Annotated in this window: 48 protein-coding genes, 1 tRNA gene and 7 pseudogenes (2 of these 56 cut by a window edge); 27 read left to right on the plus strand and 29 right to left on the minus strand. The window is 69.1% G+C overall.

Translation table 11 applies throughout. The features are described 5' to 3' along the window. The 3 genes in view from GTY58_RS40440 to aveC are tightly spaced (at most 57 nt apart) and all read left to right on the plus strand, a layout consistent with a single transcriptional unit that may run on beyond the window. A protein-coding gene (locus tag GTY58_RS40440) for a type I polyketide synthase (protein ID WP_346267760.1) crosses the window boundary here: on the plus strand, positions 1-8494 show its 3' portion. Its footprint begins 3368 nt before the window's first position; only the last 8494 of its 11862 coding nucleotides appear in the window; the start codon falls outside the window, past its left edge; it ends in the stop codon at positions 8492-8494. A 57-nt stretch (positions 8495-8551) separates the two neighbouring features. Beyond that, on the plus strand, positions 8552-27265 hold the full coding sequence (locus tag GTY58_RS41265) for a type I polyketide synthase (protein ID WP_197675330.1): 18714 nt from the start codon (positions 8552-8554) through the stop codon (positions 27263-27265). Next, positions 27262-28305 carry an avermectin biosynthesis spirocyclase AveC gene (gene aveC, locus GTY58_RS05040; RefSeq protein WP_010982378.1) on the plus strand — a complete coding sequence of 348 codons (1044 nt, stop codon included), beginning with the start codon at positions 27262-27264 and terminating at the stop codon, positions 28303-28305. Before GTY58_RS41265 ends, aveC begins: the two co-directional genes overlap by 4 nt. An 83-nt stretch (positions 28306-28388) precedes the next feature. Here aveC and GTY58_RS05045 read toward each other — a convergent pair whose 3' ends face one another. The 3 genes from GTY58_RS05045 to GTY58_RS40480 form a co-directional block, all read right to left on the minus strand. Beyond that, positions 28389-29756, minus strand: coding sequence for a cytochrome P450 (locus tag GTY58_RS05045; RefSeq protein ID WP_037653120.1), 1368 nt, complete (start codon positions 29754-29756; stop codon positions 28389-28391). Between the two features lie 154 nt (positions 29757-29910). After that, on the minus strand, positions 29911-46509 hold the full coding sequence (locus tag GTY58_RS39485) for a type I polyketide synthase (protein ID WP_010982380.1): 16599 nt from the start codon (positions 46507-46509) through the stop codon (positions 29911-29913). Positions 46510-46686: 177 nt separating this feature from the next. Further along, a complete protein-coding gene (locus GTY58_RS40480; protein ID WP_010982381.1) occupies positions 46687-61332 on the minus strand; it encodes a type I polyketide synthase in 14646 nt (4881 codons plus the stop codon). A gap of 160 nt (positions 61333-61492) precedes the next feature. On the opposite strand from GTY58_RS40480, the pseudogene GTY58_RS05120 reads away from it, so the two are divergent. Next, positions 61493-62305 (plus strand): annotated as a pseudogene (locus GTY58_RS05120) (SDR family NAD(P)-dependent oxidoreductase); the annotation flags it as partial. A 78-nt stretch (positions 62306-62383) separates the two neighbouring features. Beyond that, positions 62384-63601 (plus strand): glycosyltransferase, encoded by a 1218-nt coding sequence (locus GTY58_RS05125; protein ID WP_159029054.1) that lies wholly within the window; start codon positions 62384-62386, stop codon positions 63599-63601. On the opposite strand, the gene rfbB is transcribed toward GTY58_RS05125, so the two are convergent. Both rfbB and rfbA read right to left on the minus strand, forming a co-directional pair. Further along, the gene (gene rfbB, locus GTY58_RS05130) at positions 63507-64586 is read right to left on the minus strand and encodes a dTDP-glucose 4,6-dehydratase (protein ID WP_037652655.1); all 1080 of its coding nucleotides are present in this window, start codon (positions 64584-64586) and stop codon (positions 63507-63509) included. The genes GTY58_RS05125 and rfbB overlap by 95 nt on opposite strands. Then, a complete protein-coding gene (gene rfbA, locus GTY58_RS05135; RefSeq protein ID WP_010982385.1) occupies positions 64571-65470 on the minus strand; it encodes a glucose-1-phosphate thymidylyltransferase RfbA in 900 nt (299 codons plus the stop codon). The genes rfbB and rfbA overlap by 16 nt, the downstream gene beginning before the upstream one ends. Positions 65471-65646: 176 nt before the next feature. On the opposite strand from rfbA, the gene GTY58_RS05140 reads away from it, so the two are divergent. Then, on the plus strand, positions 65647-66627 hold the full coding sequence (locus GTY58_RS05140) for an NAD-dependent epimerase/dehydratase family protein (protein ID WP_042492750.1): 981 nt from the start codon (positions 65647-65649) through the stop codon (positions 66625-66627). 53 nt (positions 66628-66680) lie between these two features. Here the strand turns inward: GTY58_RS05140 and rfbC are convergent, their stop codons facing one another. The 4 genes from rfbC to GTY58_RS05160 form a co-directional block, all read right to left on the minus strand. Then, positions 66681-67358 (minus strand): dTDP-4-dehydrorhamnose 3,5-epimerase, encoded by a 678-nt coding sequence (rfbC, locus tag GTY58_RS05145; RefSeq protein ID WP_010982387.1) that lies wholly within the window; start codon positions 67356-67358, stop codon positions 66681-66683. 61 nt (positions 67359-67419) lie between these two features. Next, complete coding sequence (locus GTY58_RS05150; protein ID WP_010982388.1) at positions 67420-68829, minus strand: NDP-hexose 2,3-dehydratase family protein; 1410 nt, start codon at positions 68827-68829, stop codon at positions 67420-67422. Continuing rightward, complete coding sequence (locus GTY58_RS05155) at positions 68826-69599, minus strand: class I SAM-dependent methyltransferase (protein WP_010982389.1); 774 nt, start codon at positions 69597-69599, stop codon at positions 68826-68828. The genes GTY58_RS05150 and GTY58_RS05155 overlap by 4 nt, the downstream gene beginning before the upstream one ends. Positions 69600-69685: 86 nt before the next feature. Beyond that, entirely contained in the window at positions 69686-70726 is a 1041-nt protein-coding gene (locus tag GTY58_RS05160) for an aldo/keto reductase (RefSeq protein WP_042494255.1), read from the minus strand. Between the two features lie 240 nt (positions 70727-70966). On the opposite strand from GTY58_RS05160, the gene GTY58_RS05165 reads away from it, so the two are divergent. From GTY58_RS05165 to GTY58_RS05175, 3 genes are all read left to right on the plus strand, one after another. Next, positions 70967-71719, plus strand: a complete 753-nt coding sequence (locus GTY58_RS05165; protein WP_010982391.1) for an alpha/beta fold hydrolase — start codon at positions 70967-70969, stop codon at positions 71717-71719. A 351-nt stretch (positions 71720-72070) separates the two neighbouring features. Further along, the gene (locus GTY58_RS05170; RefSeq protein ID WP_010982392.1) at positions 72071-73654 is read left to right on the plus strand and encodes an FMN-binding glutamate synthase family protein; all 1584 of its coding nucleotides are present in this window, start codon (positions 72071-72073) and stop codon (positions 73652-73654) included. A 13-nt stretch (positions 73655-73667) separates the two neighbouring features. After that, positions 73668-75431, plus strand: coding sequence for a thiamine pyrophosphate-dependent enzyme (locus GTY58_RS05175; RefSeq protein ID WP_010982393.1), 1764 nt, complete (start codon positions 73668-73670; stop codon positions 75429-75431). A 222-nt stretch (positions 75432-75653) separates the two neighbouring features. Here the strand turns inward: GTY58_RS05175 and GTY58_RS05180 are convergent, their stop codons facing one another. After that, on the minus strand, positions 75654-76853 hold the full coding sequence (locus GTY58_RS05180) for a PP2C family protein-serine/threonine phosphatase (RefSeq protein ID WP_010982394.1): 1200 nt from the start codon (positions 76851-76853) through the stop codon (positions 75654-75656). Between the two features lie 180 nt (positions 76854-77033). Here GTY58_RS05180 and GTY58_RS39525 point away from each other — a divergent pair, with 180 nt between their 5' ends. After that, entirely contained in the window at positions 77034-77207 is a 174-nt protein-coding gene (locus GTY58_RS39525) for a hypothetical protein (protein ID WP_010982395.1), read from the plus strand. 522 nt (positions 77208-77729) lie between these two features. Next, a complete protein-coding gene (locus tag GTY58_RS05185) occupies positions 77730-77900 on the plus strand; it encodes a hypothetical protein (RefSeq protein ID WP_010982396.1) in 171 nt (56 codons plus the stop codon). A gap of 132 nt (positions 77901-78032) precedes the next feature. Here the strand turns inward: GTY58_RS05185 and GTY58_RS05190 are convergent. Beyond that, positions 78033-78105 (minus strand) — tRNA-Gly (locus GTY58_RS05190). Positions 78106-78585: 480 nt separating this feature from the next. On the opposite strand from GTY58_RS05190, the gene GTY58_RS05195 reads away from it, so the two are divergent. Together GTY58_RS05195 and GTY58_RS05200 are read left to right on the plus strand one after the other, a co-directional pair. Continuing rightward, positions 78586-78993 carry a YciI family protein gene (locus tag GTY58_RS05195; RefSeq protein WP_010982398.1) on the plus strand — a complete coding sequence of 136 codons (408 nt, stop codon included), beginning with the start codon at positions 78586-78588 and terminating at the stop codon, positions 78991-78993. 8 nt (positions 78994-79001) lie between these two features. After that, positions 79002-80147 (plus strand): DUF6596 domain-containing protein, encoded by a 1146-nt coding sequence (locus GTY58_RS05200; protein WP_010982399.1) that lies wholly within the window; start codon positions 79002-79004, stop codon positions 80145-80147. Positions 80148-80428: 281 nt separating this feature from the next. Here GTY58_RS05200 and GTY58_RS41550 read toward each other — a convergent pair whose 3' ends face one another. Continuing rightward, entirely contained in the window at positions 80429-80620 is a 192-nt protein-coding gene (locus tag GTY58_RS41550; protein ID WP_037652661.1) for a hypothetical protein, read from the minus strand. Between the two features lie 167 nt (positions 80621-80787). Between GTY58_RS41550 and GTY58_RS05210 the strand changes: the two genes are divergently transcribed. Both GTY58_RS05210 and GTY58_RS05215 read left to right on the plus strand, forming a co-directional pair. Next, positions 80788-81921 carry a glutathione-independent formaldehyde dehydrogenase gene (locus tag GTY58_RS05210; protein WP_010982401.1) on the plus strand — a complete coding sequence of 378 codons (1134 nt, stop codon included), beginning with the start codon at positions 80788-80790 and terminating at the stop codon, positions 81919-81921. 354 nt (positions 81922-82275) lie between these two features. Beyond that, entirely contained in the window at positions 82276-82716 is a 441-nt protein-coding gene (locus tag GTY58_RS05215) for a hypothetical protein (protein WP_010982402.1), read from the plus strand. Between the two features lie 384 nt (positions 82717-83100). On the opposite strand, the gene GTY58_RS05220 is transcribed toward GTY58_RS05215, so the two are convergent. Then, a complete protein-coding gene (locus GTY58_RS05220) occupies positions 83101-83271 on the minus strand; it encodes a hypothetical protein (protein ID WP_037652668.1) in 171 nt (56 codons plus the stop codon). A gap of 119 nt (positions 83272-83390) precedes the next feature. Beyond that, positions 83391-83816: a helix-turn-helix domain-containing protein gene (locus GTY58_RS05225; protein WP_010982403.1), complete on the minus strand. Its 426-nt coding sequence runs from the start codon at positions 83814-83816 to the stop codon at positions 83391-83393. A 134-nt stretch (positions 83817-83950) separates the two neighbouring features. Between GTY58_RS05225 and GTY58_RS05230 the strand changes: the two are divergent. Further along, a pseudogene (locus GTY58_RS05230) lies at positions 83951-84319 on the plus strand (VOC family protein); the annotation flags it as partial. Between the two features lie 669 nt (positions 84320-84988). Here GTY58_RS05230 and GTY58_RS05240 read toward each other — a convergent pair. From GTY58_RS05240 to GTY58_RS05265, 6 genes are all read right to left on the minus strand, one after another. Continuing rightward, positions 84989-86197 carry a beta-1,3-glucanase family protein gene (locus GTY58_RS05240; protein WP_010982405.1) on the minus strand — a complete coding sequence of 403 codons (1209 nt, stop codon included), beginning with the start codon at positions 86195-86197 and terminating at the stop codon, positions 84989-84991. Between the two features lie 281 nt (positions 86198-86478). Further along, positions 86479-87477: an ABC transporter permease gene (locus tag GTY58_RS05245; protein ID WP_010982406.1), complete on the minus strand. Its 999-nt coding sequence runs from the start codon at positions 87475-87477 to the stop codon at positions 86479-86481. A gap of 32 nt (positions 87478-87509) precedes the next feature. Continuing rightward, positions 87510-88475, minus strand: coding sequence for an ABC transporter permease (locus GTY58_RS05250; protein ID WP_010982407.1), 966 nt, complete (start codon positions 88473-88475; stop codon positions 87510-87512). Then, entirely contained in the window at positions 88468-90036 is a 1569-nt protein-coding gene (locus GTY58_RS05255) for a sugar ABC transporter ATP-binding protein (RefSeq protein ID WP_010982408.1), read from the minus strand. The genes GTY58_RS05250 and GTY58_RS05255 overlap by 8 nt, the downstream gene beginning before the upstream one ends. A 105-nt stretch (positions 90037-90141) precedes the next feature. Next, entirely contained in the window at positions 90142-91257 is a 1116-nt protein-coding gene (locus GTY58_RS05260; RefSeq protein WP_010982409.1) for an ABC transporter substrate-binding protein, read from the minus strand. Between the two features lie 180 nt (positions 91258-91437). Next, entirely contained in the window at positions 91438-92451 is a 1014-nt protein-coding gene (locus GTY58_RS05265; RefSeq protein ID WP_010982410.1) for a LacI family DNA-binding transcriptional regulator, read from the minus strand. A gap of 253 nt (positions 92452-92704) precedes the next feature. On the opposite strand from GTY58_RS05265, the gene GTY58_RS05270 reads away from it, so the two are divergent. The 3 genes and pseudogenes from GTY58_RS05270 to GTY58_RS05280 all read left to right on the plus strand — a co-directional run. Further along, positions 92705-95284, plus strand: coding sequence for a glycoside hydrolase family 2 (locus GTY58_RS05270; protein ID WP_042492754.1), 2580 nt, complete (start codon positions 92705-92707; stop codon positions 95282-95284). A 387-nt stretch (positions 95285-95671) separates the two neighbouring features. Further along, positions 95672-96493 (plus strand): alpha/beta hydrolase, encoded by an 822-nt coding sequence (locus GTY58_RS05275; protein ID WP_010982412.1) that lies wholly within the window; start codon positions 95672-95674, stop codon positions 96491-96493. A gap of 89 nt (positions 96494-96582) precedes the next feature. After that, positions 96583-96699, plus strand: a pseudogene (locus GTY58_RS05280) (DUF1348 family protein); the annotation flags it as partial. Here the strand turns inward: GTY58_RS05280 and GTY58_RS05285 are convergent. Both GTY58_RS05285 and GTY58_RS05290 read right to left on the minus strand, forming a co-directional pair. Continuing rightward, positions 96693-96884 (minus strand): hypothetical protein, encoded by a 192-nt coding sequence (locus GTY58_RS05285; protein WP_037652674.1) that lies wholly within the window; start codon positions 96882-96884, stop codon positions 96693-96695. The pseudogene GTY58_RS05280 and the gene GTY58_RS05285 sit on opposite strands and share 7 nt — an antisense overlap. Beyond that, positions 96881-98587: a serine/threonine-protein kinase gene (locus GTY58_RS05290; protein ID WP_010982413.1), complete on the minus strand. Its 1707-nt coding sequence runs from the start codon at positions 98585-98587 to the stop codon at positions 96881-96883. Before GTY58_RS05290 ends, GTY58_RS05285 begins: the two co-directional genes overlap by 4 nt. Positions 98588-98649: 62 nt before the next feature. Between GTY58_RS05290 and GTY58_RS05295 the strand changes: the two are divergent. Then, positions 98650-99015 (plus strand): annotated as a pseudogene (locus GTY58_RS05295) (cyclic nucleotide-binding domain-containing protein); the annotation flags it as partial. Positions 99016-99068: 53 nt separating this feature from the next. After that, positions 99069-100343, plus strand: a complete 1275-nt coding sequence (locus GTY58_RS05300) for an IS701-like element ISSav4 family transposase (protein WP_010981725.1) — start codon at positions 99069-99071, stop codon at positions 100341-100343. A gap of 99 nt (positions 100344-100442) precedes the next feature. On the opposite strand, the pseudogene GTY58_RS05305 reads toward GTY58_RS05300, so the two are convergent. Beyond that, positions 100443-101461 (minus strand): annotated as a pseudogene (locus GTY58_RS05305) (IS481 family transposase). Further along, positions 101458-102099, minus strand: coding sequence for a membrane protein (locus GTY58_RS05310; protein WP_010982417.1), 642 nt, complete (start codon positions 102097-102099; stop codon positions 101458-101460). The pseudogene GTY58_RS05305 and the gene GTY58_RS05310 overlap by 4 nt, the downstream one beginning before the upstream one ends. A gap of 130 nt (positions 102100-102229) precedes the next feature. Here GTY58_RS05310 and GTY58_RS05315 point away from each other — a divergent pair, with 130 nt between their 5' ends. From GTY58_RS05315 to GTY58_RS05325, 4 genes and pseudogenes are all read left to right on the plus strand, one after another. Continuing rightward, positions 102230-103621, plus strand: coding sequence for a PLP-dependent aminotransferase family protein (locus GTY58_RS05315; protein ID WP_010982418.1), 1392 nt, complete (start codon positions 102230-102232; stop codon positions 103619-103621). Positions 103622-103646: 25 nt separating this feature from the next. Next, a pseudogene (locus tag GTY58_RS05320) lies at positions 103647-104434 on the plus strand (family 2B encapsulin nanocompartment shell protein); the annotation flags it as partial. A gap of 16 nt (positions 104435-104450) precedes the next feature. Beyond that, positions 104451-105128, plus strand: a pseudogene (locus tag GTY58_RS40490) (cyclase); the annotation flags it as partial. 64 nt (positions 105129-105192) lie between these two features. Beyond that, the gene (locus GTY58_RS05325; protein ID WP_171033250.1) at positions 105193-106089 is read left to right on the plus strand and encodes a geranyl diphosphate 2-C-methyltransferase; all 897 of its coding nucleotides are present in this window, start codon (positions 105193-105195) and stop codon (positions 106087-106089) included. A 90-nt stretch (positions 106090-106179) separates the two neighbouring features. Here GTY58_RS05325 and GTY58_RS05330 read toward each other — a convergent pair whose 3' ends face one another. The 5 genes from GTY58_RS05330 to GTY58_RS05350 are packed head-to-tail and all read right to left on the minus strand — an operon-like array spanning position 106180 to position 113427. Then, positions 106180-108993, minus strand: a complete 2814-nt coding sequence (locus GTY58_RS05330) for a DUF5682 family protein (RefSeq protein ID WP_010982422.1) — start codon at positions 108991-108993, stop codon at positions 106180-106182. Continuing rightward, entirely contained in the window at positions 108990-110102 is a 1113-nt protein-coding gene (locus tag GTY58_RS05335; RefSeq protein WP_037650305.1) for an AAA family ATPase, read from the minus strand. Before GTY58_RS05335 ends, GTY58_RS05330 begins: the two co-directional genes overlap by 4 nt. Positions 110103-110114: 12 nt before the next feature. Continuing rightward, a complete protein-coding gene (locus GTY58_RS05340; protein WP_010982424.1) occupies positions 110115-111551 on the minus strand; it encodes a VWA domain-containing protein in 1437 nt (478 codons plus the stop codon). After that, positions 111548-112978: a hypothetical protein gene (locus GTY58_RS05345; RefSeq protein ID WP_037650303.1), complete on the minus strand. Its 1431-nt coding sequence runs from the start codon at positions 112976-112978 to the stop codon at positions 111548-111550. The genes GTY58_RS05340 and GTY58_RS05345 overlap by 4 nt, the downstream gene beginning before the upstream one ends. Continuing rightward, on the minus strand, positions 112948-113427 hold the full coding sequence (locus GTY58_RS05350) for a hypothetical protein (protein ID WP_010982426.1): 480 nt from the start codon (positions 113425-113427) through the stop codon (positions 112948-112950). The genes GTY58_RS05345 and GTY58_RS05350 overlap by 31 nt, the downstream gene beginning before the upstream one ends. Before the next feature lie 277 nt (positions 113428-113704). On the opposite strand from GTY58_RS05350, the gene GTY58_RS05355 reads away from it, so the two are divergent. Together GTY58_RS05355 and GTY58_RS05360 are read left to right on the plus strand one after the other, a co-directional pair. Further along, positions 113705-114628, plus strand: a complete 924-nt coding sequence (locus GTY58_RS05355; RefSeq protein ID WP_010982427.1) for an aminoglycoside phosphotransferase family protein — start codon at positions 113705-113707, stop codon at positions 114626-114628. Positions 114629-115024: 396 nt separating this feature from the next. Beyond that, positions 115025-115343 carry the 5' portion of a hypothetical protein gene (locus tag GTY58_RS05360; RefSeq protein ID WP_306292912.1) on the plus strand. 35 nt of this gene lie beyond the right edge of the window, so 319 of the gene's 354 nt are visible here — the first part of the coding sequence; it begins with the start codon at positions 115025-115027; its stop codon lies beyond the right edge, outside the window.

A 115343-nucleotide genomic window follows, 5' to 3' on the forward strand; every position in this document is an offset into this window, starting at 1 on the left:
GGGCGAGATCGCGGCCGCGCATGTGTGTGGGGCGCTGAGCCTGAAGGACGCGGCGAAGACTGTTGCGCTGCGCAGCCGGGCGCTGGCCGCTGTGCGGGGCCGGGGCGGCATGGCCTCAGTGCCGCTGCCTGCCCAGGAGGTGGAGCAGCTCATTGGTGAGCGGTGGGCGGGGCGGTTGTGGGTGGCGGCGGTCAACGGCCCCCGCTCCACCGCCGTCTCGGGGGATGCCGAGGCGGTGGACGAGGTGCTGGCGTACTGTGCCGGCACCGGGGTGCGGGCCCGGCGGATCCCGGTCGACTATGCCTCGCACTGCCCCCATGTGCAGCCCCTGCGGGAGGAGTTGCTGGAGCTGCTGGGGGACATCAGCCCGCAGCCGTCCGGCGTGCCGTTCTTCTCCACGGTGGAGGGCACCTGGCTGGACACCACAACCCTGGACGCCGCCTACTGGTACCGCAACCTGCACCAGCCGGTCCGTTTCAGCGATGCCGTCCAGGCCCTGGCGGATGACGGACACCGCGTCTTCGTCGAAGTCAGCCCCCACCCCACCCTCGTCCCCGCCATCGAAGACACCACCGAAGACACCGCCGAAGACGTCACCGCGATCGGCAGCCTCCGCCGCGGCGACAACGACACCCGCCGCTTCCTCACCGCCCTCGCCCACACCCATACCACCGGCATCGGCACACCCACCACCTGGCACCACCACTACACCCACCACCACACCCACCCCCACCCCCACACGCACCTCGACCTGCCCACCTACCCCTTCCAACACCAGCACTACTGGCTCGAGAGCTCACAGCCGGGTGCCGGATCCGGTTCGGGTGCCGGTGCCGGTTCGGGTGCCGGTTCCGGGCGGGCAGGGACTGCGGGCGGGACGGCAGAGGTGGAGTCGCGGTTCTGGGACGCGGTGGCCCGCCAGGACCTGGAAACGGTCGCGACCACACTCGCCGTGCCCCCCTCCGCCGGCCTGGACACGGTGGTGCCCGCACTCTCCGCCTGGCACCGCCACCAACACGACCAAGCCCGCATCAACACCTGGACCTACCAGGAAACCTGGAAACCCCTCACCCTCCCCACCACCCACCAACCCCACCAAACCTGGCTCATCGCCATCCCCGAAACCCAGACCCACCACCCCCACATCACCAACATCCTCACCAACCTCCACCACCACGGCATCACCCCCATCCCCCTCACCCTCAACCACACCCACACCAACCCCCAACACCTCCACCACACCCTCCACCACACCCGACAACAAGCCCAAAACCACACCACCGGAGCCATCACCGGCCTGCTCTCCCTCCTCGCCCTCGACGAAACACCCCACCCCCACCACCCCCACACACCCACCGGCACCCTCCTCAACCTCACCCTCACCCAAACCCACACCCAAACCCACCCACCAACCCCCCTCTGGTACGCCACCACCAACGCCACCACCACCCACCCCAACGACCCCCTCACACACCCCACCCAAGCCCAAACCTGGGGACTCGCCCGCACCACCCTCCTCGAACACCCCACCCACACCGCCGGAATCATCGACCTCCCCACCACCCCCACCCCCCACACCCTCCAGCACCTCACCCAAACCCTCACCCAACCCCACCACCAAACCCAACTCGCCATCCGCACCACCGGCACCCACACCCGCCGCCTCACCCCCACCACCCTCACCCCCACACACCAACCACCCACCCCCACCCCCCACGGAACCACCCTCATCACCGGCGGAACCGGCGCCCTCGCCACCCACCTCACCCACCACCTCACCACCCACCAACCCACCCAACACCTCCTCCTCACCAGCCGAACCGGCCCCCACACCCCCCACGCACAACACCTCACCACCCAACTCCAACAAAAAGGCATCCACCTCACCATCACCACCTGCGACACCAGCAACCCAGACCAACTCCAACAACTCCTCAACACCATCCCCCCACAACACCCCCTCACCACCGTCATCCACACCGCAGGCATCCTCGACGACGCCACCCTCACCAACCTCACCCCCACCCAACTCAACAACGTCCTCCGCGCCAAAGCCCACAGCGCCCACCTCCTCCACCAACTCACCCAACACACCCCCCTCACCGCCTTCGTCCTCTACTCCTCCGCCGCCGCCACCTTCGGCGCACCCGGCCAAGCCAACTACGCCGCAGCCAACGCCTACCTCGACGCCCTCGCCCACCACCGCCACACCCACCACCTCCCCGCCACCAGCATCGCCTGGGGCACCTGGCAAGGAAACGGACTCGCTGATTCGGACAAGGCCCGCGCATATCTCGACCGCCGCGGGTTTCGACCCATGTCACCCGAGTTGGCCACGGCAGCGGTCACGCAGGCGATCGCGGACACCGAACGGCCGTATGTCGTCATCGCCGACATCGACTGGAGCAAGATCGAACACACCTCTCAGACCAGCGACCTGGTGAGCGCGGCCCGGGAAAGGGAGCCAGCTGTCCAGCGCCCCACTCCACCGGCGGAGTTGCACAAAACGCTGGCCCATCAGACGTCGGCCGACCAACGGGCCGCATTGCTCGAGCTCGTACGAGACCATGTGGCGGCAGTGCTCCGGCACGCGGACCCGAAAGCCATCGCGCCCGACCAGTCGTTCCGTGCACTCGGCTTCGATTCACTCACGGCCGTCGAGTTCCGAAACCTGCTGATCAAGGCAACAGGACTCCGCCTTCCTGTCTCGCTGGTCTTCGACCACCCGACCCCTGCCAAACTCGCCGTACACCTGCAGAACCAACTGCGGGGCACAGCAGCGGAGTCGGCTCCTTCAGCGGCAGCCGTTACCGCCGAGGCTTCTGTCACCGAGCCGATCGCCATCGTTGGCATGGCCTGTCGTTTCCCCGGCGGAGTGACCTCGGCGGACGACTTCTGGGATCTGATCTCCTCCGAGCAGGACGCGATCGGCGGATTCCCCACCGACCGCGGCTGGGACCTGGACACGCTCTACGACCCCGACCCCGACCACCCCGGCACCTGCTACACCCGAAACGGCGGATTCCTCTACGACGCAGGCCACTTCGACGCCGAATTCTTCGGCATCAGCCCCCGCGAAGCCCTCGCCATGGACCCCCAGCAACGACTCCTCCTCGAAACCGCCTGGGAAACCATCGAACACGCCGGCATCAACCCCCACACCCTCCACGGCACCCCCACCGGAGTCTTCACCGGCACCAACGGACAGGACTACGCACTTCGCGTGCACAACGCGGGCCAGTCAACCGATGGTTTCGCACTGACCGGAACCGCCGGCAGCGTCATCTCCGGTCGTATCTCGTACACGTTTGGTTTTGAGGGTCCTGCGGTGTCGGTGGACACGGCTTGTTCCTCGTCGTTGGTGGCTTTGCATCTGGCCTGTCAGGCGTTGCGTGCGGGTGAGTGCTCGATGGCGCTTGCCGGGGGTGTGACGGTGATGTCGTCTCCGGGTGCCTTCGTGGAGTTTTCGCGGCAGCGGGGTCTGGCCGCGGACGGGCATTGCAAGGCGTTCTCGGCGGCGGCGGACGGGACCGGCTGGGGTGAGGGTGTGGGGATGCTGCTGGTGGAGCGGCTCTCCGACGCCCATCGCAACGGTCACCGTGTCCTGGCCGTGGTGCGTGGCAGTGCGGTCAACCAGGACGGTGCGAGCAACGGTCTGACCGCGCCCAACGGGCCGTCCCAGCAGCGTGTCATCCGCCAGGCCCTCGCCAACGCCGGCTTGTCGGCCGGTGATGTCGACGCGGTGGAGGCCCACGGCACCGGCACCACTTTGGGCGACCCGATCGAGGCCCAGGCCCTCCTCGCGACCTACGGACAGGACCGTGCCGGCGAGGGGCCGCTGTGGCTGGGCTCGGTCAAGTCCAATGTCGGTCACACACAGGCTGCCGCGGGCGTCGCCGGGGTGATCAAGATGGTGATGGCGCTGCGGCATGGTCTGCTGCCGCGGACGTTGCATGTGGATGAGCCGTCGCCGCATGTGGACTGGTCCGCGGGTGCGGTGCAGCTGCTGACGGAGACGGTGCCCTGGCCCGGCGGGGAGGGGCGGCTACGGCGGGCAGGAGTGTCATCATTCGGCGTCAGCGGCACCAACGCCCACGTCATCCTCGAAGAAGCACCCGCCGACGACGTTCCGGGGGGACCACCCGCCGGCGAGGGTGACGCGGGCAGCGACGATGAGGCTGCTGCCGGCAGTCCTGGGGTGTGGCCGTGGCTGGTGTCGGCCAAGTCGCAGCCGGCCCTGCGCGCCCAGGCCCAGGCCCTGCACGCCCACCTCACCGACCACCCCGGCCTCGACCTCGCGGATGTCGGATACACCCTCGCCCACGCCCGCGCCGTGTTCGACCACCGCGCCACCCTCATCGCCGCGGACCGCGACACGTTCCTGCAAGCACTCCAGGCACTCGCCGCAGGCGAGCCCCACCCCGCCGTCATCCACAGCAGCGCCCCGGGCGGGACCGGGACCGGGGAGGCCGCAGGAAAGACCGCATTCATCTGCTCCGGACAGGGCACCCAACGCCCCGGCATGGCCCACGGCCTCTACCACACCCACCCCGTCTTCGCCGCCGCACTCAACGACATCTGCACCCACCTCGACCCCCACCTCGACCACCCCCTCCTCCCCCTCCTCACCCAAAACGACAACGACAACGAGGACGCGGCCGCACTGCTCCAGCAGACCCGCTACGCCCAGCCCGCCCTCTTCGCCTTCCAGGTCGCCCTCCACCGCCTCCTCACCGACGGCTACCACATCACCCCCCACTACTACGCCGGACACTCCCTCGGCGAAATCACCGCCGCCCACCTCGCCGGCATCCTCACCCTCACCGACGCCACCACCCTCATCACCCAACGCGCCACCCTCATGCAAACCATGCCCCCCGGCACCATGACCACCCTCCACACCACCCCCCACCACATCACCCACCACCTCACCGCCCACGAAAACGACCTCGCCATCGCCGCCATCAACACCCCCACCTCCCTCGTCATCAGCGGCACCCCCCACACCGTCCAACACATCACCACCCTCTGCCAACAACAAGGCATCAAAACCAAAACCCTCCCCACCAACCACGCCTTCCACTCCCCCCACACCAACCCCATCCTCAACCAACTCCACCAGCACACCCAAACCCTCACCTACCACCCACCCCACACCCCCCTCATCACCGCCAACACCCCACCCGACCAACTCCTCACCCCCCACTACTGGACCCAACAAGCCCGCAACACCGTCGACTACGCCACCACCACCCAAACCCTCCACCAACACGGCGTCACCACCTACATCGAACTCGGACCCGACAACACCCTCACCACCCTCACCCACCACAACCTCCCCAACCCCCCCACCACCACCCTCACCCTCACCCACCCCCACCACCACCCCCAAACCCACCTCCTCACCAACCTCGCCAAAACCACCACCACCTGGCACCCCCACCACTACACCCACCACGACAACCAACCCCACACCCACACCCACCTCGACCTCCCCACCTACCCCTTCCAACACCACCACTACTGGCTCGAAAGCACACAGCCCGGTGCCGGCAACGTGTCAGCAGCCGGACTCGACCCCACCGAACACCCCCTACTCGGCGCCACATTGGAACTGGCGACTGACGGTGGAGCGCTTCTTGCAGGGCGCTTGTCTTTGAGGTCGCATCCGTGGCTGGCTGACCATGCCGTCGGCGGCACGGTGCTGCTGTCGGGCGCCACCTTCCTCGAACTCGCCCTTCATGCGGGCACATACGTGGGCTGCGACCGAGTGGATGAGCTGACGCTGCATGCGCCGCTGGTGGTTCCTGTGGATGGGGGTGTGAGTGTGCAGGTTGGGGTTGCGGCTGCGGATGGGGAGGGGCGGCGTTTGGTGAGTGTGTATGCGCGGGGTGGGAGTGCTTGTGGTGGGGGTGGTGCGTCGGGTGGGGTGTGGACGTGTCATGCCTCGGGGGTGCTGGTTGAGGCTGCTGCTGGTGGTGTGGTGGTGGATGGTCTGGCGGGGGTGTGGCCGCCGCGGGGTGCGGTGGCGGTGGATGTCGATGGTGTCCGTGACCGTTTGGCTGGGGCTGGTTGTGTTTTGGGGCCGGTGTTTTCGGGGCTGCGTGCGGTGTGGCGTGATGGGGGGGATTTGCTGGCTGAGGTGTGTCTGCCGGAGGAGGCGTGGGGTGATGCGGCTGGTTTTGGGCTGCATCCGGCGTTGCTGGATGGTGTGGTCCAGCCGTTGTCGGTGTTGCTTCCGGGTGGGACGGGGTTTGGGGAGGGGGCGGGGTTCGGGGAGGGTGTTCGGGTGCCGGCTGTGTGGGGTGGTGTGTCGCTTCACCGGGCGGGTGTGACCGGTGTGCGGGTGCGTGTGTCGGCTGTCGGGCGGGGCGGCGGGCGTGAGGCGGTGTCGGTCGTGGTCGGGGATGAGGCGGGTGTGCCGGTGGCGTCGGTCGATCGTCTTGAGTTGCGGCCTGTGGATATGGGTCAGTTGCGTGCTGTCTCGGTTTCGGCGGGGCGGCGGGGTTCGCTGTATGCGGTGCAGTGGGCTGAGGTGGGTCCTGTGCCGGTGTGTGGGCAGGCGTGGGCGTGGCACGAGGACGTGGGTGAGAGCGGTGGTGGGCCTGTGCCGGGGGTGGTGGTGTTGCGGTGCCCGGATGCCGGTGCCGGTGGCGGTGGCGGTGGCGGTGGTGGCGGTGGTGTGGGTGAGGTTGTTGGTGGGGTGTTGGGTGTGGTGCAGGGGTGGCTGGGGCTGGAGCGGTTTGCGGGTTCGCGGCTGGTGGTGGTGACCCGGGGTGCGGTGGTGGCCGGCCCGGAGGACGGCCCGGTGGATGTGGTGGGTGCGTCGGTGTGGGGGCTGGTGCGTTCGGCGCAGGCTGAGCATCCGGACCGGTTTGTCCTCCTCGACCTCGACACCGACACCGGCACCGACCTCGACACCGGTGCTGGTGCTGGTTGGGGCGTGGATGGTGGGCGTGTGGCGGCGGTGGTGGCGTGTGGTGAGCCGCAGTTGGCGGTGCGTGGGGAGCGGTTGCTGGCCGCACGCCTGAAACGACTTGAGTCATCCGGTGATGTTCCAGCCCAGCGGTCCGGTGACACACGAGCCCGGCGGTCCGACGTGCCTGCCCAGCGCTCCGGTGGCGTGCCTGCTCGGCGGTCGGTTGATGTATCGGGTCGGGAGGTGTTGCCGTGGTTGTCGGGTGGGTCGGTGTTGGTGACGGGTGGGACGGGTGTGCTGGGTGCGGCGGTGGCGCGGCATCTGGCTGGTGTGTGTGGGGTGCGGGATCTGCTGTTGGTGAGCCGGCGTGGTCCGGATGCTCCGGGTGCGGAGGGTCTGCGGGCGGAGCTGGCCGCGTTGGGGGCGGAGGTGCGGATTGTTGCGTGTGATGTGGGGGAGCGGCGGGAGGTGGTCCGGCTGCTGGAGGGTGTTCCTGCCGGGTGTCCGCTGACGGGTGTCGTGCATGCGGCTGGTGTGCTGGACGATGCGACGATCGCCTCTCTCACGCCCGAGCGGCTGGGCACGGTGTTCGCGGCCAAGGTGGATGCCGCTCTTTTGCTGGATGAGCTGACGCGGGGTATGGAGCTGTCGGCGTTCGTGCTGTTCTCCTCGGCCGCGGGGATCCTGGGGTCGGCCGGGCAGGGCAACTACGCCGCGGCCAATGCCGCTCTGGACGCGCTGGCGTACCGGCGGCGGGCGGCGGGTCTGCCGGGGGTGTCGCTGGCGTGGGGGCTGTGGGAAGAGGCCAGCGGGATGACCGGGCACCTGGCCGGCACCGACCACCGGCGCATCATCCGTTCCGGTCTGCATCCCATGTCGACCCCGGACGCACTGGCCCTCTTCGATGCGGCCCTGGCTCTGGACCGGCCGGTCCTGCTGCCCGCCGACCTGCGTCCCGCCCCGCCCCTGCCGCCCCTGCTGCAGGACCTCCTGCCCGCCACCCGCCGCCGCACCACCCGCACCACCACTACCGGTGGTGCGGACAACGGCGCCCAGCTGCACGCCCGGCTGGCCGGCCAGACACACGAACAACAGCACACCACCCTCCTCGCCCTGGTCCGCTCCCACATCGCCACCGTCCTGGGCCACACCACCCCCGACACCATCCCCCCCGACCGCGCGTTCCGCGACCTCGGCTTCGACTCCCTCACCGCCGTCGAACTACGCAACCGGCTCTCCCGCACCACCGGACTCCGCCTCCCCACCACCCTCGCCTTCGACCACCCCAACCCCACCACCCTCACCCACCACCTCCACACACAACTCCAGCCACAACCGGACAACGCTGTCGCCCCCGTGTTGGCGGAGCTCGACAAACTCGAATCCGCCCTCTCCGCCCTCGACAAAACCGACAGCGCCAGCGAAAGAGTCACCCTGCGGCTGAAGTCACTCATGTTGAGGTGGAACGCACCCCAGCATCCGACAGCCGAAAGCGCTGATGACGACGAGAAGTTCACATCGGCAACAGAGGCTGAGATTTTCAAATTCATTGACAACGACCTCGGCCTGTCCTGAACCGGACGCCTGCCACTCCGCCCGTATCCGCTGGGCCCTGCTAGGACGTGAATGCAATTGGCGAATGAAGCGAAGCTCCTGGAATACCTCAAGCGCGTCACTGCGGACCTGGACCGCACTCGCCGTCGCCTGTACGAGGTGGTCGAGCGTGAGCAGGAGCCGATCGCGATTGTGGGGATGGCGTGTCGTTACCCAGGCGGGGCGACGTCACCCACGCGACTGTGGCATCTCGTCAAGTCCCAGACGGACGCTATCGGGGAGTTCCCGACCGACCGTGGATGGAACCTGGAGCAGCTCTACGACCCGGACCCCGACCGCTCAGGAACCAGTTACACGCGCAGCGGAGGGTTTCTCTATGACGCGGGCGACTTCGACGCCGCGTTCTTCGAGTTGTCACCGCGTGAGGCGCTGGCAATGGACCCGCAGCAGCGCCTGCTGCTCGAAACCACTTGGGAAACGTTCGAACAGGGCGGAATCGACCCGAGGTCCATGCGCGGAAGCCGGACCGGGGTTTTCGTGGGGATCAATCCGGAGGACTACACCACCGGATACACACATCAGCCCTCAAACGCAGTCGAGGGCTACCTGCTCACTGGCAGCGCGGCAAGCATTGCGTCAGGCCGTATCTCCTACAACTTCGGGCTCGAAGGCCCTGCGATCACTATCGACACCGCGTGTTCCTCCTCGCTCGTCGCCCTGCATCTGGCCTGCCAAGCGCTCCGGTCCGGTGAATGCACCATGGCGCTCGCAGGCGGCGCCTCCGTCATGGCCACTCCCTTCGTCTTCACCGAGTTCTCTCGCCAGCGGGGCCTGGCCGCAGACGGCCGGTGCAAGGCGTTTTCGGCGGCGGCGGACGGGACCGGCTGGTCCGAGGGTGTGGGGATGCTGCTGGTGGAGCGGCTCTCCGACGCCCGCCGCAACGGTCACCGTGTCCTGGCCGTCGTCCGCGGCAGCGCCGTCAACCAGGACGGCGCAAGCAACGGCCTGACCGCACCCAACGGTCGTTCACAAGTCAAGGTCATCCGCCAGGCTTTGGCCAACGCACACCTCTCCCCTGCCGATGTCGATGCGGTGGAGGCCCACGGCACGGGGACCACCCTGGGCGACCCGATCGAGGCTCAAGCCCTCGTCGAAGCCTACGGTCAGGACCGCCCCAACGGCCGCCCCCTCTGGCTCGGAACCCTCAAGTCCAACATCGGGCACTCCATGGCCGCTGCGGGTGTGGGCGGGGTCATCAAGATGGTGATGGCGCTGCGGAATGGTCTGCTGCCGCGGACGTTGCATGTGGATGAGCCGTCGCCGCATGTGGACTGGTCCGCGGGTGCGGTGCAGCTGCTGACGGAGACGGTGCCCTGGCCCGGCGGGGAGGGGCGGCTACGGCGGGCAGGAGTGTCATCATTCGGCGTCAGCGGCACCAACGCCCACGTCATCCTCGAGGAAGCACCCGCCCACAACATCCCGTCAGACACACCCGCCGACGACGTCCCGGGAGAATCAGCCGCCGACGAGGATGCCGGTAGTGGCGATGAGGCTGCTGCCGGCAGTCCAGGGGTGTGGCCGTGGCTGGTGTCGGCCAAGTCGCAGCCGGCCCTGCGCGCCCAGGCCCAGGCCCTGCACGCCCACCTCACCGACCACCCCGGCCTCGACCTCGCCGACGTCGGGTACACCCTCGCCCACGCCCGCGCCGTGTTCGACCACCGCGCCACCCTCATCGCCGCCGACCGCGACACCTTCCTGCAAGCACTCCAGGCACTCGCCGCAGGCGAACCCCACCCCGCCGTCATCCACAGCAGCGCCCCAGGCGGGACCGGGACCGGGGAGGCCGCAGGAAAGACCGCATTCATCTGCTCCGGACAGGGCACCCAACGCCCCGGCATGGCCCACGGCCTCTACCACACCCACCCCGTCTTCGCCGCCGCACTCAACGACATCTGCACCCACCTCGACCCCCACCTCGACCACCCCCTCCTCCCCCTCCTCACCCAGGACCCCAACACCCAGGACACCACCACCCTCGAAGAAGCGGCCGCACTGCTCCAGCAGACCCGCTACGCCCAGCCCGCCCTCTTCGCCTTCCAGGTCGCCCTCCACCGCCTCCTCACCGACGGCTACCACATCACCCCCCACTACTACGCCGGACACTCCCTCGGCGAAATCACCGCCGCCCACCTCGCCGGCATCCTCACCCTCACCGACGCCACCACCCTCATCACCCAACGCGCCACCCTCATGCAAACCATGCCCCCCGGCACCATGACCACCCTCCACACCACCCCCCACCACATCACCCACCACCTCACCGCCCACGAAAACGACCTCGCCATCGCCGCCATCAACACCCCCACCTCCCTCGTCATCAGCGGCACCCCCCACACCGTCCAACACATCACCACCCTCTGCCAACAACAAGGCATCAAAACCAAAACCCTCCCCACCAACCACGCCTTCCACTCCCCCCACACCAACCCCATCCTCAACCAACTCCACCAGCACACCCAAACCCTCACCTACCACCCACCCCACACCCCCCTCATCACCGCCAACACCCCACCCGACCAACTCCTCACCCCCCACTACTGGACCCAACAAGCCCGCAACACCGTCGACTACGCCACCACCACCCAAACCCTCCACCAACACGGCGTCACCACCTACATCGAACTCGGACCCGACAACACCCTCACCACCCTCACCCACGACAACCTCCCCAACACCCCCACCACCACCCTCACCCTCACCCACCCCCACCACCACCCCCAAACCCACCTCCTCACCAACCTCGCCAAAACCACCACCACCTGGCACCCCCACCACTACACCCACCACCACAACCAACCCCACACCCACACCCACCTCGACCTCCCCACCTACCCCTTCCAACACCACCACTACTGGCTCCAACCACCCGGCAAGCCGAGCGACCCGTCACCGAGCGAAGGCCGTGAGCAAGCCACGACCCCATCAACCCCGCTGCGTGATGTCCTCGTGGGCAAGTCTCCGCAGGAGCGAGACGAAGAGCTGTTGCGCCTGGTGCGCACCCATGCGGCCGCTGTGCTGGGCCATGCCACTCCCGAAGTGATCGTTCCGAACAAGGCCTTCAAAGAGCTGGGTTTTGATTCTCTCGCCGCAATTCAGCTTCGTAATCGACTGCTTGCTGACGTTGACCTGCCGCTTCCGGCCACGCTGATCTTCGATTACCCCACTCCGATGGCGCTTTGCCAGTTCCTCCGGGCGGCGATCGTCGGAGCGGACACAGGCACGACCACTCGTCTGCCGCTAACTGCGGTCCCCGCCGACGAGCCGATCGCCATCGTCGGCATGGCCTGTCGGTACCCCGGTGATGTACGGACGGTCGATGATCTCTGGCAGGTGGTCAGTGGTGGCCATGACGCGATCGGCGGATTCCCGACGAACCGTGGGTGGGACCTCGACACGCTGTACAACCCGGACCCGGACCACCACGGAACCAGCTACACCCGGAGCGGCGGATTCCTTTACGACGCAGGCAATTTCGATCCCGACTTCTTCGGTATCAGTCCGCGTGAGGCACTGGCGATGGACCCGCAGCAGCGGCTGCTGCTGGAAACAGCGTGGGAGAGCATCGAACACGCCTGCATCAACCCCGACAGCCTCCGTGGCACACCAACCGGCGTCTTCGCCGGGCTGACCTACCACGACTACGCCGCGCGCTTTCCCACAGCTCCGGCAGGGTTCGAGGGGTATCTCGGGCACGGAAGCGCAGGCAGTATCGCCTCGGGTCGTGTCGCCTACGCTCTCGGCCTGGAAGGTCCGGCCCTCACAGTCGACACTGCCTGCTCTTCGTCCCTGGTCGCTCTGCACCTGGCCTGTCAGGCGCTGCGGTCCGGCGAGTGTTCCATGGCCCTCGCGGGTGGCGTCACGGTGATGTCAACCCCGGCCGGGTTCGTGGAGTTTTCGCGGCAGCGGGGCCTGGCCGTGGACGGGCGGTGCAAGGCGTTCTCGGCAGCGGCTGACGGCACCGGCTGGGGTGAGGGTGTCGGAATGCTGCTGGTGGAGCGGCTGTCGGACGCGCGGCGGCTCGGTCACCGAATCCTCGCGGTGGTGCGTGGCAGTGCGGTCAATCAGGACGGTGCGAGCAACGGGCTGACGGCGCCCAACGGGCCGTCCCAGGAGCGTGTCATCCGCCTGGCCCTGGCCAACGCGGACCTGACCCCCGCCGACGTCGATGCGGTGGAGGCCCACGGCACCGGCACCACTTTGGGCGACCCGATCGAGGCCCAGGCCCTCCTCGCCACCTACGGACAGGACCGCCCCGGCAACGAACCGCTGTGGCTGGGCTCGATGAAGTCGAACATCGGCCACGCGCAGGCTGCCGCAGGTGTGGGCGGGGTCATCAAGATGGTGATGGCGCTGCGGAATGGTCTGCTGCCGCGGACGTTGCATGTGGATGAGCCGTCGCCGCATGTGGACTGGTCCGCGGGGGCGGTGCAGCTGCTGACGGAGACGGTGCCCTGGCCCGGCGGGGAGGGGCGGCTGCGGCGGGCAGGAGTGTCATCGTTCGGCGTCAGCGGCACCAACGCCCACGTCATCCTCGAAGAAGCACCCGCCCACAACATCCCGTCAGACACACCCGCCGACGACGCCCCGGGAGAAGCAGCCGCCGACGATGTTCCGGGGGAAGCGGCCGGCGACGACGCCGGTACCGGCGGGGAAGCGACTGGTCCTGCTGCCGGCAGTCCAGGGGTGTGGCCGTGGCTGGTGTCGGCCAAGTCGCAGCCGGCCCTGCGCGCCCAGGCCCAGGCCCTGCACGCCCACCTCACCGACCACCCCGGCCTCGACCTCGCCGACGTCGGGTACACCCTCGCCCACGCCCGCGCCGTGTTCGACCACCGCGCCACCCTCATCGCCGCCGACCGCGACACCTTCCTGCAAGCACTCCAGGCACTCGCCGCAGGCGAACCCCACCCCGCCGTCATCCACAGCAGCGCCCCAGGCGGGACCGGGACCGGGGAGGCCGCAGGAAAGACCGCATTCATCTGCTCCGGACAGGGCACCCAACGCCCCGGCATGGCCCACGGCCTCTACCACACCCACCCCGTCTTCGCCGCCGCACTCAACGACATCTGCACCCACCTCGACCCCCACCTCGACCACCCCCTCCTCCCCCTCCTCACCCAGGACCCCAACACCCAGGACACCACCACCCTCGAAGAAGCGGCCGCACTGCTCCAGCAGACCCCGTACGCCCAGCCCGCCCTCTTCGCCTTCCAGGTCGCCCTCCACCGCCTCCTCACCGACGGCTACCACATCACCCCCCACTACTACGCCGGACACTCCCTCGGCGAAATCACCGCCGCCCACCTCGCCGGCATCCTCACCCTCACCGACGCCACCACCCTCATCACCCAACGCGCCACCCTCATGCAAACCATGCCCCCCGGCACCATGACCACCCTCCACACCACCCCCCACCACATCACCCACCACCTCACCGCCCACGAAAACGACCTCGCCATCGCCGCCATCAACACCCCCACCTCCCTCGTCATCAGCGGCACCCCCCACACCGTCCAACACATCACCACCCTCTGCCAACAACAAGGCATCAAAACCAAAACCCTCCCCACCAAAAACGCCTTCCACTCCCCCCACACCAACCCCATCCTCAACCAACTCCACCAGCACACCCAAACCCTCACCTACCACCCACCCCACACCCCCCTCATCACCGCCAACACCCCACCCGACCAACTCCTCACCCCCCACTACTGGACCCAACAAGCCCGCAACACCGTCGACTACGCCACCACCACCCAAACCCTCCACCAACACGGCGTCACCACCTACATCGAACTCGGACCCGACAACACCCTCACCACCCTCACCCACCACAACCTCCCCAACACCCCCACCACCACCCTCACCCTCACCCACCCCCACCACCACCCCCAAACCCACCTCCTCACCAACCTCGCCAAAACCACCACCACCTGGCACCCCCACCACTACACCCACCACCACAACCAACCCCACACCCACACCCACCTCGACCTCCCCACCTACCCCTTCCAACACCAGCACTACTGGCTCGAAAGCACACAGCCGGGTGCCGGATCCGGTTCGGGTTCCGGTTCCGGGCGGGCAGGGACTGCGGGCGGGACGGCAGAGGTGGAGTCGCGGTTCTGGGACGCGGTGGCCCGCCAGGACCTGGAAACGGTCGCGACCACGCTCGCCGTGCCCCCCTCCGCCGGCCTGGACACGGTGGTGCCCGCACTCTCCGCCTGGCACCGCCACCAACACGACCAAGCCCGCATCAACACCTGGACCTACCAGGAAACCTGGAAACCCCTCACCCTCCCCACCACCCACCAACCCCACCAAACCTGGCTCATCGCCATCCCCGAAACCCAGACCCACCACCCCCACATCACCAACATCCTCACCAACCTCCACCACCACGGCATCACCCCCATCCCCCTCACCCTCAACCACACCCACACCAACCCCCAACACCTCCACCACACCCGACAACAAGCCCAAAACCACACCACCGGACCCATCACCGGCCTGCTCTCCCTCCTCGCCCTCGACGAAACACCCCACCCCCACCACCCCCACACACCCACCGGCACCCTCCTCAACCTCACCCTCACCCAAACCCACACCCAAACCCACCCACCAACCCCCCTCTGGTACGCCACCACCAACGCCACCACCACCCACCCCAACGACCCCCTCACACACCCCACCCAAGCCCAAACCTGGGGACTCGCCCGCACCACCCTCCTCGAACACCCCACCCACACCGCCGGAATCATCGACCTCCCCACCACCCCCACCCCCCACACCCTCCACCACCTCACCCAAACCCTCACCCAACCCCACCACCAAACCCAACTCGCCATCCGCACCACCGGCACCCACACCCGCCGCCTCACCCCCACCACCCTCACCCCCACACACCAACCACCCACCCCCACCCCCCACGGAACCACCCTCATCACCGGCGGAACCGGCGCCCTCGCCACCCACCTCACCCACCACCTCACCACCCACCAACCCACCCAACACCTCCTCCTCACCAGCCGAACCGGCCCCCACACCCCCCACGCACAACACCTCACCACCCAACTCCAACAAAAAGGCATCCACCTCACCATCACCACCTGCGACACCAGCAACCCAGACCAACTCCAACAACTCCTCAACACCATCCCCCCACAACACCCCCTCACCACCGTCATCCACACCGCAGGCATCCTCGACGACGCCACCCTCACCAACCTCACCCCCACCCAACTCAACAACGTCCTCCGCGCCAAAGCCCACAGCGCCCACCTCCTCCACCAACTCACCCAACACACCCCCCTCAACGCCTTCGTCCTCTACTCCTCCGCCGCCGCCACCTTCGGCGCACCCGGCCAAGCCAACTACGCCGCAGCCAACGCCTACCTCGACGCCCTCGCCCACCACCGCCACACCCACCACCTCCCCGCCACCAGCATCGCCTGGGGCACCTGGCAAGGAAACGGACTGGCGACTGGTCAAGTCAGCGAACATCTCCGCCGCCGCGGGATGTTCGCCATGCCGCCCGAGTTGGCGGTCACAGCTGTTGACGGCGCGATCGCGAGCGGGCGCCCGAGTCTCCTCGTCGCCGATATCGACTGGAAGAAATTGGGACCGGTTCTCTCCAGCAAGTCGTCGGTCTTGCTCGAGGACCTTCCCCAGGCACAGGGAACTGAGGAGGCGCGCAGTACCGTTGAGCAGACGGAGAGCACAAACCTCCGGCAACTCCTCATGGGTCGGTCACGTTCCGAGCAGGAAGAAGAGCTGCTCAGCCTCGTCCGCATCCACTCCGCGGCAGTGCTCGGGCGCGACGACTCCGAGGCCATCCCGCCCGGTCGGCTGTTCAGGGATCTAGGGTTCGACTCGCTTGCGGCGGTGGAGCTTCGCAACCACCTCGCAGCACAGACGGAGCTGGCTCTGCCGACGACTCTCGTCTTCGATTACCCCAGCCCCACCAAGCTCGCCCAATTTCTGCTCTCCGAGATCGCGGAGTTCCAGCCCGACAACTCAACTCCGCTTCCGCGACCCCGGGCAGAGCTCGATGAGCCGATCGCCATCGTTGGCATGGCCTGTCGCTTCCCCGGCGGAGTGACCTCGGCGGACGACTTCTGGGATCTGATCTCCTCCGAGCAGGACGCGATCGGCGGATTCCCCACCGACCGCGGCTGGGACCTGGACACGCTCTACGACCCCGACCCCGACCACCCCGGCACCTGCTACACCCGAAACGGCGGATTCCTCTACGACGCAGGCCACTTCGACGCCGAATTCTTCGGCATCAGCCCCCGCGAAGCCCTCGCCATGGACCCCCAGCAACGACTCCTCCTCGAAACCGCCTGGGAAACCATCGAACACGCCGGCATCAACCCCCACACCCTCCACGGCACCCCCACCGGAGTCTTCACCGGCACCAACGGACAGGACCACGCGGCACACATCCGTCAGGCCCCGAGCGGTACCGAGGGATTCGTCCTGACCGGGGCAGCCACCAGCATCGCCTCCGGCCGAATCTCCTACATCCTCGGGTTGGAAGGGCCTGCGGTCACCCTCGACACAGCGTGTTCCTCCTCGCTCGTCGCCCTGCACCTCGCCTGCCAGTCCCTCAGGTCCGGTGAATGCACCATGGCCTTGGCCGGCGGGGCCACGGTCATGACCACCCCGATCACCTTCACCGAATTCGCCCGCCAACGCGGACTCGCCCCCGACGGGCGTTGCAAGGCGTTCTCGGCGGCGGCTGACGGTACCGGCTGGGGTGAGGGTGTGGGGATGCTGCTGGTGGAGCGGCTCTCCGACGCCCGCCGCAACGGTCACCGTGTCCTGGCCGTGGTGCGTGGCAGTGCGGTCAACCAGGACGGTGCGAGCAACGGTCTGACCGCGCCCAACGGGCCCTCCCAGCAGCGCGTCATCCGCCAGGCCCTCGCCAACGCGGACCTGACCCCCGCCGACGTCGATGCGGTGGAGGCCCACGGCACCGGCACCACTTTGGGCGACCCGATCGAGGCCCAGGCCATCCTCGCGACCTACGGACAGGACCGTCCCGGCAACGGGCCGTTGTGGCTGGGCTCCGTCAAGTCCAACGTCGGACACACACAGGCCGCGGCGGGCGTGGCCGGAGTGATCAAGATGGTGATGGCCCTCCGCCACCGGACACTCCCACCGACTCTCCACGCGGATGAGCCGTCGCCGCATGTGGACTGGTCCGCGGGTGCGGTGCAGCTGCTGACGGAGACGGTGCCCTGGCCCGGCGGGGAGGGGCGGCCGCGGCGGGCAGGAGTGTCATCATTCGGCGTCAGCGGCACCAACGCCCACGTCATCCTCGAAGAAGCACCCGCCGACGACGTTCCGGGGGGACCACCCGCCGACGAGGATGCCGGTAGTGGCGAGGAGGCTGCTGCCGGCAGTCCTGGGGTGTGGCCGTGGCTGGTGTCGGCCAAGTCGCAGCCGGCCCTGCGCGCCCAGGCCCAGGCCCTGCACGCCCACCTCACCGACCACCCCGGCCTCGACCTCGCCGACGTCGGATACACCCTCGCCCACGCCCGCGCCGTGTTCGACCACCGCGCCACCCTCATCGCCGCCGACCGCGACACCTTCCTGCAAGCACTCCAGGCACTCGCCGCAGGCGAACCCCACCCCGCCGTCATCCACAGCAGCGCCCCAGGCGGGACCGGGACCGGGGAGGCCGCAGGAAAGACCGCATTCATCTGCTCCGGACAGGGCACCCAACGCCCCGGCATGGCCCACGGCCTCTACCACACCCACCCCGTCTTCGCCGCCGCACTCAACGACATCTGCACCCACCTCGACCCCCACCTCGACCACCCCCTCCTCCCCCTCCTCACCCAAAACGACAACGACAACGACAACGAGGACGCGGCCGCACTGCTCCAGCAGACCCCGTACGCCCAGCCCGCCCTCTTCGCCTTCCAGGTCGCCCTCCACCGCCTCCTCACCGACGGCTACCACATCACCCCCCACTACTACGCCGGACACTCCCTCGGCGAAATCACCGCCGCCCACCTCGCCGGCATCCTCACCCTCACCGACGCCACCACCCTCATCACCCAACGCGCCACCCTCATGCAAACCATGCCCCCCGGCACCATGACCACCCTCCACACCACCCCACACCACATCACCCACCACCTCACCGCCCACGAAAACGACCTCGCCATCGCCGCCATCAACACCCCCACCTCCCTCGTCATCAGCGGCACCCCCCACACCGTCCAACACATCACCACCCTCTGCCAACAACAAGGCATCAAAACCAAAACCCTCCCCACCAACCACGCCTTCCACTCCCCCCACACCAACCCCATCCTCAACCAACTCCACCAGCACACCCAAACCCTCACCTACCACCCACCCCACACCCCCCTCATCACCGCCAACACCCCACCCGACCAACTCCTCACCCCCCACTACTGGACCCAACAAGCCCGCAACACCGTCGACTACGCCACCACCACCCAAACCCTCCACCAACACGGCGTCACCACCTACATCGAACTCGGACCCGACAACACCCTCACCACCCTCACCCACCACAACCTCCCCAACACCCCCACCACCACCCTCACCCTCACCCACCCCCACCACCACCCCCAAACCCACCTCCTCACCAACCTCGCCAAAACCACCACCACCTGGCACCCCCACCACTACACCCACCACCACAACCAACCCCACACCCACACCCACCTCGACCTCCCCACCTACCCCTTCCAACACCACCACTACTGGCTCGAACTACCCAGCGCCCAAACCAGCCCCGGTCAAAGGCGTTCTCGCCGCTCGGCTCCAGACACCGCCGAGTCGGAGTTCTGGGACGCGGTGAACGAGGAAGACCTCCAGAGCCTCGCCGAAACCCTCGACATCGACGCCTCTGCTCTGGACACGGTGGTGCCCGCACTCTCCGCCTGGCACCGCCACCAACACGACCAAGCCCGCATCAACACCTGGACCTACCAGGAAACCTGGAAACCCCTCACCCTCCCCACCACCCACCAACCCCACCAAACCTGGCTCATCGCCATCCCCGAAACCCAGACCCACCACCCCCACATCACCAACATCCTCACCAACCTCCACCACCACGGCATCACCCCCATCCCCCTCACTGTCAACCACACCCACACCAACCCCCAACACCTCCACCACACCCTCCACCACACCCGACAACAAGCCCAAAACCACACCACCGGACCCATCACCGGCCTGCTCTCCCTCCTCGCCCTCGACGAAACACCCCACCCCCACCACCCCCACACACCCACCGGCACCCTCCTCAACCTCACCCTCCCCCAAACCCACACCCAAACCCACCCACCAACCCCCCTCTGGTACGCCACCACCAACGCCACCACCACCCACCCCAACGACCCCCTCACACACCCCACCCAAGCCCAAACCTGGGGACTCGCCCGCACCACCCTCCTCGAACACCCCACCCACACCGCCGGAATCATCGACCTCCCCACCACCCCCACCCCCCACACCCTCCACCACCTCACCCAAACCCTCACCCAACCCCACCACCAAACCCAACTCGCCATCCGCACCACCGGCACCCACACCCGCCGCCTCACCCCCACCACCCTCACCCCCACACACCAACCACCCACCCCCACCCCCCACGGAACCACCCTCATCACCGGCGGAACCGGCGCCCTCGCCACCCACCTCACCCACCACCTCACCACCCACCAACCCACCCAACACCTCCTCCTCACCAGCCGAACCGGCCCCCACACCCCCCACGCACAACACCTCACCACCCAACTCCAACAAAAAGGCATCCACCTCACCATCACCACCTGCGACACCAGCAACCCAGACCAACTCCAACAACTCCTCAACACCATCCCCCCACAACACCCCCTCACCACCGTCATCCACACCGCAGGCGTCAATCTCTTCGCCCCCGTGTCGGAAACCGATGCCGAATCCTTCTCTTCCGTTACGGCAGCGAAGGCAACGGGCGCGGCGATTCTGCATGAGTTGCTGCTGGACCATGAAACGCTTGAACACTTCATTCTCTTCTCGTCGGGCGCCGGCGCTTGGGGCAGCGGGAATCAGTGCGCATACTCGGCGGCCAACGCATACCTGGACGCGCTCGCGACGCATCGTCAGACACATGGACTTCCCGGGGCATCGATCGCCTGGGGCCCCTGGGCCGGAAAGGGCATGTCGGCCGGTGATGCGGCTCATGGTTACCTGGAAAAGCGCGGCATTCTGCCGATGGAGCCACGCATGGCGCTCGCGGCATTCCATCGTGCGCGGGCGCAGCGGCCGAATTCCAACCTGATCATCGCGGACATCGACTGGGAGCGCTTCGTCCCCGCCTTCACCGCTCGACGCCACAGCCCGCTCATCGAGGACATTCCGGAGGTTCGGCAAGCGGCTCAGGAGCTGGAAGCAGCTGCGTCGACGGCAAAGACGACCACAGCTCAGCCGATTGCGACGTCTCTCCGTGAGCGATTGGCCCGACTGACGTCCTCAAAGCAGAACCAGGTGCTGCTCGGCCTGATTCGGACAGGCATCTGCACCGTTCTCGGCCTTCGTAATCCGGAAGGCATCGAGGACCAACGAGCCTTCCGCGACCTCGGCTTCGACTCGCTGACGTCGGCTCAGTTCAGCAAGGAACTCGCCAAGGAAACCGGACTGCCACTCCCCCCGTCCCTGGTCTTCGACTATCCCACCCCGCAGGAATGTGCTGCCCATCTGCGCACACAACTCGTCGACCTAGACGACGAAGAGGACGCGGCACTGTCGAATGCTCTCCCGCAAGTGGCCCATCGGCGTACCGTCGAGGACGAACCGATCGCCATCATCGGTATGGCATGTCGCTTCCCCGGCGGCGTACGTTCTGCCGACGACCTGTGGGAATTGCTCGCTTCGGGTAAGGACGCTATCGGCGTCTTCCCGACCGACCGCGGCTGGGACCTGGACACGCTCTACGACCCCGACCCCGACCACCCCGGCACCTGCTACACCCGAAACGGCGGATTCCTCTACGGCGCAGGCCACTTCGACGCCGAATTCTTCGGCATCAGCCCCCGCGAAGCCCTCGCCATGGACCCCCAGCAACGACTCCTCCTCGAAACCGCCTGGGAAACCATCGAACACGCCGGCATCAACCCCCACACCCTCCACGGCACCCCCACCGGAGTCTTCGCCGGAATCAACGCTCAAGACCACGCCGCGCATATCCGCCAAAGCCGTGATGTGGAGACCATCGAGGGCTACGCCCTGACCGGCAGTTCGGGAAGTGTGGCGTCCGGCCGGGTGGCCTACACGCTCGGGCTCGAAGGCCCCGCGGTGTCGGTGGATACGGCGTGTTCGTCGTCGTTGGTGGCGTTGCATTGGGCGGCGCAGGCGTTGCGTGCGGGTGAGTGTTCGATGGCGCTTGCCGGGGGTGTGACGGTGATGTCGTCTCCGGGTACGTTTGTGGAGTTCTCACGTCAGCGGGGTCTGGCCGCGGACGGGCGGTGCAAGGCCTATTCGGCGGCTGCTGACGGTACCGGCTGGGCCGAGGGTGTGGGGATGCTGCTGGTGGAGCGGCTCTCCGACGCCCGTCGCAACGGTCACCGTGTCCTGGCCGTGGTGCGTGGCAGTGCGGTCAACCAGGACGGTGCGAGCAACGGTCTGACCGCGCCCAACGGGCCCTCCCAGCAGCGTGTCATCCGTCAGGCCCTGGCCAATGCGGGACTGACCCCGGCCGATGTCGACGCAGTGGAGGGCCACGGCACCGGGACCACTCTGGGGGACCCGATCGAGGCCCAGGCACTCCTGGCCGCCTACGGACAACACCGCCCCCACCACCGCCCCTTGTGGCTGGGATCCCTCAAATCCAACATCGGGCACGCACAGGCCGCCGCGGGCGTGGGCGGAGTCATCAAGATGGTGATGGCCCTGCGCAACGGGCTGCTGCCACAGACCCTCCACGTGGACGAGCCCACCCCCCAGGTCGACTGGTCCACAGGCGCAGTACAACTCCTGACACAACCGGTGCCCTGGCCCGCCGACCCGGCCGGCCGGCCACGCCACGCCGGCGTGTCATCATTCGGCGTCAGCGGCACCAACGCCCACATCATCCTCGAAGAAGCACCCACTCCCCAGGACAGCGATACCGACGACGAACCGCCTGCCAACGCACCAGCCCTGCCCCATCCCCTCCCTCTTCCCGTGCCGGTGTCGGCGAGGTCTGAGGCCGGGTTGCGGGCGCAGGCACAGGCGTTGCGCCAGTACGTGGCAGCCCGCCCGGACATGTCACCTGCCGACATTGGTGCGGGTCTGGCCCGCGGCCGGGCCGTACTGGAACACCGCGCCGTCATCCTGGCCGCGGACCGCGAGGAACTGGCGCAGGCACTGACAGCCCTGGCAGCCGGCGAACCCCACCCCCACATCACCACAGGCCACACCCGGGGCGGTGACCGCGGCGGCGTCGTCTTCGTCTTCCCCGGACAGGGCGGCCAGTGGGCCGGGATGGGCCTGACCCTGCTCACCTCCTCACCCGTGTTCGCCGAACACATCGACGCATGCGAGAAAGCCCTCACCCCCTGGGTGCCCTGGTCCCTGACCGACATCCTGCACCGCGACCCCGACGACCCCGCATGGCAACAAGCCGACGTGGTCCAGCCCGTGCTCTTCAGCATCATGGTCTCCCTCGCCGCCCTGTGGCGCTCCTACGGCATCGAACCCGACGCGGTCCTCGGCCACTCCCAGGGAGAAATCGCCGCCGCCCACATCTGCGGCGCACTCAGCCTGAAAGACGCCGCCAAAACCGTTGCACTGCGCAGCCGCGCACTGGCCGCCGTACGAGGCCGGGGCGCCATGGCCTCACTGCCCCTGCCCGCCCAGGACGTGCAGCAGCTCATTTCCGAACGGTGGGAAGGGCAGTTGTGGGTGGCAGCCCTCAACGGCCCCCACTCCACCACCGTCTCCGGCGACACCAAGGCGGTGGATGAGGTGCTGGCGCACTGCACCGACACCGGCCTACGGGCCAAACGCATCCCCGTCGACTACGCCTCCCACTGCCCCCACGTCCAACCCCTCCACGACGAACTCCTGCACCTGCTGGGAGACATCACCCCCCAGCCGTCCACCGTGCCGTTCTTCTCCACCGTGGAAGGCACCTGGCTGGACACCACAACCCTGGACGCCGCCTACTGGTACCGCAACCTCCACCAGCCCGTCCGCTTCAGCCACGCCATCCAGACCCTGACCGACGACGGACACCGCGCCTTCATCGAAATCAGCCCCCACCCCACCCTCGTCCCCGCCATCGAAGACACCACCGAAAACACCACCGAAAACATCACCGCGACCGGCAGCCTCCGCCGCGGCGACAACGACACCCACCGCTTCCTCACCGCCCTCGCCCACACCCACACCACCGGCATCGGCACACCCACCACCTGGCACCACCACTACACCCAAACCCACCCCCACCCCAACCCCCACACCCACCTCGACCTGCCCACCTACCCCTTCCAACACCAGCACTACTGGCTCCAACCACCCACCACAACAACCGACCTCACCACCACCGGCCTCACCCCCACCCACCACCCCCTCCTCACCGCCACACTCACCCTCGCCGACAACAACACACAACTACTCACCGGCCGCCTCTCCCTACGCACCCACCCCTGGCTCACCGACCACACCGTCGCCGGCATGGTCCTCCTGCCGGGCACCGCGCTCCTCGAACTCGCCCTCCAAGCCGGCGAACGGGTGGACTGCCCTCGGGTGGAGGAACTGACCCTGCACGCACCGTTGGTGATCCCGCACACCGAGGACGTGACGTTGCAGGTCACCGTTCGGGCAGCCGATGAGAGTGGCCATCGCGCCCTCGCGATCCACTCGTACTCCGGCACCGCGTCGTCGGCGGACCGGGAGTGGACCCGTCACGCCACGGGCCTCCTCACACACCACGCCGACACCGATCACCGTGCCGACACGCACACGGACGCGTGCCTTGGCGGGAGCTGGCCCCCGCCCGGCGCGCAGCCCATCGAACTGGGCGACGTCTACGGTCGTATGGCGGCGGACTCGGACATCGCCTACGGGCCGGTCTTCCAGGGGCTGCACGCCGCCTGGAGGTTCGGCGACGATGTCCTGGCCGAGGTGCGTCTGCCGGAAGAGGCTCTGCGCGATGCTCCGGCGGCGGCCTTCGGTGTTCACCCGGCCTTGCTCGACGCGGCCCTGCACGCCACGGCGCTCACCCCCCAGAACGGGGACGGCTCGACGGAGAACGTCGCCCAGGAGAGCATGCCTGACCGCGCAGCCCACCAGGCGCGACTGCCGTTCAGCTGGAGCGGCGTGTCCCTGCACACGGCGGGCAGTTCCGTGTTGCGCGTACGGCTGTCGCGCAGTCCGCAGCACGGTAATGCCGTGGCCCTCACCGCGGCCGACGAGGACGGTCGGCCGGTGGTGACGATCGAGTCGCTCGCGCTGCGGCCGGTGTCCACCGAGGAGCTGCGCGCGGCCGCGGATCGTACGCCCGAGCACGAGTCGCTCTTCCGACTGGACTGGGTTTCCGTACCAGTGCCCGCCAACGCCCCTTCGCCCACCGCGGACCGGCCCTGGGCGGTCATCGGCGCGGGCCTTCCCCACCTGCCCGGCCTGACGGAGCACGAGCACGTGACCGCGTATGACGAGCCGGCGGACCTGCTTCTGGCTCTGGACCGCGGTGCTCCGCCGCCCGGTGTGCTGGTCGTAGGTGGTGTCGCCCACACCGAAGCCCGGGAGTATTCCGCCGAAGCCCCCGGGGAGCGCGGGACCGAGGCCTGCGAGGCCCGGCCGGACGTCGTGCACGTGGGCGTCGTGCACACGGCTGCCGTGCACGCGGCTGCCGCGCAGATGTTGGCCAGGCTCCAGGCCTGGCTGGGCGACGAGCGCCTCGCAGACAGCCGGCTGCTCGTCCTGACGTGCGGCGCGGTCGCCCGCGCCTCCGGCGACGATGCGACGGACCTGCCCGGGGCCGCCGTGTGGGGGCTGGTGCGTTCGGCGCAGTCCGAGCACCCGGACCGCATCACGCTGCTGGACTTCGAGCGGGGCACAGAGGCGGAGCCCGGTCAGCTGGCGACGGCGCTGAACTGCGGGGAGCGGCAGCTTGCCGTCCGCCCCGGAGGGCTGTTCACGCCACGGCTGGTGCGCGCGCCACGTGTCGCCGACGCCGTACCCGCCGTACCCGCCGTGGCCGTACCGTCAGCGGGTCACGCAGCCGTACCGGCAGCGGGTCCCTTCCTTCCGGGCGGAACGGTGCTGATCACCGGCGGAACCGGTGTCCTGGGCCGGCTCGTGGCCCGGCATCTGGTGGAGGCGCACGGCGTACGGCATCTGTTGCTGGCGGGTCGGCGCGGACCGGACGCCGAGGGTGCGCCGGAGTTGCGGGCGGAGCTCGGTGGGCTCGGCGCGACGGTGGAGGTCGTCGCCTGCGACGCGGCGGACCGGCAGCAGCTGGCCGACCTGCTGACACGGATCCCCGACGATCGGCCGCTGACCGGTGTCGTGCACAGTGCGGGCATCCTGGACGACGGCGTGATCACGTCGCTGTCGCCGGAGCGGCTCGGGGCCGTCCTCCGGGCCAAGGCGGACGCTGCGCTGCTTCTCGACGAGCTGACGCGCGGGGCAGAGCTGTCGGCTTTCGTCATGTTCTCCTCCGCGTCGGCGGTGGTCGGCTCGCCCGGGCAGGGCAACTACGCCGCCGCCAACGCCGTCCTCGACTTCCTTGCTCATCGCCGCCGCGCCGAGGGGCTGCCCGCCGTCTCTCTCGCCTGGGGCCTGTGGGAAGAGGGCACAGGGATGACGGGCCACCTCGACGTCGACGACCATGCGCGGATCAGCCGCGCGGGAATGCGGCCGCTGCCGACTGCCGAGGCTCTGGCGCTGTTCGACGCGGCCTTGGCCGACGGCGAGCCGTTCCTGATGCCGGCTCGGCTCGACCTCACGGCCGTACGGTCTGGTGCCGCGTCCGCACCGGTGCCGCCGCTGCTGCAAGGTCTGCTTCAGCTGCCTCGGTCCCGCTCGGCCGCCGCGGCCCCCGGCCATGGGGCCCCGGCGGCGGACGAGGCGGCGGCCTGGCGTGAGCGTCTGGCCCGGCAGAGTGCCGGTGAGCGCAGGCAGGCGCTGCTGCGCCTGGTGCGGTCGCATGTCGCGGCGGTGCTCGGCCATAGCGGTGCCGACGGAATCGACGCATCGCGGGCGTTCCGCGAGCTGGGGTTCGACTCGCTCACGGCGGTCGAGCTGCGCAACCGTCTCACGGCCGCGACGGGCCTGCGGCTGCGGGCCACGCTGGCCTTCGATTTCCCGACCCCGGCAGCGCTGGCCGAGCACTTGGGCGAGCGTCTGCTTCCCGACCAGGAGGCCACGGGCGAGCAAGCCGGCGATCAGCTCTCCGGCGGCAGCGAGGAGGACGTACGCAGCCTCCTGACGTCCATTCCGATCGGCAGGCTGCGGGACGCGGGGCTCCTCGGGCCCCTGCTCACGCTCGCGGACACGGGCCGCGGCGCCTCGGGCGCCGCCGCAGGTCCGGAGGACGCGCCGCCCTCCGGCCAGGACACACCGGCTCCCGTCTCGATCGACGAGATGGACATCGACGACCTGATGGATCTGGCGCACGGGCATGGCACCGCACCCGCCCGTGAGCCCGCCGACGCAGAGGACTCGTCGTCATCACGAAACCGGACACACCACACACACGAAGGTGAGACAGCGTGAACCCATCCGAGCCGCTCGGCCTGCCCAACGAACGTGTAGTAGACACCCGACCGTCCGATGCCACGCTCTCACCCGAGGCCGGCCTGAACAGGTCAGGAGCGCTGCCCCGTGAACTGCTGTCGTTGCCGGTGGTGGTGTGGGCCGGGGTCGGCCTGCTGTTTCTGGCCCTGCAGGCGTACGTGTTCAGCCGCTGGGCGGCCGACGGTGGCTACCGGCTGATCGAGACGGCGGGCCAGGGTCAGGGCGGCAGCAAGGATACGGGGACTACCGATGTGGTCTATCCCGTGATTTCCGTCGTCTGCATCACCGCCGCGGCGGCGTGGCTCTTCCGGAGGTGCCGTGTCGAACGACGGCTGCTGTTCGACGCCCTTCTCTTCCTCGGGCTGCTGTTCGCGAGCTGGCAGAGCCCGCTCATGAACTGGTTCCATTCCGTTCTCGTCTCCAACGCGAGTGTGTGGGGCGCGGTGGGTTCCTGGGGTCCGTATGTGCCCGGCTGGCAGGGGGCGGGCCCGGGTGCGGAGGCGGAAATGCCGCTGGCGTCGGCCTCCGTCTGCATGTCGGCTCTGATCGTCACCGTGCTGTGCAGCAAGGCACTGGGGTGGATCAAGGCCCGCCGGCCGGCATGGCGGACCTGGCGGCTGGTCCTGGCCGTGTTCTTCATCGGCATCGTGCTCGGTCTGTCCGAGCCGCTGCCGTCCGCCTCCGGGATCAGCGTATGGGCCAGAGCGCTGCCCGAGGTGACCTTGTGGAGTGGCGAGTGGTACCAGTTCCCCGTGTATCAGGCGGTCGGTTCCGGCCTGGTCTGCTGCATGCTGGGCTCGCTGCGCTTCTTCCGCGACGAACGCGATGAGTCGTGGGTGGAACGGGGAGCCTGGCGGTTGCCGCAACGGGCAGCGAACTGGGCGCGTTTCCTCGCCGTGGTCGGTGGGGTGAATGCCGTGATGTTCCTCTACACCTGTTTCCATATCCTCCTGTCCCTCGTCGGTGGACAGCCGCCCGACCAACTGCCGGACTCCTTCCAAGCGCCGGCCGCTTACTGAGTTCAGGGCAGGTCGGAGGAGACGGAGAAGGGGAGGCGACCGGAGTTCCGGTCACCTCCCCTTTGTGCATGGGTGGACGGGGATCACGCTCCCATGGCGGCGGGCTCCTCCAGACGCACCACACTCCTCGGTTCAGCGATCATGCGGAGTCGGTTGGGGAAGACGTGAGTGGCCTTCGTCTTGGGCCGGACCTCGTCGCCCGGAAGGGCGTGTAGTCGCCAGTGGGAGGCGACGACCGCGACCGTAACGGCCGTCTCGAGAAGGGCGAAGTTGTCGCCGATGCATTTGTAGGTGCCGAGCGCGAAGGGCACCCACGCCCCCTTGGGAACTCCGCGGCTCGATCCCTTGGTTTCCCAGCGGCCGGGGTCGAGACGTTCGGGTTCGGGGTACCAACGTGGGTCGCGCTGGATGGCGTACGCGCTGTACATGACCTCCACATCGGCGGGCAGGTCGTGACCGCCGAGTCGTACGGGCCGCACCGTCCGGCGGGACCCCACCCAGCCGGGGTATTTGCGCAGTGCCTCTTTCACGAGGTTCTGTGTGTACGGCAGCCGCGGGAGGTCCTCGTGCGTGGGCAACCGCCCGCCCAGGACCGTGTCGAGCTCTGCGTGCAGCCGACTCTCGATCTCGGCGTTCTGTCCGAGCTCGTGGAAAATCCACGCCGTAATGGCAGCTGGGCCGCCGATCCCGGCCACCGCGATTCCCATGACCTCGTCATGGACCTCCTGGTCCGTCATGGAGGCACCTTCGGCGTCCGTCGCGCGCAGCATCGTCGAGAGCAGGTCACCGTGGTCGCGGCCATCGGCGCGATACGCCGTGATCGCCTCCCGGATCGTTGCGCTCGTACGGCCCACGGACCGCTTGCCCGCGGTGGGAAGAACCTCGTAAAGGGTGGGGGCGAGAGCACTCAGCCGGGCCACCTTCAGAATGTCGTGTCCGGTTTTCCGCAGCGCCGCCTCGGCCTTCGCGCCCAGGTCGGAGAAGAACAGCGTCTTCGTGATCATGGCAAGCGACAGGTCGCAGGCGGCCTGCTCAACGTCCACCACCTGCCCAGCGCTCCAGGAATCAGCGGTCTCCTGCGCGGCGGCCGCCATGGTGGCGACATAGCTCTCGAGGCGCTGGCGGTGGAACCCTGGCTGCATCCGCCTCCGCTGTCGCCGGTGCGTCTCCCCCGATACGGCTACGAGGATGGGGCCGATGAAGCGGCTCGCGCCCTGTGCGCCCTTGCTCCGGGTGAAATCGCCCGATCCGGAGGAGACCAGCATGGTCCGCACCAGGTCCGGGTGCGTGGCGAGGTAGGCGGTTTTCGGCCCGAGGCGGAGCTTGAGCAGGTCTCCGTGATCTGCTGCGGAGCGAAGGAACTCCAGGGGCTGCCGCATCAACGGCGGCACATGGCCGACGACCGGCCAGGCGCCGGGCGCCTCGGGAATGCTGCTCGTCGACTGGGACATCACGAGTGCTCCTTTGCGGGGTGAAGGGGGGTGGCTGGGAGGGGAACGACAGTGACGAGTGAAGGGGGAGGTGTGGGGGTTGGCGTCGGCCCGGGGGTGAGCGTGGACATGGGAGTGGGAGGGAGTGAAGTGAGCTCGGAGTGGTTTCTGGGCTTCATTGAGATTCGAATCCGACTTCCCTGTCGATGAGAGCGAACATCTCCTCGTCCGATGTCTCTGCGAGGTCGGGGGCGGTGTCGTCGCCGTTCAACTTCTGGGCGAGGGAATGCAGTCGGGAGGCCAGCCGCGTGCGCGCGCCGTCGTCCAGCGGGGCAGCGGAGGATGTGGTGGAGGAGAGCACTACCGCCTCCAGCCGCTCGAGCTCCGAGAGCAGCGAGGGCAGCCCCGGGGGTGTCGTTGCGGCGTCCGGCTCGGCCGCGGCGGTGAGTCCCTTGCTGACGAGTTGTGTGTGGAGGTGGTGGGTGAGGGTGGTGGGGTTGGGGTGGTCGAAGGCGAGGGTGGTGGGGAGGCGGAGTCCGGTGGTGTGGGAGAGCCGGTTGCGTAGTTCGACGGCGGTGAGGGAGTCGAAGCCGAGGTCGCGGAACGCGCGGTCGGGGGGGATGGTGTCGGGGGTGGTGTGGCCCAGGACGGTGGCGATGTGGGAGCGGACCAGGGCGAGGAGGGTGGTGTGCTGTTGTTCGTGTGTCTGGCCGGCCAGCCGGCCGTGCAGCTGGGCGCCGTTGTCCGCACCACCGGTAGTGGTGGTGCGGGTGGTGCGGCGGCGGGTGGCGGGCAGGAGGTCCTGCAGCAGGGGCGGCAGGGGCGGGGCGGGACGCAGGTCGGCGGGCAGCAGGACCGGCCGGTCCAGAGCCAGGGCCGCATCGAAGAGGGCCAGTGCGTCCGGGGTCGACATGGGATGCAGACCGGAACGGATGATGCGCCGGTGGTCGGTGCCGGCCAGATGCCCGGTCATCCCGCTGGCCTCTTCCCACAGCCCCCACGCCAGCGACACCCCCGGCAGACCCGCCGCCCGCCGCCGGTACGCCAGCGCGTCCAGAGCGGCATTGGCCGCGGCGTAGTTGCCCTGCCCGGCCGACCCCAGGATCCCCGCGGCCGAGGAGAACAGCACGAACGCCGACAGCTCCATACCCCGCGTCAGCTCATCCAGCAAAAGAGCGGCATCCACCTTGGCCGCGAACACCGTGCCCAGCCGCTCGGGCGTGAGAGAGGCGATCGTCGCATCGTCCAGCACACCAGCCGCATGCACGACACCCGTCAGCGGACACCCGGCAGGAACACCCTCCAGCAGCCGGACCACCTCCCGCCGCTCCCCCACATCACACGCAACAATCCGCACCTCCGCCCCCAACGCGGCCAGCTCCGCCCGCAAACCCTCCGCACCCGGAGCATCCGGACCACGCCGGCTCACCAACAACAGATCCCGCACCCCACACACACCAGCCAGATGCCGCGCCACCGCCGCACCCAGCACACCCGTCCCACCCGTCACCAACACCGACCCACCCGACAACCACGGCAACACCTCCCGACCCGATACATCAACCGGCGACTCAAGTCGTGTCAGGCGTGCGGCCAGCACCCGCTCACCACGCACCGCCAACTGCGGCTCACCACACGCCACCACCGCAGCCACACGCCCACCATCCAGACCAGACCCCATACCGGCCTCGTTGCCGGCATCGCGGTCAGCGCCGCTGTCGAGGTCGGTGTCCAGGTCGAGGAGGACAAACCGGTCCGGATGCTCAGCCTGCGCCGACCGCACCAGCCCCCACACCGCCGCACCCACCACATCCACCGGGCCATCCACCGGGCCGTCCTCCGGGCCGGCCACCACCGCACCCCGGGTCACCACCACCAGCCGCGAACCCGCAAACCGCTCCAGCCCCAGCCACCCCTGCACCACACCCAACACCCCACCAACAACCTCACCCACACCACCGCCACCACCGCCGCCATCGGCACCGGCATCCGGGCACCGCAACACCACCACCCCCGGCACACCATCCTCCTCAGCCGCCAGACCAACGAGGTCGTCGGCACCATCCAGCACCACCACCGATGCCCCGCCCGACACCAGTACATCTGAGGGCACCTCAACCCACTTCATGTCGAAGAGCTCAGCGCGCTGTACGGCGCGCTCGGCAGCTCGCAATTCGTCCGCCGCCAACGGGCGCACCGCCAACGCCTCGACGGACGCCACGGGCGTACCGGTGTCATCCGTGACCAGCACGGAAACTGCGGCGTGGCCGCTGTTCGGATCGGCCGGCGAGAGTCGCACGCGCAACGACGACGCATTGGCGGCGTGCAGCGTCACACCGGTGAAGGAGAACGGTACGGATCCCTGCGGCAGACTGCCCGACGGCGCAAAGGCCGCTGCGTGCAAGGCAGCATCCAGCAGTGCCGGGTGCAGGTTGTACGCGGATGCCTCGCCGTGCACCTGTTCTGGAAGGCGAACCTCGGCAAACACCTCGTCTCCCAGACGCCAGGCAGCAGTCAGCCCCCGGAATGCGGGGCCATAGACAAAGCCATTTGCCTCGTAGTCGCCATACAAGGCTGCCAATTCCTCATCAGCACAGCGAACTGCGCCCGCTGGCGGCCACATCGACAGATCATCGTGGCTACGGCCTGTCTCAATGCGCGAGGTCTTGGTTCCCAGAACGGCCGTGGCGTGATGACGCCAGGGAGCCGCTGCGGGGGCGTTCTCGCTTCGCGAGTAGATCGTCAGTGAACGAGTGTCGGTGTCGTCCGGTGGATTGATGTGCACCTGAACGTCGACGGCACCCTCACGGGGGATGACGAGAGGCGTGTGGAGGGCGAGTTCTTCGAGGTGGTCGGTCGTGGTTGCTTGGAGGGCGAGTTCGAGGAGGGCGGTTCCTGGCACAAGAGTGGTACCGACGACGGTGTGGTCGGTGAGCCAGGGGTGGGTGCGTAGGGAGAGGCGGCCGGTGAGTAGTTGTGTGTTGTTGTTGGCGAGGGTGAGTGTTGCGGTGAGGAGGGGGTGGTGGGTGGGGGTGAGGCCGGTGGTGGTGAGGTCGGTTGTCGTGGTGGGTGGTTGGAGCCAGTAGTGCTGGTGTTGGAAGGGGTAGGTGGGCAGGTCGAGGTGGTGGTTGTGGGGGTGGGGGTGGGTTTGGGTGTAGTGGTGGTGCCAGGTGGTGGGTGTCCGAATGCCGGTGGTGTGGGTGTGGGCGAGGGCGGTGAGGAAGCGGTGGGTGTCGTTGTCGCCGCGGCGGAGGCTGCCGGTCGCGGTGATGTTTTCGGTGGTGTTTTCGGTGGTGTCTTCGATGGCGGGGACGAGGGTGGGGTGGGGACTGATTTCGATGAAGGGGCGGTGTCCGTCGTCGGTCAGGGTCTGGATGGCGTGGCTGAAGCGGACGGGCTGGTGGAGGTTGCGGTACCAGTAGGCGGCGTCCAGGGTTGTGGTGTACCAGACCAGGTGCCCTACGACGGTGGAGAAGAACGGCATGGTGGACGGCTGGGGGGTGATGTCTCCCAGCAGGTGCAGGAGTTCGTCGTGGAGGGGTTGGACGTGGGGGCAGTGGGAGGCGTAGTCGACGGGGATGCGTTTGGCCCGTAGGCCGGTGTCGGCACAGTGGGTGAGGAGTTCTTCTACTGCGGTGGTGTCGCCGGAGACGGTGGTGGAGTGGGGGCCGTTGAGGGCTGCCACCCACAACTGCCCTTCCCACCGTTCGGAAATGAGCTGCTGCACGTCCTGGGCGGGCAGGGGCAGTGAGACCATGGCGCCCCGGCCTCGTACGGCGGCCAGTGCCTGGCTGCGCAGTGCAACGGTTTTGGCGGCGTCTTTCAGGCTGAGTGCGCCGCAGATGTGGGCGGCGGCGATTTCTCCCTGGGAGTGGCCGAGGACCGCGTCGGGTTCGATGCCGTAGGAGCGCCACAGGGCGGCGAGGGAGACCATGATGCTGAAGAGCACGGGCTGGACCACGTCGGCTTGTTGCCATGCGGGGTCGTCGGGGTCGCGGTGCAGGATGTCGGTCAGGGACCAGGGCACCCAGGGGGTGAGGGCTTTCTCGCATGCGTCGATGTGTTCGGCGAACACGGGTGAGGAGGTGAGCAGGGTCAGGCCCATCCCGGCCCACTGGCCGCCCTGTCCGGGGAAGACGAAGACGACGCCGCCGCGGTCACTGCCCCGGGTGTGGCCTGTGGTGATGTGGGGGTGGGGTTCGCCGGCTGCCAGGGCTGTCAGTGCCTGCGCCAGTTCCTCGCGGTCCGCGGCCAGGATGACGGCGCGGTGTTCCAGTACGGCCCGGCCGCGGGCCAGACCCGCACCGATGTCGGCAGGTGACATGTCCGGGCGGGCTGCCACGTACTGGCGCAACGCCTGTGCCTGCGCCCGCAACCCGGCCTCAGACCTCGCCGACACCGGCACCGGCACCGGCACCGGCTCAGACTCAGCCACCGGAAGGGCTGGATTCGGAGCACCCACCGACACCCCACCACCGGCAGCACCGCCCGCCGCCGCAGGCGCCTCCTCCAAAATCACATGGGCGTTGGTGCCGCTGACGCCGAATGATGACACGCCGGCGTGGCGTGGCCGGCCGGCCGGGTCGGCGGGCCAGGGCACCGGTTGTGTCAGGAGTTGTACTGCGCCTGTGGACCAGTCGACCTGGGGGGTGGGCTCGTCCACGTGGAGGGTCTGTGGCAGCAGCCCGTTGCGCAGGGCCATCACCATCTTGATGACTCCGCCCACGCCCGCGGCGGCCTGTGCGTGCCCGATGTTGGATTTGAGGGATCCCAGCCACAAGGGGCGGTGGTGGGGGCGGTGTTGTCCGTAGGCGGCCAGGAGTGCCTGGGCCTCGATCGGGTCCCCCAGAGTGGTCCCGGTGCCGTGGCCCTCCACTGCGTCGACATCGGCCGGGGTCAGTCCCGCATTGGCCAGGGCCTGACGGATGACACGCTGCTGGGAGGGCCCGTTGGGCGCGGTCAGACCGTTGCTCGCACCGTCCTGGTTGACCGCACTGCCACGCACCACGGCCAGGACACGGTGACCGTTGCGACGGGCGTCGGAGAGCCGCTCCACCAGCAGCATCCCCACACCCTCGGCCCAGCCGGTACCGTCAGCAGCCGCCGAATAGGCCTTGCACCGCCCGTCCGCGGCCAGACCCCGCTGACGTGAGAACTCCACAAACGTACCCGGAGACGACATCACCGTCACACCCCCGGCAAGCGCCATCGAACACTCACCCGCACGCAACGCCTGCGCCGCCCAATGCAACGCCACCAACGACGACGAACACGCCGTATCGACGGTCACGGCCGGACCCTCAAGGCCAAAGCTGTAGGCCACCCGGCCGGTCGCGACGCTGCCTGCGCTGCCGTTGGCGATGAGGCCTTCGAAACCCTCGGGGACATGGTGGAGACGCGCGGCGTAGTCGTGGTACATCACCCCGGCGAAGACACCCGTACGGGAGCCACGCATCGACAGCGGATCGATACCCGCCCGCTCGAACGCCTCCCACGACGTCTCCAGCAACAACCGCTGCTGCGGATCCATCGCCAACGCCTCACGCGGACTGATCCCGAAGAAGTCCGCATCGAACTCCCCCGCCTCATACAAAAACCCGCCATACCGCGCGTACGACGTCCCCGACCGGTCAGGGTCCGAATCAAACAACCCCTCCAGATCCCACCCCCGACCGGCCGGAAATTCACCAATCGCATCCCCACCCGACGCAACCAGCTCCCACAACTCCTCCGGCGAACACACCCCACCCGGAAAACGACACGCCATCCCCACAATCGCAATCGGCTCATCCGCGGCAACCTGATGAAGTGCGACCTGCGATGGCGTCTCGCCTTCCGCGTCGTCGCCCATCAGCTCACGACGTAGGTGACGCGCCAGGGTCGCTGCATTCGGCTGGTCGAAGACCAGACTGGTCGGCAGTCGCAGTCCCGTTGCCTCACCCAGGCGGTTACGGAGTTCCACCGCTGTCAAGGAGTCGAAGCCTAGGTCGCGGAACGCCGAGTCAACGGGGATCATCTCCGGCGCGTTGTGGCCGAGGACGGTGGCGATGTGGGAGCGGACCAGGGCGAGGAGGGTGGTGTGCTGTTGTTCGTGTGTCTGGCCGGCCAGCCGGGCATGCAGCTGGGCGCCGTTGTCCGCACCACCGGTAGTGGTGGTGCGGGTGGTGCGGCGGCGGGTGGCGGGCAGGAGGTCCTGCAGCAGGGGCGGCAGGGGCGGGGCGGGACGCAGGTCGGCGGGCAGCAGGACCGGCCGGTCCAGAGCCAGGGCCGCATCGAAGAGAGCCAGTGCGTCCGGGGTCGACATGGGATGCAGACCGGAACGGATGATGCGCCGGTGGTCGGTGCCGGCCAGGTGCCCGGTCATCCCGCTGGCCTCTTCCCACAGCCCCCACGCCAGCGACACCCCCGGCAGACCCGCCGCCCGCCGCCGGTACGCCAGCGCGTCCAGAGCGGCATTGGCCGCGGCGTAGTTGCCCTGCCCGGCCGACCCCAGGATCCCCGCGGCCGAGGAGAACAGCACGAACGCCGACAGCTCCATACCCCGCGTCAGCTCATCCAGCAAAAGAGCGGCATCCACCTTGGCCGCGAACACCGTGCCCAGCCGCTCGGGCGTGAGAGAGGCGATCGTCGCATCGTCCAGCACACCAGCCGCATGCACGACACCCGTCAGCGGACACCCGGCAGGAACACCCTCCAGCAGCCGGACCACCTCCCGCCGCTCCCCCACATCACACGCAACAATCCGCACCTCCGCCCCCAACGCGGCCAGCTCCGCCCGCAAACCCTCCGCACCCGGAGCATCCGGACCACGCCGGCTCACCAACAACAGATCCCGCACCCCACACACACCAGCCAGATGCCGCGCCACCGCCGCACCCAGCACACCCGTCCCACCCGTCACCAACACCGACCCACCCGACAACCACGGCAACACCTCCCGACCCGATACATCAACCGGCGACTCAAGTCGTGTCAGGCGTGCGGCCAGCACCCGCTCACCACGCACCGCCAACTGCGGCTCACCACACGCCACCACCGCAGCCACACGCCCACCATCCAGACCAGACCCCATACCGGCCTCGTTGCCGGCATCGGCGTCAGCGCCGCTGTCGAGGTCGGTGTCCAGGTCGAGGAGGACAAACCGGTCCGGATGCTCAGCCTGCGCCGACCGCACCAGCCCCCACACCGCCGCACCCACCACATCCACCGGGCCGTCCTCCGGGCCGGCCACCACCGCACCCCGGGTCACCACCACCAGCCGCGAACCCGCAAACCGCTCCAGCCCCAGCCACCCCTGCACCACACCCAACACCCCACCAACAACCTCACCCACACCACCGCCACCGCCGCCATCGGCACCGGCATCCGGGCACCGCAACACCACCACCCCCGGCACAGGCCCACCACCGCTCTCACCCACGTCCTCGTGCCACGCCCACGCCTGCCCACACACCGGCACAGGACCCACCTCAGCCCACTGCACCGCATACAGCGAACCCCGCCGCCCCGCCGAAACCGAGACAGCACGCAACTGACCCATATCCACAGGCCGCAACTCAAGACGATCGACCGACGCCACCGGCACCCCGGTGTCGTCGGTGATGCGCACGCACACGGCCGCCCCTGTCGCTCCAAGCGTCGACAGGCACGCGCGCACGGAGACTGCACCATGCGTACGGAACCGCAGACCGTTCCACACATGGGGCACGACGGGCGTCCCCGGACCCGCCACAGAAAGCAGGCCGGTGCCCTGAAGGGCAGCGTCGAGCAGGGCCGGGTGCAGACCGTACGCCGCCGCGTCTCCCGACACTTCTTCGGGAAGACGTGCCTCGACGAGGATGTCGTCGCCGTAGCGCCAGGCCGCGCGCAACCCTTGGAATGCCAGGCCATAAGCAAAGCCGGCGTCGGCCATTTGATCGTAAGCCGTGTTCAGGTCGACAGGCGTAGCTCCAACGGGAGGCCAGGGTCCCGCAAGCAGCTCGTACGAGGCAGTGTCATCGTCCTTGGCAGGGCTCAGCACACCCGCGGCATGACGCGTCCACGCACTGGCCGACGCATCGGCTCCACCACTGCCGCCCTCACCGCGTGAGTGGATGGTCATCATGCGGCGACCCGACTCGTCCGGCGCCGCAATGGCAACCTGAAGGGTCACGTCTCCGACCTCAGGAATGACCAACGGTGTGTGGAGCGTCAGCTCGTCCACGTGGTCGCAACCCACACTTTCTCCGGCATGAAGGGCCAGTTCCGCGAAGGCCGTACCCGGCAGCAGCACGACACCGCCTACCGCATGGCCGGCGAGCCAGGGATGCGTGCGCAACGAGAGGCGCCCCGTCAGTAGGCAGCCGTCCCCTTCGGCCAGTTCCAATGTGGCGCCGAGTAGGGGGTGTTCGGTGGGGTCGAGTCCGGCTGCTGACACGTTGCCGGCACCGGGCTGTGTGCTTTCGAGCCAGTAGTGGTGGTGTTGGAAGGGGTAGGTGGGGAGGTCGAGGTGGGTGTGGGTGTGGGGTTGGTTGTGGTGGTGGGTGTAGTGGTGGGGGTGCCAGGTGGTGGTGGTTTTGGCGAGGTTGGTGAGGAGGTGGGTTTGGGGGTGGTGGTGGGGGTGGGTGAGGGTGAGGGTGGTGGTGGGGGTGTTGGGGAGGTTGTGGTGGGTGAGGGTGGTGAGGGTGTTGTCGGGTCCGAGTTCGATGTAGGTGGTGACGCCGTGTTGGTGGAGGGTTTGGGTGGTGGTGGCTATGTCGACGGTGTTGCGGGCTTGTTGGGTCCAGTAGTGGGGGGTGAGGAGTTGGTCGGGTGGGGTGTTGGCGGTGATGAGGGGGGTGTGGGGTGGGTGGTAGGTGAGGGTTTGGGTGTGCTGGTGGAGTTGGTTGAGGATGGGGTTGGTGTGGGGGGAGTGGAAGGCGTGGTTGGTGGGGAGGGTTTTGGTTTTGATGCCTTGTTGTTGGCAGAGGGTGGTGATGTGTTGGACGGTGTGGGGGGTGCCGCTGATGACGAGGGAGGTGGGGGTGTTGATGGCGGCGATGGCGAGGTCGTTTTCGTGGGCGGTGATGTGGTGGGTGATGTGGTGGGGGGTGGTGTGGAGGGTGGTCATGGTGCCGGGGGGCATGGTTTGCATGAGGGTGGCGCGTTGGGTGATGAGGGTGGTGGCGTCGGTGAGGGTGAGGATGCCGGCGAGGTGGGCGGCGGTGATTTCGCCGAGGGAGTGTCCGGCGTAGTAGTGGGGGGTGATGTGGTAGCCGTCGGTGAGGAGGCGGTGGAGGGCGACCTGGAAGGCGAAGAGGGCGGGCTGGGCGTACGGGGTCTGCTGGAGCAGTGCGGCCGCTTCTTCGAGGGTGGTGGTGTCCTGGGTGTTGGGGTCCTGGGTGAGGAGGGGGAGGAGGGGGTGGTCGAGGTGGGGGTCGAGGTGGGTGCAGATGTCGTTGAGTGCGGCGGCGAAGACGGGGTGGGTGTGGTAGAGGCCGTGGGCCATGCCGGGGCGTTGGGTGCCCTGTCCGGAGCAGATGAATGCGGTCTTTCCTGCGGCCTCCCCGGTCCCGGTCCCGCCTGGGGCGCTGCTGTGGATGACGGCGGGGTGGGGTTCGCCTGCGGCGAGTGCCTGGAGTGCTTGCAGGAAGGTGTCGCGGTCGGCGGCGATGAGGGTGGCGCGGTGGTCGAACACGGCGCGGGCGTGGGCGAGGGTGTATCCGACGTCGGCGAGGTCGAGGCCGGGGTGGTCGGTGAGGTGGGCGTGCAGGGCCTGGGCCTGGGCGCGCAGGGCCGGCTGCGACTTGGCCGACACCAGCCACGGCCACACCCCTGGACTGCCGGCAGCAGCCTCCTCGCCACTACCGGCATCCTCGCCGGCGGGTGGTCCCCCCGGAACGTCGTCGGCGGGTGTGTCTGACGGGATGTTGTGGGCGGGTGCTTCTTCGAGGATGACGTGGGCGTTGGTGCCGCTGACGCCGAATGATGACACTCCTGCCCGCCGTAGCCGCCCCTCCCCGCCGGGCCAGGGCACCGTCTCCGTCAGCAGCTGCACCGCACCCGCGGACCAGTCCACATGCGGCGACGGCTCATCCACATGCAACGTCCGCGGCAGCAGACCATTCCGCAGCGCCATCACCATCTTGATCACCCCGGCGACGCCCGCGGCAGCCTGTGTGTGACCGACATTGGACTTGACCGAGCCCAGCCACAGCGGCCCCTCGCCGGCACGGTCCTGCCCGTAGGTCGCAAGGAGGGCCTGGGCCTCGATCGGGTCGCCCAAAGTGGTGCCGGTGCCGTGGGCCTCCACCGCATCGACATCACCGGCCGACAAGCCGGCGTTGGCGAGGGCCTGGCGGATGACACGCTGCTGGGAGGGCCCGTTGGGCGCGGTCAGCCCGTTGCTCGCACCGTCCTGGTTGACCGCACTGCCACGCACCACGGCCAGGACACGGTGACCGTTGCGACGGGCGTCGGAGAGCCGCTCCACCAGCAGCATCCCCACACCCTCACCCCAGCCGGTCCCGTCCGCCGCCGCCGAGAACGCCTTGCAATGCCCGTCCGCGGCCAGACCCCGCTGCCGCGAAAACTCCACGAAGGCACCCGGAGACGACATCACCGTCACACCCCCGGCAAGCGCCATCGAGCACTCACCCGCACGCAACGCCTGACAGGCCAGATGTAAAGCCACCAACGACGAGGAACAAGCCGTGTCCACCGACACCGCAGGACCCTCAAAACCAAACGTGTACGAGATACGACCGGAGGCCACACTCCCGGATGTGCCGGTCAGGACATAGCCCTCGGTGTCGGCTGCGGCGTTTTCGTGCAGCCTGGGTCCATAGGCCTGCGGAATGAGGCCCGCGAACACGCCTGTCTGGCTCCCGCGTACGGTCGTAGGGTCAATACCTGCCTGCTCCATGGCCTCCCATGAGGCCTCCAGCAGCAATCGCTGCTGCGGGTCCATCGCCAGTGCCTCACGCGGACTGATCCCGAAGAAGCCGGCGTCGAACTCCCCCGCGTCGTAGAGGAAACTCCCACAGCGGGTGTACGAGGTGCCCGGCCGACCCGGTTCCGGATCGAACAGTGCTTCCAGGTCCCACCCACGGTCCGTCGGAAACTCGCCGACCGTGTCCCTCCCCGATGCGAGCAGTTCCCACAGCTCCTCGGCTGAGGTGACGCCTCCGGGATAGCGGCACGCCATGCCAATGATCGCGACGGGCTCGTCCTGGTCTGCAGGCACAGCCGCAGCACGGGGAGCTGGGATGGAGGCAGTGCTGTCCGAGCCCAGAAGTTGTGTGTGGAGGTGGTGGGTGAGGGTGGTGGGGTTGGGGTGGTCGAAGGCGAGGGTGGTGGGGAGGCGGAGTCCGGTGGTGCGGGAGAGCCGGTTGCGTAGTTCGACGGCGGTGAGGGAGTCGAAGCCGAGGTCGCGGAACGCGCGGTCGGGGGGGATGGTGTCGGGGGTGGTGTGGCCGAGGACGGTGGCGATGTGGGAGCGGACCAGGGCGAGGAGGGTGGTGTGCTGTTGTTCGTGTGTCTGGCCGGCCAGCCGGGCATGCAGCTGGGCGCCGTTGTCCGCACCACCGGTAGTGGTGGTGCGGGTGGTGCGGCGGCGGGTGGCGGGCAGGAGGTCCTGCAGCAGGGGCGGCAGGGGCGGGGCGGGACGCAGGTCGGCGGGCAGCAGGACCGGCCGGTCCAGAGCCAGGGCCGCATCGAAGAGAGCCAGTGCGTCCGGGGTCGACATGGGATGCAGACCGGAACGGATGATGCGCCGGTGGTCGGTGCCGGCCAGGTGCCCGGTCATCCCGCTGGCCTCTTCCCACAGCCCCCACGCCAGCGACACCCCCGGCAGACCCGCCGCCCGCCGCCGGTACGCCAGCGCGTCCAGAGCGGCATTGGCCGCGGCGTAGTTGCCCTGCCCGGCCGACCCCAGGATCCCCGCGGCCGAGGAGAACAGCACGAACGCCGACAGCTCCATACCCCGCGTCAGCTCATCCAGCAAAAGAGCGGCATCCACCTTGGCCGCGAACACCGTGCCCAGCCGCTCGGGCGTGAGAGAGGCGATCGTCGCATCGTCCAGCACACCAGCCGCATGCACGACACCCGTCAGCGGACACCCGGCAGGAACACCCTCCAGCAGCCGGACCACCTCCCGCCGCTCCCCCACATCACACGCAACAATCCGCACCTCCGCCCCCAACGCGGCCAGCTCCGCCCGCAAACCCTCCGCACCCGGAGCATCCGGACCACGCCGGCTCACCAACAGCAGATCCCGCACCCCACACACACCAGCCAGATGCCGCGCCACCGCCGCACCCAGCACACCCGTCCCACCCGTCACCAACACCGACCCACCCGACAACCACGGCAACACCTCCCGACCAGCAACATCACCGGACCGCTGAGCAGGTACATCAACGGACGACTCAAGTCGCGTCAGGCGTGCGGCCAGCACCCGCTCACCACGCACCGCCAACTGCGGCTCACCACACGCCACCACCGCCGCCACATGCCCACCATCCACGCCCCAACCAGCACCAGCACCAGCACCAGCACCGGTGTCGAGGTCGGTGCCGGTGTCGGTGTCGGTGTCGAGGTCGAGGAGGACAAACCGGTCCGGATGCTCAGCCTGCGCCGACCGCACCAGCCCCCACACCGCCGCACCCACCACATCCACCGGGCCGTCTTCTTGGCCGGCCACCACCGCACCCCGGGTCACCACCACCAGCCGCGAACCCGCAAACCGCTCCAGCCCCAGCCACCCCTGCACCACACCCAACACCCCACCAACAACCTCACCCACACCACCGCCACCGCCGCCACCGGCACCGGCATCCGGGCACCGCAACACCACCACCCCCGGCACAGGCCCACCACCGCTCTCACCCACGTCCTCGTGCCACGCCCACGCCTGCCCACACACCGGCACAGGACCCACCTCAGCCCACTGCACCGCATACAGCGAACCCCGCCGCCCCGCCGAAACCGAGACAGCACGCAACTGACCCATATCCACAGGCCGCAACTCAAGACGATCGACCGACGCCACCGGCACACCCGCCTCATCCCCGACCACGACCGACACCGCCTCACGCCCGCCGCCCCGCCCTACAGCCCACACACGCACCCGCACACCGGTCACACCCGCCCGGTGAAGCGACACACCACCCCACACAGCCGGCACCCGAACACCCTCCCCGAACCCCGCCCCCTCCCCAAACCCCGTCCCACCCGGAAGCAACACCGACAACGGCTGGACCACACCATCCAGCAACGCCGGATGCAGCCCAAAACCAGCCGCATCACCCCACGCCTCCTCCGGCAGACACACCTCAGCCAGCAAATCCCCCCCATCACGCCACACCGCACGCAGCCCCGAAAACACCGGCCCCAAAACACAACCAGCCCCAGCCAAACGGTCACGGACACCATCGACATCCACCGCCACCGCACCCCGCGGCGGCCACACCCCCGCCAGACCATCCACCACCACACCACCACCAGCAGCAGCCTCAACCAGCACCCCCGAGGCATGACACGTCCACACCCCACCCGACGCACCACCCCCACCACAAGCACTCCCACCCCGCGCATACACACTCACCAAACGCCGCCCCTCCCCATCCGCAGCCGCAACCCCAACCTGCACACTCACACCCCCACCCACAGGAACCACCAGCGGCGCATGCACAGTGAGTTGCTCGATTCGGGTGCAGCCCACGCGTTCGCCAACCTGGACCGCCAGCTCCACGAACGCCGACCCCGACAGCAGGACCGCACCCCCCACCTCGTAATCGCCCAGCCACGGATGCGAGCGCAAGGACAGGCGACCCGTCAGTAGGCAGCCGTCCGTGTCTGCGAGTTGGACTGTTGCCGCGAGCAGAGGGTGTTCGGCCGGCTCCAAGCCAGCAGCGGCGACGTCACCTGCTCCCGTGGGAGCGTCGAGCCAGTAGTGCTGGCGTTGGAAGGGATAAGTGGGGAGGTCGAGGTGGTGGTTGTGGGGGTGGGTGTGGTGGTGGGTGTAGTGGTGGTGCCAGGTGGTGGGTGTGCCGATGCCGGTGGTGTGGGTGTGGGCGAGGGCGGTGAGGAAGCGGCGGGTGTCGTTGTCGCCGCGGCGGAGGCTGCCGATCGCGGTGACGTCTTCGGCGGTGTCTTCGGTGGTGTCTTCGATGGCGGGGACGAGGGTGGGGTGGGGGCTGACTTCGACGAAGACGCGGTGTCCGTCATCCGCCAGGGCCTGGACGGCATCGCTGAAACGGACAGGCTGGTGCAGGTTGCGGTACCAGTAGGCGGCGTCCAGGGTTGTGGTGTCCAGCCAGGTGCCCTCCACCGTGGAGAAGAACGGCACGCCGGACGGCTGCGGGCTGATGTCCCCCAGCAGCTCCAGCAACTCCTCCCGCAGGGGCTGCACATGGGGGCAGTGCGAGGCATAGTCGACCGGGATCCGCCGGGCCCGCACCCCGGTGCCGGCACAGTACGCCAGCACCTCGTCCACCGCCTCGGCATCCCCCGAGACGGCGGTGGAGCGGGGGCCGTTGACCGCCGCCACCCACAACCGCCCCGCCCACCGCTCACCAATGAGCTGCTCCACCTCCTGGGCAGGCAGCGGCACTGAGGCCATGCCGCCCCGGCCCCGCACAGCGGCCAGCGCCCGGCTGCGCAGCGCAACAGTCTTCGCCGCGTCCTTCAGGCTCAGCGCCCCACACACATGCGCGGCCGCGATCTCGCCCTGGGAATGGCCAAGGACCGCGTCGGGTTCGATACCGTAGGAACGCCACAGAGCAGCCAAAGACACCATGACGCTGAACAGCACAGGCTGGACCACATCGGCCCGCTCCCACACCGCATCCCCCGCGTCCCGGCGCAGGATGTCCACCACAGACCAGTCCACCCACGGCGCCAGAGCCTCCTCGCACGCCTGCATCCGCCGGGCGAACACCGGAGAGGAGGCGAGCAGACGCACACCCATCCCGGCCCACTGCCCACCCTGTCCGGGAAACACGAAGACGACACCGCCCCGGTCACCACCCGGCGCATGACCCGTGGTCACCCGCCGATCCGGCTCACCCGCCGCCAGCGCCCCCAACCCTTGCACCAGCTCCTCACGGTCCGCGGCCAGGACGACCGCACGATGCTCCAGCACAGCCCGCCCACAGGCCAGACCCGCACCCACATCGGCAAGCGAAACGTCCGGCCGGACTGCCACGTACTGACGCAACGCCTCCGCCTGCGCCCGCAACCCAGCCTCAGACCTAGCCGACACCGGCACAGGAACCGGCACCGGCACCGGCACCGGCACCGACTCAGCCACCGGCGCAGACACAGCCACTGGAGCGGCCACCGACTCAGCCACCGAAATGGCAAGACCCGGAGCACCCTCCAACACCCCACCCCCGGCAACACAGCCCCCCGCCGCCGGCGCCTCCTCCAAAATCACATGCGCATTCGTGCCACTGACCCCGAACGACGACACTCCCGCCCGCCGCAACCGCCCTGCCGCGTCCCCCGGCCACGGCACCGCCTCCGTCAGCAGCCGCACCGCCCCCGCGGACCAGTCCACCTGCGGCGACGGCTCATCCACATGCAACGTCCGCGGCAACACCCCCTCCCGCAACGCCATCACCATCTTGATGACCCCACCCACACCCGCGGCAGCCTGCGCATGGCCGATGTTCGACTTCACCGATCCCAGCCACAGCGGCCTGTTACCGGCCCGCTGCCCGTACGTGGCGAGCAACGCCTGCGCCTCGATCGGATCACCCAGCGTCGTGCCCGTCCCATGCCCCTCCACCACATCCACATCCGCCACGGACAACCCCGCGTTCGCCAACGCCTGCCGGATCACCCGCTCCTGAGCCGGACCATTCGGCGCCGTCAACCCATTCGACGCACCGTCCTGATTGACCGCACTGCCGCGCAGCACCGCCAGCACCCGATGCCCCAGCCGCACCGCATCCGACAACCGCTCCACCAACAGCATCCCGACGCCCTCGCCCATGCCGGTGCCGTCGGCTCCACCCGCGAAGGACTTGCAGCGGCCGTCCACCGACAGTCCGCGCTGGCGTGAGAACTCGACGAAGAGGTGCGGGGTCGACATCACCGTCACACCGCCGGCCAGCGCGAGCGTGCACTCACCCGACCGCAGCGACTGGCACGCCAGATGCAGCGCCACCAACGACGACGAACATGCCGTGTCCACCGAGACGGCAGGGCCCTCGAGACCGAGCGTGTAGGCGACGCGGCCCGACGCGACGGCGCCGCCGCTACCGTTGCCGATGTAGCCCTCGAATCCCTCGGGGATGGTACCCAGGCGGGATCCGTAGTCGTGGTACATCACCCCGGCGAAGACACCCGTACGGGAGCCACGCATCGACAGCGGATCGATACCCGCCCGCTCGAACGCCTCCCACGACGTCTCCAGCAACAACCGCTGCTGCGGATCCATCGCCAACGCCTCACGCGGACTGATCCCGAAGAAGTCCGCATCGAACTCCCCCGCCTCATACAAAAACCCGCCATACCGCGCGTACGACGTCCCCGACCGGTCAGGGTCCGAATCAAACAACCCCTCCAGATCCCACCCCCGACCGGCCGGAAATTCACCAATCGCATCCCCACCCGACGCAACCAGCTCCCACAACTCCTCCGGCGAACACACCCCACCCGGAAAACGACACGCCATCCCCACAATCGCAATCGGCTCGCTGGACGCCTCCATGGCGGCTGCCAGTTGCTCATTACGTGCCCGCAGGGTCTGGTTCGCCTTCAGAGACGCCCTAAGCGCGTCGACGAGCTTTTCGCTGGACGTGTCCATCACTGTCTCCCAAATTCAAGAAGTCTCAGAAAGGCCCGTATGGCCGTAAGGGGGAAAGCACTGATCGATGCCGGAGCCGACCGGATACCACCGACTGGCCGACTGGCCGACCGGCCGACCGGGCTGTGCCCGACCCGCCGATCAGGGCCGCGATCAGGACCGCGATCAGAGGCGCGATCAGCGCCGCACTGATGCGATTTCTGTCAGCCATTCGTCGACATGCCGAGCAGTCGAATCCGCAAACTGTTCCAGCATCGTGAAGTGATTCCCCTGGATGTCCAGAACGGTGTGCGGAACTCCCCACGGCGGCGGCATCTGTTCTCCGTCCCGGCCGCGCAGGAAGAGGGCGGGTGTGGTGATGTCCGGAGGACTCCAGCCGGAGAAGATGCGGAAGTATCCGCCCATGGCGACCAGGCGTGTGTAGTCCACGTCCACAAACTGCGTGACGCGGTCGAAGATTTCACTTGTCAGCGCGGACGCGACAGGTGCGATGCCGTCGTCCGGGAGATAGGCGTCCATGGTCACCACCGCTTCCGGACGGACGCCTAGACGCTCCAGATGACTCGTCACCGCGTAGACGAACCATCCGCCCGCGGAATGCCCGGCGAGCGCAAAAGGCGCGCCGTCGGTGAACCGGACGATCGCGTCGGCGAACATGCGGGTCACCGCGCCGATTCCGGACGGCAGGGGTTCGCCCTCCAGGAACCCTGGCGCAGGAACGTACCAGACGTCTCGGTGTCCGTTCAGTCCCGCCGCGAAACGTGAGTACTGGTACACGCTCGACACGGCGGCGACGGTGGGCAGGCAGATGAGGGCGGGCCGTGTTTCGCCCCGGGCGAGTGCTTCACCTTGGGCGCGCGCTTCACCCTGGGCGAGCCGGACGAACGTCGGCTCCGGGATGTCCGAGGGGTCCGTGAAGGCGGGCCGGAAGAAGGAGGCCGCCGAGAGCAGGGCCATGGACTCCTCGATGCGGCGGGTGTCGTGTCCGATCCAGAACAGGGATTCGACGGTTTCGGTGGAGGTGCCGCCCCTGGTCTGCTGCTTCTCGCTCCCCGTACTGCGCTGCTGTCCGGTCTCGGCACTCCCTGCGCTCCCGGCCCCGGCTGCCGCGGCGGCAGGGGCCGGCTCGTCCGGCGTGCCCGCCTCGGCCGTCAGGCGGGTCGCGAGGTGATCGGCGAGTGCCGCGGGGCTGGGCTGGTCGAAGATGAGCGTTGCCGGGAGGCGCAGGCCGGTGACGGCGTTGATCCGGTTGCGGAGTTCGACGGCGGTCAGCGAGTCGAAGCCGAGGTCGCGGAACTCGGTGTCGGCCGGGACCAGATCGTCCGGGAGTGCGCCGTCCGCGGCTGTGACGGCGCTGGTGGGGTGGCCGAGGACGGCGGCGGCATGGGTCCGTACGAGTTCCAGGAGGAGACCGGTGCGCTGCGCGGGGATGGTGAGTCCGGCCAGGCGCTCGCGCAGCGTGGCGGGGGTGTCGGTCGCGATGCCGTGGTCGGCGGACCGCCGGGCCGGGATGCGGATCAGCCCGTGCAGGATGCGCGGCAGGGCGCCGGCCGTGGCCTGTGCGTGGAGGGTGGCCGCGTCGAGCCGGGTGGCGAGGAGCAGCCCGTCACCGAAAGGGCCGAGGCGATCCGCTGTGTCGAGGAGCGCGAGTCCCTGTGCGTTGGACAGGGGGAGCAGGCCGCCGCGGGCCATGCGCGCGAAGTCGGTGCCGGCGAGGTTGCGGGTCATGCCGTCGGCCTCGCCCCAAAGGCCCCAGGCGAGCGACCGGCCCGGCAGTGCCTGGGTGTGGCGGTGCTGCATCAGGGCGTCCAGAAAGGCGTTCGCCGCGGTGTAGTTGCCCTGTCCGGGACTGCCGAAGGAGGCGGCGGCCGAGGAGAAGACGGTGAAGGTGGTGAGGCCGGCGTCGCGGGTCAGGTCGTGCAGGTGCGCGGCGCCGAACGCCTTCGCGTGCAGGACGGCCTCCATGCGCTCCGGAGTGAGCGAGGTGAGGATGCCGTCGTCGACCACACCGGCCGTGTGGATCACGGCTTTCAGGGGGTGCTGCGCGGGCACTTGGTCGAGGAGCGCGGCGACGGCCGCCCGGTCCCCGATGTCGCAGGCCGCGACCGTGGCCTCGGCGCCGAGGCCGGCGAGTTCGGCGACCAGGTCGGCGGCGCCGTCCGCGGCCGTGCCGCGGCGGGTGGCCAGCAGCAGGTGCCGTACCCCGTGGGCCGTGGCGAGATGACGGGCGACGAGCCGGCCGAGGACGCCGGTACCGCCCGTGATGAGGACCGTGGCCTCCGGGTCCCAGTCGGCGTCGGTGGTGCTCGGCTGTGGCTGCCGGACGGGCACTCGTGTCATCCGCGGGATGCGGACGGCACCATTTCGCAGGGCGATCTGCGGTTCCCCGGCCAGCAGGGGAAGGGCGTTGCGGGAGGCGTCGGTGTCGTCGGTGTCGGCCAGCAGGAACCGGTCGGGGTTCTCGGTCTGCACGGAGCGGACCAGTCCCCAGACGGCGGCGTGTGCGAGGTCGGACACGGGCTCGTCGGGGGTCGCGGTGACCGAGCCGTGCGTGAGGAGGGCCAGGCGGCAGGCCGCGAGCCGTTCGTCGGCGACCCATTCCTGGAGCAGGGCGAGGACGCGGGTGGTGGCTTGCCGGGTGGCGTCGGCGAGGGCGGTGGAGTCGGCCGGGGCCGAGCCGGCCGGGGCGGAATCGGTGAGGGCGGAATCGGTGAGGGCGGAATCGGTGGGGGCGGATGCGCCGTCCGGCTCGCACGAGATGACGACCATGCCCGGTGCCGGGGCGCCGGCCGCCAGGGCTTCTGCGAGAGCCGCCGGGTCCGGGTAGGCCTGCCAGGAGGCGCCGTTGCGCTCCAGGACGGCGGCCGTCCGCCGGGCACCGGGGCCGATTAGGGCCCAGTCGGCTGTCCGTGCCGGTGTGGTGGGGAGGTGCAGCGGCCGCCATTCGATGCGGAAGAGGTGGTCGTGGTAGCCGGTGCGCGCGGCCTGGAGCTGCTCGGCGGAGACGGGCCGGAAGGCGAGGGACCCCGCGGAGATGACGATGCGTCCCGATGCGTCGGTGGCCAGCAGTCCGACCGCGTCCTCGTCCGTGCGGACGGTGAGACGGACGTGCAGGGTGGAGGCGCCGGAGGCGGCGACCGTGACGCCGGTCCAGGAGAACGGCAGCCAGCCGTGTCCGTCGGCGGCGGCATCGCCCTCGTGGCGCAGAACGACCGGGTGCAGTGCCGCGTCCAGCAGGGCCGGGTGCAGGGCGTACCGGGCGGCGTCGGCCGCCTGTCCCTCCGTGCTCTCGGGCAGGGTGACGACGGCGAACACCTCGTCCCCGCGCCGCCAGACCTCGCGCAGCCCCTGGAACACCGGCCCGTATCCCAGGCCGGCGCCGGCCAGCTGCTCGTACCAGCCGTCCAGGTCCACCGGTGCTGCGTCGGCGGGCGGCCACGGTTCCTGTGTGTGCTCCTCCGCGGGCCGGGCGGTGCCGGTCAGGACGCCGGTGGCGTGGCAGGTCCACTCGGTGCCGGTCGCCGCCGCGGACGAGGACGACAGTCCGTCGTCTTCGCGGGCGTACAGGGCGAAGGTGCGCCGTTCGGGCTCCTCGGGCGTCTGGGGGCCCTGGGGTGCCCCGACGGAGAGTTGCAGGATCACCGAGCCCTGTTCGGGAAGGACGAGCGGTGTCCGCAGGGTGAGTTCCTCGACGGTGCCGCAGTCGACCTCGTCGCCTGCGCGCACGGCCAGTTCCAGGATGGCCGTGCCGGGCAGCAGGACGGTACCGAAGATGGCGTGGTCGGCCAGCCACGGGTGTGTGCGCAGGGAGAGACGGCCGGTGAAGAGGAGTTCCTGCGACTCGGCCAGTGCCACCGCGGAACCGAGCAGGGGATGCCCGGCGGTGCCGAGCCCCGCTGCCGACAGGTCCCCCGGGTGGCCGGCCGAGGTGTCGACCCAGTAGCGGTGGTGATCGAAGGCGTAGGTCGGCAGGTCGAGGTGGCGGGCTCGATCGCGTTCGGGCAGGGCGGCGGGCCAGTTGACCGCCGCCGCTCCGTGCGTATGCAGCCGGGCCAAGCCGGTGAGCAGGGTGCCGGGTTCCGGGCTGTCCGGCCGTAGGAGCGGGATGAGCAGGTTCTCTTGCGGGGTGCCGGTGTCGTCGTCGGCGGGGTGGCTGTCGGCGGTGGCCTCTAGGCATTCCTCGGCCAGTGCCGACAGGGTCCCGTCTGGGCCCAGTTCCATGAAGGTGCGGACTCCGTCGGTGTGCAGGCGGCTGATCGCGTCGCCGAAGCGCACGGTCCGCCGTACCTGCCGGACCCAGTACTCGGGGTCGCTCAGTTCTCCCGCCGCCACGATGTCGCCGGTGAGCGTCGACACCATGGGAATGGCTGGTTCGCTGTAGGTCAGCGAGGCCGCGACCTGCTGGAACTCCTCCAGCATCGGGTCCATCAGCGGTGAGTGGAAGGCATGCCCGGTTCGCAGGCGCTTGACTCTCCGCCCGCGCTCGGCGAACCAGTCCGCCATGTTCCCCACCTCGTCCTCGGCGCCGGAGAACACCACCGAGGCGGGTCCGTTCACGGCCGCGACCGACACCCGGGCTTCCCGGCCGTCGAGCGCCTGTCGCGCCTCGGCTTCGCTCGCCCGTACGGCGACCATGGCGCCGCCTGGTGCGAGCTGCTCCATCAGGCGCCCGCGGGCCGCCACCAGGCGGCAGGCTGCTGCCAGGGGAAGCACCCCGGCGACGTGGGCGGCCGCGAGCTCGCCGATCGAGTGCCCGGCCACGAAGTCCGCGCGCACGCCGAGACGTTCCAGGTGCCGGAAGAGCGCGACCTGGACGGCGAACAGCGCCGGCTGGGCGTACCGCGTACGGTCCAGAACATCCGCGGCATCCGCGACATCCGCAAGATCCGCACTGGCGTGGATCAGCGGGCGCAGGGGCTGGTCCAGGTGACCGTCCAGTTCCGCCAGTACCTGGTCCAGCGCGTCCGCGTAGGCCGGGTGAGCCGCATACAGCTGACGGCCCATTCCCACGCGTTGCGTGCCCTGTCCGGCGAACAGCATGGCGGTCTTTCCGCGCCGGCGGCCTGAGTGGCCGCCACGCGGGCCGACCGACCCTTCGATCAGGCCGTCCGCCGACCGGCCCTCGGCCAGCGCGTCGAGGGCCTGAAGGAAGCCGTCGCGGTCCTCGGCCACGACGACGGCCCGGTGATCGAACACGGACCGCTGTGCCGCCAGGGCGTGCGCCACGTCGGCCGGCCGGGCATCGGATGCCCTGGCAGCGAACTGCCGCAACCGTCGCGCCTGGCCCCGCAGCGCTCGCTCGGACTTGGCGGAGAGCAGCCACGGGATGGGCAGGAGGGCCGGCTTGTCGGACATGGCGTCGGCGACGCACTCCGGTTCAGCCGACTTGTCGGACACGGCCTCGGCGACGCACTCAGCCGACATCTCGGACATGGCGTCGGCGACGCACTCCGGTTCAGCCGACATCTCGGTCACGGCGTCAGCGACGCACTCCGGTTCAGCCGCCTCCTCTTGCGGCTCGGTGAGGTCCGCCGGTCCGGTGGCGTCGACCACGTGGGGCGCCTCGACCGGCGCCTGCTCGACGATGACGTGCGCCTCAGCCGGTACCGGCTCACTGATGACGTGCGCCTCGACCGGCGCCTGCTCGATGATGACGTGGGCGTTGGTCCCGCTGACTCCGAACGCGGAGACGCCCGCGCGCCTGGGCCGGCCGTTCTGCTGCCACGGTACGGGCTCGGTGAGAAGCCGGACGCCGCCGCTCGACCAGTCGATGTGGGGGGAGGGTTCGTCGATGTGCAGGCTGGTCGGCAACAGTTCGTGGTTCAGGGCCATGACCATCTTGATCACACCGGCCACACCCGCGGCAGCCTGCGCATGCCCGATGTTCGACTTCACCGACCCCAACCACACCGGCCGCTCCCCCGAACGACCCTGCCCGTACGTGGCGAGCAACGCCTGCGCCTCGATCGGATCACCCAACGTCGTACCCGTCCCGTGCCCCTCCACCACATCCACATCCGCCACGGACAACCCCGCACACGCCAACGCCTGCCGAATCACCCGCTGCTGCGACGGACCATTCGGCGCCGTCAACCCATTCGACGCACCGTCCTGATTCACCGCACTCCCCCGCACCACCGCCAAAACCCGATGACCACGACGTTCAGCCTCGGACAGCCGCTCCACCAACAGCACACCCACACCCTCGGCCCAGCCGACCCCATCGGCCCCCGACCCGTACGCCTTGCACCGGCCGTCCGGCGACAGACCCCGCTGCCGCGAGAACTCCACAAACGCACCCGGCGTCGACATCACCGTCACACCCCCCGCCAACGCCAGCGAACACTCCCCCGACCTCAACGCCTGACACGCCAGATGCAGCGCCACCAACGACGACGAACACGCCGTATCCACCGTCACCGCCGGACCCTCGAAGCCGAAGGTGTAGGAAAGCCGCCCGGAGACGACGCTGTTGGAGACGCCGGTGAGCGCGTACCCCTCGTGGTCCTGGGTGCCGCGGCGCAGGAGCTCGGCGTAGTCCTGCTGCGAGACGCCGGCGAAGACACCGGTCGTGGACCCGTGCAGCGTGGCGGGGTCGATGCCCGCCCGCTCCAACGCCTCCCAGGACACCTCCAGCATCAACCGCTGCTGCGGATCCATCGCCAACGCCTCACGCGGACTGATCCCGAAAAACCCCGCATCGAACTCCGCCGCACCCTGCAAAAACCCACCACACCGCGTGTAGGACGTACCCGCCCGCCCCGGCTCCGGATCATAGAAAGCCTCCACGTCCCAACCCCGGTCGACCGGAAACTCCCCCACCGCATCCCGACCCGACGCGATCAACTCCCAGAAATCCTCCGCCGACTCCACACCCCCCGGAAAACGGCACGCCATCCCCACAATGGCAATCGGCTCGTCGACATCCACACGCGGTGCCGGGGCCCGAAGGGCAAGGGCAAGGGCAGTGCCGGTGGTCGGGCTTCCGCCGCTCAGCTGCTCGTGGATGTGTGCCGCGAGTGCCACCGGGCGGGGATGGTCGAACACCAGGGTCCTCGGGAAGCGCAGGCCCGTGGCGGTGTTGAGGCGGTTGCGTAGTTCGACGGCGGTGAGGGAGTCGAAACCGAGGTCGCGGAAGGCGCGCTCGGGCACCACCGCATCGGCGGTGCCGTGTCCAAGGACGGCCGCGGCATGGGTAAGGACCAGGTCCAGCACGGTCTCGGCCTGTGCGGCGGGGTCGAGTCCGGCGAGGCAGTCGCGCAGCATGCCGCCGCGCACGGTGTCCACCGCCTCCGACAACTGACCACCCCACTGCCCAGAGACCCCGGAACCCCGCGGCGCCCCCTCCACATCCAGCCAAAAGCGCTCTCGCTCGAACGCATACGTCGGCAGCTCCACCCCGCAACCACCAGCGACCCCGCGACCAACACTCCCGAACACACCGGACCACTCAACCGCCACCCCACCCACGAACAACTCGGCCACGGACATCAGGAAGCGTCGCAAGCCGCCTTCGCCCCGGCGCAGAGATCCGACGACCAGGCTGTCCAAGTCACCCATCTCGTCCAGGGTTTCCTGCACACCGACCGCGACGGCCGGATGCGGGCACGCCTCGATGAAGACGGTGTGGCCGGCGCGGACCAGCGCCTGTGTCGCGTCCCGGAAGCGGACGACCTGGCGCAGGTTGCGGTACCAGTAGTCGGCGTCGAGTTCGGTGCCGTCGATGCGTTCGCCGGTGACGGTGGAGTAGAAGGGCACGTCGCCGGTCCTCGCGCGGATGGGGGCGAGGAGTTCGAGCAGCCGCCCCTGGATCGCCTCGACCTGCGGGGAGTGCGACGCCCAGTCGACCATGAGCCTGCGGGCCGGTACGTCTTCGTGTGACAGCTCCTCCACCAGGGCGTCGACCGCTTCCGGCTCCCCGGAGACCACGGCCGAACGCGCCCCGTTCACGGCGGCGATGACCAGACGGTCGCCCCATGTCGCAAGACGCGGCTCCAGCTTCTCGACCGGCAGACCGACCGATGCCATCGCCCCCTGCCCGGCCAGTGCGGCCAGCGCCTGGCTGCGCAGGGCGGTGACCCGGGCGGCGTCGTCGAGGGAGAGTGCACCGGCGACGTAGGCCGCTGCGATCTCGCCCTGCGAGTGCCCGGCCACCGCGTCCGGGTGTACACCGTACGAGCGCCAGAGCGCCGCCAGCGAGACCATCACCGCGAAGAGGACGGGCTGGACGACATCGACGCGTTGCAGAGGGGGTGCGTCCGGTGCGCCGCGCAGGACGTCGAGGAGAGACCAGTCCAGGTACGGTTCGAGGGCTTGGGCGCAGTCGGACATCTGCTGGGCGAAGACCGGTGAGGAGCCGAGGAGTTCCTGCGCCATGCCTTCCCAGTGGGTGCCCTGTCCTCCGAACAGCATGGCGATCTTTCCGTCGGCCGCCGGTCCGGCCACACCCTGTACCACCCCCGCGGTGGGTGCCCCCTCGGCCAGTGCGTCGAGTGCGTGCAGGAACTCGTCGCGGTCCTCGGCCACGACCACCGCACGATGCTCGAACACCGACCGCTCCGACACCAAAGCCCGCCCGACCCCAGCCGGACTCACCCCCACACCATCCGCACCCCCACCAACCGCCACAACCCCACGCAACCGACGCGCCTGCCCCCGCAACGCCAACTCCGACCGCGCCGACACCACCCACGGCACCACCCCCGAACCCGACACCACCCCCGGACCCAACTCCTGCAGCCGGCCCGCACCCCCATCCGCGCCCCCGGACGCCTCCTCCAAAATCACATGCGCATTCGTCCCACTCACCCCGAACGCAGACACCCCCGCACGCCGCAGCCGACCCTCCACCCCCGGCCACTCCACCTCATCCGCCAACACACGAACCGACCCACTCGACCAATCCACCTGCGACGACGGCTCATCCACATGCAACGTCCGCGGCAACACCCCCGCCCGCAACGCCATCACCATCTTGATCACACCCGCCACACCCGCAGCAGCCTGCGCATGCCCGATGTTCGACTTCACCGACCCCAACCACACCGGCCGCTCCCCCGAACGACCCTGCCCATAAGTGGCGAGCAACGCCTGCGCCTCGATCGGATCACCCAACGTCGTACCCGTCCCGTGCCCCTCCACCACATCCACATCCGCCACGGACAACCCCGCACACGCCAACGCCTGCCGAATCACCCGCTGCTGCGACGGACCATTCGGCGCCGTCAACCCATTCGACGCACCGTCCTGATTCACCGCACTCCCCCGCACCACCGCCAAAACCCGATGACCACGACGTTCAGCCTCGGACAGCCGCTCCACCAACAGCACACCCACACCCTCGGCCCAGCCGACCCCATCGGCCCCCGACCCGTACGCCTTGCACCGGCCGTCCGGCGACAGACCCCGCTGCCGCGAGAACTCCACAAACGCACCCGGCGTCGACATCACCGTCACACCCCCCGCCAACGCCAGCGAACACTCCCCCGACCTCAACGCCTGACACGCCAGATGCAGCGCCACCAACGACGACGAACACGCCGTATCCACCGTCACCGCCGGACCCTCGAGCCCCAGGGTGTAGGCGACGCGTCCGGATGTGACGCTGCTGGACAGGCCCGTCATGGCGTAGCCCTCGAGGTCCTCGGTGGCCCGGCGCACGAGGTCGGCGTAGTCCTGACTGCACATGCCGGCGAAGACACCGGTCGTGGACCCGCGCAACGTGGCGGGGTCGATGCCCGCCCGCTCCAACGCCTCCCAGGACACCTCCAGCATCAACCGCTGCTGCGGATCCATCGCCAACGCCTCACGCGGACTGATCCCGAAAAACCCCGCATCGAACTCCGCCGCACCCTCCAGGAAACCGCCCCGGCGCGTATACGACGAACCCGCCCGCCCCGGCTCCGGATCATAGAAAGCCTCCACGTCCCAACCCCGGTCGACCGGAAACTCTCCCACCGCATCCCGACCCGACGCGACCAGTTCCCACAAGTCCTCCGCCGACTCCACACCCCCCGGAAAACGGCACGCCATCCCCACAATCGCAATCGGCTCGTCAACGTCGACACGCGACGCCGGGACCGGAGGAGCAATGTCACGCTGGCCGCCCGCGCCCTCCTCCAGCTGTTCCTTGAGGTATCCGGCCAGCGCGGAGGGAGTGGGGTAGTCGAAGATCAGCGTGGTGGGCAGGAGGAGCCCGGTGACGGCGTTGAGGCGGTTGCGCAGTTCGACGGCGCTCACGGAGACGAAGCCCAGGTCGCGGAAGGCTCGCTCAGGGCGTACGGCGGTGGGGGTGCTGTGTCCGAGCACGGTCGCCGCGTACGTACGGACCAGGTCGAGAAGCGCACGTTCCTGCTCGGCGGTGTCCATGGCCTTGAGCCGTGCGGAGAACGAGTCGGGGGATGCGGTGGCGGTGTCGAGTCCGGTGGTTTCCCGGGCGAGGCGTGCTTCGGGGATGTCGCTGATGAGGGGCGAGAGTCGGGAGCCGGGGAGGGAGTTGGCGGTGAATCGGTCCCAGTCGATGTCGGCGACCGTCACACAGGTCTCGTCATGGTCCAACGCCTGGCCCAGTGCCACCAGCGCCGTCTCCGGCGTCATCGCCGCCAGACCCCGACGCCGCATCTGCCCCACGGCCCCCTCCGCCATCCCCCCACCAGCCCACGGACCCCACGCCACCGCCAACCCCGGCAGGCCCTCACCACGCCGGTGCCGAACGATTGCCTCCACATACGCGTTCGCCGCCGCGTAACTCCCCTGTCCCGCCGGCCCGAACGTCGCCGCAGCCGACGAGAACACCACGAACCCCGAAAGATCCGCCCCCCGCGTCAACTCATGCAGATTCCAGGCCGCCAGCGCCTTCGCCCGCAGCACCCCCGTGACACGCTCGGACGACAACCCCTCCAACACCCCGTCATCCACAACTCCCGCGGCATGCACCACCACACCCAGCGGGCACTCCGCCGGAACGGCCGACCGCAACACCTCCGCCAACGCCTCACGGTCCGCCGCATCACACGCCACCACCGACACCCGCGCGCCCAAGCCCATCAAGTCCGCTCGGAGTTCTTCGACTCCCTGGGCGCTCTCCCCGCGTCGGCTCACCAGCAGCAGGTGTTCGGCGCCACGCCGGGCCATCCACCGGGCGACGTGCGCACCCAACTCGCCGGTGCCTCCGGTGACGAGTACGGTGCCGCGGGGCCGCCACTCCCGCTCCGCGACGGCCTCCTCCAACGGCGCCCGCACCAACCGCCGCACAAACGCCCCCGAAGACCGCACGGCAAACTCACTCTCACCCCCTCCCCCCACACCCGCCAGCACACCTACCAACCCATCGACCACCCGCTCATCCACGAGCTCCGGCACATCAACCAGCCCACCCCAGCGGTCCGGTGCCTCCGCCCCCACCACACGGCCCAGCCCCCACACCACACCCGAGGCCGGCCCCCACACAGCATCCCGGCCCCCCACCGACACGGCCCCGCCCGTCACACACCACAGCCGCGCCCCCACGCCCACATCACCCAGCGCCTGCACCAACCCCACAGACGCCACTCCCGCCTGCACGACGCCACTCCCCCAGCCCACAAGGGAGACGACACCGCCGACAGCCTCACCATCGACCGCCTCACGCAGGTGGCCGGCCAACACTTCCCTGCTCACACACCCCGCTTCCACCTCCACCCGAACCACTCGCGCCCCACACCGCTCCAACCCCTCCGCCACCACATCAACCGGGCCCGCCTCGCCCTCGGACACCACCAGCCACGCGCCCGACAGCCCCCCTACACCACCGCCCGAAACGGGTCGCCACACCTCCCGATAGCGCCACCCGTCCACCACTTCACGCTCGTGCCGTACCCGCCCCCATTCCCCCAACGCCGACACCACCGCACCCAGCGACGCCCCCTCATCCACCCCAAGGAGCGATGCCACCACCCCCGCATCACCACACTCGACCGCCTCCCACAACGGACCACCCCACATCCCGGAAACCCCGGAACCTCCCGCAGATCCCTCCTCCACGTCCAGCCAAAATCGCTCCCGCTCAAACGCATACGTCGGCAGCTCCACCCCGCATCCATCACCGACCTCGCGAGCAGTCCCCTCGAACACACCGGCCCACTCAACCGCCGTCCCAGCCACGAACAACTCCGCCAGGGCGGTCATGACCGACCGTGCCTCCGGCTGGTCCGGCCGCAGGGCGGGGATGGCGCGGGCCGGTGCACTGAGCGAGTCCTGTGCGAGGGCCGACAGCGTGCCGTCGGGGCCGATTTCGAGGCAGGTGGTGACGCCCTGTTCCTGAAGCCATGAGATGCCGTCCGCGAAACGGACCGTGCTGCGGGCGTGTTCGACCCAGTAGTCCGGGGTGCACATGGTCTCGGCGGGGAGGGGCGCGCCGGTGACGTTGGAGACGACGGGAATCCGCGGGGCGCTGAAGGTGACCTGCTCGGCCGCGCGGCGGAAGTCGCCCAACATGGCGTCCATGTGCGGCGAGTGGAAGGCGTGGCTGGTCCGCAGCCGCCGGGTGCGGCGGCCTCGTGCCGCCCATTGCTGCGCGAGGTCCAGGACCGCGTCCTCGTCCCCGGAGAGGACGATCGACCGCGGCCCGTTCACCGCGGCGTGCGCGACCCGGGATGCGTATTCGTCGGGCAGCGGGAGGATCTCGTCCTCGGACGCCTCGATGGCCACCATGGCTCCGCCGGACGGGAGCCCTTGCATCAGGCGGCCTCGTGCGACCACCAGTGCCACCGCGTCGGCAAGGCAGAGCATCCCGGCGACATGGGCGGCCGCCAGTTCACCGACGGAATGGCCGAGGACGTAGTCGGGCGTCAGACCCCAGGTCTCCAGCAGCCGGAACAGCGCCACCTCGAAGGCGAACAGGGCGGGCTGGGCGAAACCCGTGTCCTCGATCAGCCGGCCTTCGGGAGAGTCCTGCGGTGCGAAGAGTACGTCCCGCAGCCCAGGGGCACCGGGGTCGGTGCGGGCGGTGTCGGCCTCCGCGCAGATCTCGTCGATGGCCTGGGCGAAGACGGGGTACGCCTCGTACAGTTCGCGGCCCATGCCTGCGCGCTGGGTTCCCTGCCCGGCGAAGAGTACGGCGAGTTCGCCCGAGGTGGTTCGTCCCTCGACGACGCCGGGCACGGGGCGGCCGCCGGCCAGTGCGTCGAGTGCGTGCAGGAACTCGTCGCGGTCCTCGGCCACGACCACCGCACGATGCTCGAACACCGACCGCTCCGACACCAAAGCCCGCCCGACCCCAGCCGGACTCACCCCCACACCATCCGCACCCCCACCAACCGCCACAACCCCACGCAACCGACGCGCCTGCCCCCGCAACGCCAACTCCGACCGCGCCGACACCACCCACGGCACCACCCCCGAACCCGACACCACCCCCGGACCCAACTCCTGCAGCCGGCCCGCACCCCCACCCGCGCCCCCCGACGCCTCCTCCAAAATCACATGCGCATTCGTCCCACTCACCCCGAACGCAGACACCCCCGCACGCCGCAGCCGACCCTCCACCCCCGGCCACTCCACCTCATCCGCCAACACACGAACCGACCCACTCGACCAATCCACCTGCGACGACGGCTCATCCACATGCAACGTCCGCGGCAACACCCCCGCCCGCAACGCCATCACCATCTTGATCACACCCGCCACACCCGCAGCAGCCTGCGCATGCCCGATGTTCGACTTCACCGACCCCAACCACACCGGCGTGTCACCGGCCCGCTGCCCGTACGTGGCGAGCAACGCCTGCGCCTCGATCGGATCACCCAGCGTCGTGCCCGTCCCGTGCCCCTCCACCACATCCACATCCGCCACAGACAACCCCGCACACGCCAACGCCTGCCGAATCACCCGCTGCTGCGACGGACCATTCGGCGCCGTCAACCCATTCGACGCACCGTCCTGATTCACCGCACTCCCCCGCACCACCGCCAAAACCCGATGACCACGACGTTCAGCCTCGGACAGCCGCTCCAGCAGCAAAATCCCCACGCCCTCGGACATGCCGGTGCCGTCGGCAGCCGACGCGTACGCCTTGCACCGGCCGTCCGGCGACAGACCCCGCTGCCGCGAGAACTCCACGAACATGCCCGGGGTGGACATGACCGTCACGCCTCCGGCGAGGGCGAAGGAGGACTCACCGGTGCGCAGTGACTGGCAGGCGAGGTGCAGTGCCACCAGCGACGACGAGCACGCCGTGTCGACCGTCACCGCGGGGCCCTCGAAGCCGAAGGTGTAGGCGACGCGTCCGGACAGGATGCTTCCCGCGTTGCCGTTGCCCAGGTAGCCGGCCAGGTCGTCGGGGACCGAGAGCAGACGGGTCGCGTAGTCCTGGGACATGAGGCCGGCGAAGACGCCCGTCCGGCTGCCGCGCAACGTGGCGGGGTCGATGCCCGCCCGCTCCAACGCCTCCCAGGACACCTCCAGCATCAACCGCTGCTGCGGATCCATCGCCAACGCCTCACGCGGACTGATCCCGAAAAACCCCGCATCGAACTCCGCCGCACCCTCCAGGAAACCGCCCCGGCGCGTATACGACGAACCCGCCCGCCCCGGCTCCGGATCATAGAAAGCCTCCACGTCCCAACCCCGGTCGACCGGAAACTCCCCCACCGCATCCCGACCCGACGCAATCAACTCCCAGAAATCCTCCGCCGACTCCACACCCCCCGGAAAACGGCACGCCATCCCCACAATTGCAATCGGCTCCTGCTCGCCCGATTCAATCTGCTGAAGTCGACGCCGCACATTGAGGAGATCGGCAGTAACGCGCTTGAGATAGTCGCGGAGCTTTTCCTCGTTAGCCATGGACCGGTCTCCTCGACAAGAGAAATCGGAAATTAAAAAACACGCATGGGACTCTCACAGGCTAGAGCGACGAGAGCAGCACAAATACCCCTAGATACCCCAGACCCCTGATGCTCGATGAATGCCGCTATAGCTAGGGGGTATGGCGCCAGACATGAATTCACAGCGTTTCGGCGGCCGGCTGGCGCTTGTCACAGGTGCAGGCGGTGGCATCGGGCGGGCGACCGCCTGCGCTCTCGGATCGGCCGGGGCGCGAGTGGTGTGCGTGGACCGGGACGGCCGCGGCGCCGGGGTGACGGCCGACCTGGCCCGGACGCGGGGCGCGCGGGCGGCCTGGCCCGAGGTGGCCGACGTGTCCGACGGAGCGGCGATGGAGCGGTTCGCCGAGCGCGTCGCCGAGACGTACGGGGTCGTGGACCTGCTGGTGAACAACGCCGGCATCGGCATGGCGGGGCGTTTTCTCGACACGTCCGTCGAGGACTGGCAGCGCACCCTGGGCGTCAACCTCTGGGGTGTCATTCATGGTTGCCGCCTCATCGGCCGGCAGATGGCGGAGCGCGGGCAGGGCGGGCACATCGTGACGGTGGCGTCGGCGGCGGCGTTCCAGCCGACGCGGGCGGTCCCCGCGTATGCCACCAGCAAGGCGGCGGTGCTGATGCTGAGCGAGTGCCTGCGCGCGGAGTTCGCGGAGTTCGGGGTCGGAGTGAGCGTGGTGTGCCCGGGCTTCGTCCGTACGTCGTTCGCGTCGGCGATGCATTTCGCCGGTGTGCCCCGGCTGGAGCAGGAGCGGCTGCGGGCGCTGTTCGCCGGTCGCGGATGCAGCGCGGAGAAGGTGGCCGCGGCGGTACTGCGGTCGGTGGCGCGCGACTCGGCCGTGGTGACCGTGACGGCGGAAGCGCGGCTGTCACGGCTGATGAGCCGCTTCACGCCACGCCTGCGCGCCGCGGTGGCGCGGATGGATCCCCCTTCGTAGGGCTGGCGGGGATCCCCTCCTTGCCTTCGAACATCTTCCGACGATGGGCAGTGAGAGATGTCAGATCATTTTCTCTTCATGAGTGCGCCGTTCTGGGGGCATGTGTTCCCCAGTCTCGCCGTGGCGGAGGAGCTCGTGCACCGGGGCCACCACGTCACCTTTGTGACGGGCGCGGAAATGGCCGATGCGGTGCGTTCCGTGGGCGCTGATTTCCTGCGGTACGAGTCCGCCTTCGAGGGTGTCGACATGTACCGGCTGATGACCGAGGCCGAGCCGAACGCCATCCCCATGACGCTGTACGACGAGGGCATGTCCATGTTGCGTTCGGTGGAGGAGCACGTCGGCAAGGACGTTCCGGACCTGGTGGCCTACGACATCGCCACCTCCCTCAACGTGGGTCGTGTCCTCGCCGCCTCCTGGAGCAGGCCGGCCATGACGGTCATTCCCCTGTTCGCGTCCAACGGGCGCTTCTCCACGATGCAGTCGGTATTGGATCCGGATTCCGCTCAGGTCAGTGCGCCGCCGCCGCGCTTCTCGGAGCAGATGGAGTTGTTCGGCCTCGGGGCGCTGGTGCCGCGCCTCGCGGAGCTGCTCGTTTCCCGGGGTATCACGGAACCGGTCGACGATTTCCTTTCCGGACCGGAGGACTTCAACCTGGTGTGTCTGCCGCGCGCCTTCCAGTACGCGGGCGACACCTTCGACGAGCGGTTCGCCTTCGTCGGACCATGTCTGGGTAAGCGCAGGGGTCTGGGCGAGTGGACACCACCGGGCAGCGGGCATCCAGTGGTGCTCATCTCCCTCGGGACCGTGTTCAACCGGCAGCTGTCCTTCTTCCGCACGTTCGTCCGGGCGTTCACCGACGTCCCCGTGCACGTCGTGATCTCGCTCGGCAAGGGGGTCGACCCCGATGTGCTGCGGCCGCTGCCGCCGAATGTCGAGGTGCACCGGTGGGTGCCGCACCATGCGGTGCTGGAGCATGCCAGGGCTCTGGTCACGCACGGCGGTACCGGCAGTGTGATGGAGGCACTGCACGCAGGGTGCCCGGTGCTCGTCATGCCCTTGTCGCGGGACGCGCAGGTGACCGGCCGGCGGATCGCCGAGCTGGGGCTGGGTCGTATGGTGCAGCCGGAGGAGGTCACGGCGACGACGCTGCGCCGGCACGTGCTGGACATCATCTCCGATGACGCGATCACCCGACAGGTCAGGCAGATGCAGCGGGCCACGGTCGAGGCGGGCGGCGCCCTGCGGGCAGCGGACGAGACCGAGCGGTTTCTGCGCCGGACGCGCCGTCACTGACCGGCAGCTCGGGCCGGGCGGTGAGTGGCTCCCACAGGGTTCGGTTCTCCACGTACCACTGAACGGTCTGTGCCAGCCCCTCCTCGAAGGGCACGCGGGGCGCGTAACCGAGCTCGGCGGAGATCTTGCTGATGTCCAGCGAGTAGCGCCGGTCGTGCCCCTTGCGGTCGGTCACGGGTTCGACCATCGACCAGTCCACGCCGAGCAGGTCCAGGAGCCGGGCGGTGAGCTCACGGTTGGACAGCTCCGTCCCGCCTCCGATGTGGTAGATCTCGCCGGGCCTGCCGCGTTCGGCGACCAGGGCGATGCCACGGCAGTGGTCGTCCACGTGCAGCCAGTCGCGGACGTTTTCGCCGTCGCCGTACAAGGGCACCTTCGTGCCGTTCAGCAGATGGGTGACGAACCGCGGGATGAGTTTCTCCGGGAACTGGTGGGGGCCGTAGTTGTTCGAGCATCGGGTGATGATCACTGGTAGGCCGTGCGTGCGGTGGAAGGACCGGGCGAGCAGGTCGGAGGACGCCTTGGACGCGGAGTAGGGCGAGTTCGGCTCCAGCGGGGCGTCCTCGGTCCACGAGCCGGAGTCGATGGAGCCGTAGACCTCGTCCGTCGAGATGTACACGAAGCGGTCCACGGCGGCGTCGGTGGCGGCGCGGAGCAGGGTGTGAGTGCCGAGGACATTGGTGCGTACGAACTCGGCGGCGTCGGCCACGGACCGGTCCACGTGTGACTCCGCCGCGAAGTGGACCACCATGTCGGAGCCGTCCATCAGGTCCGCGACCAAGGGCCCGTCGCAGATGTCGCCGTGCACGAAGATCAGGGATGGGCTTCCCAGGACCGGTGCGAGGTTCTCCAGGCGACCCGCGTAGGTCAGCTTGTCGAGCACCACGACCTCGGCACCGGTGAACGCCGGATACGCGCCCGTCAGCAACCGCCGTACGAAATGGGAACCGATGAAACCGGCGCCGCCCGTCACGAGTAGGCGCATCCCGGGCTCCTCACCGCGGCTTCCGCCGCAATACTCATCAGATACTCGCCGTAGCCGGAGCCGGCCAGTTCGACCCCGCGCAGATAGCAGTCGTCCGCGTCGATCAGACCCATCCGGAAGGCGATCTCCTCGAGACAGGCGATCCGTACTCCCTGGCGCTTCTCCAGGACCTGCACATACTGCCCGGCGTGCATCAGCGAGTCGTGCGTCCCCGCATCGAGCCAGGTGAAGCCCCGGCCCAGGTCCACCAGCCGGGCCCGCCCCTCGGCGAGGTAGGCCCTGTTGACGTCGGTGATCTCCAGCTCGCCGCGGGCCGACGAGCGGATGCCCCGGGCCACCTCGATCACGTCGTTGTCGTACAGGTACAGGCCTGTGATCGCCAGGTTGGACCGGGGGGCGGTGGGTTTCTCCTCGACGGACAGCAGCTTTCCGGAGGCGTCGACCTCTCCGACTCCGTACCGTTCGGGATCCGTCACCGCGTATCCGAACAACACACAGCCGTCGACATCGCGGGTGTGGCTGCGCAGCAGGTGCGAAAAGCCCATGCCATGGAAGATGTTGTCCCCAAGGACAAGGGACACCTGATCCTGACCGATGAAATCGGCGCCGATGAGGAATGCCTCGGCGATTCCTCCCGGTCGCTGCTGCGCGGCGTAGTCGATGTTCAGCCCGAGGCGGCTTCCGTCTCCGAGCAGTCTCCGGAATTGTTCGAGATGATCGGGTGAGGAAATCACCAGGATGTCTTTTATGCCGCCGAGCATCAACACGGAGAGCGGGTAGTAGATCATGGGTTTGTCGTAGACAGGGAGCAGCTGCTTGGAAAGGGCACGGGTCAACGGGTAAAGCCGAGAGCCGGTTCCCCCCGCGAGCACGATTCCCTTCATGTCGGACTCCCCGCAGTCGACGTTATATATCTCTGCCGTCTGCCCGACGGTACCAAGTGGCGGAAAACGCACCAGGAATTCGAGCGCCGCTAGGGGGAAGGGCTCAAGAAGATAGGGGCCACCAGATGGGGCGGTTTTCGGTGTGCCCGCCCCGGCCGACCGGAATACTGAAGAGCATGCTGACGACTGGGATGTGCGACCGACCGCTGGTCGTCGTACTCGGAGCCTCCGGCTATATCGGGTCGGCCGTCGCGGCGGAACTCGCCCGGTGGCCGGTCCTGTTGCGGCTGGTGGCCCGGCGACCGGGCGTCGTTCCGCCGGGCGGCGCCGCGGAGACCGAGACGCGTACGGCCGACCTGACGGCGGCGAGCGAGGTCGCCCTCGCCGTGACGGACGCCGACGTGGTGATCCACCTGGTCGCGCGCCTCACCCAGGGAGCGGCATGGCGGGCGGCGGAGAGCGATCCGGTGGCCGAGCGGGTGAACGTCGGGGTGATGCACGACGTCGTCGCGGCCCTGCGGTCCGGGCGCCGCGCCGGGCCGCCCCCGGTGGTGGTGTTCGCCGGGTCGGTCTACCAGGTGGGCCGCCCGGGTCGGGTCGACGGCAGTGAGCCGGACGAGCCCGTGACGGCCTATGCCCGTCAGAAACTCGACGCCGAACGGACGTTGAAGTCCGCCACGGTCGAGGGTGTCCTGCGGGGGATCTCGCTGCGGCTGCCCACCGTCTACGGCGCGGGGCCGGGCCCGCAGGGCAACGGCGTCGTGCAGGCGATGGTGCTCCGGGCGCTCGCCGACGAGGCCCTCACCGTGTGGAACGGAAGCGTGGTGGAGCGTGACCTGGTGCATGTGGAGGATGTCGCGCAGGCCTTCGTGAGCTGCCTGGCGCACGCGGATGCGCTCGCCGGGCGGCACTGGCTGCTCGGCAGCGGTCGTCCTGTGACCGTCCCGCACCTCTTCGGTGCCATCGCCGCCGGCGTGTCCGCCCGCACCGGGCGCCCCGCGGTGCCCGTGACCGCGGTGGACCCTCCGGCGATGGCGACGGCGGCGGACTTCCACGGGACCGTCGTCGACTCCTCGGCGTTCCGCGCGGTCACCGGGTGGCGGCCGCGGCTGTCGCTTCAGGAGGGCCTGGACCACATGGTGGCGGCTTACGTGTAGCGCCGGGGTGGCGGCCGGGCCCGGGCGGTGACGGCCCGGATCCGGGTCGGCCGTCACAGCTTCTCGTCGAGGCCGCGGCTCGCGCGGTACTCCGGCAACATGCCGCGTCGCAGGGCCTGCTGGAGAGTCGGCGCGCGCCGGTCGCGCTCGGAGAGGATCGGTGCCCGCCCGAGGTGGTGGCCGAGGGGCAGGGCGAGGTCCGGATCCTCGGGCGAGAGGGCGTGTTCGTTCTGCGGAACGTAGCCGCTCGACATCAGGTACACCATCGCCGTGTCGTCTTCCAGCGCCACGAACGCGTGCCCGACCCCGATCGGCAGGTAGACGGAACGGAAGCGCTCCTGGTCGAGGAGGACCGAGTCCCACTGCCCGAAAGTCGGTGAGCCGGTGCGCAGGTCGACGACGAAGTCCAGGGCCCGTCCCCGGGCGCAGTGGACGTACTTGGCCTGGCCGGGTGGTGTCGCGGTGAAGTGCACGCCGCGGACGACGCCGCGGCGCGAGACGCTCTGGCAGGTCTGCGCGGTGGGAAACCGGTGCCCGACGGCCTCGCTGAGGACCGGTTCCTGGTAGGGGGTGACGAAGAGCCCGCGCTCGTCGGGGAAGACCGTCGGGGTGAATTCGACGGCGCCCTCGACGACGAGCCTCCGGACCGTGACACCGGCGGCGGTGGCCCGGGCGCCCGCGGGCGGGGCGGGCCGGTCGGCGGAGCTCCGGCGAGGCCGGCCAAGGGTCATCGCTGCACTCTCTCTGTCGTGCGGGTTGTCATACGGGTAGTCGTACGGGCCGGTTCCGGAGTCACAGCTCGACGGCGCGGGTGGTGAGCAGGGACAGCAGGGTGCGGGCCTGCACGTTCACGTAACGGCCGTACCGCAGCAGCTGGGTCAGCTGGCCCGGGGTGCACCAGCGGTACCCCGGGGGCGGGTCGTTCGGCGCCTGGCTCTCGTCGGCCTCGACGAACAGGTAGCGCGCCTGTGCGTGCAGAAAGCGACCGCCCTCCTCCGAGTGGACCGCCGCGTAGCGGATGCGGTCGGGCGCGGCCTCCAGCACCAGGTCGAGGAAGCGCGGCCTGGCCGGTCCCGTGAGGTGGGCGTAGTTGCGCGGGGTGTACTGGACCGTCGGGCCGAGTTCGATCGTGTCGAGGAAGCCGCCCTCGACCCTGCCGTGGGCGAGCAGGTGCGGTACGCCGCCGATCCGCCGGGTCAGGAAGGCGGTGATGCCGTGGCCGCACGGTTCGATCAGGGGCTGGGTCCAGGCGGCGACCTCCCGGTTGGAGGCCTCGACACGGACCGCGACCACACGGAAGTACCGGTCCGCGTGGTGGGCGATGGACTCCGCGCCCGTGGTCCAGCCGGGGATGCCGGCCAGGGGCACGCGGCGGGCGTGCACGGAGTGCCGGGAGCGTTCGGCGGCGTACCAGGAGAGCAGTTCGGCGTCGCTGTGCAGGGCCGCGGGCTCGTCGAACGGGGTGGGAAGGCAGGCGAGGACCGTGCGTGCGTCCATGTTCACCAGGTTGTCCCGGTGCATCAGTTCGCCGATCTGCCCCAGTGTCAGCCAGCGGAAGTCGTCGTCCAGTGGTACGTCCTCGTCGGTCTCCACCACGATGTTGCGGTTGAACTTCCGGTGGAACCAGGCTCCGTGCTCGGACTGGAGGACGTCGACCACCACGGTGGCGCGCCGGGGCTGTGTGAAGTACTCGAGGTACTTCACGGCGGCGCCCCCGTGGACCTTGGTGTAGTTGCTGCGCGTGGCCTGCACGGTGGGCGACAGCTGGACCAGGTTGATGTTGCCGGGCTCCATCTTGGCCTGCATCAGGAAGTGCAGGACCCCGTCGAACTTCTTGGCGAGGATGCCGAGGATGCCGATCTCGGGCTGGTGGATGATGGGCTGCTGCCATTCCGGGAAGGGCTGTTCACCGCCTCGGACGTGCAGTCCCTCCACGGAGAAGAACCGGCCGCTGCGGTGGGCCAGATTGCCGGTTCCGGGGTGAAACGACCAGGCGTCCATCCCGTGGAAGGGGATGCGCTCGACCCGGAACCGGTGGGCCCCGGACCGCCGCGTCCACCAGCCGGTGAACGCGTCGAGGGACGTCCGGCGCCGGTGTCGCCCACGGCGGCGGAGCGGGCGAGGCACGCGGGCAGGGCGGCGTCGTGCCGCGCGGTGAGCGGTGCTGGGCTCGGTGTGGTCGGCATCGGCTCGTACGCTCATGCACCCCACGTCATGTAGATCACCGGTGGCTCGCGGCCGGGCAGTTGGCGCAGTGGGGCGTGGTCGAGGCCGAACGCCTCGCTCAGCGCCCTGGTCTCCCCCGGCCATTTGGGGTGGGTGAGTTCGTCGAAGGCGAGGATGCTGCCCCTGGTCAGGTGCGGTGTGATGACGTCCAGCAGTTCGCGCGTGGGGCGGTAGAGGTCCAGGTCGAAGTAGGCCAGCGCGATGACGGTGTGCGGGTGTTCCGCCAGGTATTGGGGCACCGTTTCGCGTACGTCGCCCTGGACCACGAAGGAACGCTGGGTGTGGCCGTAGGGTTCGTTCGCCTCGTGCGCCGCGAGCACCTGCCGCAGGTGCTCCACTTCGCCGTCCGGCACGGCGAACCGCCCAGGGACCGCGCTGGTGCTGACCTCGTCCGCCTCGTCGATGTCGGGGAAGCCGGTGAACGTGTCGAAGCCGATGACGCGGCGCAGCGAGTTGTACGGCTCATAGATGCTGCGCAGCGCGGTCAGCGTGGCGAGGTGCCGTCCGTGCAGAACGCCGAACTCCATGATGACGCCGGGGACTTCCGGCAGCATGCGGTACAGCGCGTCCATGGAGAGCAGGTCGGCGAGCTGGTTGCGCCGCATGTAGACGGACAGGTTGTCGATCAGGTACTTCGGCGGGATCGGGCTGTCGACGAGGAGCTTGGTCAGCTGCTCGCGGGCAGCGCGTTCCTGCTCGGACTCGTGCGGCACGATCCGGGGATCGGTGAACTCCCGCTCGGTCATGGAGGCCTTTCCTTTCATGGGTCGGTACCGGGCGCGCCGGACGTGCCGGTCGTACCGGGCGTGCCGGCGGGCACGACGCTGTCGGGTCAGGACAGCCAGGCGTCGGGGGCGGATCCGCCGCGGCCGACCGGGGGGAACAGCTCCTCCAGGCGGGCCAGGACGGGCTCGGGCAGCGGGGTGCGCAGGGCGTGCAGTGCCCCGTCCACGTGCTGTTCGGTGCGCGGCCCGATGACCAGCCCGGTCACGCCGGGCCGCGACAGCACCCAGGCCATGCCGACATGGGCGGGGTCGAGGCCGTGGTCCGCGCACACGTCCTCGTACGCCGCGATGGTGGTGCGGTGGTGCTCCAGGGCCTCGACGGCCCGGCCCTGTGCCGACTTGACCGCGGTGTTCTCCCGCGTCTTGCGCAGGACACCGCCGAGCAGGCCGCCGTGCAGTGGCGACCAGACCAGGACGCCGACACCGTAGGCGGACGCGGCGGGGATGACTTCCAGCTCGGCGTGTCGGGTCACGAGGTTGTAGACGCACTGCTCGGAGGCGAGGCCCAGGGCGTTGCGCCGCCGGGCCGCCTCCTGGGCGGAAGCGATGTCCCAGCCCGCGAAGTTGGAGGAGCCGACGTAGCGCACCTTGCCCTGCGTGATGAGCAGGTCCATCGCCTGCCACACCTCGTCCCAGCCGGCGCGGCGGTCGATGTGGTGCAGCTGGTACAGGTCGATCCAGTCGGTGCGCAGTCGGCGCAGCGAGGCGTCGCAGGCGGCCACGATATTGCGTACGGACAGTCCGTGATCGTTGGGGCCGCTGCCCATCGGATCGCCGACCTTGGTGGCCAGCACCACCTGCTCACGCCGGGCGGGGCGGTCCGCCAGCCACCTGCCGATGACCTCTTCGGTGTACCCCTTGTGGACGCGCCAGCCGTAGGTGTTGGCGGTGTCGAACAGGGTGATGCCCTGAGCCAGGGCGTGATCCATCAGTCGGCGCGCTTCGGGCTCCTCCACCCGTCCGCCGATGTTGACCGTTCCGAGCGCCAGTCGGCTGATCCTCAGCCGGGTCCTGCCCAGTTCGGTGTGGAGGGGAGCACTGCTGTTGCTGTCGGACTGGACGGGTGCGGGCTCGGCCGTCGTAGGCATCATCGATCAGTCGACACTCCCTCGTGCGTGAGCGGCGGGCGCTCGAGCAGGACCCTGACCTGAGGCCCAGGAGGCTACCGGCGATCATGCGATACAGGCAGCCGCTCGATGGTGGGACACGGGCTGCCGTCGCCGGGCATAGGGGCTGATGGGGGTTGTCCGGTGCGGGTCCGGCTGACAGCTTCGTGGACACCAAGTTGATCCAGTTGATCCACTCCGAAAGGCAGAGGCTGCAGCGCGATGACCAGTGTTCAGACGAGCGACAACTGGCTCCGGCGTTTCCATCCGGCCGCGGAGGCTCCGACGCGACTGGTCTGCTTTCCGCACGCGGGCGGCTCGGCCGCCTACTTCCACGGTGTTTCCCGTGCGCTCTCGCCGGCCGTCGACGTCTTGGCGGTGCAGTATCCGGGCCGTCAGGACCGGCGGCACGAGCCGCTCATCGACAGCATCGACGGCCTGGCCGCCCGGGTACGGGAGGAGTTGGCGCCGTGGACGGACCGGCCGTTGGCCCTGTTCGGGCACAGTATGGGCGCCATGGTGGCGTTCGAGGTGGCGCTGCGGCTGACGGCCGACGGCGCCGCGCCGAGCGTGCTGTTCGCCTCGGGCAGGCGGGCGCCGTCTCGGTACCGCGAGGAATCCGTACACCTCCATGACGATGCGGGCATCATGGCGGAGCTGAGCCGTCTGGACGGCACCGATACGCAGGTACTGACCGATCCGGAGCTGCGGGAGATGGTTCTTCCGGCGTTGCGCAGCGACTACCGGGCGGTCGAGACGTACCGCTACCAACCGGGGCCGCCGCTGCCCTGCCCCGTGGTCGCCCTGGTGGGCGACAGCGATCCCAAGGCCACGGTCGACGAGGCCCGCGCCTGGGGCGATCACACGGCCGGACCGTTCGAACTCTCGGTCTTTCCGGGTGGCCACTTCTATCTCAATGCGCACGCGGAAGCCGTCACGGAATTGGTGCGGACGCGACTGGCGACCATCAGGTGATCAAGGTGACGTAGGTGTTCACCATGGCGGAGTTCAGGGTCGTGCTCCAGCCGAAGTCACCCGGACCCGGCGAGGTCTCTTGCTGCGCGCCGCAGGCCACAGCGGCAGCCCTCTCGGGTCCGGCGCGGCACCGCACTGGCGGCGCTGTGTGCGCTCACCCTCGCCGCCTGCGGCACCGAACGAGCGGGCGTCAGGGGGCCGAAGGCCGGCCCCGCGCTCGAGACGGTGGACACATTGCGGCTGGCCTTCCTGGACTCGCTGACCAACACGTCCCGCGTCTTCGCAGGTCCTTGACGGTCTCTTGACGAATCCGGCGGACATGGAGGGCGGCTGCCGGGTAAGGCGCGGGGCGTGACACGTATTGGATTGGTCGTCCTCGCCCTGGCCGCGGCCCTCGCGGCGGGCGCCGCCGCGGGGTCGATATCGCCGTGGTGGTGGTTCGCCGCCGTCCCACTCACCCTGCTGGGCCTGCTGGGCACGTGGGACCTTTTGCAACGCCGGCATTCGGTGCTGCGCAACTACCCCGTCCTCGGGCACGCCCGCTTCCTCCTGGAGCGGATACGTCCCGAACTCCAGCAGTACTTCGTCGAGCGGAACTTCGACGGCCGCCCCTTCGACCGGGATGTGCGCAGCATCGTCTACGAGCGGGCGAAGGGTACCGACGCCGAGCAGCCGTACGGCACCGAGCAGGACGTCTACCAGCCCGGCTACGAGTTCCTGATCCCGTCGATGGCGCCCCGCCCGGTGCCGCAGACGCCACCGCGGGTGCGGATCGGCGGGCCCGACTGCAGCCGCCCGTACGACATGGCGCTGCTGAATGTGTCGGCGATGAGCTTCGGCTCCCTGTCGTCGAACGCGATTCTCGCCCTCAACGGGGGCGCCGCGGCCGGGGGTTTCGCCCACGACACCGGCGAGGGCGGCCTGTCGGAGTACCACCTGCGTCCTGGCGGTGACCTCGTCTGGGAGATCGGCACCGGCTACTTCGGCTGCCGGACCCAGGACGGCGAGTTCGACCCGAAGGAGTTCGCCGACAAGGCGGCGCACGAGCACGTGAAGTGCGTGTCGCTCAAACTCTCGCAGGGCGCCAAGCCCGGCATCGGCGGGGTGCTGCCCGGGCCGAAGGTCAACTCCGAGATCGCGCGGGTGCGGGATGTGCCCGAGGGGCGGACGGTGATCTCGCCTCCGTACCACCGGGAGTTCTCCACCCCGCGCGAACTCGTCCTCTTCATCGCCAGGATGCGGGAGCTGTCCGGCGGCAAGCCGACCGGCTTCAAACTCTGCCCGGGCTCGCGCCGGCAGTTCCTCGCCGTGTGCAAGGCGATGCTGGAGGAGGGTACGGCCCCGGACTTCATCATCGTCGACGGGGCCGAGGGCGGCACCGGCGCGGCGCCGCTGGAGTTCGCCGATCACGTCGGCACGCCGCTCACCGAGGGGCTGCTGACCGTGCACAACGCCCTTGTCGGCGCGGGCCTGCGCGACCGGATCAGGATCGGGGCGAGCGGCAAGATCGCCACCGGCACCGATCTGGTCAAACGCCTGCTCCAGGGTGCCGACTACGGCAACGCCGCGCGGGCGATGATGTTCGCCGTGGGCTGCATCCAGGCGCAGCGGTGCCACACGAACACCTGCCCCACCGGTGTCACCACCCAGGACCCCCGGCGTGCCCGCGCTCTCGACGTCGGTGACAAGACGCTGCGCGTCCAGCGCCTCCAGGAGGCGACCGTGGCCAGCGCGCTGCAGATCATGGCGTCCATGGGGGTCACCGATCCCTCGCAGCTGCGTCCGCACATGCTCCACCGGCGTATCGACCCCTACACCGAACGCTCCTACGACGAGCTCTATGAGTGGCTGCGGCCCGGGCAGTTGCTCGCCGAGCCGCCCGCTGCCTGGGCGGCCGACTGGCACGCCGCCGACCCCGACCGTTTCACCGTGTGATCTGGAGGATCCTGTGGCCCGAACCGTTGCCCGCGTCATCGTGGACGCGCTGAGTGAGCTTGGCGTGCGCCAGGTCTTCGGCGTCGTCGGCGACGCGCTCAATCCGGTGACCGACGCCATCCGCACCACCGAGGACGTGGAGTGGGTGGGTTGCCGGCACGAGGAGGCGGCGGCGTTCGCCGCGAGCGCCCAGTCGCAGCTCAGCGGCACCCTCGGTGTGTGCATGGGCACTGTAGGACCCGGCTCCGTCCACCTCCTCAACGGGCTGTACGACGCGGCCAAGAGCCGTACCCCGGTCCTGGCGATCGCCGGCCAGGTACCGCTCGCCGAACTCGGCAGCGACTACTTCCAGGAGGTCGACAACGACGCGCTCTTCAGTGACGTGGCGGTCTTCCGGGCGACGATCACCTCGCCCGACCAGTTGCCGCAGCTGCTGGAGACGGCGGTGCGCAACGCGCTGGGCCGCAAGGGAGTCGCCGTCCTCACCGTGCCGGGCGACCTCGGCGACCGGGAGCTGAGCGCGGACCGGCCGACCCGCTTCTCCCTGAGTACCCCCGTGAGCCGGCCGGAGGAGTCCGCCGTGCGCCGCGCCGCGGAGCTGCTCGACCGCGCGGAACGGATCACGCTGCTCGTCGGACGGGGTGCCCGCGCCGCGCGTGCTGACGTACTGACCCTGGCCGACCGCCTCGCCGCGCCGATGGTGCTCACCCTGAAGGCCAAGGAGGGCTTCGAAGGTGAAGCCAATCCCTTCCAGGTCGGCCAGACCGGGCTGATCGGCAACCCCGCGGCGGCATCGGCCCTCCAGGACGCGGACACGCTCCTCCTGCTGGGCACCGACTTCCCCTACCGCGACTGGTATCCGGACGGCCGGACGGTCATCCAGGTGGACAGCGAGGCCGCGCACATCGGGCGCCGGGTGCCCGTCGAGGTCGGGCTCGTGGGCGACACGGGCGCCACCGTCCGGGATCTGCTCGGCCACCTCGCCACCGCGCCTCCCGGCACCGAGGGCGCGCGGGACCGCTCGCACCTGGAGGACGCGCGCAAGAGCTTCGGCAAGTGGCGCGCGAGTCAGGCCCGGCTCGCCGACCCGGCGCACGACAAGGGCCTCGTCGGACGGGTCCGCTCCGCACTGGACAACCGCGCGCACGACATCCGCCCGGAGGCGCTGGCCGCCGTGGTGGACCGGGTCGCCGACGAGAACGCCGTCTTCACCTCCGACACGGGTATGGCCACGGTGTGGCTCTCGCGGTTCGTCGAGATGCGCGGTGACCGGCGACTGCTCGGCTCGTACAACCTCGGCTCGATGGCCAATGCGATGCCGCAGGCGCTCGGCGCCCAGTGCCTGGACCGGGGGCGCCAGGTCGTGGCCTTCTGCGGCGACGGCGGGCTGAGCATGCTCCTCGGCGACCTCATGACGCTGAAGACGAGCCGGCTCCCCGTCAAGCTCGTCGTCTTCGACAACCGCCGGCTGGGCATGGTGAAACTGGAACAGGAGCAGGCCGGGCTGCCGGAGTTCGGCACCGTGCTGGACAACCCCGACTTCGCCGCCGTCGCCACGGCCATGGGCATCACCGGTATCCGCGTGACCGATCCGGCCGAGCTGGAGGAGTCCGTGCGCCGCGCGTTCGCCACTCCCGGGCCCGTACTGCTCGACGTGCTCACGAACCCGGACGAGATCGCCGTCCCGGCCAAGCCGACCGTCGAGCAGGGCTGGGGCTTCGCGGTGGCCAAGGTGAAGGAGGTCGTGCGCAGCCACGGGGACAGCGACGGGCACTGATCCGGGCGCGGCGGGCGCGGCGGTCGCGGACGGGGGCGCGGCAGTCGCGGGCCGGGGTGCGGCGGAGAACGGTGTCGGTATCGGACCCCGGAGTGCGGTGGAAGTCGTCGCCGCGAAGCCAGGGCCGTGGGCGCGTCTGTGCCCGCCACATCCTCGGACAGGGGGGACCGCTCCGGCGCCGGCACGACCTGCGTGCTGCCGGGGACCTCCTCAGTGATCTCGTTACCGAGCCTGCATCGGCGTGTCCCCGTACCGGGGTGCTCCAGGGGTGCCGTGCCAGTCCAGGATCAGGACCGTGGCGTCGTCCTTGAGGTTGCCGTCGCAGGTCTCCAGCACCCCGGCCGTCAGAGCTCGGACGGCTTCCCGTGGGTGGAAGGCGCGGGTGTCGTGTACGAGCGCGGGCAGGTCGACGGCCGCGGCGCCGCGCTCCTGCATGCCGTCGGTGAGCAGGATCAGCCGGTCCCCGGGGCGCAGGGGCAGTTCCTGTACGCGGTAGGCGGTGGGTGCCGACACGCCGAACGGCAGGTTGACGGCGAGTTTGACCTCTTCGACGATGCCGTCGCGCAGACGCAGCGGCCAGGGATGTCCGGCGTTGACCAGACGGCACATGCCTGTTTCGAGGTCGACGCACAGGAGTTGTCCGGTGGCCAGGCCGCGGCTGTGGTTCAGCAGGGCTTGGTGGGCGTGGTGGGCTTGAAGGGCGGCGTCACAGCCGCTGCGGCGGGCACCGCGCAGGGCACCGACCAGCAAGGTGGCCAGCAGAGCGGAGTCGGTGTCGTGGCCCATGGCGTCGGTGATGGACAGGTGCAGGGTGTCGCGGTCGAGGGTGTAGTCGTAGGTGTCACCGCCGATGTCGTCAGCCGGGATCAGCCCTGCGGCGAGGGTGAACTGGGCGGCCTCGCAACAGGAGGCCGAGGGGAGCAGCTGGTGCTGGATCTCCGCGGCCAGGCTGGTCTTGGTGGTACGCCGGCCCAAGTGGTACAGGTCGGTGAACCGGCGGTCCGTGACGATGATGTAGGCGAGCGCGTGTGCCGCTTCGCCGACCTGTCTGAGCACGGTGTCGTCGGCGTACTGGAGGGTCACCTCCAGTACGCCGATGCAGTCGCCGCGGTTGGTGACGGGCGTGATGACGCGCTGTCCGCCCTGGCCGTCCGGTTCCACATGCTGGCGCTGGCTCTGCAGAACGATGTCGTAGACGCTGCCTCGCAGGCCGACCGGCTCGGCATGCTCCACGGCATCACCCTCGACGGCCGGAGTCAGCCGCACCAGCCGCTGACCAATGAGGTCGACGAACAGGAAGGACACACGCTCCGCCCCGAACCGCTTTCGCAGGTTGCGTGCGATCACGTCAACGGACTCCCCCGGCGGCGCGGCCTCCGCGGCGGCCAGAAGCTCACCCAGTTCCAGATCTCCGCCATCCATGACAACCTCCGATCGACTGCCTCTACTCCTTCCCAGGGTTTCTTCGACATCACCCGGCGCGGCCGATCACGACTGGCCTGGACCACGCCGGTCCACTCCACCCCGAGCTGTTCGGCGACGACCGTTTCCATCCCGGGACCATGGGCACGTGGATGAGTGAGTGCCTACGAAAGGACCGACATGAGTGCCGGAGAAAAGGCCAAGGCCAAGGCCGAGCAGGTTGTCGGGAAGGCCGTGAGGAAGGCAGCCCATGCGATGGGCCAGGAGACCACCGCCGCCAAGGGCGCCGCGTTGGAGGCCCGGGGCAAGGCCCGGGACACCAAGGAGAGGGCGAAGGGCAGCTTCAGGCACTGACCGCGCCCCGCTCAGGGTGAAGGCCATGAGCGGAGCCGGCCTGCCACCTGAGCAGGCTCGTACGTCCGACAGCGCGCAGCCGGGCTTGCCCGGCTGCGCGCTCTGGTTGTGGACTCGCCGTCTCGTCCTGCGGCATTGCGCGAAGCGGCCCCGGTCCACGCACGAGCCGTCCGGTGGACCACGGCCAGGCGAAGGTGTTCCGCCCGGTGGACGTGAAGTAGTAGCTGGTGCAGCCGCCCGCGTCGTAGACCGTGGTCGTGAGCGCCTCTTGGACGGCGGTGTTGTGCTCGGCCTGCACGGCCGACGAGGGCGCCCGGACACACATCCACGAAGGCGACCAGCCCGGCGCGTGGTCTGCATGATCCCGAACTGCGCGCGCCGGCAGCGCACGTGACGGCGGCACCGCGCGGATGGGCACGGGCAGCCCGTCAGAGTGCCCCGAGCGGCGGATAAGAAACAGATAAATCTTCTGCGTGTGCGGGGGTTGTGGAGGGGCACACGGCGGGACGGAGGTTGATAACTATGGTTCCCCTGCTGCTCGTTCTTCTGCTCGCCCTGATCCTCTTCGGTGCCGGATTCGCACTCAAGGCCCTGTGGTGGATCGCCGTGATCGTCCTGGTGATCTGGCTGGTCGGCTTCTTCGCTCGCTCCTCGGGAGCAGGTGGGAAGCGAGGCCGCTGGTATCGCTGGTAGGGCGCGTCCGAAGATGCCGGACGCGGGTGGGGGCGCACCGATTGCTGGTGCGCCCCCACCCGTGTGTGCGTAGTCGCTCACCGGCTCCACAACGCAGGAACCCCACCCCGGATGACCGGGGTGGGGTTGTGGTGGAGCGCCGGGCAGGGCTTGCACCTGCATTTCCCCGCAGGAAGCGGGGCGTCTTTCCTTGGACCACCAACGCGAGGCGCGTCAGCCAAGGTTCGGCGGCACGCTCAAGATCAAGTGTAGCGCAGCCACAGCGCCGTTTCGCCACGACCGCGACCGGCCGGGCGGCCTGCTGCCCGACCAGTCGTCCGCCGCCCGCACGAGGTGGGTCCCGTATCGCCTTGTCGGCGTGCCGCGGCGCCGGCGGCCGGCCCATGTGCTCCGGAAACCTGCGGCGTTGGGCCAGCGAGGCGAACTGGTCGTCACAGCCCGCGCAGTAGCCCTCCAGCGATTCCGGTGGACTTGATTCAGTTGCTCGGTCGCTGCTGATCTTGGGTGACTCGCTCCGTATCGCCCTCGCGCCACGGCATCGGCCCGGACACCGCGAGACGGCTCACCCGGGTTCATCCCCGAGAGCCAAAAAAAGTCGCTCGGCGATGTCGAGAACCCGTGGCTGGCTCCGTCCCCGTGATGAACGCGACCAGAATGGGTCGTACCAGCACCGAGGAGAACCACGATGGCCAAGTACCTGCTGCTCAAGCACTACCGCGGCGCTCCGGCGGCGGTCAACGACGTACCCATGGACCAGTGGACGCCGGAGGAGATCTCGGCCCATATCCAGTACATGAACGACTTCGCCGCCCGGCTCGAGGGGACCGGCGAGTTCGTCGACGGTCAGGCGCTCGCCCCCGAGGGGACGTTCGTCCGGTACGACGGCGAGGGCCGCCCGCCGGTCACCGACGGCCCGTTCGCCGAGACCAAGGACCTCATCGCCGGCTGGATGGTGATCGACGTCGACAGCTACGAGCGCGCCGTCGAGCTGGCCGGGGAGCTGTCGGCGGCCCCCGGCGCGGGCGGGAAGCCGATCCACGAGTGGCTCGAGCTGCGCCCGTTCCTGGCCGCGCCGCCCACCATCACCGAGTGACCTCGACGATGAACGAGGCCCTGCTCCGGAGCCTCACACCGAGCGTGCTCGGGATCCTCGTCCGCCGCGGAGCCGACTTCGCGGCGGCCGAGGACGCCGTCCAGGACGCGCTGGTCGAGGCGGTCCGCGTCTGGCCGGCCGACCCGCCACGGGACCCCAAGGGCTGGCTGGTCACCGTGGCCTGGCGCCGGTTCCTCGACGCGACCCGCGCGGACACCGCCCGGCGCCGGCGTGAGGACCTCGTCGACGACGAACCGGCGCCCGGGCCCGCGCCCACGGTGGACGACACGCTCCAGCTGTACTTCCTGTGCGCCCACCCGTCGCTGACGCCGTCGTCCGCGGTCGCGCTCACGCTGCGCGCCGTCGGCGGGCTGACCACCCGCCAGATCGCCCAGGCCTACCTGGTGCCCGAGGCGACCATGGGGCAGCGCATCAGCCGGGCCAAGCGCACCGTCTCCGGCGTGCGATTCGACCAGCCCGGCGACGTCGCCACCGTGCTGCGCGTCCTCTACCTGGTCTTCAACGAGGGCTACTCCGGCGATGTCGACCTCGCCGCCGAGGCCATCCGGCTCACCCGGCAGCTCACGGCCGCGATCGACCACCCCGAGGTGGCGGGGCTGCTCGCCCTCATGCTGCTCCACCACGCCCGGCGCGCCGCCCGGACCAAGCCCGACGGCAGTCTGGTGCCGCTCGCCGAGCAGAACCGGAGCCGGTGGGACACGCAGCTGATCGCCGAGGGCGTCGAGATCGTTCAGGCGGCCCTCGCCCGCGACCGGCTGGGTGAGTTCCAGGCCCAGGCCGCCATCGCGGCACTTCACACCGACGCGCCCACCGCCGAGGAGACCGACTGGGTGCAGATCGTCGAGTGGTACGACGAGCTCGCGCGCCTGACCGACAGCCCGGTCGTGCGGCTCAACCGCGCGGTGGCCGTCGGCGAGGCCGACGGACCGCGCGCCGGCCTGGCGGCGCTCGCGGCGCTGGACGACTCGCTGCCCCGCCACGCCGCGGTGGCGGCGTACCTTCACGAGCGCGACGGCGACCTGGCGACGGCGGCACGGCTGTACGCCGAGGCGGCCCAAAAGGCACCGAACCTCGCCGAGCGCGACCACCTGACGCGCCAGGCCGCCCGGCTCAACGCCCGCGGGTGTCGCTGACGGGTCGCGCTCGGATGTTCCCGCGGCACTTGGCGCGGCCCTGTGGCCAGAGCGGTCGCCTCAAAGTGAGCAGGCGGGTCGAGACCAGTGCGCGACGCGTTGCCGACGGGGAGGCCTTGCGGCGACGACAGGCGCGCCGGAGGCGCGCTGACGCCCGTGATCAATCTCGGGCGTACTGCGCCCGTGATCGATCTCGGCGCTACTTCCTGTATCGCACGTACTCACACATCGGAGTCGCACGGCATCCGACGCGGGTGCACGGGCGGCGCCGCGCTGAGCTGTCAGCGGTCGGCGATGTCCTCGCGGAGGCCGTCGGAGAATTCCCACCACGACAAAGGGAGCCAGTCACCGTTGACAAAGGCATCGACAGTCGCACCGCGACCGCGGACAGTCACGGTCGTTCCTGGCGGGTAGATGGTGCCGGACAGTCCGGGTACGGGGACCAGAAGGCTTCCCAGTCGTTGTGCTGACACTTTTCGCCTTCCCTTCCATTTCTTGGTACGGCATCGGGAAAATATTCAACCGACAATACCGGTTTGTCCGATCCCGTAGGTCGGAGAATGATGAGAGATGGGTCACGCGGAGAAAACGCGGCAGCGTGGCATCCAGACACGTACATCGTCGAGCGGAGGTGGCAGCCATGAAGGCCGTCGTTTACAAGGGAGCATTCGACGTTGCGGTCGAAGATGTTGAAAAGCCCAGCATCCAGCATCCGAACGATGTGATCGTACGGATCACCTCCACCGCGATATGCGGCTCCGATCTGCACATGTACGAGGGGCGCACCGCTGCGGAGCCCGGCATCGTCTTCGGCCACGAGAACATGGGAATCATCGAGGAGCTCGGCCAGGGCGTCACCGCGCTCAAGGAGGGCGACCGCGTGGTCATGCCCTTCAATGTCGCCTGCGGCTTCTGCACCAACTGCGTCGACGGGTTCACCGGTTACTGTCTGACCGTCAATCCCGGTTTCGCGGGCGGCGCGTACGGCTATGTCGCCATGGGGCCCTGGCAGGGCGGCCAGGCGGAATACATACGCGTTCCCTACGCCGACTTCAACTGCCTGAAGCTGCCGCCGGGAAACGAGCACGAGAGCGATTTCATATTGCTCGCCGACATCTTCCCGACCGGCTACCACGGGTGTGAACTCGCCCAAGTCCGCCCGGGCGAGAGCGTCGCAGTCTACGGCGGAGGGCCCGTCGGGCTCATGGCCGCCTATTCCGCTCTGCTGCGCGGAGCGAAAAAGGTGTTCGTCGTGGACCGGGTACTGGAGCGGCTGCAAAAGGCCGAGGAGATGGGCGCGGTCCCGATCAACTTCGCCGAGGGCGACCCGATCGCGCAGATCAAGGAGCAGACCGAGGGCATCGGCACGGACAAGGGCGTTGACGCCGTCGGCTACCAGGCGATGGCGCACGGCACGGACCGCGAGGAACCGGCGACCGTCCTGAACTCGCTCGTCGGCACGGTCCGACCCACCGGAGCGCTCGGCGTGCCCGGCCTCTACGTCCCGGCCGACCCCGGAGGCCCCGACGAGCAGGCCAAACAGGGCATGCTTCTCGTCGCGATCGGCAAGCTCTTCGAGAAGGGCCTGCGAGTGGGCACGGGACAGTGCAACGTGAAGCGCTACAACCGGTACCTGCGCGGCATGATCACCGAGGGCCGGGCGAAGCCCAGCTTCGTCGTCTCCCACGAACTGCCCCTGGATCAGGCACCGTCGGCCTACGACAAGTTCGACAAGCGCATCGAGGGCTACACGAAGGTGGTGCTGCACCCGTAGCCCTGTGGACCGACACGGCGGCCCCGGCCGGATTCCCGGCCGGGGCCGCATGTGCACGTGGTCGTGAAGGGCGGTCGCCTACGCGGCGAAAGGCTCCATGAGGCTTCAGCCGAACGATCGTCCTCATGGGCGATGGGTGAGGCCCGGGGACACTGTCCCCTTCACCACCACGCCTCCTGCAACCAACGGCACCCGGCGATTGTTCCCCGCACTCCCCCGGCGCCGGCGGCGCTCCTCCTCGGGACCCGCGGCACCGGCATTCCGTGAACGTGCCCCCGTCCCGCCTCGGCCTCGGCGTCGGCTCTGCGACACGGTTCGCCGTTTGCAGACCGTAGGACCGGATATCCGAGCGGTATGGCTGGAGCAAGTAACAAGACGACGAATGGACAGTCGCCGACCGCGAACGCGCGAGCGGCGAAGAAGACCGTGGCCGAAGGAGCCGCAACACCGGCGAAGGAGGCGCAGCAGGCCGCCACGGAGGCGACGAAGAACGCCGGGGACGCGGCGGGCGCCGTCGGCCGCGGCAGCAAGGAAGTCCTGGCGGGCCTCGGCGGAGCGGCGTCGGAGAAGGCCAGGGAAGCGGCCAGGACGGTGCAGGGCACCGTCGTCTCGGCCGCCGAACAGACCGTCGGCAAGGCCGGCTTGGTCTGGACCCTCCTGAAGGCCAGGAAGGTCGTGGCGGCCGCCGCCGGCGCGGGAACCGCCACCGTGGTTCTCTGCTCCTACACACTGGGCCGCCGTGCCGGTCTACGGCAGCGTGGACCGCTCTCCCGTCTCAGCGGCGGCCGTCTTTGAGCGGCAGAACCCACCGAGGCAGTCCTGTGCGCGGGCCCGCCGGAGCTTTCCGCTCCGGCGGGCCTGCCGCTTGGGGGGAACGGAGAGTTGGTGGTTGTGGTGGGAATCGAGTCCGGTGGGTGCTCGAGCGTCAGCTGATGCCTCCAGCGGCTGGACGACGACCCCGTACCCGCCGCAGTGAGTGCCCGGGAAGCCCGCTGTGTTGGAGGTGCGCGGTTCCCTGCGCGGACAACGGACCTCCCGGCCACAGAGTGCTCCTGCCCCGTTCCCGCACCACCCGTGCACCAAGCACGGCATTTTCACGCAAGAGGCACACGAACGCCGGGCGGCCCCAGACCTGAATGTCTGGGGCCGCCCGGCACTTCCGGGTGTGACTACTGCTCGCTACCAGCGATACCAACGGCCGCGACCACCACCGGTTCCGGCGGAACGCATGACGAAACCGAGCAACCAGACCGCCAGCACAATCACGGCCACGATCCACAGAGCCTTGAGCGCGAAGCCCGCGCCGAAGAGAACCAGAGCGAGCAGAAGAACGAGAAGCAGGGGAACCATAGTTATCAACCTCCAAAGCACCGTGTGCCCTGGTAACACCCCGCCATGCGCCCAAAGTTTATGCGTTTCTTATCCTTCGGCGCGGGAATGTGGCACCACCCACAACGCCTCACCCTCGTTCAGTCCTTGGTGCCGGTGTGCGGGGGGTGAGCGGCGTCGTTGTGCTGCGCGTCGAAGCGTCGCCGGGCCGCCTCGATCTCGTCCAGGTACCGGCGGGTCCACGCGCACATGCCGTTGACCGTGTCGCGCAGCGCCCCGCCCGCCTCGGTGAGGCGGTAGTCGACCCGTGGCGGCACTTCGGCGTACACCGTCCTGTGCACCAGCCCGTCCCGTTCGAGCCCACGCAGGGTCTGGGTGAGCATCTTGTGGCTGATGCCGTCCACCGCGGTCCGCACCTCGGTGAACCGGAGGGTCTGCTCGCCCAGCACATTGATGATCAGCAGCGCCCACTTGTTGGCCACACCGGAGAAGATCTCGCGGGCCAGGGAGTCGGCACGCGTCACGTCTTTGTCCTCGGGCGCGCGCCTGACCTGCTTGGTAACCACGAGGTTCCCCTCTCCCCGAAAAGTGCGTTCTTCCACGTCAAACCATAGTCACCTACGGTTTCCGACTGACCAGAAGAGATCATTGGGCCGCCCGGTACGCCGGCTGCGGCCGCCCGACATGGTATGGAGAGCCCATGAGCATCCTGAAGACGTACGCCCGCCTGTGGACCGACAGCCTCGACAGCGCGCTGCCGCTCCTCACGGAACTCACCGGCGTGCAGCCGGACCTGCGGCTGGCGTTTCACTCCGTGGAACTGGCCGCCATCGGCGACTTCCTCGTCATCGCGGGCCCGGCCGACGAGCGCGCGAAGTACGCGCACGCCTCCGCCACCGTGGTCGTCGAGGACCTCGACGCCCTCGCCACGACCCTGAAGGCCGCCGACGCCACCATCACCACTCCCACGACGAGCGGTCCGACGGGACGGTTCCTCTACGCCCGCCACGCCGACGGGGCAGAGGTCGAATACGTCGAGTGGGTCCCGGAGTTGGTCCGCCGGCTCATCCACCAGGGATCCCTCGCACGCACCACGCCTCGCACGACATCGGGTAAGGCCGAGCCCGAAAGGGGGAGCAGCGTTTCGAGCTCCTTGGGGTGAACGGGGAGGGGCGCACAGGACTGCCCGCGTCTCATGACACACGCACGTGGTGCGACAAAAAGAACCCCACCCCTGAACATTCGGGGTGGGGTTCGTATGGAGCGCCGGGCAGGCCTTGCACCTGCATCTCCCCGCAGGAAGCGGGGCGTCTTTCCTTGGACCACCAACGCACAGCTCACCACCGGGAGTTCCGGCGGCCTGCTCAAGATCAAGCATAGCGCAGTTTCACCACCCGGCGGTCCGGGCTCCGGTGAGCACCACGCTCGGCGGCCCGGAGGCCATCTCCGGATGGCACCACCCTGTGCCGTCCTCCGTCCTGGGCGACGGTGCTCTCGCCGGACACCTGAAGACTGATGAACAGCACCGGCTCGTCGTCGGCCTTGGTCAGCCGTGGAGTCCGATGCACCGTGGCGGGGTTGGCCCGCACGGTGGTGACCTGTAGAGATCCCCACCTCCGTGATCGTCGCCGGTGCCACGACGGGCACACGTTGTCGCATGGCACCATGCGTGACCGGAGGCACGGACGTGTGCCACCGGGCAGGAAGCCCGGTGGGCACACGCTTGCCCTGCCCGGTTCTAGAAGGGGGTCAGAGTCAGGTTGATGCCCGTGGGCGCGGTGTCCTGAATGTACGAGGCGAAGTCGGCGACGTCGTCGAAGGCGAAGCCGTACGCCTTGCCGTCCTCGGTGGCCGCGTGAATGGCCTTCGCGTAGTGGTTGGCGAGGGCCGACCCGTAGAAGGCGGCGGGATCCGTAGTGGGCTGCGCGGAGTCGTTGACAAGGGTGGAACGGTTGAAGCCGGCGCCGAGGACGGCGGCAACAGGGCCGGTGGTCCCGTCATTGGGGGCGGCCAGACTGCCGTCGCAGAAGAACACGTCGCGGGTGGACGGCTTGCTGAAGGAGACCGAGGCCGGGCCGGTGAAGGTCAGCTTGTCCCCGCGGACCCGACCGGTGAAGGCACCGGCGTTCGTGGTGACGGTCAGGTCCTTGCCTGTATACGTGCTCCACACCTCGTCGATGTACGGGGCGAAGTAGTCCTCGGCGAAGATGCCGGCGTCCAGGCCGTGTCCCGGGGCGATGACGCGCAGGTCGTCCACCACCAGTCGCTCGAACTCGGGGACCGACTTGACCGCGGCGAAGACTCGCGCCCGTCCACCGTCACGCAGAGTCCCCGTGGTCTGGTCCTTGGTGCCGGTCAGCCGGATACTCAGCGGGACGCTGAACATGTCGACCATGGTGGTGTTGCAGAACATCCCCGCTGAGTTGTGGGTGAACTCGGCGCAGTCGTGCAACACGCGATAGTTGGGGTCCGACTCCACCCACCCGGCGGGGTACTGCAGAGCGGCGTTGCCGTTGCCGTCCGCCACCGCCTTCAACTTCAGCTTGTCACCGAGCGCGACGTAGATGCGGCCGGACATGTACGGCAGTGACAGCCTCGTTTCGCCGCTGCCGGACAGGGCGATGGCGTAGTCGGTAAAGCCGTCGGCGCCGTTGTCCGCGAGGGATATCGGAGCCAGGGTGCCCTCAGAGGTAACCCGAACCTGCTTACCGTCCTCGTTTCCCACGATGTAGAGGTGCACCGAGGAGTTGGCGAACGATCCAGTCCTGTTGACGATCGTCAGCGGGAGCGCACCGGCCGCACGTGGGGCCGCGCCCCCGTTGTCCGAGGCCACGGTGGCGAGGGCGTGCGGCGCTCCCATGGCGGCCGCCGGGACGGCCACGGCCGTTCCGGCGAGCGCGGCGAGCAGCTTGCGACGGGAGAGGTCGCGCTGGTGACGGGGCGTCATGTGGGGGGCTCCTTCTTGCGTGCGACTCGGATCGGGCGTGGGGGGAAGTGGACGCGTCGGGAAGCGAAGGGGAACAGCGTCCGTCTGAGAGCGCTCTCTGAACGCTCCGCAGTCTTCGCCGACGGGCCCCGATGCTAGCCCGACACCACCCCAGGGACCACCCGCCCCCCGAGGAGCCAAAATCTCTCTCACCTGCGGTTATTTGACTCTGCGTCCGATGAACAAGATTGCTTAAGGCGTCTTTAAACCGCTCTTAAACAAGCGGCATCCAACCCCCTGCGTCAGGCGACCCGGCGCCGCCTGGCCAGCCAGGTCTGGGCGATGATGACCACCACGAGGAAGCCACCGCTGACCACCTGCTGGTAGGCGGAGTCGAGTGAGCCGATCTGGTTGATGATGTTCTGGATCGTCTTCAGCAGCAGCACACCCACCAGGGATCCGCTGACGAAGCCGAGGCCACCGGAGAGCAGCGTGCCGCCGATGACGACGGCGGCGATGGCGTCCAGCTCCATGCCGTAACCGAGGATCGTGACGCCGGAGGCGAGCCAGGCCGCGTTCAGGGCACCTGCCAATCCGGCGAGCAGCGCGGAAAGCGTGTACACCGTGATCTTGGTGCGGGCGACCGGAGCTCCCATGAGAGCGGCGGCGTCCTCGTTGCCCCCGACGGCGTAGACGTTCTGGCCGAAGCGAGTGCGGCGCAGGGCGACGGCACCCGCCAGGAACAGCGCGCCGGTGATCCACACCGGCGCGCCGACGCCCAGCAGTCTGCCCTGGCCGAGGTGGACGAAGACCGTTTCCTTGTCGACCAGATACGTGGTGGCGCCTTCGTCGGTGATGTTGAGCATGAGACCCCGTGCGGCGAGCATCGCGGCGAGCGTGACGATGAAGGGGGCGAGCCGGGTCCTGGCGATGAGCAGACCGTTGACGCATCCGATCAGACCGCAGACCGCGAGCGGCAGCAGCAGGGCGACCAGGGCGCCGTACCGCGAGCCCCAGGCGGCGAGTACGCCACCGAGGGCGAAGACCGACCCGACGGACAGGTCGATGCCTCCGGTGACGATGACGAAGGTCATGCCGAGTGCGACCACGGCCAGGAACGACGACGTCATGGCCAGGTTCTCGATGTTGTCGCCGGTGGCGAAGGAGTCGAAGGAGAACGAGGCGACAAGTGCCAGTACCAGGAGGGCCACCAGCGCACCGTGCTGCTGGGCCAGGGCGCTGAGCCGCTCGCCGCGGACGACGCCGCTCCCCCTGCCGGCCTCGACACCGGATGCGGACATGGCGGGTTCCTTCGTCAAGTCCTTGGTGATGCTCACCGCTTCCCCCTCTCACGTGCCGCGTAGACGGCCAGGATGATCACCACGGCCTGGGCCAGCTGGGTCCAGGACGGGGACAGGTCGTGTTTGATGAGGGTCGCCGTCAGCAGCTGGATGAGCAGGGCGCCCGCGACGGTGCCGCCGACGCGGACACGTCCGCCGGTCAGGGGCGTCCCGCCGACGACGACCGCGGTGATCGCCGACAGCTCCATGAGCTGGCCCAGTGACGTCGGATCGCTCGCGGACAGGCGTGCGGTGGAGAGGAACCCGGCGACGGCGGCGAGCACGCCGGAGCAGACGTAGACGGTGATCAGGACGCGCCGTACGGGAAGCCCGGCGAGCTGCGCCGCCGGCCTGCTGTCTCCGATGGCCAGCAGTTGGCGGCCGAACGTGGTGCGCCGCACGACGAAGGCGACCACGACCGCGAGGGCCGCCGCGATGAGCACGAGATACGGAACGCCGACGACGTCACCCGAGCCGAGGGACAGCAGCGTCGGATCGCGCACGTCCTTGAGCTGCGGCAGCATGACGAGTGCCAGACCGCGGGTGCCGACCATGAGGGCCAGGGTGGCGACGATCGGCTGGACGCCGACGAACGCGATCAGGGTGCCGTTGGCAAGGCCGATGACCACGCCGCCGACGACCACGGTGAGCAGGGCCACCCAGGGGCCGTAGCCGAGGTAGAGGGACAGCAGCGAGGTCGACAGGGCCATGACGGATCCCACCGACAGGTCGATGCCCTCGGTGCCGATGGCCAGTGCCATGCCGAGGGCGACGACCAGGACGGGGGCGACCTGGACGGCCTGGGTGCGGAAGTTCGCGGCGGACAGGAAGTGGTCGGTGAAAGCGACGTTGAACAGCAGCAGGACCACGACGCCCGCGTAGACGCCGTATTCCTGGAGCCACCGCACGGCCGCCGCGCGGTCCGCGGGCAGGGCGTTGCGCAGGGCGACGTCAGCCATGGGTGGCGGCCTCCTCCTCGGTGGACGCTTCTTCTTCCGCCGCTTGTGCGATGGCCCGCATCAGCCGGTCGGCCGTGACGTCGTCAGCGCGCAGTTCGGCGATGGCCGCACCGTCCCGGAGGACGACGACGCGGTCGGAGCCTTCGATCAGTTCCTCGATGTCGGACGAGATGAGCAGGACGCCCAGGCCGTCCTCGGCGAGTTCGTCGATGAGCTGCTGCACCTCGGCCTTGGCACCGATGTCGATGCCGCGGGTCGGCTCGTCCAGAAGAAGCACCTTGGGGTTCATCGCGAGCCAGCGGGCGAGCAGCACCTTCTGCTGGTTGCCGCCGGAGAGTTCGCCGACCTTCTGGTGCGGACTGGACGCCTTGATGCGCAGCCGCTTCATGAAGGTGTCGACGACGGCGTCCATGCGGGACTCGGCGACCAGGCCGTAGCGGGAGAGCTGGGGCAGGGCGGCCAGGGCGATGTTCTCCCGCACCGACAGCCCCGGCACGATGCCTTCGGACTTGCGGTCCTCGGGCAGGAGACTGATGCCGGCGCGGATGGCCGCGACGGTGGAGCCGGTGCGTACCGGGACACCGGCGACGGTGACACGGCCGTCGGCGAGTGCCAGCGCGCCGGCGACGGCTTTGGCGGTCTCGCTGCGGCCGGAACCCAGCAATCCACCGAGGCCGAGTACTTCACCGGGGTGTATTTCCAGGGAGACAGCGCGCAGTTGGTGGGGCCGGGTGAGGTTTTCGGCGCGCAGCACCGGCTCACCGCCCGTGTCGTGCGTACCGGAGAACTTGGTCGTGCCCTCGCTGCGCACCTCGCCGAGGTCGCGTCCCAGCATGTACGAGACCAGGGTGAGACGGTCGGTGCCGGCGAGCGGGCCGGTGTGCACATGGTGGCCGTCGCGCAGCACGGTGACGCTGTCGCAGACGGCGTACAGCTCCTCCATGCGGTGGCTGACATAGACCACGGCGATGCCCTGGTCGCGCAGGCGGCGGATGACGCCGAAGAGGGTGTGGACCTCGCGTGGTTCCAGCGACGATGTCGGTTCGTCCATGACGACGACGCTCGCGTCGACGGCCACCGCGCGGGCCAGGGCGACCATCTGCTGTGCTCCGACGCCGAGTTGGCGCAGCGGTCGGCGGACATCGACGTCGACCCCGTACGCGGTGAGGACCTGGTGGGCCTCCGTGTGCATGCGGCGGAAGTCGATCAGTCCGAGGCGGGTGCGGGGCTCGCGGCCGAGAAAGAGGTTGCGGGCCACGCTCATCAGCGGGATGAGGTTGACTTCCTGGTAGATCGTCGAGATACCGGCGTGCTGCGCTTCCAGTGGTGTGCCGAAAGCGACGGGCTCGCCCCGGTGGAACACCCCGCCCTCGTCGGCCCGGTGGACGCCGGTGAGGACCTTGATGAGGGTGGACTTGCCCGCGCCGTTCTCGCCGACGAGCGCGTGCACCTCCCCCGCGCGTACGGAGAAGTCGACGTCGTCGAGTGCGGTGACGCCGGGGAAGCGTTTGGTCAGTCCTCGTACGGCGAGGACTTCAGCGGATACGGGTGACGCGGTCACCGCTGACCTCCTGGGACTCGTTGCGTCGAGGCCGGTGCGGCGGGCCGATGGCGCCGGCCGCTGCCTGCCCGGGCGGACGTGTGGATGTCGGTACGCCCCTGGATGTCAGTACGCCTTGCCGATGTCGGACGTGGCGTTGCCCTTGGTGTAGGCGCTGTCCTGGATGACGATGTCCTGGCCGACCTTGGCGCCCTTGGTGAACGAGTCGAGGGTCTGGAAGGCGAGCGGGCCGAAGCGGGGGTTGGACTCGATGACGCCGTCGATCCAGCCGTCCACGATGCCCTGGACTGCGTTGCGCGTGCCGTCCACGGTGACGATCTTGACGTCGCCGGGCTTCTTGCCCGCGCTCTTGAGAGCGTTGACGGCACCGAGGCCCATCTCGTCGTTCTCGGCGTAGACGCCGGTGATACCGGGCTTGGACTGGATGAGGTTCTCGGTGACCGACTGGCCCTTCTCCCGGGCGAATTCACCGGTCTGCCTGAACACGATCTTCAGGCCGGGGGCCTTCTCCTGGAGGCGGTCCTCGAAGCCCTTGGTGCGTTCGGTCGTCACGTTGTTGCCGGCGGCGCCGAGCAGGATGGCCACCTCGCCCTTGCCGCCCGTCGCCTTGATCATCTCGTCCGCGGCGCGCTTGCCCTGCTCGGTGAAGTCGGAGCCGATGAAGCTCACATAGTCCGTGCAGGGGGTTGCGTTGATCTTTCGGTCGACGGTGACGATCGGGATCTTCTTGGCCGCGGCCTGGCGCAGTACCGGCTCCCAGCCGTCGGAGTTGAGCGGGGCGATGACGAGCAGGTCGGCGCCCTTGGCGATGAGGTCCTGGACGTCGCTGATCTGCTTGGAGAACTGCGACTGGGCGTTGGCGGTGAGCAGCTTGACGCCGCGCTTGCCGGCCTCGGCCTTGAGGGAGGCGGTCTCCGCGATGCGGAACGGGTTGGCCTCCTTCTCGGACTGGGAGAAGCCGACCGTGGCGGTCTTCAGATCGAGCTTCTTGCCGCCGAACGTGGCGATGTCACAGGTCTTGCTGTCGGCCCCGGGAGTCGCGACGACCTGACTGGAATCGCCCCCGGCGGCAGAGCTGTTGCTGCCGGAGGCATCACTCTCGGACTTGGTGCACCCGGTGCACAACGCGAGGCCGGCGACCAGGCCGGCGGCAAGCAGAGACGTGGCTGACGTACGGCGAGACATGGCTGGCATACGGCGAAAGGCAGAGTTCGACTTCATGAAATCCCCATAACGGCACGGCCTGGCGCAATGAAGGCGCTCGCGAGTGGGTCATTGCAGACGTCTGCGCGGTGATGCTGGGGAGTTTTTACATCGTTGGAAGGTGGCTGTAAACCCTTCGCGCAACGGCACCTGACGCAACGGATCCAAGGTTCCCGGCCGTCGTCCTGCCGCACGTGATCAGCGGCGGCCCAGGGTGCTCTCGCGCTCCACCAGCCGGAATGCGGCGGTGAGTTCGCGCCCGCCGTCCGCGCTCTCGCGGCGGAGCGAGCGCAGCAGCGACTCCACCGCAAGCCGTGCGATGGCCTGCTTGTCCGGGGCGATCGTGGTGAGGGTGACGGCTCCGTACCGGCTCTCGGTGATGTCGTCGAAGCCGACCACCGCCACGTCCCACGGAACCCGCAGTCCGCGCTCGGACAGCACCCGCATCGCCCCGATCGCCACCAGGTCGTTGTAGGCGAACACGGCGTCCGGGCGCACTCCGGCGTCCAGCATGCGCGCCATGGCCTCGGCCCCGTCGGAGCGGTCCCAGCCGCCGGTCGGGCCGACGAGCTGCTCCGGCGTCGGCACGCCGGCCGCCGAAAGCTCCTCTTGCCAGCCCTGAAGCCGCAGGTGGGCGGGGCGGTTGGCGGAGTCGGTGCGCGCGCCGAGGTAGGCGATACGGGTCCGGCCGCGGCCCAGCAGGTGCCGCACCGCGGTGCGGGCCGCGGCGACGTTGTCGATCGCGATGTGGTCGTAGGGCAGGTCGTACTCCCGCTCACCGAGCAGCACCAGGGGCACGTCGGCCGCCCGCCCGCGCAGGTCTTCCGCCTCCAGCTCCAGGGGGCTGAGGATCAGACCGTCGATGACACCGGCCCGGAAGCCCTGGCTGACCAGGATCTCCCGTTCCCGTTCACCGCGGGTGTGGTCGAGCAGCACGGTGAGGTCCTGCTCGGCGGCCGCGTCGATGACGGCCGCCGCGAGCTCGGCGAAGTAGGGGTTTCCCAGCTCGGGCACGGCCAGCGCGATGATGCCGGTACGGCCCTTGCGCAGGTGCCGTGCCGTCAGGTTCGGCCGGTAGCCGAGCTCGTCGATGGCCTGCTGGACACGGGCCCGCATCCCCGGAGTGACGTGCTGATAGTTGTTCACCACGTTCGAGACGGTCTTGATCGAAACACCTGCGCGCTCCGCTACGTCCTTCAGACTCACCCGCACGAGATCTCCTCCGTATCGATGCGCACCTGGTGACCAGGGTGTCCGCCGGGGCGCTTGTCATGACCCTGGACAGCGGGCCGTGGCCGTGCTGTCATGCCAACGGCCGCCTCTTCCAACGTTGTACAGCTCGTTCTACCGACTGCGACGAAGAACCGCCACCCATCCTCAGCGAGGAGGATTTGTGCAGCATCCACGTCAGGGACCCCCATCTCGCCACACCCGACGAAGCCTCGGCAGATCGCTGGCCCTCACCATGACAGCCGTCCTCGGCGCGGCAGGCCTGGCCCTGTCCCCCGCCGCCTCCGCCGACAGCGGCCCCACGACCGCCGACCCGACCGAGGCCCACGGGCTCAAGGGCGAGTACTACACTCAATCCGCGCCCGGAGCTTTCGACTTCGCCGAGCTGAAGGCCACCGGCTTCGATCCCGGGCTCGACTTCGACTCGCTCGAGTCCCGTCTCTCGGCGGCCACAGGCCGGGCCGACGACGTCTCCGTCCGCTGGACCGGCGAGGTCGTCCCCGAGAAGTCGGGCCCCACCACCTTCTCGATCACCGGCGACAACGGCTTCCGGCTCTGGGTCGACGGAAAGCTCACCATCGACCACTGGGTCGACGACTGGGACAGGGAACAGACCTCGCAGCCCGTCGATCTGACGGCCGGCCGGGCCTACGACATCAAGGTCGAGTACTTCGAGCACTTCGGCGGCTCCAACCTCCACCTGCGCTGGACACCACCGGGCGGCAGCAAGTCCGCCGTGCCCCAGTCGGCGTTCCGCCTACCCGACGGGTTCGACTACAACGGCGCCCTCTCGGCGACCGTCCTCGGTGACGGGCGCACCGTTCGTCTGGACTTCCCGCAGGCCCTCGCCTCCGCCCCCGCCACGGTGCTCGACCACCTCACGGTCACCAGCGGCGGCAAGTGGCCCCTGAGTTCCGTCAAGACCGACCCGTCCGACGCCCGGGCGCTCCTCGTCGGCCTCGGCGAACCCGTCGTCGGCAACAAGGCCGGTACGGCCAAGGGCGGCGTCAACGTCACCTACGACGGCAAGGGCGCCCTGGCCGACACCAGCGGCACACCGGTCAAGGCCTTCTGGTCCAGCGGACCCAACAAGTCGACCTACGAACTGCGCACCAAGTGGGCCGACCAGGTGGGCCCCAAGAACGCCCTGCCCGAGTATCCGCGTCCCCAGCTGACCCGCAAGGCCTGGCAGAACCTCAACGGGACCTGGCAGTTCGCCGGCGCCAAGGCCGGCGAGGAGCCGCCCACCGGCAGGACTCTCGCCGAGAGGATCCTGGTGCCGTATCCGGTCGAGTCACAGCTCTCGGGCATCGAGCGCCATGAGGACCGCATGTGGTACCGGCGCACCTTCACCGTCCCGGCCGACTGGAAGGTCGGCCACGGCAAGCGGCTGCGGCTCAACTTCGGAGCCGTCGACTGGCAGTCCGAGGTGTACGTGAACGGCACCAAGGTCGCCGAACACAAGGGCGGCTACGACAAGTTCAGCGCCGATGTCACCGACGCGCTGAAGCCGGGGCGCACCCAGGAACTCATCGTCGGTGTCTACGATCCCACCGACGCGCAGGGCGGCGAGAACCCGCCCCTGGGCAAGCAGCGTCTCGACCCCAGCGGTATCTGGTACACCCCGTCCTCCGGCATCTGGCAGACGGTCTGGATGGAGCCGGTCGCAGCCGACCACGTCGACACGCTCAAGCTCACTCCCGACGTCGAAACGAGCACCCTCACCGTCGAGCCGAAGGGGGTACGCGACGGCCTCGCCGTGACCGCGACGGCGTACGACGGGAAGAAGAAGGTCGCAACGGTCCGGGGACGCACCGGCACACCCCTCACGCTCAAGCTCGCCGAGCCCCGTCTGTGGTCTCCCGACGACCCCTTCCTCTACGACCTCAAGGTCGACGTCGGCGCCGACCGCGTCGGCAGCTACTTCGGGATGCGCTCCATCGCCGTGGAGAAGGTCGACGGAACACCGCGCACCGTCCTCAACGGCAAGCCCGTCTTCATGATGGCCACGCTCGACCAGGGTTTCTGGCCCGACGGCCTGCACACCGCGCCGACCGACGACGCCCTTGCCCACGATCTGAAGATGCACAAGCAGATGGGCTTCAACTCCGTGCGCAAGCACATCAAGGTGGAGCCCGACCGCTGGTTCTACTGGGCGGACAGGCTCGGACTCCTGGTGTGGCAGGACATGCCCGCGATGACCGCCGGGGTGAACCCGAACGCCGCCTCCCGCGCCGAGTACGAGCGCGAGATGAAGCAGCTGATCGACGAGCACATCAGCAGCCCCTCGGTCGTCATGTGGGTGACCTTCAACGAGGGCTGGGGCCAGTACGACGAGGCCCGCATCGCCGACCAGGCCAAGGCGTGGGACCCGACCCGGCTGGTCAACAGCATGTCGGGGCTCAACCTCGGGGTTGACGGCGGCACCGGCGACGTCATGGACGAGCACGGCTACCCCAGCCCCGCGCTGCCGCCGCACCCCGACGGCAGACGGGCCCTGGTCAGCGGCGAGTACGGCGGCCTCGGCCTGGGAGTTCCCGGACACGCCTGGTCGGTGCAGATGTCGTACGTGGATGTCGACCCCGCCGCGTACACCGACACGTATCTGGCCCGGCTCGACGAGGTTCGCAGGCTTGCCTGCCGGGGCGGCAATGGAGCCGTCTACACCCAGATCTCCGACGTGGAGGGCGAGCTCAACGGCCTGATGACCTACGACCGCAAGATCGTCAAGCCTGATGTGCAGCGGCTCAGGACCGCGCACGAGGCACTGATCGAGGCAGTGGCGCAGTCCACGCTCCCGTGCGCCACGTCCTGACCCCCTGACGGCGCCGGGCGACGGTCCGCCTGCCCGCTCCCCTTCCGGCGCGGGCGGGCGGGCCGTCGGCCCCACCCGCACGAGCGGACCCTCCGCAGGGCTCTTCACCGCCGTCGCGGCAGCGCGCGGACGGTGGGAGGTGGCCGTGACCGGCGCTGTGGCGCGCAGGGCTCTTCCGTCTTATGGTCGAATGGTTCACCGCACATCTCCGGCGCGGCACCGCTCGCGTCCGCGTAGCGCTCGCGAGCCGGGAGGCGCTGTCCGTACGCCGCTGTCGACCGGACGAGACAGTCGCATTGAATACGACCGCTCACGGCTGTCGTGAGCCGCGGCGGACTGCGTCTCTTTCGTTCTGCGCCAACAGCGGTCAGAGGGAAGACCGGCACCATGGGCACTTTTACCACCGATGACGGCACAGAGATTTTCTACAAGGACTGGGGCAGCGGACCGCCCGTCGTGTTCAGCCACGGCTGGCCGCTCAACGCCGACGCCTGGGACGTTCAACTGCGTCTGGTGGCCGAGAACGGCTATCGCGCGGTTGCCCACGACCGCCGTGGGCACGGCCGCTCGGGCCAGCCGTGGAACGGCAACCACATGGACACCTACGCCGACGACCTCTCGCAGTTGATCGGCGCCCTGGATCTGCGGGACGCGGTTGTCGTCGGCCACTCCACCGGCGGCGGTGAAGTGGCCCGTTACATCGGCCGGCACGGCAGCGGCCGCGTTGCCAAGGCGGTCCTGGTGGGAGCCGTTCCCCCGATCATGCTGAAGACCGACGCCAACCCGGAGGGGCTCCCGATCGAAGCCTTCGACGCCATCCGTGCGGGCGTCCTGAGCAACCGCGCCCAGTACTACTGGGACTTGTCGGATCAGTTCTACGGTTTCAATCGGCCCGGCGCCGAAGGCACGGACGGGGTACGGCGCGCGTTCTGGTTGTGGAGCATGCAGGTGGGACTCAAGGCGGCCTACGACTGCATCGAGCAGTTCTCGGAACAGGATTTCACCGAGGACCTGCGGCGCATCGACGTACCGACCTTCATCGCGCACGGCGACGCCGACCAGATCGTCCCCCTCGTGGCGTCGGCACCCAAATCTGCCGAACTCGTCAAAGACGCGACGTTGAAGGTCTATTCGGGGGCGCCGCACGGTCTGACCGGGGCATACGAGCAGGAATTCAACGCTGACCTGCTGAACTTCATCCGTGGCTAGGCGGCAATGTGAGGGACGACCGGTACAGATCCGCCCGGGGTTCTTCGGCGCCGGCCCCGCTCTCGCGCGGGTCCGGCGTCGCCTGAGGGCTGTCCCTGGCGTACACGCCGGGCTCGCGCTGGCGCAACCGCGCCGAGTTCGTCAACGGCAGTGCGGAGATCGTCGGCTTCCTCACGCGCACGTGGACACGAGAGCCCGACTACCGGCCGGCGGTCGCCGCCCGGACGACCATGCCGGCTTGAGCGATCTCGGCTTCTAGGCCGTTCCGTCCGGAGCGTCCGATCATGGTCCGGCGCGGCGAACTGCCGCCGTCCCGCACGTGCGACGCCGACATCGCGAGTGTGCTGGGCGTCGCCGACGACGTCGTCGGCGTCACCACCGCGGCCGTCATCCGGCGGCCGGCATCACCTTGGTCACCTTGCCTTGCGTGTCGGCCTCCAGGTAGCCGCCCTCCCGGTAGTCGTTGCTCAGATAGACCGCCATGCCCGCAGGAGTGCCGAATACGTTGTCCGGCTGCCGGACCAGCAGGTAGCGGGCCGTCGGCTTCTCGACCTTCAGCGCCCTCTCCGCACGGGCGAGCAGCGCGGGAACCATGTCCCACTGGAAATTCTTCAGACTCACCGGCTGTCGGCCACCCGCCAGCGTGCCCTTGATGATGCCCTTTTCCACGCCGCGGTCGACACGGTAGGTGTAGGTGTCGTAGCGGGTACGGCTGCCCTCGACCATGACCGACGCCGAGACATGGTCCGGGTAGACGGAGAAGTCACCGAAGCTGTCCCGTCCGGTCTCCTTCTCGATGGCCTTGATCGAGGCCCGGATGCCGGCCGGGGTGAGCAGGTCGGTGGTCTCGCTGTCCGACTCCTGGTCCGTCGGCTTCTGTGTCACGGTCGTGGGCGCTGCCGGGGCGTGCTCCGTTTCGCGGGAGGCCCCGGGCGACGCCGCGGCTCCGTCCTGGCCTCCGGGCAGCGTCCGCCAGACCAGCCCGCCCACGAGCGACGCACCGGCGACGGAGGCCACCACGATGAGCCGTGCCCGTCCCGGCCGACGGGTGACCGTACGCGTTCCGAGACGGTCGGCGTCGGACCCCAGTGGTGGACGCGGGTCCGGTACGGCGTCCCGTGGTTCCCGCGCCGGCCGCCTCAGGTGGTCCCTCGGGTTCCGCGACGCTCCGACAAGCCCGGATTCCGTGGTCGCGGGCGGCGGTGCCGGGACCGGGGGTGCGAGTGGGTAGGACGTGGGCTCGGCCCCGGGACCGGCTTCCGCCACGGCGGCGAGCATCCGGTCGAAGGCCTCGGCGTCCGGCCGCGCTGCGGGGTCACGCACGAGCACTCGCGTGAGTACCGGCGTCAACGGACCGGCCTTCACGGGGTGCGGTACGTCGTCGTGGAGCACCGCGGCAAGCGTGGCCAGCGTCGTCCCCCGGCGCAGCGGATGGTGCCCCTCGACAGCGACGTACAGCATCATCGCCAGCGACCACAGGTCCGCACCGGGGCCACCCCGATCGCCCGTGACGCGCTCCGGCGCCATGTAGTCGGGCGTGCCGATGATCGATCCCGTGGCGGTCAGAGTGGTGGACTCGCGGATCGCGGCGATCCCGAAGTCCGTGAGCACCGGACTGCCATCGGGGCGCAGCAGCACGTTGGCGGGTTTCACGTCGCGGTGCTGCACTCCTGCGGCGTGCGCCGCACGCAGGGCTGCGAGCACTCCGCGCCCGATGTGCGCGGCCTCCGCCGGGGTCATCGGCCCACGAGCGAGCCGGTCGGCCAGCGACCCGCCGCCGACGAGTTCCATGACGATCCATGGGTAGGTGCCCTCGCCGCCGTCGACGATGTGGTGGATCGTCACCACGTTCGGATGTTCGACCCTGGCCAGGGCACGAGCCTCGCGCAGGACCCGTTCGCGCAGCAGGTGCGCGCCGTCCGGGTCGTACTCGGCGAAGTCCACGTCCGGCGGCCGTACTTCCTTGACGGCCACGCTCCGGTGCAGCAGCAGATCACGGGCCCGCCACACGGTGCCCATCCCGCCGCCCCCGAGCCGGGCCTCCAGTTCGAAGCGGTTGTCCACGACCCGTCTGCCGGTCTCCCCCTCACCCATACGCAGGAGCTTAAGGGGCACTGTCGAGCCCCGGGCCTCCAGGGGGCCCCGCGGCGAACGCAAGCATCACCGAACTGCCGGTCCTGCGCGGCTACTCCGACACGGCTGTGCTCAAGGAGATCGCCACCCGTTTCCGTACCCGGGAGGTGCGGAGCGGGCAGGTCCTCTTCGAGGCCGGGCAGCCCGTCACGGAGGCATATGTGATCGCCCACGGCCGGTTCACCCGCTACACCGCCGGCAAGTACGGCGAGGAGGAAACCATCGGGGTCGTCACCGACGGCGACCAGATGGGCGACGAGGCCATCGGCCAGTCGGACCCTCTGTGGCTGAGCTCGGTCCGGGCCGAGACGGCGGGCGTGGTGCTCGTGCTCCCCTGGGACGTCGTCACGGAGTTCACCGAGCGGGTGCCGTCCCTCGCGGCGCACCTAGTAGGGCTCCGTTAGGTCTGTCTCGCGGTCCTGTTTGGGGGCATGTTGAAGGTGTGGATGCACATGAAGTGAACCGTGCTCGGGCGACGTTGGCATTATTCGTGGCTGACGTGTTCGCGTCGGTGCCGCGTAAGGACCAGCGGGCGAAGGGCGACTGCTATCTGCGGGGGCTGATGCTGGACGGACGGCGTAAGTCGATCCAGCCGATGGCAGAGCGGCTGCCGGATGGCAACGAGCAGAACCTGCAGCAGTTCGTGAACCAGTCGACCTGGGATCCGGTGCCGGTGCGGCGGCGGATCGCGGAGCGGATGGTGGCGCAGATCGGCCCGGATGCCTGGGCGGTCGATGACGTGTCGTTCCCCAAGGACGGCAAGATGTCGGTCGCGGTCGCGCACCAGTACTGCGGGGCGCTGGGCAAGCAGGCCAACTGCCAGGTCGCGGTGAGCGTGCACGCGGTCTCCGACACTGCCTCCTGCCCGCTGCAGTGGCGGTTGTTCGTGCCCCAGGAGTGGGCGCACGACGCGCCACGGCGGCAGAAGACCGGGATACCGCCAGAGGTCGGGCACCGGGAGAAGTGGCGCCTGGCTCTGGACATCTTCGACGAGCTGGCCGGGTGGGGGCTGGTGCCGCCGGTGGTGGTGGCCGACGCCGGCTACGGGCAGAACGCCGACTTCCGCGACGGCCTGGACGGCCGGGGCATCGGCTATGTCGCGGCCATCCGCTCGGATGTGACCGTCCATCCGCACGATGCCGAGCCTTTCGCGCCGCCCTGGTCGGGCAACGGCCGCAAGCCCCAGCCCCGCTACCGCGACAAGCCGTCCTCGGTGGCGGCGCTGGCGACCGGCCACGGGCGGCAGGCCTTCACCGAGGTGACCTGGCGGGAAGGCTCCCGCGGACCGATGCGCTCGCATTTCCTGTCCCTGCGGGTGCGGCCGGCCGGGGTCAAATCCCGACGCCTCGCCCAGGCCGCCGCCACAGACGAAAACTGCTGGGACGGTGTCCTGCCCGAGGTCACACTGCTGGTCGAATGGCCCGAAGGCGCCGAGGCGCCCACCGACTACTGGCTGTCCAACCTGCCCGACACGCTCTCCCTCGCCGAACTGGTCCGCCTGGCGAAGATCCGCTGGCGCATCGAGCACGACTACCGCGAACTCAAGCACGGCCTCGGCCTGGACCACTTCGAGGGCCGCTCCTGGACCGGCTGGCACCACCACGTCTCCCTGGTCACCGCCGCCCACGCGTTCCTCACCGAACAGCGTCTGGCCCCAAAAGCCGGTACAGCGGACTCACCCTCTACCAGACCCTCGACGCCATCCAGGACCTGCTGAACTGCTGGAGCGGCACCTGCACCACCTGCCACCGCCCCCTGCCCAAAACATCCACCACCAGCCACAACCCAAGAGCCAGAGCAACCTAACGGAGCCCTACTAGGTGTATGAGGACAGGACGTTGGTGACGGTCATGGGCAGGCGGATTGCCGGTGGCTGGTTTCCAGCTGCCCCGTGTGGGCGGTGGTAGTTGTAGTGGATGTTCCAGACGCGGAGCGCATCTGAGCGTTCTTGCTCGCATTGCCAGCTCCGGGCGTAGAGGAATTCCTCGGCGAGGATGCGGTGGTACCGCTCCACTTTGCCGTTGTGGCGAGGTGTGTATGGGGTGATGCGTTGGTGCCGTGCTCCAAGCAGCGCGCGAGCGAAGGCATCGGCTCGGTAGCAGGCTCCGTTGTCGGTGACGATCCGCTCGATGGTGGTGATGCCATGCGCTGCGAACCAGACGCGAGCGCGGTGCATGAATGCAATGGCGGTGGTGGCCTTCTCGTTTGGCAGTGCCTCGGTGTAGGCCAGACGCGAAAAGCCGTCGATGGCGGAGTGCAGGTAGATGTAGCCGCGACGGCCGGTTCGGCGTTTCTGCCGTTCTGCAGATTTGGCCTGCGTGCTTCCGCGGCCGTGGACTCGCCAGCCTCCGCCATCGGGGATGCGGCCGGCTTTCTTGACGTCGATGTGCACCATGTGACCCGGGCGGTGGGCGATGATCTGCCGCGCTGTGCGGTTGGACTCCCCGTCCGGATCGATGAACCGACGGCGACTCAGCCCGAGCTGTTCCAGATGTCGCGTGATGGTCCGGCGACTGATCTGGATGCCCTGGGCCGAGAGTTCGAAGGTGATGCGTGCTGCGGACCACTTGTGTTCCCGGCGCAGCCGCTCGATTTGCTCCACTACCGCGCCGGCGTGGCTGTCGGTTGGTGGCGAGGCGCGGAGGACCGGTCGTGCAGGCCAAGTTCACCGTAGCGGCGGAACCGGTTTACCCATTTCGACGCGCACGCTCTTGAGATCCCCATCTCCGCGGCCACGTGGGCGATCGGGCGCGACTTACAGCGTTCGACGAGGCGGCGCCGGCCTTCAACAGACAGCGGGGCGTTGCGGTGAAGCGACGGTCTCTTCCCGGTCATCGGGTGTGCCGTGTGGGTGCAGAGACAGCAGGAAGGTGAACCGCTACCAGCGGCAGGAAGCAGCCTACGAGGGGCCCCATGCACAGTGCGATAAGCACAGTGCCGACCCCGACGGTTCCACCCAGAAGCCAGCCGACGCAGGCAACAGCGACTTCGATGCCGGTGCGCACAAGGGCGACGGGCAGGTGGGTGAGCCGAACGAGTCCGGTCATGATGCCGTCGCGTGGTCCCGACCCAAACTGCGCGCCGAGGTAGAGCGCGTCAAAGAATGCCAGAGCGACAAGGCCGAGGGCGAGATATCCGATCTCGGCGAGTGGCCCCTGTGGGTTGGGGAGCACAGTCGCGGTGGCATCTGCGGCGAAGCCGACGATCGCGACGTTGAGGAGCGTGCCAAGCCCGGGCAGTTCTCGCAGGGGGATCCATGCAATAAGCACAAGCAGCGAGATCAGGTTTGTCGCCCAACCGAACGAGATATCGAGGGATTTGGCGGTGCCTTCTGTGAGCACGTTCCAGCTGGCTGCGCCAAGCCCGGACTGGACGAGCAGCATGACGGAGGCCCCGTATCCCATCAAGCCGAGCAGGAGCTGGGGGATCCGACGTGCCTTTCCGGCCGCCCGGACCTGGGCGAATGCGTTCATGTGCGGTAGTACGGGTGGGTCGTGACGAGCCGGGACGGAGGTGTGCGTCGTGGAAGCGGGAGGTGCCATATGGCGAGTCTCTTGGCCATCTGGTCCTGGATTCCATAGCCAGATTGGCTAGGCTGGTTCGGTGAAAATCAGCTCGCACGCGGTAGCGGGGATGTTGGGGACCTGGCAGGAGGGGCCGGGGCCGGCGCATCAACGTCTCTCCGACAGGCTGCGTCTGCTCATCCTGGATGGACGCCTCTTTCTTGGTGCGGCCCTGCCGAGTGAGCGTGACCTGGCTGTCGCGCTCGGCACCAGCAGGACCACCGTCGGTACCGCGTTCCGCACGCTGGTCGAGCACGGATACCTCGCCACACAGGCGCGTACCAGGGCGACGGTACGACTGCCTGATGACACCACTCCCGAGCACTTGGTCGGCACGGACGCAGAGACCATCGACCTGTCTTTTGCCGCGCCGGCTGCGCCCGTAGAAATCCTCCACGCCGCGTTCGCGACGGCTCTCGAACAGCTGCCACGTCATTTCGAGCGGCACGGCTACGACCGATACGGCACCGCTGAGCTGCGCGAAGCAGTCGCCCGATGGTATCAGCGGAGAGGACTGCCCACCCGGCCCGATCACATCCTGATCACCAACGGCGCGCAGCACGCTCTAGCGCTTCTGACGCGCGTACTCCTGTCGCCACGCGACAAAGTCCTCATCGACCATCCGACCTACCCGCACGCGATCACGACGTTCACTCAAGCGCGCGCCCGTCTTCTACCCGTCGCCGTGACGTCTTCCGGCTGGGACACCGAGCAACTCCAAGCAGCAGGGCAAGCCGCGAATCTGGCCTACCTGATACCTGACTTTCACAACCCGACCGGGATGTGCATGCCCACGAGCGTGCGCCAACAGCTCAGGCTCGCGTGTCCCACTGTCGTCGACGAGACGATGACCGATCTGGCTCTGGACGTTCCGAGCCCCGAACCCCTCGCGCTGCACATGCCGACGGCCATCAGCATCGGCTCCGTGTCCAAGAGCGTCTGGGGCGGCCTACGCACAGGCTGGATTCGCGCGCTGCCCTCTCTCCTGGAACGTGTCGAACAAGCCCGTCCCACCACAGACCTCGGCACCCCCGTCGTAGAACAGCTCGCCACAGCCGTCCTCCTGAACGAGCACCAGACCCAGCGGCCCGACACGCTCCAGCAACTCAGATCGCAACGTGACGCCCTGTGGCAAGCACTCACCGAACACCTACCGAACGTCCACGCCCCGCAGCCAGCTGGCGGCGTGACGCTATGGGCAGCCTTCCCCGGGCCCGTCAGCTCGCGGCTGGCAGCCATGGCGCCTGACCACGGAGTGACCATCGCGGCCGGCCCACGATTCGGGATCGGAGGCGCGTTCGAACGCAACATCCGACTGCCGTACACGCTCCCTTCGAGTCAACTAGCCCAGGCAATCCGCAGACTCGCGCAGGCAGCACAGGCACTCGCACAAGGCGCTACCGGTACTCACACCCTCGCGCCCATCGCATGAGCGTCAACAACGTCATGACGCGCAACACCTAGATGCCTATGCCGAGCGGCAGCGACGGCCCATGAACCGCAAGGGCGAGGCCGACGTCCCGGTGCAGGCCGGTCACGTGGGCGAGCCGTCCTTGAACGGCGGCTTCGTCGACTACGACCTCGCCCCGCGCGAATACGAGTTGTCCCTCACCCAGACCGTGCTGCGCGTACACACCCGGGTCGCGGATCTCTACAACGAGCCGATGAACCAGACCGAGCAGCAACTCCGCCTGACCATCGAGGAGATCCGCGAGCGCCAGGAGTGGGAGCTCCTCAACAACCGCGAATTCGGGCTGCTGCACAACGCCGACTACGGCCAGCGCATCAGCACGTTCACCGGCCCGCCCACTCCGGACGATCTCGACGAGCTGCTCTGCATGCGCCGCAAGACCCGGCTCTTCCTCGCCCACCCGAAGGCCATCGCGGCCTTCTTCCGGCAGTGCAACCGGCGCGGCCTGGTGCCCGGCACCGCGAACATCGACGGGCACGAGCTGCCCGCCGGCGCGGCGTCCCGTTGCTCCCCTGCGGCAAGATCCCGGTCACCCCGCAGCACACCAGCAGCATCATCGCGCTGCGCACCGGGGAGGCCGACCAAGGCGTCATCGGCCTCTATCAGACCGGCATCCCGGAGGAGTACCAGCCCGGTCTGAACGTGCGGTTCATGGGCATCGACACCGCCGCGATCATCCGCTACCTCGTCACCGCCCACTTCTCGCTGGCCATCCTCGTCCCGGACGCGGCGGGGATCCTGGAAAACGTACAGATCGGCCGGACCGCCGAATGACGGGATGGAGCACCGAATGAGCGCGTCACCGCTTCCCGGTACCTCGTTCGCGCCGCCGGGACCGCACGACATCGCCGGCACCGTGCGGGCCCGGCGTGGCGGGGCGATCCCCGGGCTCAGGTATCGGCCGGCGGTCCCCGCCGATCCCGCGAAGGTCGCGGAGACCGATCGCAGGCTGGAGGCATGGGCCCGCCGGCTCGACGTGTTCCCCGAGGCGTGGTTCGGGGATTTCGCGGGGTTCCAGTTCGGCCGGGCCGTGGTGCTCCAGCACCCGGGTGCCGCGGACGTGGAGCGCCTCACCGTCGCCGGCAAACTGCTGCTCGCCGAGAACATCGTCGACGACTGCTACTGCGAGGACCGGGGTGGTTCACCGCGCGGTCTCGGCGGCCGGCTGATCACGGCCCAGTCCGCGATCGACCCCTACCACGGCACTCCCGAGGCGGAGGAGCAGTGGCGGCACGGCATGCAGGCCGACGGGCCGCTGCGCTCGTACCACTGGGCCGTCAAGGACTACGCCACCCTCGCCACGCCCAGCCAGACGGACCGCCTCGTCCACGACATCGCCCGGCTGCACCTGGGGTACCTCGCCGAGGCGGCCTGGGCGGAGACACGCCATGTGCCGCGGGTGTGGGAGTACCTGGTGATGCGGCAGTTCAACAACTTCCGTCCCTGTCTGTCCATCGTCGAGGTGGCATGCCACCAACACCCACCGCTACCACCTGCCGAACTACTGGTAACCACTACTGACAGTACGTCAAATGCACTGCGAGGAGCCACTGTTGACCACCGCCCCCGACGCCGTCACGGCAGCACCGGTACCGACCCAGTCCACGTACCAGTCCCGCGTCGCGGACTACTGGAACGCCGAGGAGAACCCGGTCAACCTCGAACTCGGCAAGATCGACGATCTGTACCACCACCACTACGGGGTCGGGGCCGTCGACTACTCCGTGCTCGACGAGCCCGACCCCTCGCGGCGCCACGAGAGGATCACCGCCGAGCTGCACCGACTGGAACACGCCCAGGCCGAACTGCTGGCCGGCCACCTCAGCCCCCTCTCCCCCGCCGACCGCGTCTTCGACGCCGGCTGCGGTCGCGGCGGCGGCAGCGTCGTGGCGCACCTGCGGTACGGCTGCCACGCCGACGGCGTCACGATCTCCGCCAAGCAGGCCGACTTCGCCAACGAACAGGCCCGCAAGCGGGACATCGGCGACAAGGTGCGCTACCACCACCGCAACATGCTCGACACGGGCCTGCCGACCGGGGCGTTCGCGGCCTCGTGGAACAACGAATCCACCATGTACGTCGAGCTGGAGCTGCTGTTCGCCGAACATGCCAGGCTGCTGCGTCGCGGCGGACGCTGTGCGGTGATCATCGGGTGCTACAACGACACCTACGGGAGGGCCTCACGCGAAGTGTCCCTCATCAACGCCCACTACATCTGCGACATCCATCCACGGTCGGCATACTTCCGGGCCATGGCCCGCAACCGGCTGGTCCCCGTGCACGTCGAGGATCTCACCGGAGCCGCGCTGTCCTACTGGGAGCTGCGCAAGCGGTCCGACCGGCTGGCCACCGGCATCGAGGACTCGTTCCGGACCGCGTACAAGAACGGCAGCTTCCAGTACCTGCTGATCGTGGCCGACCGCGTCTGAGGCCACAGAACGCCGCCCCTGTCCCGCCGCCGCGGCACGACGGCGGACCAGGTGTACGTCCCCCGGGGGAGGGCCACTGTCCGACAGATGTCACGGAGTGGCCAACAGCGACTCCAAGGCCACCGCGGTATCCGGATGACGGCCGATCAGTTGCCCGCCCGCCGGGCCGGGATCGGCTGTCTGCCACGTACCGTCGCAGCCCAGCAGGCTCGCCACCGCGTCGCACGTCGCGGGGTGGGCGGCGAGCAGCGCGACGTTGCGGCCCTCGCCCGCGCGCCCGCCCGGGCGCGCGGTGTCGGGCAACGGCTGGGCCCGCCACGGCGGCACCCACGCGTCCAGCTCCCCCAGCCGGCCGGGGAAGATCCGCCCGGCTTCACGGATCAGGAGCGGGGCGAGCTCCGCGCCGTTGGAGCGCAGGGTGCTGATGAGGGTGGGCAGCCACGGCAGCAGCACCGGGTCCGGCAGGCGTCCGAACGCGTTCGACACTGCCTCCACGACGAGGTCGGCCAGCCCCGGCACCGGTTCCAGCGCGTGCACGAATCCGCTGAGGTAACGCGGATAGGCAGGCACCACCATGGGGTTGTCCAGCAGTTCGTCGCAGCGTGTGCGAAGGTCCGCGCGGGAGAGATGTCCGAGCTGTACCTGAGCCGCCCACAGCAGCGCCACCTTCGACGGCTCCTGCGGATGCGACTGCGCGACGGACAGCTCCAGCTGGGTTCGGTCGCAGCCCAGCGACAGCGCCAGGCTCTCCATGCCGAACAGGAATCCCAGCATCGCCGCGACCTGGCGGACGGTGGCGTCGTCGTCGGTGAACGCCGTCGGCAGCAGGGTGCAGTAGTGCGCGTATCCGGTCTTGACGAAGGACTCGATCCACGGTGGCAGCACCGGCTCGCTGGTGCGGTAGTACGCCAGCAGCCGCCGCACCCGGCGCAGCACCTCCGGTGCGCCGTCGACGCTGCGTTCGGCCGACAGCACCTCGAGGGCGCGGGTGCCCAGCTCGTCGGTGAGGCGGCGGCTGCGCAGGTGCAGCGTCGCGTCCTCGATGGCCTCCAGGACGGTCGCCGTGGTGGCGTGCGGCCCGTACGCCGTGCGGCGCAGGCGCTGCTCCAGGACCTGCTCGATGCTGACACCCTCGTAGCCGAGCTCGATGAGCGCGCGCTGGTGGGTGCCCAGCGCCAGGTCCCACGACTCCTGGATCGGCCGCTCGCCGAGCCGCCGCTCACCCATGATGGGCCGGGCCGTGCCCTGCGGCATCAGGTACCGCAGCATCCACAGCACGTCGGAGCACTGCTCCAGTTGCGGCTGGGAGGATATGTCCAGCAACGCCCGCTGGACGCCGCGCTGCTGCAACTTCAGGTTCAGCGGCGCGAGCCGGTCGTGCACGTCGCGGGCCAGTGGTGGCAGCGCGTCGTAACCGACCTGGCCGATCCGGTCGCCGCCCATCATGATGTCGACGAGGCGGCGCACATCGCGCCGGCCCGGCACGGTGTCCTTCTCGATGCAGGTGACCGCCGCGTCCTGGAAGTCGTACGGCGTGGGTCTGGCCCGATCGCGCATCCCGGCCAGCAGGATGGACGTCTCGAACACCGCGATGGCGTCAGCGGTGGAGGCGAGATAGCCGTTGCGGCGCGCGGCGCGCACGATCTCCACCGACCAGCCGAGCAGTTCGGTCTCGTCGAGCCGGTCCAGGACGGGCGGTCGCCGCAGGAAGCCGGTCAGCTTGTCCGAGTTCGCGGCCGCCGGCACGGGGGCGGCCGCGACCGCGGTCTTCTTGGCCTTCGACGTCTTCGCGCCCGCCTGTCCCGCCAGGCGGAAGGGCTCCACGCGCGTGCGCCTGACGTTCTTCGCCCACACCGTCGCGGCGATCGACACCGAGCCGGAGGCGAGGCCGAACTGCGTCTCGATCGCCGCGTGGCTGGACGGAATGAGGCCGTGCTGCCACCTGGTGGCACTGCGCGGACCGATCTCGAAGGTGTCGGTGCCGTGGACGCCGAACTCCGCGACGCGACTGGCCGCGTGGAAGGCACCGCAGACGTAAAGGCAGTCCGCGGCATCGGTGCCGGTCGCGGCCAGGTGTTCGCGCATCCTGGTCCACATGTAGCGTTCGCGGTCCTCGTCCACGCGCACCCGGTGGGGGTCGCCGGGGGCAAGGCGTCTGAAGAGGCTGCCGATCAGGAGCATGACCTGGCGATAGGTGTCGTGATCGCTGTCGCCGAGGGGCAGTTCGACGTACTGGTGCCACCACTCCGACCAGTGCCGCACCCTGCCGTGGTGCAGCAGGTGTTCCTCCAGTTCGGCGAAGCGCGGCCGCAGGTCGCCGATCTCCACGCCGACCGCGTCGCCGTGCAGTGCGGCCTCCTCCTCGACGGGCGGTGCGTCCGACGCCCCTGGATCGGCGCCGGCCTCGGCGGAGTGCGTCCCGCGCGAGTCCCACTGGAAGACATGGTCCGAGGAACGGTCGACGAGGACCAGTTCGACGCCCGGCGTGTCCAGTGCGTAGGCGATTGCCTGGTACTCGGCCGAGGCCTCGGTGATCGGTGCGACCACCGACAGCGGGGACCAGTCGGCCGGGAAGCCGTCGACCTCGGTCGCGAACGCCTGCACCGCCACCGGCAGTCGGCAGTTGCGCAGTTCGGTCAGCAGGGGCGCCATGTCCTCGCACAACTCCAGGTACACGACCTTCGGCCGCTTCTCCCGCAGGCGGCGTGCCATCGCGAGCGCCGAGGCGGGCGAGTGGTGGCAGACGGGGAAGATCTCCAGTGGCTCGCGCACCGCGCGGTCGACGTCGTCGACGATGCCGAGGAGGATGCCCTCCAGGGCGTCGGGCCCGTCGGAGAACGTCGCGGCGGCCTCCTGCAACTGTCCGCGCAGCTCTTCGAAGGTCTGCCCGTGCGTGCCGCTCATGAGAGGGTGGCGATCGCGTCGCGGCCGCCCTCCAGGAACTCCGGCCAGGATCCGCCCTCTTCCTTGCCGCGCGGCTCGACGACGCCGTGCAGGTACTTGTTGAGGATGGCCAGGTCCTCGGGCTCGCGCCGGGCCAGTGACCCGACGAGCGAGGAGGCCAGCGTGCGGGCGGTCAGGGCGCGCTCGCCGAAGAAGTTGCTGTGCAGGATCGCGTCCTCGAGGACGCCGATCTGTTCGGCGGTGGACAGCGCGGACTCCAGCTTCTCGTCGTCGCTGCCGGCCGCGGCCGCGGAGGCACGCAGGTCGGCGAAGCTCTGCAACAGCACGTCGAGCAGCGTCGGCGGCACGTCCAGCTCGATCTGGTGGCGCCGGAGCAGTTCCTCGGTGCGGAAGCGGACGATCTCCGCCTCGCTCTTCCTGTTCGTCATCACCGGGATGCGTACGAAGTTGAAGCGGCGCTTGAGTGCCGAGGACAGGTCATTGACGCCCCGGTCACGGCTGTTGGCCGTGGCGATGATCGAGAAGCCGGGCTGGGCGAAGACGACGCTGTCGCTGTCCAGTTCGGGAACCGAGACGTATTTCTCGGACAGGATCGAGATCAGCGCGTCCTGAACGTCACTGGTGGAACGGGTGAGTTCCTCGAACCGGCCGATCGCGCCGGTCTCCATCGCCGTCATGATCGGCGAGGGGATCATCGACTCCCGCGACTGGCCCTTGGCGATGACCATGGACACGTTCCAGGAGTATTTGATGTGATCCTCGGTGGTGCCGGCCGTGCCCTGCACGACCAGCGTGGAGTTGCGGCAGATCGCGGCGGACAACAGCTCGGCCAGCCAGCTCTTGCCGGTGCCGGGGTCGCCGATGAGCAGCAGTCCACGGTCGGAGGCCAGCGTGACGATGGAGCGCTCGACGAAACTGCGGTCGCCGAACCACTTCTGCGAGATCTCCCGCTCCAGGCCGTCGGAGCGCTCGGAGCCCAGGATGAACAGGCGGACCATCTTCGGGGACAGGCGCCAGGAGAAGGGCTTGGGGTTGTCGTCGATGGACTCCAGCCAGTCCAGTTCCTCGGCGTACTTGATCTCGGCGGGGGCGCGCAACAGGTCGGACATCACAGGGCCTTTCTAAGCGAGGAACGTCTTGAGTTCGTGGACGAGCTTGCGGATGTGGCCGGAGACCACCGGCGTGCCAAGGGCCTTGAAGCGCTCCCGGAACCAGGGGTTGACCTCCTGGCGACCGGAGCTGGTCACCGAGCCGACCGGGATGAACTTCACCCCGGAGCGGTGGACCGCCTCGATGCCTTCGAACAGCGGCTGGGAGCGGTCGAACTCATAGAAGTCCGAGATCCACACCATCACGGTGCTCCGCGGTTCGGTGATCTTCGGGCGGGCCATGGCCATGGCGACGGGTCCGTCGTTGCCGCCCCCGAGGTTGGTGCGCAGCAGCATCTCGAACGGGTCGCTCACCCAAGGGGTCAGGTCGATGGCACGGGTGTCGTACGCGATCAGGTGGACGTCCACCTTCGGCAGCCCGGCGAAGATCGACGCCAGGATGGTGCAGTTCACCATCGAGTCGACCATCGAGCCCGACTGGTCCACGACGACGATCAGCCGTTGGGGCGTCGTCTTGCGGGCGGTGTGCCGGTAGTAGAGGCGGTCGACGTACAGCCGCTCCTCCTCCGGGCTCCAGTTGGTGAGGTTCTTCCAGATCGTGCGATCGAGGTCCAGGTTGCGGAAGGTCCGCTTGGGTGGGACGGAGCGGTCCAGCGCGCCGGCCGTGGCCTGCGCCACCTGGGTGCGCAGCACCTCGGCCACCTCGTCGACGAAGCGGCGGATCAGAGCCTTGGCATTGGCCAGCGCGACGCCGGACAGATTGTTCTTGTCGCGCAGCAGCTGTTCGATCAGCGACATGCTCGGGGTCAGCTGTGCGGCGAGGGTGGGATCGGCGAGGACCTCACGCAAGTGCATCCGCTTCACGAGATCGGCCTCGATGGCACCGAGTTCCGGGCCGATCGCGGGAATCAGACGGCCGAGGTCGGGCGTCGCACCGCGACCGCCGGTGCCGGCCGGACCGGCGCCTCGCCCCGCGCGCCCTCCTCCCGGGCGTCCCCCGCGCAGTTCGCCCGGCCGGCAGCCGAGCGCTCGCTCCAGCCACCCCGCGTCGGACTGCCAGCGCGACAGCTGTCCGGCGGTGACGGTGCCGGATCCGGCGGCGAAGACGTTGAGCAGCACCTTCGACACCAGGGCCGCACGCCGTACTTCGGCGGCCCGGTCGCGTCCGTCGTCGTCGGGCTCGGGCTCGGGCACCATCAGACCGTCGAATTCGGAGGCCAGCTCCGGGTGGCGCTGCACGATCGAGTCGACGGAGGTCCCCGGGTCCAACAGCCCGGACGGCAGACCGATGTCCTCGACGACAGCGAGGCTCGCCGACTCCAGCGTCGCCTGTTCTTCGTGGTCGAAGAGACGGGCGAGGAGCCGCCAGTAGAGAACCTGGCGACGGTTCTCGTCCGAGTCCGCCTCCGCGTTCTGCTCGGGCGTGTGTTCGGTCGTCCGCTCGGTCATTTCCTCAGCAGCCTTCCGGCGCGCTCACGCAACACCGCCACAGCCTCGGTGGCGGCCTTCTCGGCCTTGGCGCCCGTCTTGTCGGCCGTGCCGCCGGCCCATGCTCCGGCGTGGACCGCGACAGCCTTCTTCCGCACGGTCGTCTCGACGGCGAGCGGTTGGACGCTGAACGCCCCGGTGTCCCAGCGCAGCAGGCCGATGCACGCGTTCGACAGCGCGACGGCCTCGGGGGTCAGCGGGCCGGTGGTCGGGACCCGGTCGGCCTCGACGGCGAGTCCGTGTCCGTGTCCGTGTCCGGCCGTGTTGAACGTCAGTACGTCGCCGTCCTTGTGGACGGCGTAGCCCTCCAGGAACACCGGTACGGCGATGCCCGCCGGATGCCGGTGAAGCGGCGCGGTGTGTGCGGCGGTCGCGGTGGGCAGGACGACGCGGGCGGTGGCGAAGGGGTCGGCGGGCTCACCGGGGCGCCCTTGTTCATCACTCCAGATCAGGTCGCCTTCGGCGGTGATCGGCATGGCGTGGAGCTCCATCGAACGGCCTTCGCCTGCGGCGGCCAGGAGCGACATGTGCGGGCGGAGCAGCTGCCAGACACCGGCTCCGACGACCGTGTCCGGCTTCGGCACCGAGACACTGGCGCGTACCAGGCGGGGCGCGCTGCCGTCCGCGGGCTCGAACACGGCGTGGACCTGGGCCTGCGCGGCGGTCGCGTGTTCGTGCACGTCGACACCGAGGGGCAGCAGGCGGCCGGTGGCGGGAGCGGTCGTGGGCGCGTCGGCGGCGCCGGGCACCGTCAGGAGCATCGCACGCGACCACACATCTCCCCAGCGGCGTACCGGCATTCGCTTGAGGGCCGCCCCGGGGCAGGAGGCGGCGAGTTCGGCGGCGAAGCCGTCGAGGAGCGTCGCCAGGCGGCGCAGGGAGGGGTCCGGGAGCATCGACGAGACGACCTGCGCCGATGCCGACACCACCTCGTGATCGATGCCCTGCCATCCGGCGCGCGCCAGATCGCAGAGCCAGGAGCGGGCGGCGGCCAGCAGGTTCACCATGTGCCGCTCGCCGGGCGTCGAGGCCGTCGCCTCACCGCGGGTGCGACCGATCACCTCGTCGACGCGGGTCATGAGGGCGTCGTGGACGGAGCCGAGCAGTGCCGTGCGGGCGGCGGCCAGGGCGACGAAGTGGTCCTCGCTCGCGGCTCCGGCCGCCGCCTTGTCGGCGGCCTCCGCGACCCTGGAGGCCAGCGGTGTCCCCGCGACGGCGCAGGCGAGTTGGTTCAGGTCGGCGGCCTGGGCGGGCTGGGGCCGGAGCAGGCCGCCGACGAGCGTCCGGTCGAAGCCATCGACCGCGGCCAGGGCTTCGTCGAGCCCGGCCATGGGTTCGGTGAGCAGGTCGGTGCGCATCACGCCACCGCCCTGGTCGGCGGGAACCACTGCATCTCGGGCAACGGCGCGGTGGTCGGGGCGAGTTCCAGGTAGGCCAGGTGGCGCAGGAACCGGCTGAAGACCCAAGCGGCGGCCTTGGCGTCCCCCTGTGGCGGGTTGGTTCCGCTCATCTCCGCGGCGATGCCCTGTGCGCTCCGCTCCTCGTCCGCGATGTCCACACGCAGGTAGCGGACGACGCGCTCGACGCCGTACTGCAGCACCGCCTCGTTGATCAGGGCCTTGATGTGGTTGCAGAACGAGCCCCGAGCGCCGCCGCAGGGACGGTTGTTGTTGGTGCTGCACGCGAACGCGTAGCTGCCGGCCGCGACCGATGAGACGTAGACCCGCTCGATGTCCGATCCGCTGGACACCACGCCTTGCAGGCGTCCGTCGGCAAGTTCGACGAACGGGACCTTCGCGAGCTTGCGCGGTCGCGCGGGCGGTATCACGCGCGCCATGCTGGACTTCTCCCAATCCGACAACGCACCATCTCCTTTGCACCAAGGGGCTCTCGCGCCAGAGCGGCGAGACACGGCTGAACATAGTGGCGACCACTGACAACGCCGATCACAGGCGGAGTTCACCCCCGTCGAGCGTGCTGTGCGACAGGGGTACGAACCGGCCGCCCCGACGACCGGGAGCCCGGACCCCGGTCCGGACGCCGCGCCCGCGACGCCAAGCTCCGCACCCCGATAATCCGTTGCCGCCCACGCTCGCCCGAGCGATCATCGCGGGATGCCGACCACTCCCCCGGACGGACGCTCCGGGATCGACGCTGCCCTGGTGAGCCGTCTGATCGCGGCGCAGTTCCCTCAGTGGAGCGGCCTGCCGGTGACCCCGGTGGACATCGACGGCTGGGACAACCGCACCTATCGCCTGGGCGACGACATGACGGCCCGTCTGCCCACCGCCGCCGGCTACGTTCCAGCGGTCACCAAGGAACACGAGTGGCTTCCCAGGCTCGCACCATCGCTGCCGGTCGCCATCCCGCCGATCCTGGCGATGGGCGTCCCGGGTGAGGGATATCCGTTCCCGTGGTCCGTACGCGGCTGGCTCCCCGGTGAGCGAGCCGATCGAGGGCGCATCGACGACCTGTCGCAGTTCGCGGTCTCGGTAGCCGAGTTCGTCCTCGCGCTCCAGCGCTGCGACACCACCGGCGGCCCGCTCGCCGGGGAACACAGCTGGTACCGGGGCGCGTCACCGGCCCATTACGACGACGAGACCCGCCGTTGCCTGGCCGCCCTCGAGGGACGTGTCGACACTGACCGTGCGGCCACCGTCTGGGGCGCCGCCCTCGCCGCCCCGTGGGATGGGAACCCCGTGTGGTTCCACGGCGACGTCGGCGCGGGCAACCTCCTGGTCGCAGACGGGAAACTCGCGGCTGTCATCGACTTCGGCACATCCGGTGTCGGCGATCCGGCCTGCGACCTGGTGATCGCATGGGGGATGTTCTCCGGCGACAGTCGGGACGCGTTCCGCCGTGCTGTCGGCCAAGACGAGGGCACCTGGGCACGGGCTCGCGGGTGGGCTCTCTGGAAAAGCCTGCTGACCCTGGCCGAGTGCATCGACACCGATCCGGAACAGGCCGCCGTCAACCGACGTCTGATCGGTCACGTGCTCGAGGATCACCGCCGCTTCGCCCAGCCAAGCGTGGCGTAGCCGATCCGGGCCTGCTTTCGCGCGTAGGTCCGGTGCTGGGCGCGGGCGACACGATGACCTTCGAGACGGTGGCCCAGAGCACCCGGGACGCCCCCACCGGTGTGGACGGCCGCGTTGCTCCGTACGAGTGGTGCATCCCCTGACACAGTCGTAGCGTCAGTACAGAGACGATCGCTGGCGACGGAACGGCACACCGTCCTGCGTCAGCCCCACAATCCAGACTTCGCCAGGCGAGCGGACCAGAGGTATGCGCGCGGGGCCATGGGTGGCGGAGACAGGCGGCCGGGAGCGGACATGCGGACACACACAGTGAAAACGTTGGTTACGCTCTGTGCGGCTGTATCGCTCGCGGCAGCCACGGGATCGTCCTCCGCTGCCCCGCCGACCGCGCGGGCCGTGAAACAGCAGCCCGAACGCACCGTGCTTGTCGACTGTTTCTGGAAACCGAACGTACGCCCCACCGACTTCATCCTCGCCTGCGGTGACGGCAACAGCCGTCTGTCCTCGCTCAAGTGGTCGCACTGGAACCTGAACTCGGCGACAGCCAAGGGCTTCAACCTGGTGAACGACTGCAAGCCGTACTGCGCGGCGGGCAAGTTCCACTCGTACGCGGTCGTCGTGCGGCTCGACCACCCGCAGCCCTGGAAGAAGCGCCCGCAGGTCCAGCACTACACCCAGATGAGCCTCGTCTACACCGACAACAGGCCGGACGGGT

Origin of the sequence: Streptomyces sp. SID5469, from assembly GCF_009862865.1 — a bacterium.
Lineage (GTDB): Bacteria > Actinomycetota > Actinomycetes > Streptomycetales > Streptomycetaceae > Streptomyces > Streptomyces avermitilis.

What these genes read in the sequence shown, in the direction of transcription:
- GTY58_RS05125 (WP_159029054.1), top strand. Translation starts at nt 62,384, where the DNA reads ATGAGTGCGCCGTTCTGGGGGCATGTGTTCCCCAGTCTCGCCGTGGCG.
- rfbB (WP_037652655.1), bottom strand. Translation starts at nt 64,586, where the DNA reads ATGCGCCTACTCGTGACGGGCGGCGCCGGTTTCATCGGTTCCCATTTC.
- GTY58_RS05260 (WP_010982409.1), bottom strand. Translation starts at nt 91,257, where the DNA reads ATGAAGTCGAACTCTGCCTTTCGCCGTATGCCAGCCATGTCTCGCCGT.
- GTY58_RS05150 (WP_010982388.1), bottom strand. Translation starts at nt 68,829, where the DNA reads ATGAGCGTACGAGCCGATGCCGACCACACCGAGCCCAGCACCGCTCAC.
- GTY58_RS05355 (WP_010982427.1), top strand. Translation starts at nt 113,705, where the DNA reads ATGCCGACCACTCCCCCGGACGGACGCTCCGGGATCGACGCTGCCCTG.
- GTY58_RS05185 (WP_010982396.1), top strand. Translation starts at nt 77,730, where the DNA reads ATGGTTCCCCTGCTGCTCGTTCTTCTGCTCGCCCTGATCCTCTTCGGT.
- GTY58_RS05285 (WP_037652674.1), bottom strand. Translation starts at nt 96,884, where the DNA reads ATGACGGCCGCGGTGGTGACGCCGACGACGTCGTCGGCGACGCCCAGC.
- GTY58_RS05140 (WP_042492750.1), top strand. Translation starts at nt 65,647, where the DNA reads ATGCTGACGACTGGGATGTGCGACCGACCGCTGGTCGTCGTACTCGGA.
- GTY58_RS05330 (WP_010982422.1), bottom strand. Translation starts at nt 108,993, where the DNA reads ATGAGCGGCACGCACGGGCAGACCTTCGAAGAGCTGCGCGGACAGTTG.
- GTY58_RS05275 (WP_010982412.1), top strand. Translation starts at nt 95,672, where the DNA reads ATGGGCACTTTTACCACCGATGACGGCACAGAGATTTTCTACAAGGAC.
- GTY58_RS05310 (WP_010982417.1), bottom strand. Translation starts at nt 102,099, where the DNA reads ATGAACGCATTCGCCCAGGTCCGGGCGGCCGGAAAGGCACGTCGGATC.
- GTY58_RS05270 (WP_042492754.1), top strand. Translation starts at nt 92,705, where the DNA reads ATGACAGCCGTCCTCGGCGCGGCAGGCCTGGCCCTGTCCCCCGCCGCC.
- GTY58_RS05215 (WP_010982402.1), top strand. Translation starts at nt 82,276, where the DNA reads ATGGCTGGAGCAAGTAACAAGACGACGAATGGACAGTCGCCGACCGCG.
- GTY58_RS05245 (WP_010982406.1), bottom strand. Translation starts at nt 87,477, where the DNA reads ATGTCCGCATCCGGTGTCGAGGCCGGCAGGGGGAGCGGCGTCGTCCGC.
- rfbA (WP_010982385.1), bottom strand. Translation starts at nt 65,470, where the DNA reads ATGAAGGGAATCGTGCTCGCGGGGGGAACCGGCTCTCGGCTTTACCCG.
- GTY58_RS05160 (WP_042494255.1), bottom strand. Translation starts at nt 70,726, where the DNA reads ATGCCTACGACGGCCGAGCCCGCACCCGTCCAGTCCGACAGCAACAGC.
- GTY58_RS05200 (WP_010982399.1), top strand. Translation starts at nt 79,002, where the DNA reads ATGAACGAGGCCCTGCTCCGGAGCCTCACACCGAGCGTGCTCGGGATC.
- GTY58_RS05180 (WP_010982394.1), bottom strand. Translation starts at nt 76,853, where the DNA reads ATGGATGGCGGAGATCTGGAACTGGGTGAGCTTCTGGCCGCCGCGGAG.
- GTY58_RS05250 (WP_010982407.1), bottom strand. Translation starts at nt 88,475, where the DNA reads ATGGCTGACGTCGCCCTGCGCAACGCCCTGCCCGCGGACCGCGCGGCG.
- GTY58_RS05210 (WP_010982401.1), top strand. Translation starts at nt 80,788, where the DNA reads ATGAAGGCCGTCGTTTACAAGGGAGCATTCGACGTTGCGGTCGAAGAT.
- GTY58_RS05165 (WP_010982391.1), top strand. Translation starts at nt 70,967, where the DNA reads ATGACCAGTGTTCAGACGAGCGACAACTGGCTCCGGCGTTTCCATCCG.
- GTY58_RS05240 (WP_010982405.1), bottom strand. Translation starts at nt 86,197, where the DNA reads ATGACGCCCCGTCACCAGCGCGACCTCTCCCGTCGCAAGCTGCTCGCC.
- GTY58_RS40480 (WP_010982381.1), bottom strand. Translation starts at nt 61,332, where the DNA reads ATGGCTAACGAGGAAAAGCTCCGCGACTATCTCAAGCGCGTTACTGCC.
- GTY58_RS05340 (WP_010982424.1), bottom strand. Translation starts at nt 111,551, where the DNA reads ATGACCGAGCGGACGACCGAACACACGCCCGAGCAGAACGCGGAGGCG.
- GTY58_RS05220 (WP_037652668.1), bottom strand. Translation starts at nt 83,271, where the DNA reads ATGGTTCCCCTGCTTCTCGTTCTTCTGCTCGCTCTGGTTCTCTTCGGC.
- GTY58_RS05325 (WP_171033250.1), top strand. Translation starts at nt 105,193, where the DNA reads ATGCACTGCGAGGAGCCACTGTTGACCACCGCCCCCGACGCCGTCACG.
- rfbC (WP_010982387.1), bottom strand. Translation starts at nt 67,358, where the DNA reads ATGACCCTTGGCCGGCCTCGCCGGAGCTCCGCCGACCGGCCCGCCCCG.
- GTY58_RS39525 (WP_010982395.1), top strand. Translation starts at nt 77,034, where the DNA reads ATGAGTGCCGGAGAAAAGGCCAAGGCCAAGGCCGAGCAGGTTGTCGGG.
- GTY58_RS39485 (WP_010982380.1), bottom strand. Translation starts at nt 46,509, where the DNA reads ATGGACACGTCCAGCGAAAAGCTCGTCGACGCGCTTAGGGCGTCTCTG.
- GTY58_RS05290 (WP_010982413.1), bottom strand. Translation starts at nt 98,587, where the DNA reads ATGGGTGAGGGGGAGACCGGCAGACGGGTCGTGGACAACCGCTTCGAA.
- GTY58_RS05155 (WP_010982389.1), bottom strand. Translation starts at nt 69,599, where the DNA reads ATGACCGAGCGGGAGTTCACCGATCCCCGGATCGTGCCGCACGAGTCC.
- GTY58_RS05195 (WP_010982398.1), top strand. Translation starts at nt 78,586, where the DNA reads ATGGCCAAGTACCTGCTGCTCAAGCACTACCGCGGCGCTCCGGCGGCG.
- GTY58_RS05335 (WP_037650305.1), bottom strand. Translation starts at nt 110,102, where the DNA reads ATGTCCGACCTGTTGCGCGCCCCCGCCGAGATCAAGTACGCCGAGGAA.
- GTY58_RS05350 (WP_010982426.1), bottom strand. Translation starts at nt 113,427, where the DNA reads ATGGCGCGCGTGATACCGCCCGCGCGACCGCGCAAGCTCGCGAAGGTC.
- GTY58_RS05045 (WP_037653120.1), bottom strand. Translation starts at nt 29,756, where the DNA reads ATGTCCCAGTCGACGAGCAGCATTCCCGAGGCGCCCGGCGCCTGGCCG.